The organism is Photobacterium sp. (assembly GCF_057456235.1).
Genome location: NZ_JBVCPH010000004.1, coordinates 1 through 115,343 on the forward strand (window position 1 = coordinate 1; position 115,343 = coordinate 115,343).

Consider the following 115,343-nt stretch of genomic DNA (forward strand, 5'->3'; position numbering starts at 1 on the left):
AGATGGTGCCCCGGGCCGGACTTGAACCGGCACAGCGCGAACGCCGAGGGATTTTAAATCCCTTGTGTCTACCAATTCCACCACCAGGGCACGCAATTCTTGATTGCGGTGCTCGTAACTGATTTAAGTTAGACACCATCTTTAAATAACGATCTGCCAATATTTCTAATCGTCATTGCAAAATTTGGAGCGACACACGAGGTTCGAACTCGTGACCTCAACCTTGGCAAGGTTGCGCTCTACCAGCTGAGCTAGTGTCGCATATTATTCAAAAAGAATAATGGAGGCGCGTCCCGGAGTCGAACCGAGGTACACGGATTTGCAATCCGCTGCATAGCCACTCTGCCAACGCGCCATTACTTCGTAGAAGTAAACAATCTCTCGATTGCTAACCGCTTAGCAAGTCTTCCCGCTGCGGTACGGCGGCCATTTTACAGATTCCATTTATGCTGTCACTAAAAAAATGCATCCAACAAGATCGTTCGATTATATTTCAGCCAAAAACAGCAGAATTAAACCAGAATGAATATTTACTCAACAATTTTATCACCTTCGCACTATTTGACTGGCAATAAAAAAGCGGCCAGCAGGCCGCTTTGATTTTGAATTCGTAATATTTTTATTGATCAATGATTTTCTGCATTTAATAAATCACCTTTAGCCGCTTTTAAGTATTGATACATTGACCAGTACGTCAGCACCATAGCGACATAGAGAGATGCATAACCCAACCAGACGATCCATGGGTGCGGATGCCAAAGTAGCAACAGCAATGCAAACATTTGTGAAGCCGTTTTCACTTTACCCACCCAGGAAACGGCAACACTTGCACGTTTGCCCAGTTCAGCCATCCACTCACGCAGAGCAGAAATAATAATTTCACGCCCAATCATCGTAACAGCAGGAATAGTGACCCAAATAGAATGGTAGTCTTCAACCACTAACACTAACGCCGTTGCTACCATTAACTTATCAGCGACAGGATCAATAAACGCCCCAAACCGGGTGGTTTGGTTCAATTTGCGAGCAAGAAATCCATCAAACCAATCAGTTAAACCGGCAATAAAGAAAATTAGCGCTGTTGCAAATGCAGCCCATTCATACGGCAGATAAAACGTAATAACGAAGAAAGGAATGAGGATCAGTCTGATGAAACTCAAAATATTAGGGATTGATAAACGCATAATTTTAGTTCTTATGATTAAATACAGTATCACTACAGATACAAGAGTGCCGCAAAGCTAGTGATGTTGCAATGCGTCATATATCTTTTCTGACAAAGCCTTGCTAATACCTGGCACTTTAGCTATTTCTTCTTTGCTCGCTCGTTTTAGTTCGTGCAATCCCCCCATGAACTTCAATAATGCCTGACGGCGTTTAGGGCCGATACCTTCAACATCTTCCAATGCACTGCGTTTTCTGACTTTAGCACGTTGTGCTCGGTGCCCGCTGATCGCATGATTATGGCTTTCGTCGCGAATATGCTGAATTAAGTGCAAAGCGGGTGAATCACCTGACATTGATAATTCTTCACCCGTAATAAAAATCAAGGTCTCTAAGCCAGGTTTACGGCTTGTCCCTTTAGCAACACCTATCAATAAAGGTTGTTTAGGCCATTCATCCATAAAAGGTTTTACTACATCATACGCTCTTGATAGCTGACCTTTGCCCCCATCAATAAAAATAATATCGGGGATTTTATCGGGATCCATCTGTTTGCCGTAACGTCGTTCCAGTACTTGTGCCATTGCAGCATAATCATCACCGCCGGTAATACCCGTGATATTGTAACGCCGGTACTCCTGTTTTAACGGCCCTTCCCGATTGAAGACCACGCAGGAGGCAACAGTCTTCTCCCCCATGGTATGACTGATATCAAAACACTCCATTCGATTAATCGAATCAAGCTGTAATGTTTTACGTAATGCAACAAAGCGTTCCTGAATCGTCATTTTATGATTGAGCTTACTGGTCAATGCTGTCAGGGCATTGGTCTGCGCCAGGTTTAAATAGCGCGCACGATTACCTCGAGGATTGATTTTCAGTGCGATCTTTCGGCCAGCCATTTCCGATAATGTATCGGTAATCACTGCCTTTTCATCACCTAAGCTTGAACCCAGAATGATGACTGACGGAATAATTCGCCCTTCTGCCTGACTGAGATAAAACTGGGTGACAAAACTGGACAGCACTTCAGTCACATCGGCACCAGTCGGCATTTTCGGGAAGTAGCTCCGGCTACCCAGTATTTTACCCTGCCGAATATACAAGGCGTGGATACATGCCATGCCATTCTGCTGAGCGATACCGACAACATCGAGATCATCTTCGTTATCATGACTGACAAATTGTTGTTCCTGAATCCGCCGTAATGCCTGGATCTGATCGCGGAAAAGGGCTGCTTGTTCAAAATGGAGGCTCTGACTTGCCTGCTCCATTTTGTCAACTAAAGAGGTAATCACCTGACGATCTTTGCCTTGCAAGAACATCCGCGCATAACCGACCTGATCCTGATAATCATCCTCACTGATCAGTCCTTTAACACAAGGTCCTAAGCAGCGACCAATCTGGTACATCAGACAAGGACGACTACGGTTCGCATAAACAGAATCTTCACATTGGCGAATAGGAAACAGTTTCTGCATCAAATGCAGGCTTTCGCGTACTGCTCCTGCGTCAGGATACGGACCGAAATATTCGCCTTTACGCTTTTTTGCCCCGCGATGAATAGAAAGACGCGGATGGCGGTGGTGGCTCATGAAGATATAAGGGTAAGATTTATCATCACGCAGTAGTACATTGTACTTTGGCAAATACTGCTTAATGTAATTATGCTCGAGGATCAGTGCTTCTGTCTCGGTATGGGTTACCGTGACATCAACCTTACGGATATTCTTGACTAAGGCCCGGGTCTTTTCGCCCGCAACATTGGTACGAAAGTAGCTTGACAGGCGTTTTTTGAGGTCTTTTGCTTTTCCGACATAAATAACCTCACCAGCGACATCATACATCCGGTAGACGCCTGGCTGGTGAGTAACTGTTTTCAGAAAGCTTTTGTTATCAAATGCATCTGACACTACAAAGTCTCTGCGTCCAACATCCCATGGCGAATAGCAAGGTGGGTTAGCTCTACATCACCGTTAATGTCTAATTTACTGAATAGGCGGTAACGGTAACTATTAACAGTTTTAGGGCTTAAATTGAGTTGCTCCGAGATGTCAGTAACCTTCTGTCCTTTCGTGATCATCATCATGATCTGAAGTTCACGTTCTGAAAGCTCTTTAAAAGGATTCTCAGAATCTGGTGCAAACTGACTTAACGCCATTTGCTGCGCAATCTCAGGCGAAATATAGCGTTGCCCACTATTAACCATACGAATTGCATTGACCATCTCATTAGGCCCTGCACCTTTGGTAAGGTATCCAGCGGCACCGGCTTGCATCACTTTCGTTGGGAAAGGATTTTCGGTATGGATTGTCAGTACAATAATCTTAATATCGGGATTAAAACGAAGAATCTTCCGGGTTGCTTCCAGGCCACCGATACCTGGCATATTCATATCCATAAGAACGATATCCGCATTTTCACTACGGCACCATTTTACGGCATCTTCACCACTGTCGGCTTCCCCTACCACTTTTATACCACGGACATCTTCAAGAAGACGTCGGATCCCTGTGCGAACCAGTTCGTGATCATCTACAAGGAATACATTAATCAAGCTGTATCTCCAATATGATTTGGCTCTGCACCCAGCCAGAATTGGCAGGATAGCTATTACTGATATTACCCAATTTTACCCTAACTTGAAATCCGAGCACACACGGATTCTGCGTATTAGCGCAAATTTTCGAATAAACTTAATGCTTGACTCTATATAGTCAAGTGTCATTTTTGCACATTTCAAGACAAAAAAACATAAACAGCAGTATTTACCATACATATGAAAAAATAAAGAGAAAAATTCAGAATATCTAAGCAGTTATATTCTAGACATAAAAAGCGGGCTAACCGTCTAAACTAACCAGTGATTTAATATGTATTTAATCAGTAAATCATATCAAAACACTCTCAATCTACAGGTATAAACCTTCCTTATTGATATTGTTACCAATAAATCTTGAACAAACACAACTTTATTTTATTGTTGAGCAAAAAAACTCACCTATATCACTGTTATCCCCGGAGACCTGCTAACCACACAATTTCAGCTTTCTTGCCGTGACCATTTCGTCTGAAAAATTAGCCATTCGATAATTGTCATAACTTTACGAATAACGGGAATAACCTAAAAAAAAGAGGTCTATACTAAATATGGCTATTATAGAAACAACAAACCAAATTATATGCTGCCATTTATTAACCAGGAGGATGTAACATGAAAGCACTATTTGCCATTATTATGCTCTCTCTGTCAAGCTACGTGTTTGCTTTTGGCAGTGGAGGAAGTTACGGCGGTAATCCTGCTATCTCAACAGGAGCATTGAGGAATTTTATCTCTGTTTGTCTCGATAAAAACGGAGATGCTATCACTAAGTCTCACAGCCAAAAGCTCAACCGTAAATGTGCTATTACCGGAGTGACTGTGATTGATTTAATTAATTATGACAATTTTTATGATAATAAGCCCAAAGGTGAAACACTTGTCGATATAAGACAAATGCAATACTAATCAGCATCTTACCTTTTCTTACTCTGTATGCGCCTAACTTAAGCGGAAGAAGGCCAGCATTAGTGCTGGCCTTCCGAATTAGGCAGAGCTAACGTTAGAAAAAACCGGGATTAATCGACACTTGCCATGAGTAATTCAAACCGTTCATTGCCTCTCAACATCTCAAAATCCGCTTCCTCTGATGCTAATTCTCGCAATGATGCACTCCCCGTAATGGCACGTTCGAGATCTGAAATCGCCTGCTCCTCTACCCCAAGGCAAGAATAGGCACAAGCACGCTGATAAAAGGCATGAGCATTGCTATCATCAACTTCTAACACGCGATTACACAAACTCAGTGCCCAGTGGAATTCTCGTATTTCCATCGCCGCATCCGCTTTATAGGTCAACGCTTCAAGGTCACCCGGCCGTATTTTCAATACCTCGTCGTAAACTTCCATCTTCTGCTCTGGTGTCTGCATGCCCTGTGCACGTAACCAGAGATTATGGACTTCGTTGATTCTCTCAATTTCTTTGTTGTTTTCACTGATGTTGCGGGTTTTACGTTTCAGGTCACGTTCCAATACCTGAAATTTTTTCTCATATTGTTCCGCGATTTCTTGTAATTTCTTATCGGCGTCTTGTAATTGCTGCTCCGCCATTTTTGTTGTGTTTGTACGAAGCTCTCGCAAAGACTGCCAACCAATCATCGCAATCAAAGACGCGACACCCGCGATAATGTAGAAAAAATAAGTCACCGTAACATTGGCATAATTCAGTGATTTATCGGCAACGGAAAGTTCACGATCTGTAATGCTCACAACTAAACGCCGCTCCAAATCCTGTTGATCCATTCGCAACGATTTAAGTTCATCGAGAACATAACGTTCCATTAACGGCTTATCGTAAATACTTTCTTCTGAGTACTTTTCTGCAGCCAGACTGGAAAATGATAAGCTTGCCAATACAAGCGCAAGCAAAATAGTTCGAAGCATAATGAGCCCTATTAAAAATGACGATATCCAGTAGCAACCACACCACTACCGACACACCCTAACAAATTTAAACAGACGTTAGCCATACTGAATGACATTTTGTGGGCTACATTTTTGATACATCAACACTTGATATGCATCTACACGCACTCATAAAATCAATCAAGGCTCTTCTTAAACCGCTGCGATGCAATCAGCAGGCCGATAATAGTAAACCCCATCAGCCAGAGCGCATCACGCCATAAATCAACGAGTTGAGCACCACGCAGAACAATCCCGCGGATCATCCGCATAAAATGCGTCGCCGGCAGAATTTCAGATATCCATTGCGCGGCGATCGGCATTGCCTCGTAAGGAAATATAAAGCCCGACAGCAAGATTGATGGCAAAAGAATGAAAATCGTCATCTGCATCGCCTGCAACTGAGTCTGGGCTATGGTCGAAATCACTAAACCTAACGTCAGGCTGGCAGAAATAAACAGCAAAGTGCCCAGTAAGATCTGACCTACTGTACCGTTAATCGGTACGTTAAAAATAGTGTGTCCCAGCCCGAGAATAATCCCGACCTGGATCAGACCAACAAAGATATAGGGAATAATCTTGCCGATCATCAGCTCCAGCGGATGCACTGGTGTGGTGATCAGCAATTCCAGATTGCCTCGCTCCCGCTCACGTACAATGGCCGCAGAGGTAAACAATATCATGGTCATCGTCAGGATCACTCCCAATAACCCCGGAACAATATTCACCGCCGAGCGCCTTTCTGGGTTATACAACAAGGTCACTTCAAAAGTGGATAGTCCGGCAGGCTGATAGGTTATCAGCTCTTTCAGCGGCATATTTCTCAACTGTAACAAAGCGGCGCTGATCATCGTATCGGAACCGTCAACCAGCCACTGTCCGACGATACGGTTATGTTCGATCCGCTGAGTTAAATCCGCTGGTAAAATTAACGCACCACGTACCGACCCCTCGTTTATCGCCCGCTCAGCTTCAGAGACGGTCAGAAACACCTGTTTCACTGTTACCACCTGAGTAGCTTTGACTGATTCGGTAATGACTCGCCCGGCAGCGGAATCACTCTGATCAACAACCGCTATCGGGATATTTCTGACATCGGTGTTGATGGCATAACCAAATAACAATAGCTGGATCAACGGGATCATCACCACCATGCCAAAGGTAAGACGGTCTCGGAACAGCTGCCGTATTTCTTTAATCATTATCGCTTTTATACGGAACAAGCCTGTAGGAAGAAACCGATTCATTGCCGCCCCTCCCCCGTACAAGTTACGAACACATCCTCAAGGCTAGGACGCGCAATAATTAGCTCTGCTTTTTCCAGATGGGGAAAACCCGCATGCAGCCAGCCAACCGGATCGTTAACTTCCTTGCGAACCAGCACACGCAGCCGGATGCCTAACTGGGCTGCTGAGCGCACCTCCGGCAGCTTGAGCAGAGCCTCTTTTAACTGTCGCAGATCCGCCGCCTGAATTTCTACGACCGTAACCCCCATGTTCGTCATCAGTGCTTCCGGCGTATCATCGGCCCGTATCACCCCCGACTCCATAATTGCCAGGGCATGGCAGCGTTCAGCTTCATCCATATAATGTGTGGTCACCAGAATTGTGGTTCCCTGATCGCTCAAATCAAACAGCTGCTCCCAGAACTCGCGACGGTTTTCTGGATCGACCGCTGAGGTTGGCTCATCAAGCAACAACATCTTCGGCTGATGCATGGTGGCAGCGGCTAAGCCCAGTCGCTGCTTCTGGCCACCGCTGAGACTGCCTGCCCGTTGTTTTGTCAATAAGCTTAAGCCATAAGTGGAGAGCTGCCCCTCGATGCGGCGATTTAATTGCTTGCCCGGCATTCCGAAAATCTGGCCGATAAACTGAAGGTTTTCTTTTACCGTCAAATCGTCATACAGCGAGAACTTCTGAGTCATGTAGCCAATACGTAAACGGAGCTTTTCTGCCTGCCGCGGAACTGACAATCCGAGTACCTCGACCGTACCGGATGTCGGACTCAGCAACCCGGTTAACATCCTCAGCGTTGTCGACTTACCGCAACCATTCGGACCGAGAAAACCGTAAATACTGCCTTCGGGCACCACCAGATCCAGTCCATCAACAGCGGTAAAATCACCAAACTTGCGGGTCAGCTTATTGGCAATAATGACATTGTCATTCATCCGGCATCTCCACTTGCGCAGGCACTCCTGCAGGCAGGGCTCTGGCTTCGTCAGATAGATCTATTTCGGCCAGATAGACCAGTCGCGCCCGATCTTGTTCATTTAACGCAAAATAAGGCGTAAAGGCAGGCTCGGTTGACACCCAGCGCAATGTTCCCTCAAAGCTATGCTCAATACCGTCAACATGGACAATGAATCGATCCCCCACCTGTAACTTCACCCGATAGGGTTCTGGCACATACACCCGGGCATAAGGTACGGTATCAGTCTGAATGGTGGCGACAATACCGTTCTTCGGCACACGTTCCCCCACGTTATACGGCAAGCTGTCTAGCACCCCGTTACGTGTGGCAACCACCGTCAGATCACTGAGAATTTGCTGTTGCAACTGTACTTCCGCATCTGCCGCTGCCAGCGCGGCCTGGGCCTGTTTGATATCTTCGGGCCGTTCGCCATTGGTCAGTTTGGTGAGTTTTTCTTTTGACGAGTCGTAATCTGCCTGAGCCGCAGCTCTTTGTGCTCTGGCTTTGTCTTTTTCGGCAAAACTGGCCAGCTTCTGCTCAACCAGTTTACTCATCCGTTGATAGGATTTCCGCGCCTCGACCAGTAGCGCTAAGGCGCGTTCCAGGTTTGCCTGAGCAGCAGCGATATCTTCTCCCCTTTCACCGTTGGTTAGCCGTAGTAAGTAAGCGCCTGCTTTCATTTTTTCAGCCTCTGCTCTGGCAAGAACTGCACTTTGCTGCCTGGTATCGAGTCTCACCAGCACATCGCCCAGCTTCACCAGCGCCCCTTCTCTTACTGGTAGTTCCCGAACAATTTCATTTGCCGTCGCGGTGAGAGTGACCCTGTCACGCTCCAGTATACCAAGAGCCTGATGGGCGCGGTTATTGTCACAAGCGGCAAGTAACGTCACCATGCTTAAAACAAGTAAGGGAGATAATATTCTGTGACGAAATAAAGCTATGCGTTCTCTTTTCATCATATTCTGCCCGGCCATCAGCAAAGGAATAATAAAAGTGTACGCCTCTTTGTCAGGTATACAATTGAATTAATACGGTTAAATCAACACCACTGGACTACCGGTGCCAATTACCCGTATTGCTTTGACATTATGTTCCGCGACCAATTGTTATTCAGAGTCTGACAGGGATTTGCAAGCGAGAGATTTGATCATTTCAATCACTTTTTCCTGCTGTGGAAAAAGCTCTTTTGAGGTATATATGCCCACCGTTCCTCGAAAATATTGTTTTTCCATCGTGAGCGGCTGAAGCCCGAAACGTGAAAAATATGACGTCATATCACTTGGATACGGCATCACCGCATTTGTTTCAAGCGTTATATCGATACTCGCAAGCAGTGATCCCATTTCAAAAACCGTGCGCTCATCCAGCTTCTGTTTTTGTCGTTCAATACGCTTAGGCACCGGATTTTCGATAATATGGCTGTATTTTTCAGCATCATAAGTAACCGCAACAGACGGGTATTCTTCAAGCATCGCATCGGTGACAAGCTGATCACGCAACGGGTGGGAATCATTGACGAAAAAACTGTCATAGGTCTGAAAAAGCGGAATAAAAATCACATTGAACTTCGATGACAGTCCCACAATTTCATGTCCAATAAACAGCTCCATCTCATTTTTAACCAGAGAATCCATCAAACTCAGATGATTCCCGAACTCCACCTGAATTGACGCAAATGGACAAAAATGACGGTACTGATGTACAAGATCTTTGATAAAAAGAGTCCACCACGCGTCACCAGTACCAATTCGCAACTTTCCGGCCCTATGTTGTTTTCGCTCTTCGATCCGATCCAGCATATGCTTATATTGCTGCTGCATAACTGAGCAATCATCAAACAAGATTTCGCCAAATTCGGTCAGCTTCATCCCGGAAGCTTTTCGCTCAAATACCGTAACACCCAATGAGTGTTCTAACTTTTTAATGCTACTGGTAACCGCAGGCTGGCTCATTCCCAGCATCTGGGCGGCCTCGCTCACACTCTCCAGCCGGGCGACCAGTAAAAAATACTGTAATACTTTGTCCATTTCTATCTCGTTATAATGAAGAAATAATCCAACGATTGATTATTTGAAAATATTGCTCCCATGATCACATATTCATCAGTTTTATTAATAGCCAATTATGGCAATTAGTCGATATAACTCACCTTTTCTCCTTGCATTATAAATAAAACTTATACCATGACATTTCCTTACTATTTCTACTGTATCAGGCCACGATCTAAGATGCGCAGCAGGTTTAGCTATAATTTAAGGAAAGAACAATGAAACCAACATTCCTCGCGGTTGCTGTCGCACTTGTGTTCTCAGTCGCTGGTTGTAACTCCAGTGATACCCGTTCGGACACTGTTATGGGAAATACGGGCAATACCGACAATGGCGGTCAAGACATACCGATCATCAGTGAAGACAAACCTGTCATCGAAGAGGCCTTATACTTACGGGGGATCAACGGTGACTGGGGAGCATCAGATCGCGCAAAACTGATATACCAGGGTAAGAGCCAATACGTCTCTGTCATCCGTGTCGCCAGGGGAACGAACCAGTTTAAAGTTGCAGACGAAGGTTGGCAGATCGAATACACCGGCTACCGCACACCCATTGTATTCGGCCAGCAGAATGAATTTGTCAGTAAGCCTGCCGAAAACACAGACTGTATGAATCAGGACTGTAATTCTGAAATTACTTTTCCTGATAAAGGCTATTACAAGTTTGCGGTCGATCTGTCAGATATAAAAAGACTTCAGTTAACCGTTACAGAAGCCACTCAGGAAGAAGCCGAACAATTTTATAACGATGCCATTATTGATCCTTCCACGGTGCATATCGGACATAAGCAATTAACGTCCAGCCTTTATAGTAACTATGACAACACAACCGATACCGTAAAAGTTTCAGTTAAAGATCCGAATGCCAGCCTTCGTACGTTCGGAATTTCCACTACAGCAGAATTACGCGACGCCTTGGATCAGGGGCTGTACGTTAGCGAAGATAGTGACAAGCCACGAGTACGAACAGGTGATCTGGCCTTTGATGGTCTTTTCGCCCTGTCCGTTCAGGAACTAAACCAACTTGCCGTCTCCGAAATCAAAGACGGCAATTACAACCATAACAAACCGATTAAAGCGGATGTTTTTGAAACCGGGGCTAAATGGCATTACGTCTGGACTCGCGACCTTGCTTATGCCGCTGATCTGTCCGTTGCACTGCTTGATCCGACACGTGTCAAAAACGGGTTGGAATTCAAGCTGTCTGATTTCAGAGAAGGTACCGATCGTGAATATGATGGTGAACAAATTATCCAGGACACCGGTACCGGCGGCAGCTGGCCAATCAGTACCGACAGAACGTCATGGGCACTGGGTGCCGAGCGCCTGCTCAGCACACTCACTGGGGAAGAGTACGATGCATTTGCCATGCGCGCTTACCATGCCCTGAGCAACACCATTAAAGCCGACCGGGTCGCCGCTTTTGATGAAACCGACGGCCTGTATCAAGGAGAACAGTCTTTCCTCGACTGGCGTGATCAGACATATTCAAGCTGGACACCCGATGATGTGAATTACATCGCCACCAGCAAAGCACTCTCTACGAATATTGTCCACTATCGCGCTCTGATGCTGGCGGCAAAGCTCGCAGAAAGTTATGACACCTCAGCGGTAGCAGAATACCAGCAATGGGCGAATGAACTGAAGAAAGCCATTAATGATCAGTTCTGGAACAGCACTAAAGGACTGTATTCAAGCTATCGTTTTGATGCCAAATCCAACATTCAGGTTGATAAATACGATATGCTCGGTGAAGCACTGGCAATCATCAGCGGTATTGCCGATGAAGATCAGGCAAAAAAAATCATGGCCAATTATCCGCATAGCGAGTTTGGTGTACCGGTTTACTTCCCGCAGCAGCCAGGCGTCGCGGTTTATCACAACCGAGCCATCTGGCCTTTTGTCACAGCCTACAGTCTGAAAGCAGCCGCCAAAGCCAAAAATGTCGCCGCGGCAAACAATGCCTATCAATCCCTGCTTCGCGGTACCGCACTGAATCTGTCAAATATGGAGAATTTAGAATGGCTGTCCGGCCAGTCACTGGTTTTACACGGCGACCATGGTAAAGACTCTTCACTCGACGGCCCAGTTATTAACTCTCAGCGCCAGTTATGGTCTGTCGGTGGTTACTTGGGAATGGTGGTCGAAAACATCTTTGGCTTTAACACCGACAATGGCATGCTCACGATTAAGCCCTTTATTACGGCAGAACTGAGAAACACCACATTCAAAAACTCCTCACAAATAAAAATTGAAAACCTGGTTTATAAAGGTGCAAAATACAGCGTAACCGTTGAACTGCCAGCGGTTGACGACAATAACAGTGGCTATTTTGACATCGCATCGGTCAACAAGACCAACAACGACATTGTTGTCACACTGGGCCAACGCCTAGCGGGTGATGAGTCTCTAACACTTATCGAAGGCGTACTGCCTTACGATACCGATAATGCCAAAGCGTTCTCTCCGCAAGAGCCAACCCTGGAACTCACCAACACCGATGGTGATATAAGTGTTGTGATTGAAAATCAAAACAACTACGCCGTGAACATCTACCGCAATAGTCAGCAATTTCACACCAACTACAGTGGCAGTAAGTTCACAGATAAGTTAAACGGCAATGAATATGTCTGTTATGTAGCGGAAACTATTAACAGTGCGGGCTATCGCTCTAACCCGAGTAAGCCAGTGTGTACCGGTGAAGCGCTGAAGGTTGAATTCAACGGAACCTATACCGTATTTAACAAGGATATATATGTCGTTTCTTTTGACGGGATCAATAACGAGTTAGACGGTAAACAGACGTTCCGGATTGCAGAAACGGGTACTTACGATTTTGCGGCACTCTACAATAACAACCTTGGTCAGCTTAATACCGGTATTACCAATGCCGTGAAAAAACTGACGGTCAAAGATGGTGATGGCAAAGTTGTTGCTGATGGTATTTTACAAATGGGTCATATTGGCGAAGCACAGGGGTTACGCATGTCAACACCGGTGACCGTTCAGTTATCACAAGGGGTCGATTACAGCTTTACCCTCAGTGATTATTTCAACATGAGCTATCTCAACTCCAACAATACGTACATTTACTCTGGCGGACTGGATGGTTTTGAGAACTCAACCAACCTGGTTGACATGAAAATTACCCGTCATTAATCCTCGAAACTACTAGGCTAAATGCCAGTCAGCAATTTGCTGACTGGCATTTCTCATCAAAAAGCTTTTTGTTTGCCTTAATTTTGAGTTGCGATAGTCAAACTGTTCTAGCACATGAATTGTCGAAACTTAACGGCTGAGATGACTGTCTACATTACTTTCACCCTATTATGATAAACAATCACAATACTGCGTTGTATTTTTGGCATTAGAAAGAGCAATGCTGGATAGCCTGGGGACTGAATTAGTTTTGTACTTCAATTCGGATTTATCACAGAAAGAAATTGACTCACAATGTAAAGCACTGGGGGGAGCTAACAAGCACTTCAATCCTCAATTTACTTTTGGTTTGGTTTTAGATATTCGATGTAATGCTTGTAGTAGGAAATATTGAAGGGGGGGGGTTATCTGCAGCGATATAGATGATTAAAGACGGCATACACTATACCTTCCCTATCTACTTCATCTTTCGTCTTTTGGGGTGTCCATTACCACTATCGTCGTAATGGAGTTTACTTGGGGGATCTCTCCCAGCACATCAGAATGAAAACGCTTGTAGGCCGTCAAATCACGGGTCTCTACCCTGAGCAAATACTCATTTGCGCCCGTGACATTGTAGCACTCTTTGACTTCTGCCGCCTCCATGATGTGTCCTTCAAAACTCTGTTGTGACTTTTTGCTATGGTTCGACAGCCCAATGGTGACATAAGCGACAAAGCCAATTCCCAGCTTGTTTGGATCGAGTACCGCCCGGTATCCCTTTATCACGCCGCGACGTTCGAGTTCTTGTACCCGTCGCAATGTCGCCGAAGGAGACAAACCAATCCGGTTAGCAAGATCCACATTGGACAACTTGCCGTTCGATTTCAACTCGCGCAATATTCTCTCGTCAAATCGGTCCATAGCTTTCACTTATTGTCAAAAAAACAACTTTAGAGCAAATATAGACACAAAATTTACGCCATCTCTCATTAATATACAAGGAGACACAACAGACAATAAATGGAAGAAATATGGATTACCAACAGATTTTCGCCCTAATAACCTTCGCGTTCGTATCAACCGTTTCACCAGGGCCCAACAATATTATGCTGATGGCATCCGGAGCTAATGTTGGTTTCATGCGTACCATCCCCCATATGTCTGGGATCGTATTGGGATTTAGTCTGATGATGATCTTGGTCGGTGTCGGCCTAATGGAGATATTTACTGTATACCCAGTTGCCCAGCAAATTTTACAGATAATTTGCGTTGCCTACCTCTTGTACCTGGCTTGGAAAATTGCTTTGAGCCAACCAGCAGACAATAACGGATCGGATTATAAGCCAATGGGCTTTTTGGCCGCCGTCTATTTCCAATGGATTAACCCAAAAGCCTGGTCAATGGCATTGACCGCAATTAGTGTTTACAACACCTCTGCTTCTGTGTACGGCATTTTACTTATCTCTCTGGTGTTTGCCGTGATTAATATACCCTCGGTAAGCATTTGGACAATTGCTGGCAAGCAACTTCAGGCTTTTCTAAATAATCAGTTAAAGATGAAATGTTTTAATTATGGAATGGCGGGGTTGCTGCTGGTATCTACGCTATTGATGTTCTGAGTTTGATTTGCAGTGTTGCTTAAAACTGATTGACCAGTGAAGTTGTAACGAAAACTATCTGTTAAACAAGTATCATTAAAGAGAAAGCCCCAGAGTTGGGGCTTTGCACCGATTAAATCAGAAAATCATCAAGTGATTTTCCTTCATTTTCGATCGCTTCTTTCAGAGGCGCAGGCATACGGCCTTGGCCTGTCCAGGTACGTTCTTCACCATCAACGGTAAATTTATACTTGGCTGGACGAGGTGCACGCTTAGATTTTTTAGGTGCCTCGGCCAGGGTTGCTACCAACTCTTCTGGATCGATACCATCTGCGATCAGCATGTCGCGGTATGCCTTTAATTTTTCTTCTTTTTCTTTCTCTGCCTTGCGAGATTCTGCTTCGGCTTCTTCACGCTCGGCAACCACTGCTTGCAGTTTCTCAAGGGCTTCTTGAAGTTGCTCTAGCGTAAATTCTTCTCGTGCTGCTGCGCGCAGAGAACGCAGGTTTAATAATGTCTTAAAAACGTCGCTCATAATTTTAATTTTAATAGCAAATAAAGCAGGTACTTTACACTAAATTTGGGAATTGGACTATTCACACTATTAATGACAATAACACTTATAACGCTTTTGGCCCATTGCGTGGTTTCTCTGTTCTCAATATCAGTTTTTTACTCGTTACCATATGAACCTTTTTCGGTTAGCAGTAGAGGCAAGCAACTACGAGAACGCTCGTGTGATGAGAGAACATAATTCTAAAGAATTGCGCCTGGCATCATCTGACAGCGGTAACTTGGGCGGTAAAAACACACCCAAAATACTTAGAGAACAACAGACCTCGCCCCAACAACGCCTCACCACCACCCATGAAAACAATTAGATGACTAACCTTTAAAGCTAAAAAAACACCCAAAATCGCGCATAAATACTCGTTTTTATTCGCTAATTTCAGGTTAATTTGGTTTTTATCATCATTCTTGATATTATCCCCCAACGTTTTATTAAGTGCACTAAAGTATTTTACTTTGTTTCGTTACAAAAAAATGACTCAAAGCCACTCAAAATACTTAGTGAGCTAACTGATAAGGAACAAGATGTCAAAGGTTAGGGACAAGTACAGTATCGATAATACTGATTATACAGTCGGTCAGGACAACATCCAGAAATGGGGATTTGACGTTCACAATCCCGTTTTTGGCATAAGTGCAGGACTGATCATATTCTTCATCGTTGCGCTCCTTGCAACAGATCCCTCAACAGCTAAAGCAACACTAGACGGTATCAAGTGGCAGATCATCAATAACTTTGATGGTTTGATCATGTGGTCTGGTAATATCTTCTTGATTTTCAGTTTGGCTTTGGTTGTCTCTCCTTTTGGTAAAATTCGTATCGGCGGAGTAGACGCAAAACCGGATCACTCCAATAGCTCCTGGTTTGCGATGCTATTTGCGTCAGGTATGGGTATCGGCCTTATGTTCTGGGGGGTCGCAGAGCCAGTGGCTTACTATACGGGTTGGTATGAAACGCCACTTGGTGTAGAGGCATATACACCCGAAGCGGCGAAAGTTGCCTTGGGCGCAACGATGTTCCACTGGGGACTTCACCCGTGGGCAATGTATGCGATAGTCGCGCTTTCTCTCGCTTTTTTCGCCTATAACAAAGGCCTGCCACTTTCAATGCGCTCCATTTTTTATCCTATCCTTGGAGACCGCACCTGGGGCTGGTTTGGCCACATCATAGATATATTATCAGTTATCGCGACGCTGTTTGGCCTAGCGACATCACTGGGTTTAGGCGCACAACAGGCGGCAAGTGGTATTAGTCACGTGTTTGGTATCGATGCGGGTATCGGTTTGCAAATTGGGGTGATTATTTTTGTCACCTGCTTGGCTGTGATTTCGGTCGTGCGTGGTATCAATGGCGGTGTGAAAGTCCTGAGTAATGCAAACTTGCTCATTGCATTTGCCTTGTTATTGTTTGTTACCCTTGCTGGTTTTGCCATTGCGCTTAACACGCTGCCAACAACCCTTATGGGCTACATTGAAAACATTTTACCGCTCAGTAATCCTCATGGCCGTGAAGACGAAACCTGGATGCATGGCTGGACAGTCTTCTACTGGGCCTGGTGGATTTCCTGGTCTCCATGTGTAGGTATGTTTATTGCGCGAGTATCAAAAGGCCGTACCGTACGTGAGTTTATCGTGGCAGTGATCTTCATCCCTACTCTAATTACGCTAGTTTGGATGTCTGTTTTTGGTGGTATTGCCATTGACCAGGTCGCCAATAAAGTGGGTGAACTCGGTGCAAACGGTTTGACAGACATCACTCTCTCTCTGTTCAATCTCTATGAGGCGCTACCGTTAAGCACGATGCTTTCAGTGATTTCGATTATCCTAATCATGGTGTTCTTTATCACCTCTTCGGACTCCGCTTCACTGGTTATCGACAGTATTACATCGGGCGGGAAAATAGATGCCCCAGTTCCTCAACGTATCTTCTGGGCAACAATCGAAGGAGCGATTGCAGCCGTTCTGCTTTGGGTTGGTGGTACAGAGGCAATACAAGCGCTACAAGCGGGGGCAATTTCCACAGCCCTGCCATTCACTATTATCTTATTAATAATGTGCGTGAGCCTACTGATGGGAATGCGAACCGAAATGGTTCACTACAAGGTAGCCAATAACTCCTAGTAGCAAGTCCCATGACACCAGATAAAAACTCCACCAGGCGGTGGAGTTTTTGTCTTCATTCAATATCCATCCTAAGCTTCGGCATATACCCTAAGCAATTACGATTTTGCCAGCTACCTTCCAACCGAAATGCCTTTTTCTACTGATGCTCAATATAGAACACCAAGCTCCTGTGCGGTCACTGATGGCTCTGAATTAGGAACACGGAATATCATCGCATAACAAACAGGCAGTACCAGTAGCGTCAGCAGTGTCGCAAAACCCAGGCCAAAGATGATAGTCACCGCCATCGCCATAAAGAACGGGTCAAACAACAGCGGGATCATACCCAGCATAGTGGTGATCGCTGCCATACAAACCGGACGCACACGGCTCACCGATGATGCGAAGATTGCCGCATATGGGTCTTTTCCCGCATTTAACTCCGCATTAATCTGATCCACCAGAACGATACCATTCTTAATAATCATTCCGGTTAAACTCAACACGCCCAAAATAGCCATGAAGCTCATTGGCGCATCGAACAGAAGCAGACCGGATGCAATACCAATTATCGCCAGCGGAACGGTAAACCAAATCACTAACGGTTGTCTTACTGAATTAAACAACAGTACGGTGATCAAAAACATCGCCAGATAACCCATTGGCAGAGAACTGAAAATACTTGCCTGTGCATCTCGGGACGTTTCATATTCACCGCCCCACTCCAGCTCATAACCATCGGGTAGTGGAATGGCTTCAATGCTGCCGCGGATCTTACGGTGTACCGAATCAGCGGTTTCATCCGTTCCCAGTATCGGATCAGCCATTACGGTAAGCATACGCTTACGGTCACGACGCTTTATGATTGGATTTTCCCACTCGGTTTTAAAGTCACGGACCAACTGAGTCACCGGAACAAAAACATTGTTCTCGGCACTCCACACTTGCAGTTTCAGCAAGCTATCGGCATCCAGCCGCTCCTGCTCCGGTGCCCGGGCCACAATCGGCATCAGGTGGCTTTGTTCACGGTAGGTACCCACCGGCATCCCACTGAAGTTAATCAGCATAGCCGTATCAAGATCTTGCTTGCTTATCCCCACCTCCCTTGCCTGGGCCGGATTTAGCTGAGGGCGAACAACCATCACCTGGTTACGCCAGTCATGGCGCACGTTTATTGCTGCAGGCTCGTCCAGCATGATCTGCTCCACCTGCGTAGCTAATTGACGCAGAACCTCGGGATCTTCACCATAGAGGCGAGCTTCAATTTTTGCCGCAGGTGACGGACCATTTTCCAGCATTTTGACGCGGAACTGGGCTTCGGGGTAATTATCCTGCAGATGCTTGGCCAGACCCGGCATGTTTGCCTGCTCTGCTTCGAGATCTGTCATTTCGATCATCAGCTGGGCATACGCGTCATAGCCTTTCTCGGGAACATATGGCAATACAAAGCGTTGTGCGCCCTGGCCAATCACCGAGGTGACATTCTTCAGGCCAATGTGATTCTCTTGCTCATACGCGAGAATTACATCTTCAATCTTGCTGACAAAATCTTCGGTGCCGCGAATATCCGTCCCTTCAGGCAGCCAGATATCAACAAAGAAGATCGGCGTATTGGAAGCCGGGAAGAACACATTTTTCACGTGCCCCATCCCCATCACTGCCACGATTAGCATAGCAACCACTGCCGCCACAGTCAGTATCCGAAAACGCATCGCAAAAGTCAGAATCCCGCGGTAGACATTGAAGAACCAACCTTTATACAGCTCTTGAGGCTCATCACTGACTTCACCATCCTTAAACAGCATGTAGCAGAAAAACGGGGTGATCGTAATCGCGGTGATCCAACTGAAAAACAGTGAAATCAACAACACCTTGAACAGCGATCCACAGAACTCCCCCGACGCATCTTGCGACAGGCCAATCGGCGCAAAGGCCATAATCGCAATCACTGTTGCACCAAGCAAAGGCCACTGGGTCTGCTTTACCACATCACCGGCAGCTTCCAGCCGGGTTTGACCGCGCTGGATACCAATCAAGATCCCTTCAGTCACCACAATGGCGTTGTCGACCAGCATCCCGAGCGCAATGATCAGGGCACCCAGAGAGATGATCTGCAGCTGAATGCCCAGCACATTCATCACAATAAAGGTGGCAAAAATCGTTAACAGCAGTACCGCGCCGATCAGCAAGCCGGATCGCAGTCCCATAAAGACCAGTAGCACCACAATGACGATCGCAACAGATTCACCCAGGTTGAGCAGGAAGCCCGCCACCGAGACATCAACGACAGCCCCTTGGTCATAAACCGTATTCAGATCCATGCCTACCGGCAAGCGGCTTTCCAGTCTCTCGATTTTGTCTGCGACCGCCACCGAGACATCAACAACATTGACTCCGGAGGTAAACGAAATACCCAGTGACAGCGCCTTTTGGCCCATATTGTGGTACAAAAGATCCGGTGTTTCCGTTTCCGTTTTGTAAACCTTGGCTATATCACCGAGATAGACCAAATGCTGGCTACCCGGAGGGCTGACAAGCAGCTGCTCCATCTCTGTAACATCGGCGAACTCACCGGTTGGGTGGATCCGGATCCGCCCGTCACCCACGCGGATTTTTCCGGCATTTGAAACGACGTTTTGAGTCTGGATCAGGCCATAGATATAGCTCTGATCTAAGCCCAATGCCGCCAGTTTCTGCTGGCTGATCTCAACCACCACCTGTTCTTCTGGTGCACCGACCACGTAAACCTTTTTCACGCCATCAATCAGTACCAATTCGCGGCGCAAGAAGTCGGCATAATTTTCCAGTTCGCGATAACTGTAACCTTCACCTTTGATGTTCATCAGAATGCCGAACACATCTGAGTAGTCATCAATGACCATCGGGGTAACGGCACCCGGAGGCAGATCGGCTACCGCATCATTCACCTTCCGGCGAAGCTCATCCCAAATCTGCGGCAGCATAGTGGCATCATAGCGATCCTCCATCTCCACATCTATTTGCGACAACCCTGCACTGTTGATTGAGGTAATGTGTTTGATCTGCTTCATCTGCTGGATAGCATCTTCCAGCACCAGCGTCACTTCTTCTTCAACCTGCTCTGGCGACGCGCCCGGATACGGTGTAATAACCAACGCATTTTTAATGGTAAATTCCGGAAATTCTAACTGGCCAAGACCGGTAAAGGAGATGGCCCCGCCAATCAGCATCAGCAGAACAAACATCCAGCTGATGACTTTATTTTTAATACTGTAATGAGCAACATTCATCGATTAAACGCCCCGTTCCCAGCGAAGAGGTTTCACACCCATGCCTGGTTTAAGAACGCTTGCGCCAACAGCAACAATTTGGTCACCTTTATCAAGACCTGACAGCACTTCAATCCCGTGTGCCCGTATCTGGCCTAACGTCACTTCTACAGATTCCAGTTTTTTTGTTTCGGCGCTGTAACGCCATACCTTCGTTAAACTATCTTCATCATTTTTAAATATCGCGGTTTGCGGCAATATCGCAATTGCGCCGACGCTATCATTATTCATTGCCGACATATTCAGCAGAAGTTCGGCACTCATACCCGGCAGTACATTAAGGTGGTCAAGTTGGTCCAGGCTAAATACCACTTCATAAGTTTGGGTACCCGGCGAAACCTTGCTTGAATGTTCTTTGTAAACGACGGGGAAAGTCTCATCATGCGAGCCAAAGCGAACCTGAGGCTGGAATTTTTCATCCAACTGCTTATTGTTCAGGGTAAGCAGTAACGACTCAGGTAACTCGATTTTCACATCAAGCCGCTGATTGCCCTGTAGCGAAAGTACCGTCTGAGAAGGTTGGATCATCTGGTGGTTATCAAGCTCAACTTTGGCTACGATGCCAGAAAATGGCGCCGTCAAACGCGTGTAGTCGAGCTGATCACCCGCGGTTGAAAGTGCCGCCTTTGCTGATTTCAGTGTCGCTTTAGCGGTATCAAACTCCGCTTTTGAGATCAGTTGTCGCTTAAAGATTTCCTCTTTCCGTTTGAAATCGGCCGCCGCCAGATCATAGTTCGCTTCTGCATTGAGCAAGGCATTTTTTGCATCACGATCATCAAGCTTTGCCAGTAACTCCCCCTGAGTCACCTGCTGGCCTTCCGTCAGATTCAATGTTACCAATTCGCCATTAATACGAAAGGCCAGATCAGCCTGCTGACTAGCCGCTATCTTAGCGGGGAAAATGCGTGTCTGCTGAGCAGCATCTCCGATGGTCATTAGTTTCACCGGACGAACCGGTGCGGTTTGTGAGACTGCACTTTCTGCAGAATCGCATCCGGTCAGGACTGTGGTTGAGAAAACAAGAGCAAGTACGCTCAAAGTGGCCGGTTTCATTGGGTTATTCCCTGTTAGTATCTTTTGAGCGCGAATATAACGTGCTATGATGTTGAAAAAAATAAAACTATTCGAAACCTTGAGTTCTGATTTTCAGAACTTAATTGTCAGTACAACATTTGAGCGGATATACCATGAGAACCGAAGATATCAAGTTGTTCCATCAGATCGTTGAAACCGGCAGCATGGTACATGCGTCAGAAATCCTTGATTTGCCAAAATCCAACCTTAGCCGCCGCTTAAAAGGGCTGGAGGAAGAACTCAATATATTGCTGTTTCACCGCCAGAACCGTTCAATGCTGCTTACGGAAGCCGGTGAAAAGTTTTATAAACAAACCAAGCCGATCCTCAACCAGCTTGAAAATACGATTCAGGAAGTTACGGCACCCAGCAATGAGATTGGCGGCCATCTGAGAATTCAGCTACTGCCTTTGCCAGACTTACTGATGATCGGAAAGATGATTTTTAAATTCATGGATCTCTACCCTAAGATCACCGTAGAAGTACTGACCAGTTCAGAAGATAAAAACTTGGCAGAAAACCATGTTGATGTTGCATTTCGGATCGGTGTTGGTCAGAGCCTGAAAGATTCCTCCCTGATTGCCCGGCCATTTAAATCTGCCCAACTAAACTTTTATGCCAGCCCTGGCTATATCAGAGAACACGGTCACCCTACCAGCACGGATAAACTCAAAAACCACAACGTAATTCGCTTTCGTGCTCCTGATGGTCAGATCCACAGCCAACTACCAATAGGGAAAACACACGAAGCGGTGGAAGTCTCCGGTAACTTAGTCATCAACAGTGTTCCGCTGATCATTGAATCTGGTTTGCTGGGAAGAGGGATTGTATTCATACCAGATAGTATCGCTAACCACTATGTAGAAAAGGGAGAGCTGGTTCAGTTATTCGACAACATTGAATCAGCAGTCCACTACGGATGGCTGGTTTACCCTTCCCGCAAGCATCTGTCGCTGACAGCACGTACTTTTGTCGATTATATGCTGTCGAATGTTGAACAGGATCCGACGTGTACCGCACACCCGCAAGATATCCAGAAAATGCTGATTTAATTCCAACACCATTAATTGTGTGAACGACAATCTATTCAATAGAATGGGTATACCTTCCTATCAAACAGGCGCAAATATAGCCAATATTTGCGCTAATCCCGTAAAATACCGCCAATTGCGTTTTATACATATTAATCGTGACTTTTATTCATTTGCGTCATGATTCGCCATTCTCTACTATCTCGCTCCTCGCTAATTCTGGCGACAGGAGGCATTGATGTTTTCACAATCACTTTTTGCGCAGCTACTACGTATGTTGATACTGCTCATTGTTACCCTTTATGGCGTGCATCATTGTCAACCATTGTTGGATGCGTTGGCTGAACGTGCCACAAGCGGTGGTTGCCACCAGCAAAATTCCATTAAACAAAACCATGCAGAGCACCATTAATGAGTATTTTTCGTTTTCCACTTTTAGTTTGGATGGGAATAGGGACATTAATTATCAGCCTTGGGATCAGGCAATCTTTTGGCATTTTCATGATGCCCGTTTCAGATTCATTTCACACCGGTCGTGAGTTTTTCAGTTTCGCAATTGCATTGCAAAATCTGCTATTTGGCCTTTTCCAGCCTTTTGTCGGAATGGCATCAGATCGCTGGGGTTCACGCCGGATTATCGCTTTGGGCGCCGTGGCTTATGCTGCAGGTCTGTACCTGACGTCGCTGGCAACCGAACCAAGCTGGCTGTACGTCACCCTTGGCGCTTTGGTCGGGTTGGGACTCAGTGCCACTAGCTATGTAATTATTCTCGGGGCTATTGCCCGTGTTGTACCAGCCAAGCACACTGCTAAAGCCTTTGGTTTAACAACCTCGGCGGGTTCTTTTGGTATGTTTGCGGTGATCCCCGGAGCACAATCACTGCTAAGTGATTATGGCTGGCAGAGTGCACTGCAAATCTTTGCCCTGATGTGCTGCTTGATGGTTGCGTTCGCTTCGTTTATGAGCAATTCAAACAGTCAGTCAGACACAAATCGGTCTGTGGCTGATGACTCTCAAAGCCTTCCTGAAGCGTTAAAAGAAGCCTTTCGTCACCGCGGATACTGGCTGATCCATGCTGGTTTCTTTGTCTGCGGTTTCCACGTGATGTTTATCGCAACGCATCTGCCAAGTTATCTGGCCGATAAAGGACTGCCTGGCACGACCGCCGCGATGGCTTTGGCCTATGTAGGGATATTCAATATTTTCGGGTCTTATTTTTGGGGTGTCATGGGAGATAAGTTCGATAAGCGCTACGTGATGGCATCACTGTATCTGATCCGTTCCGTGGTCATTGCCGCTTTTGTTGTTCTGCCCGTTACTGTCGATTCCGCCGCTATTTTCGGTGGCGCAATTGGTTTTTGCTGGTTAGGCACCGTACCGCTAACGTCTGGCCTGGTTCGCCAGATTTTCGGCGCGCGCTATATGTCGACGCTGTATGGGCTGGTGTTTTTCACCCATCAGGTTGGCAGCTTCTTAGGTGCCTGGGTTGGTGGGCGAATCTATGACTACTACGGTTCTTACGAGCCAATATGGTGGACAACCGTTGCACTGGCATTATGCGCAGCACTGATCCACCTGCCAATTAATGATCGTCCGGTTGCGCGCTTAACAGCAGTCGCCGCAGCCTGATCATTTCTTAAACAAGTAACAATGAAAAGAACCTGGATATCCAGGTTCTTTTCTCTGAACAACGCCAACCTCTGAGCAAGACTAGCGTGGCGCTCATCCTCGCGATCTCATAACAAACTTGATCCCACAATTGCTTGATGCCGCAAAACGGAAAAAAGCAGATTTATTCAAACAACTAACAACGGCACAATTCAGTTAACCAGAATCAACCTATATAGAGTCAATAGTTACACTGTCACCTGGCGCTTTTGCTGACCAGATGTGGCAACTCGATTGGCACACCTCAGAGCGGCATTACCAGATACCTCATGACAATTAATAATAACAGCGAATGGCTGCTGGTCATCGATAACGGTACCCAAAGTGTACGTGCACTGGTTTTTGATCTGCAAGGGCAACTGATTGCCAAATCTAAGATCAAACTAACGCCGTACGTGAGCCCACAACCCGGCTGGTGTGAGCAAGACGGCAGCTATTACTGGCAAAAAGTTTGCGAGGCTTGTCAGCGGCTTTGGCAGCAAGACATCGATAAATCCCGTATCAAGGCGATGTCTGTGACGACTCAGCGCGGAACGATGCTCCCACTTGATGCTGATGGGGAACCATTGCGACCGGCTATTCTCTGGCTTGATCAGCGAAAATATCACCCAGATACAGGTCTGGGATGGTTTTGGGATGGCAGCTTTAAGCTGTTGGGCCTGACCGAAACAATTGATACTTTTCGCCAAAAAGCCCAGCCCAACTGGATTTATCAGGCTGAGCGTGAAATCTGGGATAAAACCCATAAGTTCGCCTTCCTGTCTGGCTTCTTTCACCATCGGTTAACCGCTGAGTGGGCTGACTCATCGGGTTCGCAGGTCGGTTACCTGCCTTTTGACTACAAAAAGCATAAATGGGCCGGCGATCTGGACTGGAAATGGCGGGCATTGCATATCAGGCCGGAGCAACTGCTCAAGCTGGTTAAGCCTGGCGCCCGGATCGGTCAGGTTACAGCGCTGGCGGCAGAACAAACCGGGATCCCCGTAGATCTGCCCGTTATTGCCGCCGCTGCCGATAAGGCCTGCGAAGTACTGGGATCTGGCGGTCAATCATCTGAGATTGGCTGTTTAAGTTTTGGCACGACAGCCACTATCAATGTCACTATGCCCAAGTATGTCGAGGCAGTTCGCTTTCTTCCGCCTTATCCATCAGCAGTCGCCGGATCCTACTGCTCTGAAGTAATGCTCTATCGCGGGTTCTGGATGGTCAGTTGGTTCAAGGAGCAATTTGCCCATTTGGAACAAATCAAAGCCGAGCAGACTGGCGTTGAAGCCGAATCATTGTTCGATGAGCTGGTCAATTCTGTCCCGCCCGGTTCGATGGGGTTAATGTTACAACCCTATTGGGGCCCCGGTGTGAAACAACCCGGTCCGGAAGCCAAAGGGGCGGTCATAGGGTTTGGCGATCTGCATACCCGAGCTCACCTTTATCGGGCTATTTTAGAAGGACTGGCTTTCGGCCTGCGAGAAGGCCTGGAAGCCATTGAAAAACGAAGTGGTTGTAAAATATCGGAACTGAGGGTATCCGGTGGCGGCTCACAAAGCGATGCCGCAATGCAAATTGCTGCCGATATCTTCGGTCTGCCAGCCATCAGGCCACATACATACGAAACATCTGGCCTGGGTGCCGCGATTGATGCTGCCGTCGGCATGGGGCTGCACGGCAGTTTCGCTGATGCGGTACAGGCCATGGTTCATAAGGGGCAGTGTTTTGAACCCAACCCGATGCATCACCAAATGTACGATAAACTCTATAATCAGGTTTATCTCGATATCTATAAAAAACTCCAGCCGCTGTACGCGAAAATCCGCGAAATAACCTGCTACCCCGAATAGACAAAAAAACCCTTTTGCCATAAGAGAAGCAAAAGGGTTTTCAGCGAGAAACGGTACCAGCAGTTCAGGCTATTACAGGTGCTCACCACGACGCAGTGCATTGATGCGCTTTTCCAGTGGCGGGTGGGTCATAAACAATTCAGACAACGATTTCTTACCGTTGATACCGAAGGCCATCATTGACCCTTCCAGCTGAGATTCCTGACCAAGTTTAAGCCGCTCAAGCGCTGCAATCATCTTCTCTTTACCAACCAAATGAGCAGATCCTGCATCGGCCTTAAATTCACGGTGACGGCTATACCACATGGTCAGAATACTTGCCAGGAAGCCGAACAGCACTTCCATAATTGAAGATACGATGAAGTAAGTGATGTAGCTGCCGCCTTCGCCTTCTTCGTCACTGCTGTTAACACCGCTAATAATACCGGCAACTAAACGAGAAATGAAGATAACAAACGTGTTCACGACGCCCTGCATCAGAGTCATAGTAACCATGTCACCATTCGAGATATGACTGATTTCGTGTGCCAGTACAGCTTCCGCTTCATCACGCGTCATACTGTGCAGCAATCCTGTTGATACTGCGACTAATGAATCATCACGCTTTGCACCTGTTGCAAACGCGTTGATATCGGGTGAATCATAGACCGCGACGGTCGGCATGCCGATACCGACATTTTGCGCCTGACGAGAAACCGTTTCCATCAGCCAGTGCTCAGTTTCATTGCGCGGGTGTTCGATAACCATGCCACCCACAGAGCGAAGTGCCATTTTCTTTGACATAAACAAAGAGAACAACGAACCGCCGAAACCAAACAGGGCAGCCATCACCAACAGGCCTGAAAGACTTCCCGGCTGGAGGTCAGTGACAGCATAAATAACATTCAGGACAATACTGAAAACCAGCATTACCGCAAGGTTAGTTGCCAAAAACAATGCAATTCGCTTCATATTTACAATTTTCTCCAACAAAAGAAGCTTCTGATTTTTATACCTAACAGGATTATTATGGTGTCACAGGTATAAACAATCAATCAAAAGTGCGCCACCGATTATTCTGGCTAGATATTTACAGTATGATCGATCATAGTGATTAAAAGTGAAAGTTGTAAATTGTTACCATTCGTAATGATCAATACCCACTCTGTCAGTTAACAGGCTGATTTTACACATGCGCAATGAATGATGCCCCCTGTTAGTGAAAACTTACAACTAATAGTCGCTGTCTGATTATAGCTCTTCGGGCATTAGATTCAGGCCTTAGACTTTAGTCTTATTGCATCAGCAAAAAAATTTGGCTATGTTTGTCTGGTAAGATAATTTATTTCCTAGTTAATTTATCAAGGAAGAATCATGGCTGATCAAGAAAAATACCAAGTTGCGATTGATATCCTCTGCTGCCATCTTGGCATGACGGTTGATGAAGCTCATAAAGAATTAGGGCTGGACTCCTCAGGCGAGAAGCCGCTAACGAATACGCAAGAAGCCCTTATCGGCCTGACTGACGATAACTGCTAAGCTATTCAAAGAATACAGAAAAGGCACCGATAGGTGCCTTTTTCGCTAGAGCTGTATGGAGTCCTAATCTTTCGATTCTCGGAACCAAACGTTATACGCGTCTGTCGACTAAAGCCCCAGAGGCTCTAAATTGATATACTTCGACAAATCGCGCTTTTTGATGCCCGGCATGTAAGGGATCTCACCTAGCTTTTTACCTGGCAGGTTGTCTTCTAGCATACGAATAAGTTCGGCGTAGTTTTCCAGTCCCGGATTGATCCGGTTTGCCACCCAGCCAACCAGCTCTAAGCCATCATGTTGAATCGCTTCTGCTGTCAAAATAGCGTGACTTAAACAACCCAGCTTCACACCGACAACCAAGATCACCGGTAACTTTTCACGCTTTACCCAGCTTGAGAGGTAATCGCTTCGAGAAATAGGTACACGCCAGCCACCCGCCCCTTCGATTAACACGGCATCTGACTTTGCCTTCAGGTTTTCTAAACCTTGTGACAGCACGTCAAAATCAATAACGCGATCTTCGTGTTCCGCAGCCAGATGAGGGGAAACAGGCTCTTCAAAAGCGTACGGGTTAACCTCATCATATTCCAGCTCAACAACTGAAGCGGCCTGAATATACAATGCATCGGAATTACGCATGCCTTCACTTGTTAGCGTACTATCTGACGCTACAGGTTTATAACCCGCCATCTTTATATTCGCGCTGGCAGCTGCGTGTAAAATTGCGCGAGAGGCAACAGTTTTACCAACTTCGGTATCTGTTCCTGTTAAAAAGAAAGCGTTAGTCATTAATAATTACTCCAAAACAGACTTGATATGTAGCTGGCAGTTGTCCATTCTCATCTCGAAACTCATCGTAGGCGCTTTCTAATGCCTTGATCGTTTTACGACCGGCCAAGCCTGTTTTACGCCCTTGTTGCAGATGTGTCGCCCCTATCCCTTTAAGGTCCTTCATGAGTCCAACTGCCGCTGGATAGTTCACTTTAATTGGCGTGAATTCTAGGGTATCGATTACGCAGCCCGCTTGCGCCAGCGCAAGTTTTATGGCGTTTTGCGAAAGAAATTGGTTCACATGTTGATATTGATCAACCTGTTTCCACGACTGGACAAGCTCATACAGAGAACCCTCTACTAAAGTGGTAAAGAGGATCACCCCACCCGGTTTAACCACCCGCTTCAGTTCTTTCAGCGACACTGACAGATCATCACACCACTGCAATGCCAAACTGGAAAAAGCGATATCAAACTGGTTATCACTAACGGGCAGACACTCGGCATCGGCTTCAAGATACGTCACATTATCACCGCAACGTAACCTTGCCTGATCCAGCATTTTCAATGACAAGTCTGCGGCACAAACCTGATACCCTCGCAGAGTTAAATGCTGCGAGAAATGGCCCGTACCGCAACCTAAATCGAGCGCTGTACTTCCGGCGTAGGTCACGGCCGGTAGCAGGTCTAACAACCGATGACCGACTTCGCGCTGAAACGCCGCTGCATTATCGTAGTGCTTAGCTGCACGACCAAAGGCCTCGGCGACCGCTCGCTTATCGACTGGCGTTGTTTTATCAGCGTCCGTTGAGAGCTGTGCCATGTTCGCCTCATGAGTGACAGCATTCATTCTGTTAGCCATGAATCACCTCATTTAAAGTTGTTGTCAAGCACTCAATATCGGCAAGCGTATGTGCTGCCGTTAAGGTGATCCTTAAACGCGCGCTGTTTACGGGAACGGTAGGAGGTCTTATCGCGCTCACCCACACCCCTCTCTCTTTCAAGGCTTGTGATGCTGCCACGGCCTGCTCGCTATCACCTATGAGCAGTGGCTTTATGGGGGTGAGGGTATCAACAAAACCGATCCCGCTATCTAGCCTGGCGGCCAGGTGATGACTTAGCTCTTGCAGTTTTTCGCGACGCCAGTCACCCTGCTGGATCAAGCGGCAAGCAGTACTTAAGGCATACGCCTGGGCTGGCGGCATAGCCGTCGAATAGATAAAGTGACGGGCAAACTGGATCAGGTATTCCGCGGTATTTTCATCACATAATACGGCCGCGCCTGATAAGCCAAACGCTTTACCAAAAGTGATGACTAAGATGTCAGCCTTCACATCGGCATACGCACAGCTACCGCGCCCTTGCTCACCTAAGACACCACAGCCATGGGCATCATCAACCATCAGCCAGCTGTCATGCTGACGACAAAGCTGAGCCATTTCGGCTAGTGGCGAGAGATCCCCATCCATGCTGAATACGCCTTCGGTGATCACCAAAGGCGTTGCTGCTTGTTTATCGGCATTCACAGCCGTTTTGCCATTGCCCGATTTGGTTAGCAAGCCGCTTAATGCTGCTATATCGTTATGGGCGAAACGACGCATGGTGGCGGGAGATAACATGCCCGCTTCCATCAGCGAGGCATGATTGAGCTTATCTTGCAGCAAAAGATCATTTTTTTCCGGCAAGGTAAATAGTACCGCCTGGTTAGCACTGAACCCGCTGTTAAACAACAAGGCACGGTCATACCCCAACCAGTCGGCCAGCTGTACTTCAAGTTCTTGGTGAGCGGGATGAAAACCAGTTACGAGCGGTGATGCACCACTGCCCGTGCCGTAGCGTGTTAAGCCTTCCTGCCATGCAGCAAGCAAAGCCGGATCTTGCGCCAGACCGAGGTAATCGTTGCTGGAGAAATTAACCAACGATTGCCCTTGAGCCTGAACCCTCTGCCTGTTGCGAGACAAGCACGCACGCTGGCGATATAACCCCTGGGCCTTTCGCTCAGCCAGTGCCTGCTCAATTTTTTGATTAAAGCTTCGATTAAATTGACGCATCGTAGAACAAATCATCTTTGTCCGGACGGGCAGCAACCCGCTGTGCTACTTGACCCAGCAACTCTTGCTCTTGTATTTCATCAGGTTTAGTGACTTTTTCCTGACTATTAATGCCCAGCTTTGCAAACAGCTGTATATCTTTGTCTTCGCCCGGATTCGGTGTGGTGAGCAATTTGCAACCGTAGAAAACGGAGTTCGCACCCGCCATGAAGCACAGCGCCTGCATTTGTTCGTTCATGTCTTCACGCCCCGCAGACAGACGGACTGCCGACAGTGGCATGATGATACGGGCAACCGCGATGATCCGGATAAAATCAAATGGGTCAACATCATCTACATCTTCAAGTGGTGTGCCTTTGACTTTTACCAGCATATTAATCGGCACACTTTCCGGGTGAGTCGGCAAAGTCGCCAGCTCAACTAACAGGCCGGCACGGTCTCGAGAGCTTTCACCCATTCCGATAATACCGCCCGAGCAGATTTTCATTCCGGCATCACGGACATGGCTCAGGGTATCTAAACGATCCTGGTAGGTACGGGTGGTGATGATATTGCCGTAGTATTCCGGTGACGTATCCAAATTGTGGTTATAGTAATCCAGACCGGCATCAGCCAGTTCATCCGCCTGATCACCGGTGATCATTCCCAGCGTCATACAGGTTTCGAGGCCCATCCCCTTCACGCCGCGGATCATTTCCATCAAATAGGGCATGTCGCGTTCTTTCGGGTTCTTCCACGCCGCGCCCATACAGAACCGGGTTGCGCCAGACGACTTCGCTTTCTTGGCGGCGTCAAGCACACTCCCCACTTCCAGTAAACGCTCTCGCTCTACATCTGTACGATAATGCGCACTCTGTGGACAGTACTTACAGTCTTCCGGGCATGCGCCGGTTTTAATTGATAATAAAGTACTTACCTGCACTTTGTTGGGCTCGTGGTACTGGCGGTGCACCTGCTGAGCTTCAAACACCAGATCCATAAATGGCTTTTCAAATAAGGCTTGAACTTCCTCGACTGTCCAGTCGTGACGTACTTCCACGTGTAGTAACCTCTTCTTTATTATCATTTCACGTTTGAACAATGCACCTGTCGGTTTCTAAGGTGAAGACAGCACAAATCATTGCTCAAACCGGTTTCAATACTTGGCTAGTCTACTTCTAGTTAGTAGACTGTCAACTGAGAATAAGACCAAGGGTTTACATTTGTGCAAAAAACAACCAGCAATATTGATCTCGAATTTGACCAACAACACGTTTGGCACCCCTACACATCGACCATCAATCCACTGCCTTGCTACCCTGTCGAAAGTGCACAGGGCGTATACCTGAAACTTGAAGATGGCCGGGAATTGATTGATGGCATGTCATCATGGTGGTCTGCCATTCATGGCTATAACCACCCGGCTCTGAACCAAGCGGCCAAAAACCAACTTGATAAAATGTCGCATGTCATGTTCGGTGGCATTACCCACCAGCCTGCCGTCGAACTGTGCCGCAAGCTGGTAGCACTGACCCCGGCGCCACTACAACATGTTTTTCTGGCCGATTCCGGCTCTGTCGCTGTTGAAGTTGCACTGAAAATGGCCTTGCAATACTGGCATGCTAAGGGGCAGCGTCGTCCAAAATTTCTGACCGTACGTCATGGTTATCATGGCGATACATTTGCCGCGATGTCGGTCACCGATCCCGACAACTCTATGCACAGCCTTTATAAAGGCTTCTTACCCGAACACATTTTCGCAGAATCCGCTGAATGCGGCTTTTATGATGAGTGGTGTGAAGACGACATCACTGATTTTAAGAGAAATCTGATCGCTCATTGCGATGAACTGGCGGCTGTTATTATCGAGCCCGTCGTTCAGGGCGCGGGAGGGATGCGTATTTACCACCCGACTTATCTGACCCGTATTCGCCAATTGTGCGATGAGTATGACGTGTTGCTCATTGCCGATGAAATCGCCACCGGGTTTGGTCGTACGGGCAAAATGTTTGCCTGTGAACATGCCAATATCAGCCCAGACATCATGTGTGTCGGAAAGGCACTGACCGGTGGCTACATGACATTATCAGCCACTTTGACAACTAAACATGTTGCCGACACGGTATGTAGCGGGGAAGCCGCCTGCTTTATGCATGGCCCGACGTTTATGGGCAATCCATTAGCTTGCGCGGTAGCGAATGCCAGTCTCGAACTGCTGATGCAAGGTGACTGGCAGCAACAGGTTCAGAGTATAGAACAACAACTGGCTGAATCGCTTCCTGAAATCGGAAAACTGGATAAGGTGAAAGCAGTACGCTGGTTAGGCGCAATCGGCGTCGTCGAACTGCATGAGGCTGTAAACATGGCCGAAATTCAAAAAGCTTTTGTAGACACCGGTGTCTGGATTCGCCCTTTCGGCAAGCTTATCTACATCATGCCGCCTTTTATTATTAAGCCTCAAGAACTTAGCTGTCTCACTTTAGCAATTTTACGAACTCTTCAATAGTATCGAAAAGCAGACAAATTCCTATATTTGTCTGCTTATAATAAACATTGATAATACTAATTATTATTTCTATAAATTGAGTGAAATCCAATCCTGCAAATCATTACTAACAGTATAAGTAAGGATTAATAATGATGCGTTTATCCCTTTTTCCTCAGCAGCTTTACTTGTTACCCGGTGGTATCAATAAGCTGAGGATTTTTGAACCTCGATACCTTCGTTTGATCAAGCTGGCTATGGCGTCAAGCGATGGATTTGGGCTCTGTATGAAAGGCAATGACAAAATCTGTCATTTTGGTACCCGTGCCATCATAACTGACTTTGAGAGCCAGCCCGATGGCGTGTTAGGCATAACGATTCAAGGCGTTGATAAGTTCGTTATTAATGACTACTGGCAGGAAGATGACGGTTTACATTTTGGTGATGTTACCCTGATGGACAACTGGTCAAAGAGTGAAATTAGATCCATTGACCGTGACGTCCCCAAAACCCTGAGAGTCTTGTTTAAAGAGTACCCTGAACATTCAGTTAATTACCCTACCCCTGATTTTGAGGATCTGACATGGGTCTGCCAACGGTGGTTAGAAATTCTGCCTTTGGATACAACCCAGAAGCAGTGGTTTATGAGTAGAAAAGATCATCGGGCCGCACTGTCTTTTCTGCGTGGCGTGATTGATGAAAAATATCGAAACGATTAATCGATGGCATATCTCAATAGAGGCTAACGGATCCTGGCATTATTGAGATATTTTGTTGTCATTTTACTACAATTGCGATATTTGATAACGCATTTCGTTTTTACCTTTTTCCTACACCACGCTCGACTTGCCCGATATATCTCTGATCAATTAGGTAACAATCACAAAATCATTGTTTCCAATAACCCACCAATCACGATAACCACTCGACTGTCCCACTAACACAAATAGCTGATAGTTAAATTTATAATCTAACTTTGTCATTTTTAACAAATGGATTTTAGTCACAATTAGCACCATTGGCAGACCATTGATGATAGAAAAATAGATAGCCAATCCGTATTTCCCACCTAGAATACTTCCCCCACAACATCGTCGAACCCTTCAAAATCGACGCCTCTTTACTTTTTAATAAAAAAACAACAAAAGATCATTAACACACACCGACAACAACACGATAGAAAGCGGTTAGAGCATCTACTGGAGCAATAGCATGAAGGTCAATTTTTTCGTCACCTGTCTGTGCGACACGGTAAAAGCAGAGGTTGCCAAGAAAACAGTCACGCTGTTAGAGCAACTAGGCTGTGAAGTCATATTCCCTGAAAAACAAGGATGCTGTGGCCAGCCTTCACTTAATAGTGGCTACATCGAAAGCAGTAAGCCAGCAATGAAAAACCTGATTATGGCCTTTGAAGAAAATGACCTTCCGATTGTGACTCCGGCAGGTTCGTGCGCGGCAACGGTAAAAAAATATCCAGAATATCTGGCTGATGAGCCAGAGTGGGCTGAACGGGCGCAAAAGATTGCAGATCGCCTTTATGAACTGACCCAGTTCATTGTCAATCAGTTGGGGGTTGAGAATGTTGGTGCTCGCCTTAACGGTCGCGCAGTTTATCACCCTTCCTGTAGCCTGATCCGCAAACTGGGTATACGCGAAGAGCCGCTTCGTCTACTGGCCAATGTTGAAGGGCTTGAAATGCTACCAATTGATAATCAGGAAACCTGTTGTGGTTTCGGTGGCACCTTCTCCATCAAGATGTCTGAAATATCCGGAGAAATGGTTAAGGAAAAAGTGCGCCATATCAGTGCTGTTGAACCTGAATACCTTATCGGCGCAGACATCAGTTGCCTGATTAACATCGGCGGTCGTATCAACCGTGAAGGTAAACCGATCAAAGTCATGCACATTGTCGATGTGTTGTTGAGCCGCTAAGAGGAGCGTACTATGTCGATGAAAACCAGTAATATCAAATTCAAAGAACGTATTAACGTTCAGATGAAAGATGAATTCATGCGCCACTCAGTGGCCAATGCTCAGCAACGTATGTTCACTAACCGCCAGATTGCAGCCGATAAGCTAGGCAACTGGGAAGAGTGGCGGGAAATGGGCATGGATATCCGCAACCATGTTCTGGAAAACCTCGACTACTACCTGCATCAGCTAAGTGAAAGTGTGCATAAGAACGGTGGTAATGTGTTCTTTGCCCGTACTTCAGAAGAAGCCACCAACTATATCGAAGGCATTATCCAGGAAAAAAATGCCAAGAAAGTAGTGAAATCCAAGTCGATGGTTACAGAAGAAATCGGCTTGAATAAGATCATCGAACGTAATAACTGCGAGGTGGTTGAAACCGATCTGGGTGAATATATTCTGCAAGTTGATGATTGCGATCCACCGTCGCACATTGTCGTTCCGGCCCTGCACAAAAACCGTACCCAGATCCGCGATATATTCAAAGATAAAATCGGTTATGAAGGAAGTAATGATCCGGAAGAAATGACCCGGTATGTCCGTAACTACATTCGTCATGATTTCCTGGAGGCCGAAATTGGTATCACTGGCTGTAACTTTGCTGTGGCCGAATCAGGCACCGTTACCCTAGTGACCAATGAAGGTAACGCCCGCTTAGCCACCAGCTTACCAAAGACCCATATTGCCGTTATGGGTATGGAGCGTATTGTTCCTACTTTCGAAGAGCTGGATATAGTCGTAAGTCTGTTGTGCCGCAGTGCGGTTGGCCTGCCTCTTACCGGCTATGTCACTGCGTTAACCGGTCCGCGTGAAAACGAACATTGTGATGGCCCTGAAGAATTCCATTTAGTTATTGTCGATAATGGTCGCTCTGACATTCTGGGATCAGAATTTAAAGACATTCTTCGCTGTATACGCTGTGCAGCTTGCGTCAATACCTGCCCGGCCTACCGTCATATTGGCGGCCAGTCTTACGGCTCGATTTATTCAGGTCCTATTGGGGCCGTTCTTTCTCCACTACTTGGCGGCTATGATGACTTTAAAGATCTGCCGTATGCCTGCAGCTTATGTAAGGCTTGCCATGATGTTTGTCCGGTCAAAATCCCACTTTCTGATCTACTGTTGAAACATCGCCAGAAAATGGGTGAAGAGAAGATCACACCGCTTGGAGAGCGTGCATCGGTAGGGATCTTTAACTTTATCAATGCCAGACCAATCCTTTGGAATGCCACCGTTAAGGTCGGCGCAACACTTGCCAGCGGCTTAATTAAAAACGGCAAGCTACCAATCAACATGGGTCCAATCACGGAATGGACGGAAACCCGCGATTTACCAAATCCAGATGGTGAATCATTTCGCAGTTGGTTCAAGAACAGAAATCAGGATTAAAGGATCAGTATGACTATGTCTCAAAAACTAGGCTCTGAAAACCAGAACCAGATTCATCATCGTGAGAGCTTTTTAGACAATATCGCCCAAAAGCTTGGTCGGCCTCGTCAAATCGATCCGGTGGAACGTCCGGCGCTGAAATACACCTGTCATCAAGAAGTCATGGCGGGCCATTCGCCCGATGAATTGAAAGAGGTGCTGATCAATTACACCCGTACCGCTCTGGGTGCTCACGCCGTTGAGACCACACAAGCCGATTTGACGAAAACGCTGGCTGAAATCTGTAACAAATTCTGTCACGATGAAGATAGCGAAGCCGCCGATTCAACTTCGTCCAAGTCGGCCGTAAACGAAACTATCTTGTCAGCCGACCCGCGTTTATTGGCACTGGTTGATATTGAGCAGTTGGCTACTGACACCCATCGCGTACATGTGTGGGATCAGAACGCTGGCTATGAACCGAATATCTGTATTGCCGAAAGGGCAAAAGCCGGCATTGTCTTCGCAGAGCAAGCGCTGGCAGAATCAGGCACTATGGTGCTGTACAGCAACCCGGCACAAGGGCGCGCGATCAGTTTGTTACCGGAAGCGTCGGTGTTTGTAGTACCTCAGAGTGCTTTGGTCGCCCGCTTGACTCAGGCAACGGCAACGTTGCATGAAAAGGCACGTAATGGCGAACGTATTCCGTCCTGTGTCAATTTCATCTCGGGTCCGAGTTCAACCGCTGATATCGAGTTAATTAAAGTCGTGGGGGTGCACGGCCCGATCTATGCCACCTACGTCATCATTAGTGATATGTAAGTTTCGAACATCAAATAAGGCGCAGGTAATTTCTTCCCGCGTCTTCATTTGGGTATACTTGCGTAAAAGCCATATGAGAAGTAACCATGCCCCAGATTGATGACCTTGTCCTGTTTACCCAAGTTATAGAACACGGTTCATTCAGCAAAGTTGCCACACTGAATAAAATCACTAAATCCGTGGTCAGCAAACGCATCAGTAAACTGGAAGCCGAACTTGGCGTACAGCTTATCTATCGCACAACCCGCAAGCTTACATTGACTGAGCCGGGTACCGTGCTCTACCACCGGGCTAAAGATATCAATCAGGTCGCTCAATCGGCTTTTAATGCCATTACCGGTTACAGCGAGGCCTTGTCTGGTCATATTCGAATGTCGGTGCCGACCATTTCCGGTGAGCTGTTATTGGCAGAGGCCGTATCAGATTTTTGCCAGAAGCATCCGGGGCTGAGCGTCGACATGTCGCTGGATAATCAGTTTGTTGATTTGGTCGCAGAAAACTATGATCTGGTGATAAGAACCGGTTACCTGGAAGACTCCAGCCTAATCGCGCGGCATATTTTCAATTCCCGCTGGATGATTTGTGCCTCCCCCGACTATCTGGCGAAAAACGGTACGCCCGACACACCCAAAGCACTGCTACGCCACAACTGTCTGGGTTATACCCAGCAAAGTTCCGGACCGTTTGACTGGTTATTTATTAAAAACAGCCAACCTTACACCTTAAAAGTGGCAGGTAACTTTTCATCAGACAATGCCGCGGCATTGAGAAAATCAACCCTTGCAGGGAATGGCCTTTCTTATCTGCCAACCTGCCTGATTTACGATGATCTGCAAAATAACACATTGGTTGAAGTGTTGCCGGAACATACCGGCAAAGTCGTGGGTATATATGCTGTTTATCCTTACACCAGAAAACCGGCCAAACGGATCCAGGCTCTAATCGAGCATATCCGTGAATGTTATATGGAAATCAAAGATCATTTCTGATGTCGGCAAAATGAAGTGGGCTTGTGCAAGTTCACATTTCTTATCGTATTTCATCACCATTGTGTCAGCCAAGCATCACCGCTTCGCTAAACGGGCATCGACGCTGCGCCGATACACAATGGAAAGCCATGCTTTAATCCATTTGAATGACATTAACCAGGCAACGGGCTTAAGCCACCCGATTTGGTTGAACAGTAAAATATAGGCGTCTAATTCGCGATGGATCCTGCCGTCTTGATCCCGAACATGCAATTCACGCAATGCCTGTTCCGGGTCAATCCCCCAACCTCGTAGCGTTTCTTCCTGACCGGTAATATCAAACCATTCGACCTGCTCGCTTTGCTCTTCACCCTGTACTTTATTCTGTCGCTCGCGGAGTGATGTCACGCGCCTGCCAAGCCATGATTCATATCTGGCGCGATCTTTAACACAGCTCGGGCACGCCCCGTCATAGAAGACAATCAGTTTGCAATGTGACATGACCTTTATCTCTTATCCCGATTGGACTTATCATCCAGCTTTAAGTGTTGTACAGCTGCGTGTAAAAGACATAAAAAAACACAGCCTGAGCTGTGTTTTTGATGCCACATGAATAATTGTTAACCTTCAACCAGCTTCATCAGCAAATGACCGTCATACATGGCTTGCTTGACCAGTGCCGCCCCCGGCATAGTTGCCTGAGTATAAAAACAACTTTCTTCAATCACTAAATCCCGGTTATACACAGGTAGCGACTGAGCGCGAATACACTCCATGATAGCAGGATAAAGCACACTTTTTGCCCGATTAAACTCACCACCGATCAGGATCTTCTGCGGATTAAACAGGTTTACCATAATAGCAATGGCTTGCCCCAGGTTATGACCCAGTTCAACGATTACCTGCCTTGCCAAAGCGTCACCGGCCACGGCGGCATCACAAATCTTCTCGATGGTCAGTACCGTGCCATACAAGCTGGATGGATGCCCTTCCCTGAGTCGTTGTTCAACCTGCTCCAAAATAGCGCTAAGGCTGGCAACCGTTTCTAAGCAGCCATGATTGCCACAAAAACAGCGTTTACCATAGGGTTTGATCTGAATATGCCCCAATTCTCCGACATTACCCGTGCTGCCCTGCAATACCTTATCATCGAGAATAATACCGGCACCTACTCCCTGATGAACAGAGATCAGGATAGAATTTTCGACGTCACGTGAATTGCCAAATAGCTTCTCAGCCAGCGCCCAGGAGCGGGTATCATTACCGATAAATACCGGTAACCCTGTTGCCTCATGAATAACCGGCCCCAGGGCCAGATTACGAACGTTGTAGTGCGGCATCTGCAAGACTGTGCCTTCCTGCGCATTGACTAGTCCCGGCAGTGACACTGCAATGGCGGTGATCCGATCAAGTTCACTGACATGACTGGCAAAAAACACATTAATTTCAGACAATAACTTCTCGACGACAGCATCCTGGTTAAGTTCTTCAATATTCTGGCGCTCCTCAACCAGAATATCCCCCCCCAACTCATGTAAGGCGATCGTTAAGTAACCACGCCCTAACCTTAGAGATAAGAACTGCCAACCTTCATTGGCCGGCAATAGCCCAATCGCCGGCCGACCTCGACTGGTAGTCTCTTGATACTGAGTTTCTTTTATAAGGTGAGCATCAATTAACTCACGGGTGATTTTAGTAATGCTGGCTGGCGCGAGCAGGCTTCGCTTAGATAATTCAATGCGCGAAATAGGTCCGTATTGATCAATAAGCTTGTATACGCTGCCAGCATTATTTCGTTTTATATGGTCAATGTGTCCTGGCTGTGCGACATACATCTTGTATGCTCCCGTAATAAAAATAAAAACAACAACTTAATAAAAAAGGCTTACATTACCATTAACAAAAAACAAATTTTGTTAAGAAATCTTTAATTCTCAGCCTAAAAAAAACGCATTTTCACTAAGAAATGAACAGATTCTTTTTGAATATTAGCTTTAAAAAAGCTCGCATTAAGAGGATTAGCTCACAGATTTCATTTTCTAAGCAATCTAAAACATGGTCAAATTTTCATGTTAAGGATGTGAAGTGGATATCACTAACAACATTTTTCATGGCCTAAATTAAATCATCCCCTTTCTTGTCCGATGTATATCACACCGTTGTTATAATAACGATATAACCAACATATAAAACACAATGCTTAAGATGATATTTTCCTTGGGCTGATTGAATTAACCGACTAAATGCTTCAAAAAATATTATGCTTTTCCTGAAAACGAGTCTTAACCAGATTTAACCGCGTACAATCTGTTATTGGGGGACGTCTGTGTAGAATTTTTGCTATGTAAGCATTTTCGCGGTATCGGAGAGACGTTATGTCTAGAGAAAGCAATGCCCTGCATTCGGGAGCCTTTACCATCCATACGGATGTGGGTATTCTCACATTTCAACATTCCCGTAAATGTTATGCTAATAATCTGATTTTAATCATTTTGTTGATTATTTTAGGTTCATTATAACGCGCCATGGCAGTCACAAACATTCTCTTACTTACCCATGAACCACACGAGGCCCGCGGCCCTTTCCGAGCGTCAGGTTCGTATCGTCGCCAGGCACAAGTCCATTAACAGGAGATAATATGCTGTATTTTTCGGATCATGAACTCGATACCTTTTTGCTGGAAGATGCTTACCGGGGGGATTTAACGACCCGTACCCTAGGGATCGAGAAACATACGGCAAAAATGGTATTTAAGAGAAAACAAGCAGGCCGTGTAGCGGGGATAGCGGTGGCGAGCGCCTTATTGACGAAACTCGGGCTTCAGCCTGTCAAACATATAGAAGATGGTGTCGACGTTGATGCCGGTACGATCTTGCTTGAAGTCGAAGGGAAAGCCGAACAATTGCACAGTGGCTGGAAAACCGCCCAGCTGGTGCTGGAATGGTGCTGTGGCGTCGCCCAGTATACCGCGGATATGGTTGCGCAAGTTCAGCGGGCCAATCCGAATGCCATTGTCGCTTGTACCCGAAAAAGTATCCCGGGAACCCGTAAGCTTGCCACAGCTGCCGTATTGGCCGGCGGGGGGCATATTCATCGTTCGGGACTTAGCGAAACTTTACTGGTTTTCACAAACCACCGTCGCCTCTGCCTAGAACCTGAAAACTGGCAACAGCATGTCAGCCTGTTACGCCAGCAGGCACCGGAAAATAAAATTACAATTGAAGCAGATACACCCGACCAGATAGCAGAGCTAGTGAAAGCCGCACCGGATATTATTCAGCTTGATAAGTTTACCGTGTCAGAAGTGATCCAATCACAGCAACTATTAGCCAAGTCAGGTCAGCAAACGATGCTTTCTGTCGCCGGAGGCATCAATCGTACGAATGCTGAGGAATATGCTCAGACAGGAGTAACCTTGTTTATTACCTCTGCCCCATACTATGCCGCACCAGAAGACATTAAAGTAATTATCACGCCAATTTAAAGGTAATATTAACATGATCTGCGCATAAGCAATGAACTAAAGGCCCAAGTCGCGATCTGGACGTTTGACAGAACATAAAACCTTGGGCACGTTCAACAAAGCCTCTCTTTGCGCTTCATAAAACGCGCAGTGCTTTTTGCCATAAGCTGTTGATCAACATAAATATCTGCTTCAACTTTATAGAGTGTTAAGTAGGAAGAGTTTATTTTTCCTCGAATAATAATATCCGCTGTGAGTGGAATTTCTGCAAGGTAGCGGATATTTATATCACCTGTTACAGCTTCAACGCCCTGATTAAAAATCGCGTTGCACATTCCGGCATCAAGTAACGCCGCAATAAAGCCACCATGTAAAATACCTTGATAACCTTGCTGATGAATACTCCCTTTAGCCTTTGCCCAAACGACACCCTCTTGATCATTGTAAAAATCAAGTTTCAAACCAAAGGTTGATTGTGTGCCACATAACATACAGTGTTGATGGCTCTTTTGTTTATTCACTTTATCCAAGAGAAGCGTTGACTTGAATAAGTCGCATTTCTTAATCTCATTTTGTAAAAATCTTTTTTCCGGATAATTCATTACAGATGAAGACATGGCGGATCCATTTTAAAATAAAACTGATGCTAAATAGGCTCCCGGACTTTCTCAGGAGCCAAGTTATTATTTGTGCTATTGAAGCCCTAATACTCGCGGTATGACAACCACAGTTTTCCTTATGTAGCTTGGTCAGTTACCTGAGCGAAAAATGCAATAAACTAAACAGGGGTCGTGCGGCAACAGTGGCTGCCTCTCGACGTACCATGTCCACATCGACCATGGCCTCGGTTATGAGCATTATGACCATCTCTATGCTGATGTCTTCCATATGCCTCATGACCGTCAGTTTGCTGCTGACAACAGCGTCCCTGTTTAAATATAGACACTCTCTTATGTCGACAACCACCCTCTTTTTTCTTTACTTCATGATTGAGAGACGGACGTCCCTGGTCGGCTTCAGTCAGAGGGACCAACCCGGCGGCTTCTGGATTGGCCAGCTCTACTGTGTTGCGACGACCACCGTTGGTTTGAAAAACGGTAAGCTGATGAGCGAGTAGTTTGCCTAACATCTGCATACCAATATTACGTACGACGATGCGCTCAGCATGTTGCTGGATTAGCAGATCCAGCAGATTCTGCTTACCTGCACAATGAATGCTGTGTGCCGGATTGGCATGGCGGCTAACTTCCTCGCCTTGCTCATTGATAAAAACAAAGTTTTCAGCCTTAGTGAAATGATTGGCAATACGATCTTCATTCATCGGAATTGCAGTGATCATAATTTGTTACTCCTTCTTCTTCCTCACAGTGCATGATGAGGGCCTTGCCCTGAGTAAGGCAGTCCATTACTTTGAAACGGGCTGATTTCAGAACATTGGCCAGGGTCTGCCGGGAGACACCCATCTCGATTGCCGCTTCTTGTTGCTGCATTCTCAATAGATCAACCAGTCGCAACGCCTCAAACTCATCATTGGCAAGTTGAACCTGTTCAAGCTGACTCATTGGGATCCTGTTGGGTTTAAAGCAACTATCAGCAGGGCGACCACAAATATTTCTTGGGATTTTTGGTCTTGGCATGAGGCCTCCTATAAATGGCATATGCTATTTATACACCTAGTTATTGGCTTATGCCAGAAACTTTTACTCCATGGCATCCATCACGTCGAATGGCTAAAGACAACCGCTTTTCGTTCTGACATAATGTTCTGCTGCTGTTTTTAAGGCATGTATTTTCCAATTCACCACGAGGTTAGCAGTGTACAAGATTAATGAGGTCTTCCAGACTATTCAGGGAGAAGGTGTCTTCACCGGGGTTCCAGCCATTTTTGTTCGCTTACAGATTTGCCCTGTTGGCTGTTCATGGTGTGATACCAAACAAACCTGGAATGCCGAGCCTGCTGATTATGCGTCTGTCGATGACATCATGGCGAAGAAGAGCGATTCTCCGCTCTGGACCAATATTGATGCGCAAGGCGTTGTAGCCTTGCTTCGTGAGCAGGGTTATACCGCCAAGCATATTGTAATAACAGGCGGTGAACCCTGTATCTATGACTTAATACCACTGACTCAGGCACTAGAGCAGGCGGGCTACCGTTGTCAGATCGAAACCAGTGGTACCTCAGAAATTCGTGCAACCGATGATACCTGGGTAACGGTTTCACCGAAAATCAATATGAAGGCAAAATTGCCGGTTCTCTCTTCGGCACTGCAGCGTGCCGATGAAATAAAGCATCCGGTTGGTACCGCTAAGGATATCGAACAACTTGATAATCTGCTTGACGGCGTGACGCTAAAAGACACGGTGGAAGTGGCTTTGCAGCCGATCAGCCAAAAACCACGCGCAACAGAGCTTTGCATTGCCACTTGTATAAAACGCAACTGGCGTTTATCGATTCAGACTCATAAATATCTGGCGATTGCGTAATCCGTGTAAACAGATAAGAAACCGCTGAGCCAGCGGTTTCTTATTCTCAAATTCTTATGAGAATCTCAAAAGTTAGATTCAGCACTATCTGCAAGATCCCCCGGCATCTTTTATATTCTTAGCGCGACACCTACCTATACTAACCAAAAACATAAACATCATAGACATCAATGTTTCTTTGCTTGGGGAAATGAGTATGCGCGCTTATCTTGGCCTTTTTCTTTGCGCTGCCGTCGCAGGGTTATTGCAGGGTTGTGGCGGAGGGAGCGGTGATCCCGTCGACGTAGCCACTCAACAAGTACCACTTTCAACACGTTTTAGCATCAATGTCGACGCCCCCGTCGGGCTGACAATCGCTTCCAGCACTGGCCTTACCCTGATTAATCATGCTTACGCCGATACTCAGGCCAACCTGACTGAGAATAACTTTGCCATTGTATTACTTGACCTGGTTGGCAATATTTACCGGCAGGCCGATATAACCAACTGGGAAAAACAGTCGAATGGCCTCTACCTCATTGATGCAGGCGTGGCGAAACGTTTCAATGCGGTATTGTTAATCGACCTGTATAACACGCCTGATTTTACGGTTGGCGAACCCTTGCCTGATAACCTGTTAATGGCACCGCTTACGGCATCCGATGTAGTGGTAACACTAAATTCAACCATGGCCTATTCCGCCCTTGCCAAGCGAGTCGGACAAGACCAGAGCTGGAGCATTTTTTACGAGGTGGTCAGCGATCCCAGCCGCCGTAAATTGGCCGCGGCCCAAGACTTTGTTGATGATGTCGGTGAGGAGCTTGAAATCACATTAATGCCGCAAGTCGGTACCCTGGGCATGAAGATCCGTGATCTGATGGGCCTCAGTATCGTAAAGAGAGTCACGGCAGGAATTATTGAACGCAAATACAGCGAGCAAACCGCTAGTAAAGCCAGCATCGAAACGGTACTAAACGGTGGCTATTGGCGTTTGAACAGCTTTGCTTCCAATGATGGCAGCGGTATCAATGCCGATAACATGCAATATCGCGATCCGGTCACCACAATGACGGAATACGGCTGGGAAAAAGACGGGGATAACGATATCACCCTGATGGAACAGTTTACCTATAGCAGTGAGAACACACCATTTGAGCCCACTGACATTAAACACCAAGTGCTCACCGCTCAGGGTTGGGTCGGTCTTTACGGCTATGCCAAGGTATTACTTGCGACATCCAGCACAGCCCTGCTGACCGATGCCGCACTGACACAAAATGATAATGCCGGCACCTTCTTAGAAGTCAGTTCATATTCACTGGCCGGCAAAAAGCTTCACAACTTTTTATCTACCAAAGAGAACCACCACTTAACCAAATACATTGCAGAATATGCCGTCTTTGAAGATGGCGCGGTTGGCTATTATTTTACCTGGCGGCCTGAAAATACGCGCTATACGTTATGTAACAACCGCAATGACTCCGACGCTTGCCGGATCTCACCGCTAGCGATACCTGATACTTTTTATACTGCTGTCGACGATGTAATGAGCAGCGAAGCCAGTGCCACCTTCGACAAGGTTAACGGCTTTAAGCTCTCTGACAAGGTCATTGTGGAATTCGTCAAAAATGAAGATGAACCTAACCGCGGCAGCGTTCATTACTGGTTCAATATTGCCGGTAACAACTGGCAAATTCAAAAAACAGCCACCTGGTCATCGGAGCAAATATTTGGCTTCAATATAATCCAGTTCGAAGTGCCTGAAGCGATCACCCAACTCGACAACAGCTATCGCTTTAACACCCGATATCTGTTTCTGGTCGAAGACCAAGGTTACGTCAACATTGGCGAAACTATCCTGGATCTACAGGAATTTCACTATTCAGGCTTCAATGACGCTGCTAAAGAGCAAATTTTCAGTGCTGCCAGCCGAGGCAATCTGCCCCCCTTTGGCTACTGTTTGTTTGGTGACAATCAAGCGGCAACAGAAGACAAGTTCTTAAATGCGGTGATCGAGTGCGGCGGCGATGAACACTTCACCACCCAATCAGTGTCAGCTCTGTTTGATCAGCAACTGGTACAAATCGATCCAGAGGGTAATATCCGGGCCATTATCTTAAAACAAGACAACACCTGGGCGTATTATCTTAATAGTCTCTTACAGGACTCGGTGAAAACCTGGTCGCTGACCGAGCAAGGTTATTTGCGCCTTAACTGGAACCCACGGTTAGCAGATGATGATTTCGACCTCTGGGCGCTGACGGGCCGGGATCCGGATAACAAGTTACTGGCACTCAAAACCTATATGGCCCGCCAGGAAAGTATAGGCGCGCCTACCCGTGAAATTTATGCGCAAATCACCAAAGAATACGCGCCAGACGCACTAGCCGTTTGTCCTGCTAACGATTCGGGCTGGAGTCAGGAAACCACCACCCCGACAATTAAAAAATCTCTGGCTCAATATCAGAGCCAGACGGCCAGCTGTATGGTTAGCTGGGATAACAAAACCACCCTCTTCAACGAGTCGATGCTTCTTAATGGTGTTGACAATGATGACCTCGCTTTTGCCTTTGCAGGTGATCCATCACGCTACCTAAAACTATTAACCAATGAATTTGATGGTGAATATTTCACCGGCAGATATGTTGATTATGATGGCTGTGGTTTTAATTTCGAGATCAAATGGAAGATCAACGAAGATGGCACGCTTTACTACGAAGCGAGCGACGGTTCAATGAACGAACACATCGCTATTACTGAATCAGACGGCTTACACTTTGCTATTAAAGCCTTTAACCATCAGACCCGCTGGCAAACCGACGAAACGCTGCAATACACTGCCGATGAAGGGGAAATGTGGAGCGATATCGTCACCTTGATAAGGGCTTCTGACGTACCAGACGTTGAACATAACCCAGACGGCGCTGAGCCCCAAGCAGGAGGCACTATTCTAAATGACGGCCAGGTTTGTGAGTACTCTGCGCTGTAGGGAACGACTGAAGTATCAACGTCGCATCAAATCTGCCATCTCAAGCAGCGACTGCTCGATATAGGTTTTCATCTGCTCGAGTTTGTCCTGTAGTTCAGTTCGGCTTGTCATATTAAAGCAGATGGAATCATTTCGCTTAAAGTACCTGATCCCGTAACCATCATCGACAATCGGCCCGTAACCAGCAAGCTCTACGCCGTATTCTGACGTGGTACTGGTACAAACCACACTGTGAGTCAGTGCCTGGTAGCCTTTATCGGTAAATATTTCCGGCAGTGTCTCAATTCCGATATCACGGCCAGCCGCTTTACAGCAATATTTAAGCCCGAGCAGATGGGTATAAATTCCATCACCAAGTCTGCACTCATTTGCCCTTTCGATATGTATTCGTGTGGCCTGAATGAGCGAGTCTATCTTCGCCTGATCGCTACAATCGGGGTCACGCATATTGTGAATAAACGCCAGTGACTCGGGCGAAACGGTATACAAAACATCGATACGTCCGTCGATAAACGTTCTGGTCATTACGGCTTCATAGGCACTGTAACACTTTCCATAAAGCTTATGCTCGGCCAGTTGTAACGCCATCTGAACGAACGCATCAGGGCTCACACCAAATTGCTTGATCTGATTTTTACCAAATTGAGTGAAATTCAACACCCGGGTCTGGGTATTGGCTGTGTGTTGACAAAAATCATCCGCCGCAGCACGAATCGTCTGCGTCAGCGCATCATCTAAATCAAACTCAATCTCATCAACGCTTGGAGCCAGTGTGCTTTTTGGCTCAGCAGAAGCCCTCTTATTATCAAAAGAGACCTTATCAATGGTGTCATAGAGATATCCAATCAGCCGTAACATAACGGAGCCATCCACCGCGGTATGCTCAAAATTGACCCCGGTCTTACCATTTTCGAAGACAATAAATTGCAGCGATTTATCGAAAAAGCGATCTTTGCCATCGCCATGAAGTAATTGTTCTGATACCTCGGTGATCTGTTCCGGGTTGTTTTCATCCAGGCACAATGCAAAAGCAGCGTCTTCAATGGCTGTCATCGAGTCTCTGTTATTAGCCGAGATCTGAAGCAGGTCTGCCCTAGCTTCTGCCCAGGCATCCCGCTGCATGGTAGTTAGAATCCCTACATTTTGCCCTTCCCCTGAGGCCGAGAGAATACAATCAAGATCGGATTCAATCGCTGATGGCGACCTAATACTTCCTTTTGCATCAAGAATATCAATCTTGTATATCCGCATCTTATGCATTACCACAATATGCTTTCTGGACGATGAAACTTTAAACTCATCCATTCCCTGTTGCGCTATTCTTACTGAGGAAAAAAGGTGATTGTATTGATTCATGCAAAGCGGCATATCTTTTTGCAGGTCAACGACAAGCGCTTTGTTATCAATCAAGGCGATAAAGTTATAAACGCTGACAATAAGCGCGGCAGCAATATTTGCCTGCGAACATACCTGTTCATCAAGCTTGCTTTTCAGGTAATAAAATACGTTGCTGTTAATGACCAGAGGATCTCGGGATTCCAGATACATCGCTCGCCAGACGGGTGCCGACCAGTTAGCGTGATTGTGCCGAGCGGCCCATTCAACCAACTCATTTTGGAGTATTTCGCCCTCTCCGCCAGACTGAAGAAATTGCTCTACCACCTTTCTGGTTCTGCCTTGTTCTTCTTCTGTTAATAACGGATCAGCCCATTCGATAAGTTTACGACATGTTTGATTGATGTCTGGCACTGGCATTATCGGTAATGTTTTTTGGCAACTAAATGTGTTTCCCATTGATCTGTCTAACTCCTGGGGCTGACTATTTTTCAGAGTGAGTCTTGCTGTGTGCTGATATTCTTACCGCCAGACGACGGATACAACGCCACCTGTTTGGTAACGCGAAGGCGCACCCTAGCCCTATATTAAAAGGCGATGAAGGCACACTCTGCGCTTTCGAACGTAGGGGACGAGTTATGTGTTGGTTTCGGTTTCCAGAGAAATATGCTTGCCTAAAAGGGCATGATAAAAATCACTGTCCGCCAAGACACCAACCAACGGGCCATCCTCTGCCAGCAGAACAGGTTGCCCCGTCCGATAGCGAATTTCCAGCCCTTCCCGCATCGATATATCCGGATGGGTTATCACCAGGCTATCTTGTTTCAGTCCTTCAAGGCAGTCTCCCTCCTGCCATAAGTGCAGCGGTAACGCCTTGCCCTGACGGGTCACAGAAGTAACATGTCCTTGATGATCAGTAGCAATATAGGTTTGATCATGCTGGCTCAGCACCAGTTGACTCTCTTGTAATTCCAGCGTGGATGCATCTGTCATCAAAGAACGGCCACACAATACATTCAGCGGATTGGTGTGAGCCACAAACTCTGCGACGTATGCTGTATTCGGGTTAAGTACGATTTCTTCCGGTCTGCCGTGCTGGATCAAACGCCCCGATTCCATAATGGCAATTTTATTACCCAGCTTAAGTGCTTCATCCAAATCATGGCTGACGAATACGATAGTTTTATTCAGCTTACGCTGCAGTTCGAGCAGTTCATCCTGAAGTTGGCTTCTGATCAGAGGATCAAGCGCAGAAAATGGTTCATCCATCAGCAAGATATCACTATCCATGGTAAATGCTCTCGCCAACCCGACTCGTTGCTGCATACCGCCCGATAGCTCATCAGGGTAGTTATCCTTCCATTCTGCCAAACCAACCATTTCCAGCTTTTCTTCTGCACGGCGACGGCGTTCTGCTTTACTGATCCCCTGCATTTCAAGACCAAAAGCGGCATTGTCTAAAACTGACATCCAAGGCATTAAGGCAAATTTCTGAAAGACCATCGAAATACGATTAGTACGCAAGTGGCGTAGTGCTGCCTTGTCACAATTTGCTAGGTTAATTGGCTGCTCGCCGTCCTGAATAGTAAGTGAGCCGCGGGTAACCGTATTTAACCCGTTAATCGCACGCAGCAAGCTCGATTTTCCTGAGCCCGATAACCCCATCAATACGCAGATATCCCCCTTTTCGATATCCAGGCTAACGTCATGTACGCCCACCACATCGCCTGTAGCGTCAATGATTTCCTGACGGCTTTTGCCATTATCTAGCATCGCTAATGATTTGGCGGTTTGCTTACCAAAAATGACATCCAGATTTTTAATACTAATAGCACTCATGGTTATCCCTCCCTGCTCTGACTTGCTGGCGTTTTACATATCCGATCCAAAATTATGGCAACTAAAACGATAGCAAGCCCGGCTTCAAACCCCTGAGCAATGTTCACTGTGTTTAGCGCACGGACCACGGGTTTCCCCAAACCATCAGCACCTACCAGCGCAGAAATCACCACCATAGACAACGACAACATAATGCACTGCGTTATCCCTGCCATAATGCTTGGCATTGCCGCCGGAAGCTCAACTTTGAACAACAGCTTCAATCGGCTGGCACCAAAGGCTTTACCCGCTTCAAGCAGTTCTTCCGGTACTCGGCTAATGCCTAGATAGGTCAGGCGGATCGGAGCAGCAATGGCAAAAATAATGGTAGAGATAAGGCCAGGAACAACGCCTAAACCAAACAACACTAAGGTTGGAATAAGATAAACAAATGTCGGTATTGTCTGCATCAAATCAAGTATCGGTCGCATTATGGTGTATAACCAGGGCTTATGTGCTGCGGCAATCCCTATAGGCACACCGACTAATACCGAAAACATTGTTGCACTTAATACCAGTACAAAAGTCTCTAGCATCTCTTCCCAGTAACCAAGGTTCATGATCAGCAGCAATGCTGCAACAATAAAGATGACTAATGAGAGGCTTCGGTGAAGGAACCATGCCAAAAGAGCCGCCATGACGATAGGAACGGCAGGTGGAAACCATTTGAAGAGATCGACCAATAACATGATCATTGATTCCAGGGTGTATGAAAGCGAGTCAAAAAACCCTGCGGCATTATCGGTAAGCCAATCCACAAAGATTGCCATCCACTTGCCTAATGGGATCTTATGCTCTGTAATAAAGTCCACTGTTACTCCTTAATGGTCCATATTGTTTTTTATTTTAGGTCGTTCGGTACGTACCTATAAACGCCAACTCACTGCCACGCATTGTGATAGCAGCAACGTTGGCATTGGGCTGTGTCTTAAATATTCAGATAAGTCTTCACGGCTTCAGCTGCATTGCTGCCATCACGTGCCGTTACTTTGTCGAGCCATTTTTCTAATACCTGCGGGTTGGCTTTTAGCCATGCTTTCGCTGCAGCATCTGGCTTGTGATTGTCATTTAAAATGTTGCCCATCAATTGGTTTTCCATTTCCAGGCTAAAGTTGAGGTTTTGCAATAACTGGCCAACATTCGAGCACGTTTCCAGATAGTCCTGTCGAACATTGGTATAAACACTCGCCCCGCCATAATTCGGGCCAAAGAAGTCATCGCCACCTTCCAGGTATGCCATGTCAAAGTTGCTGTTCATTGGGTGAGGTGCCCAGCCTAAAAAGGCGATCCACTGATCGCGGTCAACCGCCCGTTTTACTTGCGACATCATGCCGGCTTCACTGGACTCGACCAGACGGAAGCTTTTCAGCTCAAAGGCATTCTTATCAATCATGTCCTGGATCAGGCGATTACCGTCGTTTCCCGGCTCAATACCGTAAATGCGCCCACGAAATTCATCTTTGTATTTTTCTAGATCGGCAAAACTACGTACACCTGCATCGTAAACGTATTTGGGTACCGCGAGGGTGTACTTCGCCCCTTCTAAGTTGGCGCGCACGGTTTCGACCGAACCATCTTGGTGATATTTATCAATGTCCGCTTCCATGGTTGGCATCCAGTTACCGAGGAACACATCAATATCTTTGTTTGCCATCGAAGAATAAGTGACAGGCACAGACAGCAGCTGCGTTGATGTTTCATAACCCAGTCCTTTGAGTACCTCACTGGTAACCGCGGTTGTCGCGGTAATATCTGTCCAACCTACGTCAGAGAAACGTACCGTGTCGCATTGATCGGCAAAAGCCGTTGATGCAGAAAGACTGAATAGTAAAGCTGTACTACCCATAATTGCGTGTTTGATGGTTGTATTCGTCTTCATGACTTTTCCTTTTATCCTTATTTTTTTAAATGCTGAGGCAGCTTGATGCAACGACCGGTTTTTAGGTTGTCGTAAGCCGCAGGAAACGTAAAAACGTCCTCAACAAAGTATTGTCGCTAGCTAATTAGTTTCTGCGTTGTCAGGGAAACGCTGAACGCTGTGCTACACCGTTACGTTGCTCGGTTTCCCATTGCGGTGCGATCCACGTCGGCACGTTTGATGGTGCGAGTGGTGTATTGCCCAAAATGGCATCAGCGATTTTTTCTGCCACCATGATGGTTGGGGCATTAAGGTTGCCATTGGGAATGGTCGGGAAGACAGAAGAGTCGATCACTCGTAAAGAGTCGATGCCTCTGACCTGGCAATCTTGGTTAAGCACTGCCATTGGATCGTTATCTGACCCCATTTTACAGGTACAAGACGGGTGGTAGGCGCTTTCGACATTTTGACGAACCCAGGCATCAATCGCTTCGTCACTGGCAATATCTGCGCCGGGTTGAATTTCCTCGCCACGATAATCATCCATGGCTGGCTGAGCTAATATTTCACGGGTCAGGCGAATGCAATCACGCCAGTCTTGTTTATCTTGCTCGGTGCTGATGTAGTTGAATTCAATGTTTGGCTTTTGATGCGAATCTGCAGATGTTACCCAAATACGACCTCGGCTTTGCGGTTTATTCGGACCGACATGTACCTGGAAGCCATGGCCATCAAAGGCGGCTTGTCCATCATAGCGCATGGCAGCAGGCAAAAAGTGATATTGAATATTGGGCCACTTCAACCCTGCGCGAGAACGGATAAAAGCGCATGACTCAAAGTGGTTGGTTGCCCCCAAGCCGTCTTTTCGCAATATCCAGCGCGTACCAATCAAGCCTTTGCTCACAAGCCCTAGCTTACTGTTCAGGGTAATCGGCTGGTGGCAGGCATATTGGAAATAGATCTCGAGATGATCCTGCAGGTTCTCACCAACACCCGGTAAGTCATGTTCAACGGTAATTCCTGCTTGTTCCAATACCGCTTTAGGGCCAATGCCCGATAGCTGAAGGAGCTGCGGAGAACCAACAGAGCCGGCAGATAACAGCACTTCGGTATTGGCGTAAACAGACTGAACTTTACCGTCTATTTCTATTTCAACACCTATTGCCTGTTTGTTTTTGATCAGTACCTTGCGGGTTACAACACCTTTTTTCACCGTCAGGTTGCTGCGCTTCATGGCACGTCGCAGGTAGGCATTTGAGGTCGAGGCACGGACGCCTTTATCAACCGTCATATGCATTGGACCAAAACCTTCCTGCTGATAACCATTATAGTCATCCGTTTTCGGATAGCCTGCTTGTTGTCCGGCATCGATAAATGCCTCATACAGCGGGTTAAGTTCCATATCGTTACCATTGCAGGTGGCAACAGGGCCGCTGCCTCCGCGGTAGATATCTGCTCCGCGGATCCATGATTCAGCCCGGCGGAAATACGGCAGGCATTCCTGATAGCTCCAGCCCGCAGCCCCCTGCTCTACCCATTGGTCAAAGTCACAGGCATGGCCACGCACATATACCATACCGTTGATCGAAGAGCTTCCACCCAGTACACGTCCTCGCGGACAATGTAAACGGCGGCTATCGAGGTCGGCCTCGGGTTGTGTTTCAAACTGCCATGCATACTTTTCACTGTTCATTGGGTATGACAATGCCGTTGGCATCTGAATAAAGATGCTTCGGTCACTGCCCCCAGCTTCAAGCAGCAGAATATGGTGTTCACCCGAAGCGCTTAAACGGTCGGCCAGCACACAGCCAGCGGATCCCGCGCCGACAATAATGTAATCATAAGTTGTCTTCATTGGATTTCCCTGTTGCTTCTACAAATAAGATTACGGATTAATCGTAAGGACACTCAAGATCACCCAACTCAATCAGCACGCTCTTGTTCTGGGTGTAATGGTTAAGCGTTTCGATTCCATTCTCACGGCCGACTCCAGACTGTTTGTAGCCTCCCACCGGCATTTGAACTGGTGAGCCTCCCCAGGTGTTTACCCAGCAAATTCCCGCTTCCATTTGCGCAATCACGCGATGAGCGCGAGACAGGCTTTGGGTAAACAGCCCTGCCGCAAGTCCGTACTGCGTTGCATTTGCTCGCTTGATCACGTCGTCTTCGTCGGTAAAACGCAGAATCGACATTACCGGGCCAAAAATCTCTTCCTGAACTTGAGGCATATCATCGGTACAATCGGCAAAGATGGTGGGCTGAACAAAGTATCCCTTGTCGAGTCCGTTGCCAGTTTCACGCTCACCACCGCAGATAAGACGCGCACCGGACTCTTTGCCCGCTTGAATAAAGCCGAGCACTTTTTCCAGATGGTCACCAGAAATAAGCGCACCGATTTGGGTCGACATATCGGTCGGATCACCGATAACCAACCTGTTGGTTCGGTATGCTAACTGTTCAATGAAATCATCGTAAATTGCACCATGTACAAACACACGTGTACCATTGGTGCAGACTTCGCCTTGGGTGTAAAAATTAGCCAGCATGGCTGCGGAAACGGCGTTATCCAGCTTGGCATCATCAAAAACAATCAATGGTGACTTCCCGCCAAGCTCCATCGTAATATCTTTGAGCGTACCGGCAGCATCCGCCATCACTTTCTTACCCGTACCAGACTCACCAGTGAAAGAGACCTTGGCAATGTCAGGATGGCGAGACAGCATTTGGCCGACACGATAATCGCCTTGCACAACATTGAAGACTCCATCGGGAACACCGGCCTCAGTAAAGATCTCTGCCAGCTTCAATACCGACAACGGTGTTTCTTCCGATGGCTTAAACACCATGGCATTGCCAGCCGCCAATGCGGGGGCCGATTTCCACATGGCGATCTGAATTGGGTAGTTCCACGCCCCGATCCCGGCGCAAACGCCTAACGCTTCACGACGGGTATAGAAAAACTGACCGCAGCCCAAGTCTTGTTGCTGTCCTTGAATCGCAGCAGCAAGCCCCGCGTAGTACTCAATAACATCCGCGCCGGTAACAATATCCACCTCGATTGCTTCCTGGATCGGTTTCCCCGTATCTTTGACTTCCAACTCAGCAAGCTCATCGTTACGTTCTCGAAGAATGGCCACCGCCCGCATCAAGATACGGCCGCGTTCAATGCCACTCATTGCTGACCACACTTTGAAACCTGCTTGCGCCGAGGCAATAGCGCGATCAACATCTTGGGCTGATGCCTGACCGATTTCAGCCAGTTGCTCACCCGTTGCAGGGTTAGAGGTCGTAAAGCTTTCTCCTGATGAAGCATCAGTTGCTTGACCGTGGACGTAAAGGGACTTCATTTTCATTAAAATGCCTTAATAATTATTTTTTATTATGGGGTTACACGTCAGTTCGAGTAAGGGGCGAGCTGCTTTTCCAGATAGTCGGATATGATCTGCTGTGCTTTTTCAGGGCAAATTCCTTTAGGATTCAGCGCACCTCTTAGCCAGATCCCATCAATTAGTGCCGCAATTCCTTGCGCGACAAAGAGGGCGTGTTCCGCGGGTAAAACTTGTTTGAGTTCATATCGAAGGTGTGACAACAGCCTGCGTTCGTTAACTCGTTGAAGTCGATGCAAAGCACCGTCGTGCATTGACTGTGCCCAGAATGCCAACCATGTCTTCGTTACCTTGCTTTCGACTTGATAGCCATCGAAATTAGCGGCGACAATTGCCTCAATCCTTGCCGTAACATCGTTACTGTCAACAGCACGAAGATGCTCGATTGATGTGGTCGATAACTGACGTAATACCGTACGCATGGTTTCTTCCAACAAACCATGCTTACCGCCAAAATAGTGATTAATGATCCCTGGGGATACACCGGCCTTCCGGCTGATCAACGCCACACTGGCACACGATAATCCGACCTCATCAATCACAGCCATTGTCGCCTCAACAAGCTGCGGGCGACGTATTTCTGGCATTCCTACTTTTGGCATAACTGTCACTCAACTTTTTTAATTGAACGTTTAATTAAAAATAAAATTACACGATATCAAAATTAAGTCAAAAGAAATGTTTCGTGTAGTAAACAATTATATCAAGTAAAAGCGAGCCAATAATAACTTAAATTACTGAAATAAAAGACCTAAAATTAATTGCGTAAATTTATAACTCAAACCTGATGTTTTGTGTAGAAATGAAATGTCTGTGGCTTTGTGCTGCAGTGTCGATGTTGATTTCCGCCATAATGAACATTCATTTCGGCTCAATAGGGAATAGTTCGAATAACTATCAATAAATAAAAGACAAACAATAAATAAATGACAAAATGCATGGTGATACGGTGTGCTGCGGGCACTGCGGAGAGAGGTTGCATCTGAGAAAGAAAAACAGTCCATACAGCTCAAAAAAGCACGACTAACATATTGGCGAAGTAATGCCAGACACCGCTAAGATCAGCCAACCTCAATACTCATTATATTGCATATAAAGCGCTGAGTTCCTACCATAAACATCAGGACATAATTACCGATCATGCTTACGATCCAATATCATATATACTGCAATCGAGAGAGATTAGTGCAAATCTTGAGCAGTTAACCGAGCTACAAGAGCAATTACTTCATCTATTTACCCTTTCAAGTGATAACAAAGCTTGATGCTAGACGTAAGACAGGTAATATTGCTCCTTCGGAATGAATCTTAAAGCACAATATATCTTTAATGACAAAGTAAGTGCCTTAACGGAGAGTAATTTAAACATGACTTACGCGCCTGTAACAGACGTATTAAGCGGAAAGCTAGCAGTAGACACTGAAGTCACTGTTCGTGGCTGGATCCGCTCACGTCGTGATTCCAAAGCTGGGATCTCTTTTCTTGCCATTTATGACGGCTCTTGTTTCGACCCGATTCAGGCCGTGGTCCCGAATGAGTTAAATAATTACCAGGACGAAGTACTTAAACTGACGACTGGTTGCTCTGTTGAAGTTACAGGCAAGATTGTTGAATCTCCGGCTAAAGGCCAGGATTTCGAACTAGCGGCAACTGACGTTAAAGTGGTTGGATTAGTTGAAGACCCTGACACGTACCCAATGGCGAAAACTCGTCACTCAATTGAATACCTTCGTGAGGTTGCGCACCTGCGTCCGCGTACTAACGTGATCGGGGCTGTTGCGCGTGTTCGTAACTGTCTGTCTCAGGCCATTCACCGCTTCTACCACGAGCAAGGATACTTCTGGATGTCAGCGCCACTTATCACAGCATCTGACTGTGAAGGTGCTGGCGAGATGTTCCGCGTATCGACTCTGGATCTGGCTAACGTTCCGATGACTGACGCTGGTGACGTTGATTTTGATAAAGACTTCTTCGGTAAAGAAACCTTCCTGACGGTATCTGGCCAGTTGAACGCTGAAGCTTACGCTTGTGCACTAAGCAAAGTGTATACCTTTGGCCCGACGTTCCGCGCCGAAAACTCAAACACCAGCCGCCACCTTGCGGAGTTCTGGATGGTTGAGCCCGAAGTGGCGTTTGCTGATCTCGATGACGCAGCCAAACTGGCTGAAGACATGCTGAAGTATGTCTTCAAAGCCGTGCTTGAAGAGCGCCGTGATGATCTTGAGTTCTTCGCACAACGCATCAACAAAGAAGCAATCACTCGCCTTGAGCAATTCGTCGACTCTGACTTTGCGCAAGTTGACTACACTGATGCAATTGAAATCCTAAAAGCCTCTGGCCGTAATTTTGAGTTCGACGTTGAGTGGGGCATCGATATGTCTTCTGAGCACGAGCGTTATCTTGCAGAAGAGCATTTCAAAGCACCTGTTGTTGTTAAAAACTACCCGAAAGATATCAAAGCGTTCTACATGCGTATGAACGACGATGGTAAGACGGTTGCAGCGATGGATGTTCTAGCACCAGGTATCGGTGAAATCATCGGAGGCTCTCAGCGTGAAGAGCGTTTAGATCTACTCGACAAGCGTATTGAAGAGATGGGTATCGACCCTACTCACCTAGATTGGTACCGTGACCTACGTCGTTACGGCACAGTTCCTCACTCAGGCTTCGGTCTAGGTTTCGAGCGTCTGGTCACTTATGTAACCGGCATGGCAAACATCCGTGATGTGATCCCATTCCCGCGTGCACCACGCTCTGCGAACTTCTAATTAACGCTTTCTCTATAAGCTGAAGTTTCAAACAAACTAAAAAGGCTACCTTCGGGTAGCCTTTTGTTTATTTGTAATTCCTGCGCTTTATTCTGCAGCAGATTCAGGGCGTATATCCAGCTGAATACCTTGTAAGAAATTACGCAGAATTTGATCTTTACACTCACGGTAATGCTTGTTTTCAGGTTTACGGAAGAACGAGCTAAGCTCGTGCTTACTCAGGCTAAAGTTCGCAAGCTTCAAGATATCAATAATATCTTCCGCTTTCAGGTTTAACGCAATACGCAATTTCATGAAAACCATATTGTTGGTTAAGCGCTTTTCGGGCTCAGCTTGCGGGCCTTCTTTCTTGCCACGCTTAACATTGATCAAACCATTTAAGAAGATCGCTAATTCTATGTCTCTGCACTTTTTAAAGGCATCGTCTTCTTCTTTCTTTAACCAATCGCTGACCTGCTCGCGCGTTACCTCATGATCGGCGGCGCCGAAGATTTCAATCATGGTTGCATCATTAAAATCAAAGGTATAGCGGATACGGCGCAAGATATCGTTATTGGTCACAAATATGTCCTAGTTCAATTGCAGTTGTGTCACAACGACTCACTGCCAAGTTAGCCCGCTATTTTAACAGATTTCGCCGCATTCTATGCCCCTACCCGGCATTTATTTATCAACCCAGCTTAAATAACGGCCCTGACTAGATACTAATCAATTCTCGTAAAACTCTGCATCTCGAGTTAGTTTGGGTATAATGACTTTATATTTTTGAACGAATAACTTCATAATAACGGATAGTGCAATGGAAGCAGAACAGCTCGAAATACTTAACTTTATCAGCCAGTTTCCTCCTTTCGACAAGTTGCCTGAAGAAACGTTACAGCAAGTAGCATTACAAGTCGAAGTTGCATATTACCGTGCGGATTCCATCATTTTTAATTTGGGTGATGAGATCCATGATCTTTTCTTAATTCGCAGTGGCGTGGTTGAGATTTATCGACGTAAAGGTGAGCTTTACAACCGTATCGATGAGGGGGACATTTTTGGCCAAATGGGGCTGCTAATGAACAATCGCGTACGTATGCCAGCCAAGGCTTTGGAAGATACCCTTGTTTACTGTATTCCCGAGGAAACCTTCCATAACCTTTATGAAGAATTTGAAAGCTTTGCCGACTTTGTCGACGTTGAAGATAACGCACGACTGCGTCATGCCGTTTCATCTCATACCGATGCTAATGATCTCACTACTTCTAAGGTTCGTACATTACTGACTCGAGATGCGGTAATTATCCCAAAAACTGAAACTATTCAGTTCGCGGCGCAAACAATGGCTGAAGAAGGGATCTCTGCACTACTACTGAGTGATCCGGACTCTTCTGACGACGAGGACGGTAAAGATGACATGATAGGCATCATCACAGATCGCGATCTCTGCACCCGCGTTCTGGCAGCAGGTATGGATCTCTCATCCCCGGTATCTGAAGTCATGTCGACTGAACTCATTACGCTTGATTACAATGCTTATGTTTTTGAAGCAATGCTAACCATGCTGCGCTGTAACGTGCATCACCTGCCGGTAATGCGCAACAAACACCCGATAGGTATCATTGGCCTAACGGATATTGTCCGGTACGAGTCACAAAATAGTCTCTTGTTGGTCAGTACTATTTTTCAGCAACAAAGTGTCGACGAATTACAGATATTATCAGAGCAAGTAAAAGATTGCTTCGTCCGTATGGTAAACGAAGATGCCAACGCCCATATGGTTGGCAGTGCAATGGCCGTGATCGGTCGAAGTTTTAAACAAAGGCTGCTGGAGCTTGCTGAAGAAGAACTCGGTCCACCGCCGATCCCCTACTGTTTTCTTGCTCTTGGATCGATGGCTCGAGATGAACAACTCATCGTTACAGACCAAGATAATGCGCTGATCCTCGACAATGCTTATGATGAACTTCATCATGGGGCGTATTTTTCCAAACTAGCCACTTTTGTCTGTGATGGTCTTGCTGCTTGCGGTTACAGTTACTGTGAAGGTGAAGTGATGGCTACTAATCCTGAATGGCGAAAAACGCGCCATGATTGGGAGGTCTGCTTTGCCGACTGGATTGACAACCCAAAACCGCAGGCACTGCTCAATAGTTCTATCTTTTTTGACCTCGATGGTGTCTGGGGCCGGGTTAAATGGGCTGAACAATTGAATTCCTTTATCCGCCGTAGAGCCCAGCGAAACAATCGTTTTCTCGCTTGTTTGGCTCGTAACGCCTTAAATCGCACACCACCGCTTGGCTTCTTTAAAGACTTCGTCATGGAGAAAGATGGCCGACATAATAATTCAATTAACCTTAAACGACGCGGTACCGCGCCATTGGCCGATTTGATCCGGGTTCATGCTCTTGCTGTTCGTTCCCGCTCTCAAAATTCTTTTGAACGCCTGGATGATGTGATTGAATCAAGCATTCTGCCAGCAGGAAAAGGGCAAGATCTTCGTGATGCCATGGAATTCATATCCATGGTTCGCATTCGACATCAAGCGCTGGATATTGAAGCCGGTACAGAACCAGATAACAGCATTGAACCTGAAAACATGTCCGATTTTGAGCGTCGAAACTTAAAAGATGCCTTCCAGATCCTCAGTAATGCACAAAACTTCCTCAAGTTCCGTTACCAAGGCAATAGACGCTAACCACCATTAGGGTATTTATGTTCAACCAGCCAACAAAACGTTTGTTAAACAATACAGCAACCCCTGACTGGCCAAGTTTTTTTGCCAAGATTGCCAGTCAGGCCAAAGACTCTCGCCTCAAGCAATACTACAGCACAGAAATGGTCAGTGGTGATACACCATTACGTAATGTTCCATTTGTCGCATTAGACTTTGAAACGACGGGTCTTGATCCCAGAAAAGATGGCATTGTTAGCATCGGACTCGTGCCATTCACCCTGCAACGTATTCGATGCCGTGAATCGGCTCATTGGGTCATCAATCCGCGCCAACCTCTTGGTGATGAGTCAGTAGTGATCCATGGTATTACCCACTCAGATGTAAACGATGCTCCTGATTTATTACGCATTCTCGAAAAAGTACTGGATGCTTTAGCGGGTAAAATAATTGTGGTGCACTACCAGCGTATCGAGCGGGAATTTATGGACCGGGCATTAAAGAAACGGCTCAATGAAGGGATTCAATTTCCTGTTGTCGACACGATGGCGATCGAATCTGCGATACAGTCTCGCCAATATGGGGGTTTTTGGAAACGCCTGCAAGGGAAAAGACCGAACTCTGTACGGCTGGGTAAAGCCAGACAACGTTATGGATTACCCGCCTATCAACCCCACCATGCCTTAACCGATGCATTAGCAACCGCAGAGCTGTTACAAGCTCAAATTGCCTATCACTTTGATCCGGACACACCATTATCAGAGATTTGGCAATAGCGCCTGATTATCATAGTACGCACAAAATTAGCGCATAAAAAAACGCCGCTGCCACTTGTTTAGAGTGCAACGGCGTTGTGTTTTATTCTCTACGCACTTCGCTTATTAACGAAAACGCTCAGTACGGAAGCCTAATACCAAGCTCACGCACATTAATAGCAGAATAAAGGTAAACGGTAATGCTGTTGAAATTGCACCAGCCTGAAGTGCTTCAATAGCCTCGGTACCACCAACCCACAACAATACACCAGCAATGGCACCTTCAACCGTGGCCCAAAATACCCGTTGTGGCAGTGGCGAATCAATCTTACCGCCAGAGGTAATATTATCGATAACCAGTGAACCTGAGTCAGATGATGTAATGAAAAAGACCATCACCAAAATAATCGCAGTCACCGACAGCAATGAGCTAAATGGAAGCGCATCAAACATCTGGAACATCGCCAGAGGCACTTCTGTTATACCATTTTCACCTAAACTACCGACGCCATTTATCACCTGATCAATCGCCTGACCACCAAATGTAGACATCCAAAGAACGGTTACCATGGTCGGAACAATCAATACCGCAGTCATAAACTCGCGAACGGTACGGCCTTTTGATATACGAGCGATGAACATACCAACAAATGGTGACCATGAAATCCACCATGCCCAGTAGAAAACAGTCCAGCCATGAAACCACGTTTGATCTTCTCGGCCATGGGGATTACTCAGTGCAACAAAGTTATCAAGATAAGCACTTATCGTCGTTGGAATTGACCCCATTGATATGGCAAATCCCACCAAAATGACAAATACCAACAGTGCAACAGCAACCAGCATATTGATATTACTTAACAGTTTTACACCGCCATCGATACCGCGAGCTACCGAGATAACAGCCAACAGAGTCACCACGACGATAACGCCGATTTGCATGCCTATCCCGCTCTCGATCCCAAACACATGTTCAATACCACTTGCCGCCTGCTGAGCGCCTAAGCCTAATGACGTCGCCAGACCAAATAAGGTCGCGATGACAGAAAAAATATCAATAATATGCCCAGGCCATCCCCATACGCGATCACCAAGAATCGGATAAAAGATCGAACGAATTGAAAGTGGCAGACCTTTATTGTAAGTAAAGAAAGCTAAAGATAGTGCTACAACCCCATAAATTGCCCAAGGGTGGAAGCCCCAGTGATACATGGTTGCACCAAGTGCCAGCTTAGCGGCTTCAGGAGTGTTGGCTTCTACACCTAAAGGCGTTCCATACCAGCCGGTATAATATGCGACAGGTTCTGCGACGCTCCAAAACATCAAACCGATACCCATACCGGCGGCAAAAAGCATCGATAGCCATGACATGCGTGAATAATCTGTTTCTGCCTCTGCACCACCAATACGGATTTTCCCGTACGGTGACACAATCAAAGCGAAGCAGAAAACGACAAAAATATTACCTGACCATAAAAACAGTGCGTCAAAATTATTAATGATGCTATTTTTCACTCCGTCAAGAACAGCTTTTGCTGTTGCGGCATCACTAACCAAAGCGGCAATCAAAAACAACGCAATTAGAGCAACACTTATTCCGAAAACAGGATTATGTACATCAAAACCCCACTTCTGGATATTATCCTGCCCAACAGTGTAATCCGTATTTTCTATACTGTACTTATCGTGTGTACTCATTATCGAATCCCATCTTGACACTCAAGTTGCCAAGATTATTTAGCTCTATAAATAAATTGCATTTGAGAGATCAAATCATTTATGTGCTTTAGGTGTCAAGTTTAATCGGAAAATATGAGTCAAATAACGTTTTTACTCATTATTGCCGACCAAAATCAGAATATTGCCAGCAGAACAAAATCAAATAATATTTCGAACTCTAATTAATCATCTCGTTGCCTGTCTCTATAACCACACCAATTATCGTCATGGCATCGCCATTCAGAACAATGGGGTAGCAACAAATAAGTAATTTCTCGAGTGAAATTGTTCCATTGTCTTGTCAACCTTCTATCGCAAAGGGTATAAATAGGGCTCTTGACCGAATCATTTATCAGCATGGATGACCACTAATGTTTGAAAAAATCACTGCAGCACCTGCCGACCCTATTCTTGGCTTAACGGATGAGTTTAAAAATGATACCCGCCCAGAGAAAATTAACCTTGGCGTTGGGATCTATAAAGATGAGTCCGGTAATACACCTGTACTTGCCTCGGTAAAAAAAGCCGAAGCCATTTTACTGAAAAAAGAGACCACCAAGTCTTACCTTAGTATTCCCGGTACAGCTGAATATGGCCTGGCAGTACAACAGCTATTATTTGGTGCTGACGCTTCTATTATTTCAGACAAGCGAGCACAGACTGCTCAGGCTCCTGGTGGCACTGGTGCCTTGCGTGTTGCGGCAGAATTCATTAAGCGTCAGCTTGGCGATGTGAAAGTGTGGATCAGCAATCCGACCTGGGCCAACCACATGGGTGTATTTGGCGCGGCGGGCTTAGAAACAGCTCAGTATGGCTATTACAATGCTGAAACGAAAGACATGGATTTCGACGCCATGCTGACCGATCTGGCTAGCGCACAAGCCGGCGATATTGTTCTGCTTCACGGCTGCTGCCACAACCCGACAGGTATCGATCCAGATGCTGCTCAGTGGGAACAACTTGCACAGCTATGTGTAGAAAAGCAACTGCTTCCTATGTTCGACTTCGCTTATCAGGGCTTTGCTAAAGGGGTTGAAGAAGACGCGCAAGGTTTGCGTATCTTCGCCGCACGATGTAAAGAGCTGCTGGTTGCAAGTTCGTTCTCGAAAAACTTCGGCCTTTACAATGAACGTGTTGGTGCTTTTACCCTGGTCGCCGAAAATGCAGCTCTGGCAGTCACCGCCTTTAGTCAGGTCAAGAGTATTGCCCGTGTTATCTACTCTAATCCACCTGCTCACGGGGCTGCGATTGTTACTGAAATTCTTAACGATGCCGAACTGCGTGCTGAATGGGTACAGGAAGTCGCTGATATGCGTGACCGCATTCAGGAAATGCGCACCCTGTTCGTACAGACGCTTAAAGATCTTGGTATTAATGCCGACTTTAGCTTCATTGAACGTCAGAACGGTATGTTCTCGTTCTCAGGCCTGAATAAAGCCCAGGTTAACCGTCTGAAAGAAGAGTTTGCCATTTACATTGTAGGCTCCGGCCGCATCAGTGTGGCGGGGATGACTAAGAACAACATGCTACCACTCTGTAAAGGCATTGCCGCAGTTCTTAGCTAAGGCTAAACCGGCCAGTTTTATCTAATAAAATCAACCAAAAAGGGCGCAAAAAAGTGTCCTTTTTTATTGCCAAAAAATCAAAATCTTCATCATCATTATGTTACTTCTGGATATTAACCGGATTTATCCAGAGGTAACACATTACAAAAAAGCTCCCTTTCATACTGGTGCTCCAATTGTTCACGCCAGGGTTTATTAGAGAGCGGAATGAGATAGAAGTTTTCGCGGGACGTATCCGTGACAAATGCCATGCCATGCTGCATCAGTTCGTAATGGATATCGTGAACAAACCCCAGAGAAAAACTCTGTCTGCCGGTTAGCTGATTGATATCTTGGCGCGTCAAACAGACCCCTTGATTATCTTCAGCAAAGCGATTACGAAGCCAGCCAGAAAATTCTCTAGCACTTATCATTGTCATAAATAATCACCTCCGAGTGTCTCGACCCTGAAAAAAATCACTTCTTCATAAATAAGTTATAGCAGAGGCAGACAAAACCGTCAGGTTCTAAGGATTGGTGACACATCGGGAAACAACCAATAGGCACTTTAATCACAAGTTAATGGTCGTTTTATAAAGGCTATAAATAATTTGGGGAACGGTTACAGAGATAAGCGGGGAGACACCTGCTCCTCAATACTAAGGAGCAGGTCTAGCAGTCATTAAGCAGCTTTATAAAGCACTTTGTTTCCTGCTAATTGGATGCGTTCAACCAGACCTTCTTCAGTCAGTTTTTTTAGCGCTCCTGTTGCCCATGAAGCTGCTTTCGCATCTTCCTGACCAGCCTGAAGGCCGATACCTTTAGGGTTTAGGCCATCTTGGTTTTTAACCACGATATCCAGCACTTGTTGCTGTTTCGGAGTCAAAGCCACTTGAACTGCAGCAGGTGCCGCCACTTCAACTGGCTTTTGCTCTTCAACAGACTTTGCCGCTGGAGCAGCTTTTACCGTTTCTGCAGTTGGTGCTTTTTTCACAGCGTCTTTCTTCGCTGCTGGTTTTGCTACTGCTACAGATGCCTGTACTCGCTTTTGTAGCTTAAGCTGAACTTTACGTTTGTGAGAGATTCTCATTAAATTTCCTACTCCGTTGCACTACTTTCAGTCACCACTGTACCAGCGGGAAAAAGTAAGCGCGTGTTATACCAAGGATGTCAGGGAAATGCCAGCAAACGGCTATTTAACCAACAATAAAATATGATCTCACTCAAAAACAAGCGATAAGATCTCGATTTTCACAAAAAACAAACGCGATATGAGGTGAATTTGAGCAACTTTGTAGCATTAGATTTTGGATAAAAAAACACCAGAAAATACAACTAGTGCAGGCTACGGGAGTAACTTGGCTGATCATTCACAGTATAAAACATACATCATAGTCATTTTGATGCGCACGCCCTGTAAATCTGATACTCAGCCATACTTATGACATGCCAGTAGAAACCGGACAAACAGAAGGGGGCTCTTTGGAAACGCTATTTATCAGGCCGCCACTCCCTAAACCCAGCGCTTATTTATTGATCTTCAGCTTTGTTGCCTTTATTGCCATTGGAGTGGGCGTCTTCTTGTATCCGGAGATCAGCGGGGCTGCTATCGCTATTTTGCTGATTGCTGCTCTGACTTTGCTCATCATCGCGATAAAGCAATCAAACGAACCCGATCTTTCATTTACTCTGACTTTCATGCATATTCAATTTCATAGCTCGGCTGGCGGCTGGCTGGCCAGATGGCGAAACATCACGGAGATAGGCCCGGTCTCGCTATCTTACGAGGGCTGGCACCGTCCACTGCCTTGGGTAGGGATCAAGTTAAAAGACTACGACGAGTTTTTGGCCACCATCTGCCCGCGTATTGCCAGCAAATTATTGCTGGAGCAGCGCGGGTTACTGATACTTGCCTATAAACGGGCGGATGTACCATCTCATGATATTGAAGACATGTTGTTTGATGACACGCATTACGTGGCACATGACGGTAAGGTTCTCAAAGGACTATTGGCTATGCTCGCAAACAGAATGCACTACAACCGGGAGTTGCTGGGATTTGATTTTTTCATCTCAGAAGATTTACTCGACAGGCCTGTCGATGATTTCATTGGTCTGCTCCGCCGCTACCTCGCGCAATCAAGGTAGTCTCTGTCACCAATGTCATCTTCATCAACGGCAGGCGCCTGCGCTTTTAAGAAAGGTAGCAGAAGTAAACCAACCACCGCCGCCGCACAAGAGATCACGGTAAAAAAACCGGTCCAGTGATACTGCTCCATCACCAGCGCCAGCGGATAACCCGCCAATGCCGCGCCCATGTACGCAAAAAGACCGACAAAACCGGTCGCGGCTCCTGCTGAGTCTTTATGGGAGCACTCTGCGGCTGCCATGCCGATCAGCATCTGTGGACCAAAGACAAAGAATCCGATAGCAAAGAAACAGCCCGCCTGGAGCACAAAACCGGTCATAGGCATCAACCATAATGCGGCGACCGCCAAAAAAATTCCAATGGCAAAAATCAGGTTCATGGGCCCACGGTTCCCGCCAAACACTTTATCCGACCCCCAGCCAGCAACCAGCGAACCGATAAACCCGCCGACTTCAAACAGTGATAAAGCCGTATTGGCGGTGATCAGGCTGTAGCCATGCTGTTCGGTCAGGTAGAGGTTGCCCCAATCATTAATTGCCGTACGCACGATGTAAACCAGCACGTAGCTAAAGGCTAGCAACCAGATGTATTTATTGGTCAGTACGTACTTTTTCAATATCTCGGAGTGGCTTAAGCCTACGCCTTCATTTTCATGGGCCAGCTCCAATACATCCTGCCGCCAGTGCCCTACCGTCGGTAATCCCAGCGTGATGGGTTTATCGCGCAGTCGCCAGCATAAGAACAGCCCGACAACCACCGCCATTATTCCCGGTATAATTAAGCCGTAACGCCAGCTGTAATGCAATGTCAGGAAACCCACCAGCAAGGGGATCAAGGCGCCACCGACATTATGGGCGGTATTCCAAAATGCCCACCGGAATCCGCGTTCTGATCGGGAATACCAGGTTGTCAGCAACTTAGAGCAAGGCGGCCAGCCCCAGCCCTGAAACCAGGCATTTAGCATCCACAACGCGGTAAACATCATCATCGAACTGGAGAAGCCGAACAGAATATTGACCACGCCAGTCGCAATCAACCCGAGCCCCATGAAGTAACGGGGATTCGAACGGTCAGAGATGATCCCTGACAGAAACTTAGAGCAGCCATACGTAATGTAAAACAACGTCCCCATGATCCCGATATCCGATTTATCCAGCCCCAGATCGGCAATCAAGGCTGGCATCACATAGTTAAAGCTTTTACGGGTGAAGTAGAACAGTGCATAACCAATATACATAGTAAACATGATATGGAAACGCCAATGATGATAGAGATCATCCACCTGGTCAGGATCTGTCACTGCGGGAGCGTGTTGTTCAGATTTAAAAAAAACGATCATAACTTTATATCTACAACTAATAAAATGTGCAAAGCATCGTTAATGCAAACCAAGCTAAAGGACCGGCAATACAACTTGCAACTCAGTTCCTCGTCCATCTCCATTCTGACAACTGATCAAAGTGAACTGGCCACCTAGAGCCTGTACCCGTTCTCGCATACCGCGCAAACCAAATCCGCGGGTTGTCTCTTCCGGTTGAAAGCCGATACCATTATCTTTCACCACCAGAAATGCATCTTTCCGGAATGACAAAGTAATACTGACTTCCGTCGCTGCTGCATACTTCACCACATTATTCAGTGCTTCCTGGCAGATCCGATATAACGTCACACTCATTGCATCGCTTAACGCAGCATCGCTTTCATTGAGTTCATCACAGGTTATCGAGGTACGAATACCGCTCGCTTCGCATTCCATCTCTCGTACTAACTGGTATATCGCCTCTTCAAGCCCTAAATCATCGAGAGTTTTAGGACGTAACTGAGTCAGTAAACCTTTAGTCGTGTCATAAATATTCAGAGACAGGTGCTCGATAGTCGAAGCGCAATTTTCGCCTATCGGCGTATTTTCAACCCGCTTCAGGATACTGGCCTGAGTTCTGATCGCCGTAATGTTCTGCCCTATTTCGTCATGCAGCTCACGGGCAATATCGCGTCGAACTGACTCTTCCGCCTTCACCAATTGACGTGACAAGCTATGGTTTCTCGCCAGCTCATACCTGAGTTTCTGATTGAGTTCACGCTGGCGCTGAATCCCCAACCCCAACAAGATACCGGTCATACTTTGTGCCGACAGTGATAACAGCAGATCGGTAATTTCCATATTACTGACACCGCTTCGTGCGGCGATTAACGCCACACTATTTAATAACGTACCAAGTAACGCTCCCTGCCAGCCATAGCGAAATGCCAGCAGAATAATGGGGATCGCTAAGCAGAACGGTGCAAAGCGTCGCATCTCATCAGGTAATCCCACCTGAAGAGCAATACTGAGTGCGAACAGGATGACGTAAAACACCACATGCCGACTACGCAGCTCGACAGGCTTTGATACCAGATTGACCGTGAGTGGGATCCAGGCATTCTGGAACAAATAGCTCCAGATGAGGTAACAACTGGGCACCAACATCAGGCCCCCGGTAATACTCACCAGTAATACCATCCAGGGGGAGTGGCTAACGACACCGATAGCCAGAGTATTCACCAGTGCGGTCAGTGCTATCACCGCCCCCATCACACACAGTCGTCGCCACTGAGAACCGTAATAATATTTTTGTGCTAACCACAAAATGGGCACGCTAACGATGCTGGCAATGATCGCCGAGAACCACTGCGATTGTTCGAGCAACACCGCCAGCGACACCATGAGCCACCATTCGGCGCAATACACCGCGGTCCAGTAGGCTTTTGGGGTATGCAGCGTTGTGCCAAGCCGCAGGGCAAAGGGAAAGAGTAAAATAGCCAGCTCAGGGTCTAAGGTAAAATAGTAGGACAGGACCCACAGACAAAACCAGCAGCAGGAGATCAGTAACCAGCCACACAGTGAGGTAATGAGGTAACTGCGCATTAAAGCGCCTCACTCTCAAAACATTTCGCCAGCGCTACGTTATTTTTCACTCCTAACTTATCCATCGCATTGGCACGATGAACATGAATGGTTTTATGGCTTAATCCTAAACGAACGGCAACGGCTTTGACATCCAGCCCCAATGCCAGCATCTCGCCGATCTCGCGCTCTCGTTTTGTCAACTGCCCAAGAAGCTTACGCCCCCGATCCGGTGCTGCCAGCTTCATTGCGATATCAGGGGTAAGGTAGCAACCACCAGCGGCTGCCGTGCGTACGGCCTGCACCAACTCCTCAGGACTGCAACGTTTGGTTAAATAACCGCGTGCACCAGATTCCAGGGCTTTTTCAACGATTGCCACAGAATCATGGACACTGAGCATGATACACGCTATCCCTTTAGGCAAATCAGCCAATAAGGAGAGTCCGCTCTCATCCGGCATGGATATATCGAGGATACAAACATTCGCATTCGATCCTGGTAAGCCTTTGCGAGCTTCATCGGCCGAACCAAATTGACCCACCACCTCAACATCAAGCTCCAGTGATAACAGCTGAGCAAAACCCGAACGAACAATGAAGTGATCATCAACTAACGCAACTTTGATCATCTAGAAATACCCAGTCATAGCGAAAAGAGGCATAAACTACATCCATCCTTCAGTGCAAGCAAGATAGAAAAATGAGATACCATAATTATTAAAATTATGCTTAGTTTATCATCATGGTTCTATTGCCATAAAAATTTGAAATTGCCGTTGGCACAAACAAAATAGCCACCTCAAGGTGGCTATTTTCATCGACTATCAACCAAGACAATAGTTATGCTGCTGTGGTCGCTGTTTTAAGCAGACGTTTTTCATGGCGGATCTTTTTCTCTTCGGCAATAGCAACGAAAAGCAATAGCCCGATACAAATAGCGGCTGAAGTATCCAGTGCCGCAAATGTCCCTTTCCAACCAGTCAGGCCAAAGATAGGCGTACCGTCAGCAATCATCCCTAAACCTAGTTTGGCAAAACTATCACCAATCAGGTAAGCAAACGTACCTTTGACACCATCTGCAACACTGATTGCTTTCTTCGGTACAAAACCAACCGCAGCTACACCAATCAGCAGTTGAGGTCCGAACACAAGGAAACCTAGTACAAACAGTGAGCCCAGGTACATGTACTCGCTTGTTGCATGTTGGTAAAACTCTAAGGCAAAAATGATCAGAACAAGCGAGACACAAGCAACTAATGCGCGGCGACCATTAGCAAGGTCAGACAGATAGCCCCACATCAGCGTTCCCACAAGTGCGCCGACTTCGAATAACGTAAAACCAGAAATAGCCGTTTCTTTCGATAGTCCCAGTTCTTGGTAAGCATAAACGGTAGACCACTGGTCGATACCAATCCGTACGATGTACAAAAAGATGTTAGCGAAGCAAAGCAACCAGATTATTTTGTTTTTCAGCACGTATTCCATAAAGATTTCGCGCTTGGTCATTTGATTTTCTTCAGCTTCAAGATCTTCGGCACTGATCTCTTCACCAAAGAGTTCTTCCGCGGTGCCTAAGCCGTAAGCTTCCGGTGAATCATTACCAAAACGCAGGCCGATAAAACCAACAACCAGTGCAATGATGGATGGGAAGATGAACATACCAATAACATGGCCATCAAACAGGTAGTTAGCACCAAATAGTGCAACACCGGCAGCACCCGCACCACCAAAATTGTGGGACATATTCCATAAACCAAGGTACGAACCTCGCTTATTTCGTGGGGTCCACTTGGTGATCGTAGAGTAACTTGAAGGGCCACCCGTACTTTGGAAGAAACCACTCAAGCCGTAGAAAGCAATCATCAGGAACAGACTCACGCCTGAACCACCCATGCTGACACTGAAGCCCAGCATAGCGATACCTGACAGAATTAACATGAATGGAAGAAACTGTTTGGTATTTTTTCCGTCAGCGTAATATGAAACGACTGTTTTACCGATGCCGTAAGTAATAGAGAAACCAAGGCCGATCAAACCCAGTTCTGTCATCGACAAACCATATGTCGAGATCATATCATTTTGAGCAACATTGAAGTTCTTGCGAATCAAATACATTGCCATATAGCCAATAAAAACAACCAAATATGATTGAATAAATGGCTTGAACCACATTTTACGACGTTCTTCTATAGGCAGGTCTAAAGTCGGCTTTCTGACCTGTTCCAAAAGTTTAAACATGTGAAACCCTCAACAGATTTACTCGGAATAAGCCTGCTTACTAAATGCTGCGACTATCGGCACAGCATCCAGTAAGCAGAATCGCTGGGTATCATCAAGAGCCAGAGGAATTGTTATATGTCCAAGCCATGGCAACTAACTGCAAAACATACATCGGGGGTGAGTATTATTTGCTGGTAAGCGGCCAAAGATGATGATTAACCAGATTTGCTGAGGATTCTAAATAGTGGGTAGTTAATTGGCTTGAGAAGGCGGCCTAAAGCCATTAGGAAAAAGTCCTAGTTTCTGGGGGCTGGATAAAAAAGCGTGAAAGTAATCACAATAAAATGATAGGTATCGAGGGACAAGAGACCAGTAACGAGAAAGCATCAATATACCTCTCCTACTTCCCTCAAAATAAATACTGGAAAAAAAGCGCTTCTTCCGAAATGGAAAAGCGCTACTCGAAACTTAATAGATCGGCATCTCATCAGCAACAAACGGGTTTGATGCGCGTTCATGACCGATAGTGGATACCGGCCCGTGGCCAGATACAAAGGTCACATCATTGCCCAGCGGCCATAATTTGTCTTTGATCGAATTAATCAGGGTTTGATAGTCACCCTTAGGAAAATCAGTTCGACCAATCCCCCCTTTGAAGAGTACATCACCGACAAAAGCCACTTTGGCTTCAGTGCTGTGAAAAATGACATGACCGGGCGTATGGCCGGGGGTATGTAGAACCTGCAGTTTTTGGTTGCCGATGGCAATCTCATCACCTTCCGCCAACCACTGATCAGGGTCGAATGCTTCTGTTAGCGGAAAACCAAACATCTCACTTTGACGCGGTAAACCTTGCAGCCAGAAAGCATCATCTTTATGAGGACCAACAACAGGAACACTGAGCTGAGCTGCAAGGGGGGCGGTACCGCCAACATGGTCAAGATGGCCGTGAGTCAAAAGAAGCTGTTTCACATTCAAACCAAGCTGATGAACTTTGTCGGTAAGAAGATGAATATCGCCACCAGGATCGATAATTGCGGCGTCTTTGGTTTCATCACACCAAACGATAGAACAATTTTGTTGGAATGGGGTTACAGGAACAATTTCAAACTGGAGACTCATACGTCCTCTTTTCCTAATCGGGCATAAAAACTAGGGTGAAGGATGCCATGGTTACAACCAAAAGGGAATGACGACCCTTACCAGCGACGTACAGGGCCGGTATCAATGTGAATAAAGTTACTCTTCGGGTAATAGCCCACACCGCCAAGCCGCAATTCAAGTGCCGCCTGTCGGACTTTAGACAGTGGTATGCCTTCTAAGTTGAAGTCAACGGCCTCCCCCTTCATGTGGTAGCTCTTGGTTGCAACGCCACCATTTTTCTGCAGCATTTTATTTGTCGCCGGTGAGCGATAACCCGAAATAATTCGCACCTGACCTTTATGGCCTAAATTTGCCTGAATTTCCGTTATAGCATCAAACAGCCGGCGATCCATTTTAGCCGCTTCATTGCGTCGGAAATCACGACAAATATGATTAATGCGCTGTAACTCAGCGGGGATATAACTTGTACCGTTAAAATATTCCGTTTCTAAATCTTCACGCGTGTGAATATTACAAAGAGAAATTTTACGCGGGTTCGTTGCTTTAAACGGGCTGGCAATCGCCACACCTGGCAACAAGCATGCGCCCAGTGTCAGCCCACCAGCAACTAAAATCTGACGGCGCGTGTAATCAATCTCAGACATCCTAACCAAAACCAAAATCTGACAAGAAGCAAACCATAAAGCCTCTATTATCTAAGCACGATAACGTTCAGAGAATACTCAGTCAAACTGCGAGATCGCAAAAAAATATCACTTAATAACGAAAGCAGCGTCTACTTATTGAGTTATCGATAAATTATTATTTGTGCGGTATGTAAATTTTTCTTCTAATTGCGAACGGCTTCCCACTTTATCATAGCGATATACATCGCCACGGAAGTTCACCATGCCTTGAGTATCGACCCATGCCGTCTGATAAATAACATGAACTCTCACCTGGTTATTTAAACCCACTGTCTTGGTTTCTGTATAGGATATCAGATCGTTTATTTGCTGCTCTGACATACCCGAGTAATTCAACAACGCCATGACCAGATGTTCTGCTTGCTCAACACGTACGCATCCTGAACTGAATGCCCGCTCTTCTTTATTAAACAGGCTCTTTGCTGGCGTATCATGCAGATAGATGGCATATCGGTTCGGCATGTTGAATTTATAAAGCCCGAGAGCGTTCTTTTCACCCGGTTTCTGACGTAAACGGTACGGGAACAGCTTGGCATTCACAATACGCCAGTCTATCGTATTAATAGGTATCTGCTCTGTATTTGTCCAGCTCCGGATAACGTCATAGTCATGGCGATACAGGTATCCCCGGTCACGCTGCGCCAGCGGTAAAATATCTTTGCGCATAATAGAAATAGGGACATTCCAATAGGGATTAAATACCACCGAATCAACCCGTGAATTCAGCAATGGAGTACGCCGGCTGGGCCGTCCGACAATCACTTTACTGTCCAGCACACGCTCATTGTCGAGCCATAGACTCATTTCATAATCGGGAATATTGACTATCAATACCGATGAATACTCGACCGACCATAACCGCACTCTCTGCGAATTCAATGCCAATACGCGGATCCGCTCCTGAGGTGTTAGCGCTAACCAATACCGGGTCTTCGTCCCAATCACCCCATCACTTTTTAAACCATGACGCCGCTGAAAATTTTTCACCCCAGCAGTTAAGTCCCGGTTTAAAGTACCAACATCCCTCGAGCGCAGCTGCTGCGCCTCATACCTGCTGATATCTCCCAGTCCTTCCAAAATAGTAATTAATGCATCAGGTCTCTGTAACCGGTCTCCGGGCCGGATAATACCTTGCTGGTAAAAACCAGGCCAAGGTACCTCATTTAGCACTTCAAGCTCTGTCATTGCCTGGAGGATTTTGGTGTAACTCTGATCAGCAGGCTTTAGCGAAGCAATAAAAAATCGCAGACGGTTATTTTCAACAGCCCGAGACAGACGTGCGATTGCCGTTTTCGATGGTAAAGGTAATCGTAAATCAACCCCGGCGCCAAACAGCCAGTCTCTGCCATACGCGGGTAAATTATCAACATAACTCATGAATGCAAGTAAGGTATCTGTCGCCAAAAGATCATACTGACGCCAATCATCAGACGACTTGTAATACTTGAGCCGGGAATAACGCTGGGAAAAATCTGAGCTGATTGCGGATAAAGCAACAATGCGGAGTTGCTCTTCAAATTCAGTCGCGGCAAGAGAATCATGCCATAGCGGGGTATAACCAATGTTAAAGTAAAGTTTCGCCAACTCATCAATATACTGGATTTCAAACAAATTATCAGAAACGTCCTTCACCCATAGCTTTGCCTGTTGATATTGCAAAGCGATATCAGGTTTCACGGTTGGCTCTGACACTCCCAGCTGCTCTGATAAAACATCCATTGAGGGTGTCGTTAGCAGCGATTGTTTTGCCGATACCTGCGAGCTCATGGCAAATATCAAAACCAGTGCGATACAACATTGCCTTATCATTGCCATGCCAGCCCCCCGAAGAACATCAATTCAAGTATGGCAATTTCACATACCTCTGGCCTTAAATGTAGCTTTCCGTGATCATTTCTACCAATTCTTATCAAGATCTTGCCATCAGGACGAGAGGGATCCCCTCAGGCTCAGAAATGATGGGAAGTCAGCTCTTCTGGATGACTGCCATTAAACCGGAGTTGTAACAAACAAAATCAGACGAACCTGTCCACTCATACCTGATACGAATAATTCCCGGTTTTCCAATAATACCCTTTAGTGTAAAATCATCAGAACTCATAACATTTTAAATTAGCCTATAAAATCAAACCTGTACTGAAAATGATTAACCTATTAACGAACGAGCTGAAAACAGGCAAAAACATCACTAAAGATAACCAAGAAGAGCATAATGTGGTGTCTCATTAAACGCATACGTTAAAGCCCCAAAAAAAGTTAATTAGTACACTAAACTTTTTATGTCAATGTTTGTATGATGGGTAAGTAAAAATGTCGTTTCTATAGCAACAAATACTTTCATGTTCAAGCCGTTTGATGTAACTTCGCGGCAATTGTTTTGGGAGAGTAAAATGGACAAACACGAAGAAGTTCTCATTGCCCTTCGACAGATAATCCGAGCCATTGATTTACATTCGAGAAAACTCAATAAAGATGCAGGATTAACGGGCCCTCAATTGGTGTTGATGCGAGCAATCCGGGGCTCTGGCGAAGAAACCACGATCCGACAGTTATCAAATAATACCAACATGAGCCAGGCGACAGCGACAACGATTCTTGATCGTCTTGAAAAACGAGAGCTGGTGGTTCGTGAAAGAAGCAAGCTTGATAAGCGAAAAGTTCATGCTCATTTAACTGAAAAAGGTAAAGAGCTGCTCGAAAAGGCGCCACTCCCTTTGCAAGACAATTTTGTATCAGAATATCAGCAACTTGAAGATTGGGAACAATCGCTGCTTTTATCATCGGTACAGCGCATTTCATCGATGATGAATGCGGAGCACCTGAATGTTGCCCCGCTGCTTGAAGTCGGTAGCATTACCCAGCAAGAGACGCCTCCTGAATAATTGAAGAAAGCCAGACTTACTGGCTTTGTTGCAAATTGGTTCTGGCTTTCACTCCTTACCATCATTATATTAATGCCATAATTTCAATGATCGGACTGCGTTGTGTTACTCGAAGGAATTGAAACCTTATTGGTTCTGGCAAAAGAAGGAACCATGAGCAAGGCCGGAAGTCGCTTATATATCAGCCAGTCGGCGGTCAGCAAGCGCATCGCCAATTTGGAAAAACGGTTAGGCAAAAAGCTGATTGAACCTGTCGGCAGAAAAATAAAGCTCACCTCAGAAGCTGTGGCTTTAATCGAGAGTGTCGCTCCGAGCCTGACCGATATTCAGGGGGCATTGTTTGACCATCAGGTAATACAAGACCACTCGCCAATCTTGCTTGCTTGCTCTGAAACACTGGTATCGGCCTACCTGAGTAAAATGATGAAGTGTTATCTTGCGCAAGATCCTTATATCAGTATCTCGACCCATCAAACGCCATTCATTGTTGAGCGAGTGCAATCCGGTGATGCCAGTTTAGGTTTTTGTGCCGGGCACCTTCCCCCTCAGCACGGCTTAGCAACCCGGCATATATTCAATGAATCGTTTACCATAATCAGTAATCTTCCGCTAGAAAAGACGCCATCCGCCCTTTTGACCAACGACTTCAAAAATCCGGCTAACACCTATCAGGCAGGAATTTTACAGAAAGCCGGGATCAAGCCGCTGATGCAAATGGACTCCTATACGGCAGCAGCCCTCTTAGCTCTCGGCGGAGTAACACCGGCCCTGGTACCCGAGTCTGTGGTAAAAACCCTCAATATAAAACCAGAGCATTGCCATCATTTTGATTTTCTTGATGATTTAACCCGACCGATTAACCTTTGTTACCGTCCCAAGAGCTACAAAGTTGAAAGAGTTAAGCAGCTTATTGAAACCATTGTGGATTTTGTTCGATCAACAGCTTAATAGCCATAACCATCGAAACAATCACCACCATCGGGCGAATAAGTTTCTGCCCTTTGGTGACCACAATTTTAGCCCCCGATCTGGCGCCGATAAATTGACCGGCAGCCATCAGCAGGCCGACTTCCCATACCGGAAGCCCCCCGATAATAAAGAACAATAGCGCCGCGATGTTTGATGTAAAGTTCAGCACTTTTGTTTTAGCCGTCGCTTCGATTATTCCTCGTTTTGCAATCGCAACAAAACAGATCGTAAATAAGGCGCCGGCACCCGGCCCAAAAAAACCATCATAAAAACCGATCGATGTGCCAACGGTTAAGGCAAACATATTTTCGGACAGCTTAGACTCACCCGGCTCGGCAATGGATTTTGGCGCCAGAAGAAAATAAAACGAGATACCCAGCAGCAGTAGCGGAATGATCGCAGTTAATACCGACGCATCAATTTTTTGTACCAATACAGCCCCTAATGCCGCGCCGATAAAAGTACAAATGATCCCATTGCGCATCTCACTGAACTTCACGACGCCATTGCGGATAAAGTAAAGGGTGGCGGAAAAACTGCCAAAAGATCCCTGAAGCTTGTTAGTTGCTAAAGCCTGCGCAGGTGATAAGCCGACAGATAAGAGTGCGGGAACGGTTAATAATCCTCCCCCACCCGCTATGGCATCGATAAATCCGGCCACTGCCGCAACAATGAAGAGAATGGTGATAATCTCGAGCGATAAATCCATCTATTGTTTTCCTAATCATAATCATCGGCCGCTAGATTACCTGTATATATCAATAAACAATAACGAAACGCACGACACCAACCCATTCCACTTTGGAATAGGTTAAATAGACCCAGATAACCTCAAGGTGATCGTTTCTGCGACAATCAACAGAACTGGTATTACTTCGCCATATTACACAGCATTTTCCATACTTGCTCACCGGCTGGGTGCAACCGAGCCTGATAACGGTACGCATAATACGCAATAGGTAATCTCAGACAGGGTTCGCCGATTAGGGCCACTTTTCCTGCGGCTAATTCCTGCTTAATCGAATAGTCCGGCAACCATGCCACCCCTAACCCTTGCAACACCTGAATTTTCAGCAGATCCGTCATCGAAGAAGAAAACACCGCCTCTAATTTTACCTGCTCGCGTATCGCTTCAACTTGCCGTCCCATATAGGAACTCGGGTTATAAGCAAGCCAGGGTACCGCTTTATTATTGTCAAGCAGGTATAACGGCTTTCCTGCACTATCACAGGCACAAACCGGTAATAGTTCTGCTTCACCAATACGCAGTGACTGGTAGGGAGGCAATCGCAACAATTCATTATCAAACGCAAGTAACAAATCGCACCCCCCTTCCTGCAGTTCTTCAATCGCCTGATCGACATCGATCGCCTCTACGCTGAGTAGAGGGTTATGCTTACCGGAAAGTAGCTGCGGTTGGATTGTCGGCACTAAGCTGGTTGCCAGGGAGTGGGCGGCGGCAACCCGCACAATATTGCCACCAAGCTTTGAGAGGCCGGATAGCTGACCAATGCCATCTACCATCTGATTAATTAAGTTACGCGCTGAAATCCGAAAGAGCCTTCCGCTGGGTGTTAACTCGACAGGGATTTTACTTCGATCGACCAGCTCAGCACCTACGGCATGTTCTAATGCTCTGATACGGCGACTAAATGCCGGTTGTGTCACATTACGTATTCCTGCCGCCTGGGAAAAATTACGCACATCCGCCAGGGTCAAAAAATCTTCCAGCCACTTACTTTCTATATTCATGCGTTATGGTCGCGAAATGAAAAACAGTATAACGGAGCAGTAGTGCCTATTGACCAGATTTCAAGTGATTAATCTCACATTTTTATTGATTCCCCATACCGATCCGGCATGGGAGTGACAGCAATGGCATTTCTCAACGTGAAGGTTCTATTTTATCGTTATTACAGTTAAAAACACTGTAGGGATAAGAACATGAGCAGGAAATTAGGTGTTTTGGGGGGAATGGGACCATTAGCTACTGTGGAATTTATGCATAAAATTATTGCACAAACTCCCGCTCGTAATGATCAACAGCATATTCCTATGCTGGTTCGTAATATTCCTCAGATCCCGGACCGGACCGACTTTCTGATTGGAAATGGTTTGGATCCTTTCCCTGCATTAAAAAAAGGCTTTGAAGAACTACAACAAGCGGGTGCTGAATGTATTGTTATACCGTGTAATACCGCGCATTATTGGTATCCACAACTGCAGGCAATCAGCAAGGTGCATACCATCAACATCATCGACAGCGTCGTTACTGAAGCAAAACAGCGTGGTTATAGTCAAGTCGGTATTTTAGCAACATCAGCCACGATAATGACGGGTATGTATCAGGAAAAACTGGCGCAATGTGGGATTGATGCAATAGAAACCACAGAGCATGAACAACAGGCTGTGATGGAAGGGATCTGTGCAGTCAAAGCCGGAGACGTTGCACGCGGGCAACGCTTAATGGCGCCGGTTTTTGAGGCCATGCTTTCCCGCGGTGCAAATGCGGTTGTTTTCGGGTGTACTGAAATTCCCGTCGCCCTAGCAGAGCAAGCCCATCAGCAGCCTGATCAGTGTCTGGATTCACTTGAAATCTTAGCGACTGAGTGTATTTCCTGGTCGCAAGACGAATTTCACGAACTTGTCGCCTAGTGGTTTCACCTCATATCGGCTGCGCTCAAAGCCTCATGGGCAGCGCAGCTAAGATTGTCACTATTCTGAGCCAGCACTCACAACACACTGCATCTCAGCTAACCTGATGATAATATGACAATACGTTTATTTTCGGTCCATCTCCTCCCCCATGCCAGTTACCTCGTTTGCTCGTTGCTACTTAGGCCGTCCCCTGCCCTTCCTTAAAGCCTAACTGAATAACATTTGAATAGTTTATGTCAGTACCAAGGGTTATACGTCTTAGTTATCCGTTATATAATATTCAAAATATCAATAGTATCAGCCGCCAACGGCAGATCCTCAGGGAAAATAATGAGTTCAGCTAAAAGGAACAGCGGTATGATATTTGCCCCAATTCAATCTATTTTCAGGCTGCTTAAGCTCGTTATCCTGTTGCTTCCAGCTGCCTTTATCCTTCAGGCCGAAGCATCCGACCATGGCGATATCATCCGGGTCGGTGGGGATCATAACTATCCTCCCTATGAATTTCTCAATGAGGACGGCGAACCCGACGGTTACAACACTGAGCTCACCCTGGCTATCGCTGAAGTGATGGGGATCAAGGTCGACATCGAACTTGGTGAATGGGACACAATGCGCCGAAAGCTGGAAACGGGAGAAATTGATGCATTACAAGGAATGATTGTGTCCAAGGCCCGGACCCAGAATTACGACTTTGCACCCGCTCATGCGGTTGTCCACCAGTCTGTTTTCGCCCGTAAAGGCTCGTCAACCATTTCTGAACTAAGCGAATTGAGTGGCAAAGAGGTTATCGTGCAAAGTGGCGGCATCATGCACGACTATTTGTTGCAAAAAAATGCGGGCGCCCGGCTTATCTTGGTCGACACCCATGCTGCTGCGCTGAGGTTGCTGGCATCGGGCCAGCACGATTATGCTCTGGTTGCCAATCTGCCGGGTCTTTATATGGGCCGTGCGCTTGAGCTGTCCAACATACTCCCGGCAGGAAAACCTTTCGGTGCCCAGCTATATGGTTATTCTGTCATGAAGGGCAGGCAAGAGTTACTGGCCCAGTTCAGCGAGGGCTTGGCAATTCTCAAAAATACCGGGCGACAACAGGCCATTTATGACAAATGGCTGGGTCCTATGGAAAACAACGGGGTGACCTGGAAGAAATTGGGGATGGCGGCCGCTTTTGTTTCGGCACTGCTGTTACTGATCCTCGGGATCATTATGATTTGGAACCGGACCCTCAGCCGAGAGGTCGCACGGCGCTCCCGGGAACAGCAACTGCAGCAGCAACAGCTAATTCAGGCAGATAAGATGGCCTCGTTGGGTATTCTCGTTTCCGGAGTGGCCCACGAGATCAACAACCCCAGCAGCCTGTTACTGCTTAACCTGCCGATACTGAAGGATGTTTATCAGGACGCCGAAGAGATCCTGGAAGCCCATTACCGGTCTCACGGTGATTTTCTTCTCGGCGGCCTGGAATACAGCCGAATGCGTGATGCCATTCCGTCAATGCTGGATGATATGCTGACCGGTACCGACAGGATCCGTCGAATTGTTGATGATCTCAGAGATTTTGCCCGCCAGGAACCGGCCGAACTGAGTGGAACGGTCGACCTTAACGATGTCGTCGCCACGGCCATTCGTCTGGTCGACAATACCATTTCCAAGTCCACCCATCACTTTACGGTGAACTACGCCGACAAACTGCCGTGTTTTGAAGGTAATGCCCAGCGCATAGAGCAGGTGGTGATCAATTTGATCATCAATGCCTGTCAGGCGCTCGACAGTCCTGCCCGTGGTATTTCAGTCCGTACTATCTATCAGGGCCATCAAAACATGCTGAAATTAGAAGTTTGCGACCAAGGACACGGAATTGCTCCCGAGCACTTGCCGCACCTGAGCGATCCGTTTTTCACCACCAAACGAGAACAAGGTGGGACCGGTCTTGGGCTATCGGTCTCGTCAAGCATTATTAAGGAACATGGTGGTACCCTAGCCTATGACTCTACCCCGAAGCATGGAACTTGTGCGACACTTTCGCTGCCCGCCATTAAAGGAACCACATCTTAATGAATACTAATCACTATCCCACTTTTGGCGTGTTGCTGGTTGATGATGAAGCTGCCTTCCTGCGCAGCCTCAGCCTTGTTCTGGAACGGCGGGGAGGAATTAACCATATTTTCCAGTGTGAGGATAGCCGTGACGTAATGGGAATTCTCGCCAAGGAAAATATTGGACTGGTGCTGTTGGATCTGACCATGCCCAACCTCTCGGGCGAAGTTCTGTTGCAGAAAATCGTCGAAGAGTACCCGGAGATCGGGGTCATTATTATCAGCGGGTTAAACCAGCTGGAAACCGCAGTGAACTGTATCCGCCTCGGTGCTTACGACTATTTTGTCAAAACCACAGAAGAAGACCGATTGTACGAGGGGATCAAACGCGCCATTCAGATGCAGGAGATGCGGCTGGAAAATCAGGAGCTCCGCAGACGTTTTCTTACCGATACTTTAGAGCACCCTGAAGCCTTTTCGAAGATCATCACTGAAGATAAAGGCATGCGATCGGTCTTCCAGTATCTGGAGTCAGTCGCACCGAGCAGCCAGCCCGTCATGATCTGTGGTGAAAGCGGTGTCGGCAAAGAGCTGATCGCAGAGGCCATCCATACGCTGAGCAACCGTCAGGGACCACTGGTCAGCGTCAATGTGGCCGGGCTGGATGACAATGTGTTTGCCGATACCCTTTTTGGCCACCACCGCGGCGCGTTTACCGGTGCGGACACAGCCCGGGCAGGTCTCATAGAGCAGGCGGCGGGCGGCACCCTGTTTCTGGATGAAATCGGCGATTTGAGCCAAGCCTCACAAATTAAACTGTTGCGCCTGTTGCAGGAAAGAGAGTACTACCCCTTGGGCAGCGACCGGCCAAAACGGTTACGATCGCGGGTAGTCGTAGCGACGCATCAGGATCTGGCGCAAAAGAAAAAAGAGGGGAATTTCCGCAAAGATCTCTACTACCGACTAAAAACCCATGAAGTCGATATTCCTCCCCTACGCCAGCGCAACGCAGATATTCCGTTGTTGCTTGAACATTTTCTCAAAGAGGCGGCAGACGAGCTGGGTAAAAACAAACCCACCATTCCCAAAGAACTTCCGGTCTTACTCGCCAACTATGCATTTCCCGGTAACATACGGGAACTCCGGGCACTGGCATACGACGCAATGAGTTTACACCGCTCGCGGATGCTCTCTATGGACGTTTTTCGCCGTGTACTTGACCAATATGCCCCCCTACCGGATCCAGAGGCCAGCAACGAACATATACTCTTTAATCCGGACCGCCCTTTGCCTACCCTGCAAGAGGTCGGGGATCTTCTGATCAGTGAAGCTATGCACCGGGCACAGGGCAATCAGTCACTCGCCTCCAAACTGCTGGGAATATCACAGCCAGCATTAAGTAAGCGTCTCAAAAAAACAGCCATAGGGGGCGACCGGTAACAGACTCCCGCCAAACCCCTATAACCTAGCGAAAAGTTATAACCGCACCAATCTTGAATAAGCTACTGATTAAAAAGACATAAAAGGATTCCACATCAGCAGCTTATTCCTTTGGTTATACCCCTTTCTTGAAATCACCTTAACTAATTAACAATTTATTATATTAAAAACAATGATATACGAAATCATGTTAACTTGGCGTTAAAGTTGCATTATAAATTCCAAGGCAAAATGGGATATCTCCCGCTCAGCCATTTATTGAACACTCAAAACACAATAAATTATTGGAAGTAACACAACTTCAACCCGCTAAACGACGGACAAGGAAATAACATGGAACAAGCACAAGTTAAGCCTAGCGGCTTCTGGGGCAACCTCGCCCTGTGGAAAAAAATTCTGGTCGGTATGGTACTGGGCGTGATCGCAGGAAGCGTTCTCGGGCCTGATGCAGAACTACTCAAACCGATCGGCACCCTCTTTATTAACGCCATCAAAATGTTGATTGTACCTTTGGTTTTCTGCTCACTGGTGGTGGGTGTCACTTCAATGCAAGATACCCGGAAGATGGGGCGTATCGGCGTTAAAGCTATCGCCATTTACCTCGCAACGACTGCCGTCGCCATCAGTATTGGCCTTGGCATGGCAACGTTGCTGACACCGGGTGAAGGCTTGAATATGACAGCCTCTGCGGTAGCAAGCGAGGGGAAAGAAGCACCAACGTTAGTGCAAACCATTCTTAATCTGATCCCTAAAAACCCTGTAAGCGCACTGGCAGCCGGTAACATTTTACAAATCATCGTCTTTGCTCTTGGACTGGGTGTTGCCCTTAATTTATGCGGCGAGAAAGCACAACCTGCCGTACAGGTATTCGAAAGTCTGGCTGAAGCAATGTACAAGCTGACAGAATTAGTCATGAAGTTTGCACCTTACGGTATCTTTGGCCTGATGGCTTGGGTGGCCGGCAAGTACGGTCTGGATATTCTTCTGCCGTTGTTCAAGGTCATTGCCGTTGCCTATATCGCAAGCCTGATCCATGTACTGGTCTTCTACACCGGTGTGATCAAGTTCTTTGGCCGCCTGAACCCTGTCCCTTACTTGAAAGGGCTGGTGAACCCTGCCGCCGTCGCTTTTACTACCACAAGCAGCTCTGGCACACTGCCGGCAACCATTAAGTGCGCACGAGAAGAAATGGGCGTTTCGAAGGGGATCTCCAGTTTCGTATTGCCTCTTGGTGCAACCATCAACATGGACGGTACTGCCTTGTATCAGGGTGTGGCCGCACTTTTTGTCGCCCAAGCCTTCGGGATTGATCTTTCTTTTGCTGATTACCTGACGATTATCATGACTGCGACTCTCGCCTCTATTGGTACCGCCGGTGTACCCGGTGCCGGTCTGATCATGCTCTCGCTGGTATTAACTACCGTCGGTTTACCGATGGAAGGCCTGGCGATCATCGCCGGTATCGATCGGATCCTGGATATGGCGCGTACCAGTGTTAATGTCTGTGGCGATCTGATGGTGTCTGTACTGGTAGGCCGCAGCGAAGGTGAGCTGGATACCGAAGTTTATAACAGCACCAGCGCAGCTTATAACCGTACGAGTGAAGAGGCGGCATAAAGCTCTATTATTTAATTCTGTTACAGGCTTGCCTGTATAAACAGTAATACTGCAGCCCAAATATGCGCCTGACGATAACGTTCAGGCGCACTTTCTGCCCTACATTGATATCCAAACCATCTCAAGATCCAAAGTTCAGCGAGAAAGTCACTCACCTATAACCAAACAATATAAATAAACATTAAATCAGGGCTGTTGCGGATAACACTGCCATATTCATATTAATACCAATTAAATTAAATATCAGATACGCTGAGTCTGTTTTGGCAGCCTAAATACCTCAACGTCAGAAAAATCTGTGACCCCGCTCCAATATTCTGTTCGACGAAAAATTACAGCCGTTAAATTAACAATACAAAACAACTGAACAGTATTTTTAACAAACAATCCCACTATGCATTAAAAGCATTATCGCTTACTTTTTTGCATTTCACTTTGGAAAATAAAAGGACCATTGTGTCGGTGTCATCTCATTATCAATAAAGGTAAAGGCTATGCTCGATACTGCAAATAAGGTTCGTATTGAAGAAGATCTACTAGGTGAACTTGAAATTCCGGCATCTGCTTATTATGGGATCCACTCTCTTCGTGCCTATAAGAATTTTTCTATTTCATCGTCGAGAATTTCTGACGTTCCTGAGTTGGTTCGCGGTATGGTCTTTACCAAAAAAGCAGCCGCCAGAGCAAACATGGAACTAGGCACTATCCCTAGCGATGTTGGCAAGTACATTATTGAAGCCTGCGACTTGATCATCGACACCGGCAAGTGCATGGATCAGTTTATCTCTGATGTGTATCAAGGTGGTGCCGGTACCTCAGTAAACATGAATGCCAATGAGGTTATCGCCAATGTTGCGCTGGAACTAAAAGGCCACGAAAAGGGCGAGTACCACATCATTAATCCAAACGACCATGTCAACCGAAGCCAGTCGACCAACTGCGCCTATCCAACGGGGTTCCGTGTAGCCGTATACAATAGCATCATCAAAATGCTCGGTTCGGTTCAGTACCTGCAGACAGCCTTCGATGCAAAAAGCGAAGAATTCCAGGACATCCTGAAAATGGGCCGAACCCAACTTCAAGACGCAGTGCCAATGACTGTGGGTCAGGAGTTTCATGCTTTCAGCATCTTGCTAAAAGAAGAAATCAAAAACCTGAAGTATGCTGCCTCGCTGCTTCTGGAAGTGAACCTTGGTGCAACAGCTATCGGTACCGGACTTAACGCGGCTAAAGGTTATCAGGAGCTGGCAGTGAAATACCTTGCCGAAGCAACCGGGCTGGACTGTGTACCGTCTGAAGATCTCATTGAAGCCACTTCTGACTGTGGTGCCTATATCACCGTTCACGCTGCACTAAAACGTTTAGCAGTCAAACTGTCAAAAGTCTGTAATGACCTGCGCCTGCTTTCGTCCGGACCGCGTACGGGCTTAAACGAGCTAAACCTGCCTGAAATGCAGGCTGGCTCATCAATTATGCCTGCCAAGGTTAACCCGGTTATTCCTGAAGTGGTAAACCAGGTCTGCTTTAAAGTATTCGGCAACGATACCACGGTGACCTTTGCCGCTGAAGCCGGTCAGCTACAGCTCAATGTGATGGAACCGGTGATCGGCCAGGCTATTTTTGAATCCATTGAACTGCTGAACAATGCCTGTATCAACCTTGCCGATAAGTGCATCCGCGGGATCACCGTAAACAAAACGGTGTGCGAAGACTTCGTCTTTAACTCCATCGGTATCGTTACCTACCTGAACCCGTTTATTGGCCACCATGAGGGCGATATTGTCGGCAAGATTTGTGCTGAAACAGGTCGAAGTGTTAAAGACGTGGTATTGGAGCGCAAGCTACTAACAGAAGAACACCTGGACGAAATATTCTCCGTACATAACCTGATGCACCCAGAATACAAAGCAAAACTATATAATTAATATAATTTAAAAATAACACCAAAATAAAAGGGTTAGTTTCTAACCCTTTTATTTAACCGTATTAATCAGCCGCTCAACTCTTTTATCGGACTCACTTGACTTAACTCGTTCCATATAGCTTCACACGATGCATGCAGCTTAGAATAATAACGGTAAACATACAGGTCTAATGGAACCGGCTCCCTCTCTGTTAGTATTTTCAATTGCCCTGATGCTAACTCCTCTTTTATTGCATAATCAGGTAGCCAACTAATCCCCTTACCTTGCAACACTAAAGCCTTAATAAAATTGGTCATTGATGATGAACATATCGTATTTGGAGTAAGCTTGGCCTTGGCTCGATGAAGTGCTCTTCCCATATAGCTTTCAGGAGTATAATCCAGACATGGAACATCATCATTTTGTGCAAGATCAAAAATCGGAGTTCCATTTTCGTTCACCGCTGAGACACAGTATAAATAACTACGGCCAAGATATATTGAACGATATGGAGCAACTTGCAACCTATCTTCATAAAATGAGAATAAAAAGTCACACTTTCCGTCTATAAGTAATTCAACAGCGTCATCAACTTCATTGGCATCAACAGATAAACTTGTATTCAGTTTTGGGTTAAACAGGCATGAATGTAACTTGGGCAGCAAACTGATAGCAACGGAATGCGCAGAGCTTAACCGGACAGTATGCCGACCATGAAAAGAGCTTCCGGATAAACGGTTAACTTCTTCATCTATTTGATGAATAATGGATTGTGCCGTGGTTTTAAACTGCTTGCCGCACAGAGTCAGTTCGATAGGTGATTTGCTGCGATCAATCAAGACTAAACCTAATTCTGCCTCAAGCGATTTTATTCGTCGGCTAAATGCTGGTTGGGTAACATTGCGGACAGCTGCAGCATGGGAAAAATTTTGTAGTTCAGCAAGGGTAAGAAAATCTTGCAACCATTTTGTTTCTATATTTTTCATTTATTTTTCTCAATACTATTGATTTACGGCAGTCATCCTCCAAGAATAATCCATTATAAAAACAATCCATTACATACATAACTAAGGGCCACCAGTCAGTAAGAACTATAATCAATAAGTTATTAACACTTGTCTATTAAGTTGATCACAATTCTTACTTTTTACCTGATGCTTTTTAATAACCAGGCCTTTATTTTCTGCATTTCACAAGCGTGATAGATAGTCATATCATTCGCTGGTAATATTATTAATAAATAACATATTTATTATAGAAAAAAACGTAATGAGCAATACGCATACAAATAGATTCAATATTAACCATTCAATTCAAGTTAGAAACAAGTCAACATATTATTATAAGAAACTCGTATCCTAATAAATTAAAGGTCAATAAAATGAACTTAATCGTTAAATTATTGTGTGGAATATTAATAGGCATACTGATGGGTATGTTTGCACCAGATGTACTTATTCAAGGCCTGATTACCGTAAAGTATTTGGTCAGCCAGTTAATCAAATTTACCATCCCATTATTAATTCTCTTCTATGTTACCAGCGGTATAGCAAGCCTGCCAAAAAACTCCGGAAAATTACTCGGAAAGACCGTAGGTCTGGCGTATATGTCAACATTAGGTGCCGGTATTTTTGCATTCATGATCGCAAAGAGCCTGTTCCCTGTTTTACTTGATGGTGCTGGTCAACTGCCCGAGGCTAAAGCCTCTCTTGCGCCGTTTTTAGCCCTTCAGATCCCACCTGTGATGAATATAATGACGGCATTGACCATCGCCTTCATTTTTGGTCTCGGCATCTCCAGTATGGGTTCGGAACACCTGAAAAAAGTAAGCGATCAGGGCCGTGATATCATTGAGTTGTTTCTAAATAAAGTCATCATCCCGGCCCTGCCGTTTTATATCGCAGGCGTCTTTGCCGATATGACGGTAAAAGGCACGGTGTTTGCCACCCTGCAAACCTTTAGCCTGGTGTTAATTGCTGTCGTCGTCATGCACTGGGTTTGGTTGACCTTCCAGTTTGTCACTACAGGTATTGCCATACAGCAATCGCCGCTAAAGATCCTGCGCACCATGATGCCCGCTTACTTTACCGCTGTTGGTACTATGTCTTCTGCCGCGACCGTTCCGGTCACTTTGCAACAGACCAAACGCAATGGCGTATCAAGTTCAATTGCTAATTTCGTCGTGCCATTGTGTGCCAATATCCACATGTCAGGCTCGGTGATCAGTATCGCCAGTGTTGCGGTAGCCGTCATTCTTATGACCGGTGCAGGCCCTGTGCCCAGCTTGATCGAAGCCCTGCCGTTTATCGCCATGTTAGGTGTCACTATGGTTGCCGCCCCGGGTGCGCCTGGTGGTGCCGTCATGGCTTCTGTCGGCTTGCTTGGTTCAATGCTTGGCTTTACCGAAGAAATGATTGCGCTGCAAATTGTACTTCACCTGGCGCAAGACAGTTTTGGTACTGCCTGTAATGTGACCGGCGATGGCGTGATTGCCTTGTTGATAGACAAGATGTCTGGCGAGACAGCAGATAGTGAAGAAGGATTAGAGTTGGTAGAAGAAACAATCTAATCAGGCTGAATTTAATTTATTAGCTATCGCAATAAGAGTTGTTTCAAAACAACTCTTATTGCGGAGATAAACAGGATAGTTGTTAAATGTACGAAAATAATAAAACATTATATCTTCCTTATGCCGGTCCAACCCTGCTAGAAAATGCCCTGCTCAACAAGGGCAGTGCCTTTTCCCCGGAGGAGAGACAAAACTTCAGTCTGATGGGACTGCTGCCAGCAACAATCGAATCTATTAACGAGCAGGAAGAAAGAGCCTACAGCCAATATCAAACGTTCAGCGATGATATGGATAAGCACATCTACCTGCGCAACATTCAAGATACTAACGAGACCCTCTACTATCGTTTGATTGATAATCATATCGAAGAGATGATGCCAATCATTTATACCCCGACGGTGGGTGCTGCCTGCGAGAAATTTTCCAATATTTATCGTCGCGGCCGCGGTCTGTTCCTTGGCTATCCCGACAAAGGCAATATCGTTGATATATTAAACAACGCAGCCCGTCAGGATGTGAAAATTATCGTTATTACCGATGGCGAACGTATTCTTGGCCTTGGCGACCAAGGCATTGGCGGCATGGGGATCCCTATCGGTAAGCTGGCACTCTATACCGCTTGTGGTGGCATCAACCCTGCCAACACATTGCCAATTGTATTGGATGTCGGCACCAATAATACCCAACTTTTATCAGATCCTATGTATATGGGATGGCGCCACCCGCGTATTACCGGGCAGGAGTATTATGACTTTGTCGAAGAGTTCATTCAGGCTGTTAAGAGCCGCTGGCCAAATGCATTAATCCAGTTCGAAGATTTTGCTCAGAAAAATGCCATGCCTCTGCTCAACCGTTATAAAGATAAAGTTTGCTGTTTTAATGATGACATTCAGGGAACAGCCGCTGTTACCGTCGGCAGCTTACTTGCCGCCTGTAAGGCCGCCGGTTCAAAGCTTTCCGAACAACGCATTACCTTTGTCGGTGCAGGCTCGGCCGGATGCGGAATTGCTGAAGCCATTGTGGCACAGATGATCGCCGAAGGGCTAAGTGACAGTGCTGCACGCGAGCGTGTCTTTATGGTTGACCGCTGGGGGCTACTGACCGACGACATGCAGAACCTGCTCGACTTCCAACAAAAATTAGTCCAGAAAAGTGCCATCGTCACTCAATGGAATGAAACCGGTAATATCTCGCTATTGGATGTGATGCGCAATGCCAAGCCAACGGTTTTGATCGGCGTTTCGGGGGTTCCAGGTCTGTTCAGCCAAGAGGTGATCACTGAGATGCATGCCCATTGCAAGCGCCCGATTGTCTTGCCGTTGTCAAACCCCACCAGCCGTGTTGAGGGTATGCCGTCCGACATTATTCGCTGGACAGAAGGCGACGCGCTAATTGCTACCGGCAGTCCGTTTGATCCGGTTCTTTTTAATGACAAAACCTATCCAATCGCCCAGTGCAACAACAGTTATATTTTCCCCGGTATAGGTCTTGGTGTGCTGGCATCTGGTGCGACCCGTGTCACCGATGAAATGTTGATGGTGAGTAGCCGCGCTTTAGCCGAATGCTCCCCACTAGCTCGCCATGGAGAGGGGGCTCTGTTGCCGCCGCTGCAAGAGATCCAACAGGTTTCTCGCCATATTGCTATGGCTGTGGCCAAAAAAGCCGTTGAACAACATAAAGCACCGCAACGTACCGATGAACAGTTACTGGAAAAAATTGACAGTTTTTTCTGGAAACCTGAATACTTAAAATACAAAAGAACCGCACTGTAAAACATTCCGACTTTTTACCAATCTGATTAGTGCCCCCTCATTATTCAGATTGGTATTTTTTCGCCTGAAATATCTCACAAAAGCTGACAAAATGAACTGAAACATTCCGACTACTCAGCATCACAATCTATTCAATAAAAGCTTATCTAAACCTCATAAATCGGCCCGCCGAACGATGTCACCGGTGGTACTTCACCTTTAAATTTCTCAATATCTACATTACAGGTATTAGCACTGGTTGCCTGCGCCAGTTCTGATGACGCTATATCCTGCGTGAGCGTATTAGGATCGCCGTAAGTATCAATCGCCCCAACCTTTTCATTCAGTGGCCCATACCATGCACCTTCTTCGATACGCACCACACCAGGGGCGTAGCTATCAGTCAGTACGGCACCAGCCAATAGCTGGCCACGATCATTAAATACACGAACCAAATCGCCATCAATGATCCCCTTTGCTGCAGCATCTGCCGGATTAATATAAATAGGTTCGCGGCCCTGTACCGTATAAGTCTCGCGGAACTCATCAGATTCACACATCTGGGAATGCAAGCGCTTATCAGGGTGAGAAGACTGCAGCCAGAATGGGTGTTTATCCGAGCCCGGGCCACCATGAGATCGCTCACTCTTCTCGAACCACATTGGATGGCCCTGACACTGTTCATAACCAAAACGGTCGATTTTACGGCTAAATATTTCAATAAAACCCGATGGTGTACCTAATGCATTGATTTCCGGGTCTTCACGGAAGTCAGCATGACGAACCCAAGGTTTACCTCCGCCAAAATCAAGTACCCCTTTTTCCCAGAACACGTCAAACTCAGGCATATCAAAATTGCCTTTATTAGCGTTACGACAGTCGGTATAGAGTGAACGGACCCATTCCATTTCGTCCATACCACGAGTGTATTCTTTGTGGCGGCCGAAACGGCGGCTTAATTCTGTGAATATTTCGAAATCCGTTTTTGACTGAAACAATGGATCAACCAACTTGTGCATTGCAAGCAGGCCGCGACCACTGTATGAACCATAAACATCAATGTCATTACGTTCAAACTGGGTACAGGCAGGCAGAACAATATCAGAGAAACGGCAGGTCGCTGTCCAGGCAAAGTCAATGGTGACAATAGTTTGCAACTTCTGAAACGCTTTTTTCATTCGGTTACGATCCTGATGGTGATGCCATGGATTATTCCCGCTCACCACCATCATTTTGTACCCAGGCAGTATTACTTTTGAGCCGTTATGACGAATTTCTTTACCCGGTTCCAGCAGGCAATCCACCCACCGCGCGACAGGGATCGTACGGCTGTATCCCTTGAAGTCGTCATTATCCCATTTAGGCTTCTGGCCTTGGTCAACGTTACGAGGGAACCCCCCCGGCGCAGCAAAACCGGTCGAAGGCACACCAATCGAGCTGTAGTGATGACCGTAAGAGACCCCGCCACCAGGCAGACCAATCTGGCCAATCATTGCCGCTAGTACCGCCCCCATCCAGTAGGGCTGCTCACCATGTTGCTGACGTTGAATAGCCCAGCCAAATAGGATCTGAGTGCGTTCAGCCACTAGCATACGGGCAAATTCACGGATCTCATCAGCCGGTATACCACAAATTTCAGCGGCCCATTCAGGTGTTTTCGCGACGTTATCTTTACTCTCACCCAGCAGGTATGGGACAAAATCCTCAAAGCCTAAGCAGTAAGTCTTTATAAAATTCTTATCGTAAAGATCTTCTTTATATAAGGTATGCGCCAACGCCAGCATAAATGCGACGTCAGTCTGCGGGTTAATATAAAGATGCTTATTACCCAAATAGCGCTGAGTTTTATTTTTAGCCGGATCAATAGAAACAACGTTTATTTTGCCTTCCGCAACTTTCTCTTTCAGCAGTTCCAGGTAAGCAAATGATTCATGGGTTTCACAATTCCAGCCAACTTGCAGGTTCTTGTTTGGATCGCACGCCCATAAGATAATATTCTTACTGTTATCCAGGATTTCTGACCAGGATGTACCTTGTGCATACACTTCCGTTGAGCCAAGAACATAGGGAAGAATAGTCTGACCAGCCCCCGTCGAGTAGTCACCCACTTTGGTAATATAGTTACCATGCATACCCACTGCACGTTGCATATGACTGGTACAGCTGTGGAACTGGCCGGTCTGGCGCCAACCAGTCTGTCCGGCATGTAGTGCCCACGGGCCGTAATCTTTCTGTACCCGTTCCAGCTCCTGATAAAACAGATCCAAGGCTTCATCCCATGTCACCCGCACAAAGCGATTGTTACCCCGGGTTTCTCCACTGTATTTATGCTTTTTCAGCCAATCAAGACGAACCATCGGGTAACGAACCCGCGACGGATTATAAATAATTCCCTTGATCCCTTTGAGCATCTCGGTCGGATGCTTATCCAGCTCTAACGGTTTAATGTCAGCCACTTTGCCATTATAAATACGAGCCCGGAAAGCGCCCCAGTGCGAACCTGATACTTTCCAGATACCGCTAGCTTGATCACCAGCCGATTCTGTTGCGGCTTTAGCCGCTGACATTAACAAACCCGGCCCAATGACAGACGCTGCGCTTGTTGTGGCCAACCCTTTTAAAAATTTACGTCGACTCAGAGACATATTAAATCCCTCGCTTACTCTGTCACCTTAATGGCCTGCATCAGAAAAATCTGACGAGTGTTTTTGTAGGTATTTCAATACCAAGGCTTGACTGTCATTATCGAAGTTAACAAACGCTTGCATTCCGTCGTACATACCAGGCCAGGTATTGGCGTCAAAGTGATTTTCAGCCGGTTGGGTATGGCACACACTACAGTTGGTATTGTAAGCAGCTTTCGCTTCATTCCAGATGACTTGAACATCATCAATTAATGAATCTTTCGGCATCCAGAGCTTCACCGTTACACGCTGCCAAGGCAGCCCCGTCAGTTCGTCTTCTTTTTCTTCAAACTGTTCTACCAGGCTATCATTCTGGGCTGTCGCTTTACTCAACGCCGCGGATGCAATATTAAAACCAAAGTCTTCATTGATTACCCGCCCGAATCCTTTCATTTTGCGCCAACCGGATAGCTCGACCTGTATCGCCTTATCGGTGACGTCTGCAACCTTAATCGCAGAGGCAGGATTCAACAGACCGCCATCAACGGTTAACGCTTCGTCTTCATATATCGGCAAATGCCGTACACTGTAATAGGTCTCTCCGGCACTAAAGCTGGTACTGGAAGATTGCTGAACCAATTGGGAAATCATTCCACCGGAACTTTCCATATCGGCGGGTAGCTGGTGAGCAATGCCTTTATGGCAGTCAATACAGCTCTGATCACGCTCGGCGGCCTGCTTCATCTGTACATTGGCAAGGCTCGACATCTCTTCCCAATTCAAACTGTCATAATCGTGGCAATTCTTACATTCCAGCGATTTATTCGACGAAAACCGCTTCCACTCATGCTGTGCAAGCTCTAAACGTTTTTCCAGAAACTTTTCGCGAGTATTAATGGTGCCAAAAATAGAACCAAAAACTTCTTTGCTGGCTTGCATTTTACGTGCAATTTTATCTGTCCAGTTATGGGGAACATGGCAGTCAGGACAGGTCGCCCTGACCCCCGAACGATTCGACCAATGGACCGTTGATTGCAGCTCTTCGTAGACGTTGTCACGCATTTCGTGACAGCCGATACAAAATTTTTCGGTGTTGGTCATTTCCAGAGCCGTGTTGAATCCCCCCCAAAAAAAGACTCCGGCAATAAAACCGCCCAGGGTTAATACGCCCAAACTAATATGCACTGCAGGACGCCAAAAGGTAGCCCACAGCTTTTTAATCAAACTCATCATAATAACCTACCTGTTTTTATTGGCTGTGATTTTGATTTAGCCGTGACCAGGAGGGCCGAGAAAGAAGACCTGGATTGCCCAGATAACAAAACCGAAGCCACCAACTAATGCAATTGCAAGAATAGGGAACAGGCAGACGGCGATAAATAAGAAGGAGCCCCACTCATATTTTGCTCGTTCTTTTTTTTCTACTGCATCAGAGTTACTCATTGCTGACATCCTAGTTATGTTTACCCCTTCCAAAACTAAAAGGGCAGCCATTCCTGAAAGTATAGTTAAACGCCAGAATGGTATTTAAAAACTATCGTCGCAAAAATAAGAAAGGAGCCTTTCGGCTCCTTTCTCTAATACTAAACAAACAATCGCTTTTTTATAGTGATGCGCTGTACATTGTCTGATTCTGTTTATATAACTCTAAACGTTGCTCAAATTTTATAAAACGCTGGGTGTTTGTGTTTTCCAATTTGCCAATGGCCTCTTGCTCCGCCTTCACTGCCTCTTGGAATTCTCCGCATGCCGCATAGGCCGCTGCCAGATTATCATAGTCACCGGCATCTCCGGTTCCACTACGACTCAACACCTGCTTCGCCAATTTCAGAGCCCGCTGGCCATCACGTACGCGTTCATCATTACAGGTCGCATACAACCAAACTAAGTTACGTTTCGACTCCAAAGAACCACCGTTTGCGGCTTCATTGAACCATTTAATCGCATTTCCGCAGTCGACCTGTCCGGCAGCACCCGAGGCATAATAACCGCCCAGCTCAACCATTGCCGGTACTGAACCTTCCTCGGCCGCTTTTGTATACCACTCTACCGCCTGCGTAGGATCTTGGGGCAGTACCTGACCAGCTTTGAACAAGTCACCAATCATTGTTTTCACTTCCGGCATATCAACGGCAGCTTTTTGCAACCAGTACAAGCCTTTCAATGTATCTGACTTTAAGCCGTTAGAACCTTCAAGATATGCGCGTCCAAGAAACAACTGCATGTTTGTATCACCCTGCTCGGCTTCCAATTCAACATATTTAAGGGTAGAAAGCAGGTGATTGGTCGGCGAGGTCGTCACCGAAGCGGTGGCGGTAGAAATACTATACCCCGTAACGGCCAAGCCAAATACGGCACTGAGGGCGAATTTTTTCAGAGTCATAACAGCTTGCATAAATAGATCTCTTTCAAAAGGGCTAACTGGTGTTGAAATTGAATTTATATAAGCGGCGATTAAAAAACAACCCGAAAGATATAGGCAGATATGACTGACTTCGCCGACAAAACCCGTTATTTATTGCTTGGTCAAGATCTTATAGCAGATGAAAGTTTATCGTACATTCTTAATAATGAGAGGTAGATCTACCTTAGTATAGTTATGATGTCTCATGATAACTGAACTATTACTTAATAAGCTATCAACAAGCCCTAACCCTCGTGACAAAAAGCCGACAAACTCTCAAGTTGCATCGGCTTTGGTTTCATATGGTAGGAAATGATTAGAAAGCTTTGTAGTATTCCTCACCACCATGCACAAACTGATCTTCATGCGTAGATTCTTCATCTAAATCGATATCCAAATCAACCTGATTCGGGAGATCTGCTATAGCATTACACGCCAATACAACATCGTACGTTCCTTCAGGAACATATTTCATTGAATATTTATCATTGATGACCTTCGCAGTCTTCACTGGCGCATTTATAGAACCTAAATCACCATAACCGGAACCGTCTATGTGATAAAGATAGACATAAGCATTCTCTGAATTCTCGCATGTTGCTGGATCAACATCCCCGTAAATGATACCGGCCAGAGAATTATCAACTAGACTAAACCCTTCATTTTCCAAGTAATAAACATTTTCTCTTAACTGCAACATGCTCTTGAGGTCAAATGACATTGTATAAGTTGTTGGCACATCAATATTGATATTTAAACCATCAAAAGTCAGTTCATCAGCAATTTCCATCTTGTGTTTATCAACTAAGTTTCCAATATGACAATATGGCGTATCATAAAAATCGCCGTAGCTTCCTTGAAGAATAGAGAGCGACATACTGGTATATTCTCCAGCCGTAACCAACTGCTCTGTAAGCAACTGAACAATATCGATACCAGTCAAATCATGAAGATCTATCACTATAAACTTAGGATAGCCGTCACTATCAATAGGAATTTCGGAATCTGCTGGTATGCATTGCTGAGAATTATTATTAATACCTTCAGGATCATTCATACTTCTGGTTGTCCACTCTGTAACCGTTCCCGCTAAATCTGTTACGCTGATAGCATCAATTGCAATACAAGCCTGTAATTCATCTTGAGCTGGAACTTCTGTCGGCGGCACTACGACATCAACAGATATTGGCACCGGATCAGATCCAGCCCCCGGCTCTGTATCTGAGCTTGAAAGTGTTAAATCTAGTTCTGTATCTCCAGAAGAGCCACCGCATCCTGCCACCACAAACATGGTGAGCATAATTAATATTATTCTTTTCATGTCATCACCCCTACGACAATGTGAAAATAGTTATGTTGGATGGCCGAATCCAACACTAAAATTCTAGGAGTGAATCAACGCATAAATTATTTATCGAAGGTGTTATTAACTATTGAGAAAGGGATCTTACTCTCAAGACAGGCTTGCCCGAGTTATACTTACATCTCCTAAGCTTACGTTTAGCCATGAATAAAAAAGGCCAGTCGATCCGTTTAACGAAATCATACTGGCCTTGATTATTAATTACCCAGCTAACAGATAATCATTTTTTGTCGGTTGGAATTAGATAGGATCCAGCTCTAGTACTTCCTGAATATTACGTTCAGGTTTAGCCTCTTGACCAAATCCACGCAGACCCACCACATGTACGTGCTCGCGGTCTTTGAAGATCTTACGTACCAGCTTGTAGGTGGTGCCTTTTTCCGGACTGATATTCTCTGGCGCCGCAATCAATAACTGCATATCGAGACGATCGCACAACTCGAATAAGGTAGCGATTGATTTGCCATCCAGACGGGCCGCTTCATCAAGGAACAGCAGGCGACATGGAATGATATCTTTACCACGCAGACGACGTGATTCTTCTTCCCAGCTCTGTATTACCATCAGCAGGATTGCCTGACCGGTACCGATCGCTTCACCCGTTGACAATGCGCCCGATTCGGCTTGTAGCCAGCCGTCTGTACCGCGGTTAACTTCAATACTCAGTTCCAGGTAGCTGCGGTAATCCAATAGCTCTTCACCCATGATCTGTGGTGAGCGCTGGCCCATTTCGATATGCGGATTCAGACGCTGGAACAACTTAGCGATGGCTTCAGAGAACGTCAGACGGTTATTACCGAACAAATCCTGATGCTGATCTTGCTGTTCAGCCAGACCTGTCAGTAATGATTCGTGGGTATCCCGTACCTTCACGTTCAGTCGCACGCCATTAACCTGACCAAAGCCAATATTTTGCAGACCCTGGTTCAGCATACGAATGCGGTTCTGCTCGCGCTGGATTGTCTTGCGAATGATATTAGCGACAGAATCAGAGCTGATTGCCAGACGCTGTTCACGCGCGGTCAGTTCTTCCGTCAGGCGGGCCAGTTCCACTTCCATCTCTTCAATCGCTTCAACCGGATCATCGGTACGGATAATGTCATGACGGATCCGTTCGCGAAGATGCTGATACACTGCGATATAGAACAGTACTTTTCGCTCCGGACGAGACACATCTTCTGATGCACGTAATGCATCCCGCAGATCTTCGTTATTAGCAACAGCAAGACGCAGAGCACCCAGTGATTTATCTGACAGCGAACGCAGTTCATCGGCAGACATGTACGCCATTTCACGGCGGTGCAAGCGGCGTTCAACATCACTTTCGCGCGCCAGGCGCAATACTGCGCACCAGCCTGCTTTGGCATTCACCACCAGCTTGCGGATATCCTGGTAATCTTTACCGACTTTGCGCAGACGCTTGATCAAGCCTTTCATTTCAAGCTCGATGGATGTGATTGCTTTTTCCAACAGGCTTCGACGAGCACGTGAGCTATGCAGGCGCTCATTGAGTTCATCGCGACGTACACGCGCCCGCTCTTCTGCTTCGAGATCGGCACGCACACCCAGTTCCAGCAGTTCACGTTCAAATTCCTGAACGGTTTCCTGTTTTGCCTGATGCGAACTCTTCAGTGATGCAAATAGCTGGTTGTACTGGTTCATCTGAGCACGCGCTTGTTTCAGGCTTTCACGGCAGCGGGTACGTTCACGCTCTGCGGCAACCAATTTCGCCTTCAGCTGCTCATTCAGCTCTGAGCTCTTATTGAGCAACTCAACAGAATCGGCATAACCGAAGTGGTGACGACGCTCTACCAAATCAGCAACCGCAAACATCTGGGTTTTCAGTCGTTGAAGTGTGCTGTCCGCTTCAACATAATTTGCTTGCAGGGCATCAAATTGCTCAGGATCGGCATCAAGGGCAGAGATCAGACCTTCAAGCTCAGTAATGGCCTTACCATGACGATCAAGGTAATTACGCGCTTCATCAAGGTATGATAACTGTTGCTCAACGTCGGCGAAACGTTCGGCTAAGGTCTCATCTTCCAGCAGGTTAACGACCGGATTCAGTTTACCCAATAAGGCTAAACCTTCACGTGCCGCGGCAAGTTGGCTACGTTGCTGCAACTCTTTGGCATCGACATCGGTCAGTTGACGTACCGCCTGATTACGCTGGTCACGAGCGACTTTCAGCTGAGCTTCAGGATCGGCATTGAAGGCCACGCCCATATGGATTGCTACAAAGCTATTGAAGCTCTGGTACAGACGTTGCAGTTTCTGCGAATCAAATGCGGCTTTTGCATGATTTTCAACAACGTGATCACGTTCGTCACGCAGCTGTTCCAGACGTTGCTCTCGAGCTGCACGACCAAACAACGGGACTTTAGGAAAACGCGAATAACGTAACTGGCGATCATTAAGATGAACACATACCGCGCCGTCCAACTCGTCGACATCAAAACCACTGTCATCAAATGAATCAACATCACCTTCGATGATATACAAATCATCCGGGCAATCATCCAGGGCGCTCAATTTCTCTTTGATGCCTTTCAGATCGGGAACGACGATGGCGTGACGGGACGGGCCATACATAGCACTGAAATACGGCGCATCGGCCAGAGTAATATCATCATAGATTTCTGAAAGCAGGCTGCCACCTAAGCTCTCAGCCAATCCGCTCAGACGTGAATCATCACTGCCACCCGGCAGAGCAAGGCGCTCAATACTCTCTTCAAGCTGCTGCTTACGCGCGGCCAGCTGGTCACGGTTTGCTGATGCTGTACGCTCTTTATCCAGCGTCGCCTGCATAGCGTTCATCACAGCCTGGCTATCGAACAACTCTAATTCAGACTGTTCCGCCAGCTTTTCTAACGCGTCAGATGCGCTGATCCATGCCGGGGCCTCGGCTTCCAGCGTTTTGATCTGGGTAGCCAATGTTTGCTCATGACGGCGCAGATCGCTGCGTTGTTCAACCAGCAGATCTTGTTCTTGCTCCAGGCTTTCCAGTGACGCTTCGTGACGTGCCTGCTCTTCAGCCAGCGCCAGTTCACTGTCAATCGCCGTGGCAAAACGCTTACTGTAAGTTGCAGCCAGCTCTGTTGCCTGGCGCTGATTGCGAACACTACGGTCAAGATCGCGATACTGTGCTTTGAGCTGCTCTCCACGTTCAGCAACGTTACGAAGCTGACGGGTACGGTCAATCAGTTCACGTGCTTTGCTACCCGCCGTCGTACGATCAGTCACACCGGCGATCGTGGTTACAATCTGCAGGCCTTTATCAAACTGCTGCGCTGCTGCTGATGACATATCCAGCTTATGTTTCAACGCCAGTAATGCGGTTGTTTGTAATTCTTGCTGCTGCTTCAGTTGAGAAAGCACTGCGGGTGCGTTGTCAGCAAGCAGCTCATCATCACCAGACAGCTGACGGGCTTTTTCAAGCGCCTTAACAGCCTGCTGATACTGCAGTGCCCGTGTCTGCTGCATATCCAGCGCTTGCTGATAATCAGCCAGCTGGGTTTTCAGGCTATCAACTTCTTCTTCCGTCAGCTGAGCCTGTTCTTCCGTCATCGCAAGTTGTTCGGCGGCTTCTTCCACCACCATCACTTGCTCTTCAAGACGTTCTGTCAGCTCTTCCAGATCGTCTTTATAGCGCTCGATTTTTTCTTGCTGACGAACGGCGGTTTGTACGAGTTGCAGATGATCTGAAGCCGCCTGATGATCCTGCTCCAGTGCCCCTTCGCGCTCTGTCAGCTCATCAAGTTCGCCGGTCATATTGATCAGCGATTGTTGCTGATCGCCTAAAATCTGGCGTGAACCTAATAGTTCGCCACGCAAACTAAGCGTTTTTTCCAGCTTCTGACGACGCTCATTGGCATGGCGCATATAATCCGCTGCCACGTAATTGGTCGCTTCGGTGATCAGGTGCTTAAACAGGTCACGGTCGCTTTGTGTCAGCTTAATCGCTTCCAGCGTCATACGGTTTTCACGCAAGGCCGCTTCCATATCCTGAAAGGCTTTCTTAACACCGGTATTTTGTGGCAACAGGTAGTCACGTAGGGAACGGGTAATGGCACTGGAAATCCCCCCGTAAAGTGACGCTTCAATCAAACGGTAGAACTTAGAGCGATCCTGGCTGTTACGCAGTTTCTTCGGCAATACACCGAATTCAAACATTTGGACATGGTAATCGGTTACCGAGCTAAATGCTTTGAACTGCACCCCCTCATATTCGCTAACGATTTCTTTTACTTCGTTAATTTGACGAACACGCGCCTGGTTTTCAGACAAGGTCTCAACCAACAACTCGGTTGGCTTGATATGTGAGGGTAAGCCTTGAATGATAAACGGCTTAATATCGACTTTTTTGTCTCGACCCGCCACTTGTTGCAATTTTACTGCAAAAACAATGCGCTGCTTTTTCGAGTTAACCACATCAAGGGCCGCATAACATGCGCCGGGTTTCAATTTACCGTGCAGGCCTTTATCACGCGAGGCATTCGAACTGCCAGCTTCCGTGGTATTACGGAAGTGAAGCAGGCTTTGATCAGGGATCAGGGTGGTAATAAAAGCGGCCATGGTGGTGGACTTACCCGCACCATTACCACCGGATAACGTGGTTACCAGATTATCAATGTCAAAAGTACGGGCAAAAAAACCATTCCAGTTGACCATTGTGAGTGATTGATACTTACCGCGTTCCATTAGGCTTCGCCCTCCAGTCCTGCGTACTCAGTTTCTAATTCTTGTTGCTCTTTGCCATCGAGCAGGCTTGACTGGCTAGGCTCTTGCTGATGAACAACGGCTTCACCATCACGGATCAGACGCAGCTGAGCTTCACGGACATCATCCCCGGTACGTACATCAGCACCAAAGCGGAATACTGCTTCGCTGATCCGGAATTTACCATTTTCGCCGACAGGGATTATCATACCGATTCGACGAAGACGACGAAGTGAGGTTTTCACTTTGTCGTACAGTTTTTCACGATCTAAGTCTGAACCACTCGCCCGGTTAGTCACCAGCTTCATCAGCTTGTTCTCATCAGCCAGTGCCAGTAATTCTTCGAACATCTCCTGATTGGTGAAAATCCCTTCATGGGCCAGACGCTCAGGGCTAAGGTAAAGGAAACACAACACTTTACCCACCAGCATGTCAATTTCAGACAGAACCGAGCGGCTGATCAGTGACGTTGAACGCGGGCGAAGATATAAGAAACCTTCCGGCGCGCGTACCAGTTCCGCATTATAGCGGCGGTAGAACATACCCAGCTCTTGTTCAAATTCAATCAACAAAGCATGGTTGTCTAAATCTTCGCTGGAAATATGGCGTCCAGAACGAAGTGCATTATCCAGCGCCGGAAAAAGTGGGTTAGCAATTGCTTTTGCCAACTTTTCAGGCATGAATTCTTCAATATTTATCGATGACATTGGCTTGTACCTTGGCTCCGTATTCATTAATCGCTTCCCAATCAGGCTGAATCGCATTGAAATCCGATTCTGAGTAACCGAGTCGTACTGCCTGATCAACCACAATTCGCGCTAAATCAAAATGTTGCGCGTATGGGTGTTGAGCCAAATAATCTTTCAGAAGCAGGCTCAAATTAATGGCTGCACCTGTCTCTTTATGGGCTTGTAGCATCTCGGCAACCTGCCCAGCAAGCTGATCATTGACGAGGCTGAGTTCTTCAAATTCCATCTCTTCCGGCACGATACCGGTGACTTCATCATCACGTAATATCAAGGATTCATCACGCATATCCAGTAAGCGATCGGCATCGGCATAGGTCAGTAACCACGGATCATCGAAATAGTCGGTCACAGACTGGCGTAAGCGTTGACTGAAGGCCCGGTTTTTATCCATATCAATCGCGGTTCGAATGAACTTATGCACATGACGGTCATAACCAATCCACAAATCAATAGCTTGCTGGCCCCAGTTAATGATGCGATCTAGCTTCATCTGCAGAATGAAGATCATTCCATCAATGAAATCTAACTCCGGGTTACCCTGCACTTCTTCCTGGATTGCCAGTAACTGACTCTGCAATTGATCGCCTGCAGCCTGCAAAGTATCTTGCAGTTCTCGCAGCGTACTGGACGTTTCATTCAGCAGGCTTTCACAACTGGTAATCGCCGCACGCCAGTCCTGATTCAACAGCTCAGCAATATCCGTTTTCACTTGTTGCTGTTGTTCATCCATGGTGCGCTGGTTTAAATCGATTCGGTCGAAAATTTCAGCGACCGAATACTTCAGTACCGCGAAAACGTCCTGACGCCAATGTTTTTCATCGCCGCCCTCTTTTGCTGCCTGAGCCGCTTTGTTAATTTCATTGGCCACCATCGCTAACTGAATCGACAGTTTCAGCGTCGAATATTCACGCTGGCGGATGTAGTAATCGGTAATGCCCAAGGCAAGCGGACTCAGACGGTAAATACTTACACCGTCGGTTACGTCACTGGTAAAACGCGTAATCAAGCGCTGACGGACCAGTTCATTTATGGCGTTATTGGCACGAAAGGCCAGGGTTTCATTCGACTGATCGAACATATCGCTCACGATGCGGAACGCATCAACCAGTTCGCTTTCCCCTAATTCTTCATCAAAGCGATCGCCGCTTAAGACCGCAATCGCCAACAAGAACGCCAGCCGCTCAGTTGGCAGGTTAAGCGAAAAATCATGTTGCTTAACCCAGTTAACCAACTCGGGAACGGTCTGGGATACTTCACTCATCCGTTGTCCTTATTGCTGTCATATCATTTTCTTAATAAGGCTTCTGGGCATACACGTGAATGTAGCGGCCAAGAGACAAATAGGGTTCCTGACGACAAAGCCGTTGCTCCATCTCAAGAACTTGTTCAAAACTGTAATCACCGATCATATGGTTTTGCATATAGTCGTGAAAGGTACGTACGCCCGTTTTGCCTAAAATCGCTAACCCTGATTTTTCCAGGCAACTATACACCTCTTCAGGTTTGATACCTTGTTGTGGCTGTAATTTAAAACGCTTACGGTGAGGCATGCCTTCTTCGATATGCGTCAAATTGCCACAAACAAGATTTTTAAACAGCAAGCCGTTGTAGTTATAAAACATGACTGAGATAATTCCGCCAGGTTTTACTTGCTCAAGTAGCGTCTCAAGCGCAGCCATTGGCTCAGCCAACCATTCCATGACGGCATGAAATAGCACCAGGTCAACAGGGTGTTCAAGATGCTCGCCAATCTGTTGCACCGGACAATGAACCAGACGATATTGCTCAAGCAGATCCTTTTTAGCAATTTCTTGCTCTGCTAATTTCAACATTTCACCAGAAAGATCACATAAAGTAACGTGATGACCTCGCTGGGCAATTTTTTGTGACAATTGGCCAATCCCACCGCCGGCATCCAAGATACGTAACGGTGTGGCTTCATTGAGCACAGTAAGAATCTGCTCTATGTCTTGCCAGACGACTGTCTGGCGGATCTGCCCTTTGGCAGTTCCATAAATGTTTTTCGCAAATTTTTGCGATAAATCATCAAAATTTCGATCTTCAATCACGTCAGCTTTACGTTATGATGGCGACTCTAAAAATGAGGCTTATTTTCTCACAAGCGTTAAAGGAATAAAGGCTTGTGATGCTTTTTCAAGCTCAACTGCTGAAATTTCGGACTACATTGCATGTTTGAACTAAAAAAAATGATATCTGCTTTACTCATGCCCTTACCCGCGATGCTCATTCTCGGGTTCATCGGGCTATTGGTGTTATGGTTTACCCGACGAAAAGGTCTCGCATCATGTTTTATTGCTTTTGCTTTTTTGGGCATCTTCCTCGTCTCCTTCCAGCCGGTTGCAACCAGCCTGCTAAGGCCGCTGGAGCGTGAGCATCACCCATTTGTTCCGTCTTCAACCCCCGTCAACTACGTTATGGTGCTGGGTAGTGGCCATGTTATCGATAAGGCGATGCCGATCACCTCGGAACTTTCCCGCACGGCCTTAATGCGCCTGGCCGAGGGAATACGGATCTATCGTTTATTCCCGGGGTCAAAACTGATCCTGTCGGGCTATGGCGGCGGTACCGGGATAAGTCAGGCTCGAATGATGGCGAAAGCCGCTCTCGCGTTAGGGGTCAACAAAACAGATATTTTACTGCTGGAAACCGCTCGTGATACCTGGGAAGAAGCCTTCCAGGCGGCATCTGTCGTCGGCAGCAAAAAACTGGTGCTTGTCACTTCTGCCAGCCATATGTCGCGAGCATTATACGAGTTTAAACAGGCGGGTTTGAACCCAACCCCAGCACCAACTAATTTCCTGGCAAGCAACAAGATAAAGCAACCTTGGATAAGGTACGCGCCTAAAGCGCAATATCTGGAGCAAACAGAACGTTACTGGCATGAAACCATGGGGCAATGGTGGCAACAGCTACGTAGTATGGCAACGGATACCAAAAAGACAGAATCTCGCAATCACGTCAATGACAACCCGGCAGAAATGTTACTGGGCGATGCAGAAATACAGACGCCTTAGCTCAACCTTTAAAGCAAAAGCTGCCTGCTCTTTCCACGATATAAATAAGAAGGCCATCCAATCGGATGGCCTTTTTGTCTGTCGTTTAACCGAGTAATGCCCTGACTTTTTCAAGGTCTTCCGGCGTATCGACACCTGCTGGCGGTGCATCAATAGCGACATCAACATGGATTTTTTCGCCGTACCAAAGCACACGAAGCTGCTCTAATGCTTCAATTTTTTCCAGTGCGCTTGGCTCCCAATTAATATAGGTGTTAATAAAACCGGCCCGGTACGCATAGATACCAATATGACGCATCAGGTTATGATGAATTTCTTGGGGGCGCTTGGCATAGTTATCACGATCCCAGGGGATCGATGCCCGGCTGAAATACAGCGCGTAGCCATCTTTATCCGTTACAACCTTCACTGCATTTGGGTTAAAGACTTCATCAGGCTGATCTATCTCAACGGCCAGTGTCGCCATTGGCGCACTGTTATTAGCAAGGTTATCAGCCACCTGACGAATGATCGTATCAGGGATCAATGGTTCATCACCTTGCACGTTAACCACGATGTGGTCGTCAGCCAGTTGATACTTCGCGACAACCTCAGCCAAACGCTCGGTACCGGACTCATGGTCGGCCCGGGTCAGACACACTTCGCCACCGAAGCCTTTCACCGCATCAACAATGCGCTGATCATCGGTTGCCACAATAACCTGCTCGGCACCGGCTTTGCTTGCTTGCTCATAAACCCACTGAATCATCGGCTTACCACCAATGTCAGCCAGTGGTTTGCCAGGCAGACGGGTCGACTGATAGCGAGCAGGAATGATAACCGTAAATGACATTATTTAACCTCGTCAGAACTTAGCGTACGGGCTTCTACTTCCAGCAGCACAGGAATGCCGTCCTTAATCGCATAAGCAAGACGATCGAACTTGCAAACCAGTTCACTCTTATCTTTATCGTAGTTCAATTTGCCCTTACACACTGGGCATGCCACGATTTCAAGCAGACGATGATCCATACTCTTCCTTTACCTCAATAATCCGGTTAATAATGGCCTGCGCATCAGATTCTGGCAGCACTGCATCTACAGGTAGATACCACCAATTTGATTGTGCGAAAGTGTGGCATTTCACCGCATCTTTCTCTGTCATTACTAAATGCAGCCCCTGCTGGGCCAATTGGTTTAATGCATTCTCTGAAAATGCCTGATGATCAGCAAAAGGCTGGCAATGAACAGGGTTCACTCCCAGCTCGTTCAATGTATTAAAGAAACGTGGCGGATGGCCAATTCCGGCCATTGCGACAATATCGTCGAGCTCTGTTACGGCGCAACGCGATCCGGTTTTCAGATTAATGAGCTGCGACGGCTTAAGTTGCATCGGCGCTTCGCCAGCCTGAGCCGGTCCACCATTACAAATCAGAAAATCAACGTCGGTTAATCTTGCGCAGGCTTCACGTAGCGGCCCCAACGGGATCAGCTGCTGATTACCAAAGCGGCGCTGACCATCAATGACGACGATTTCAATATCCCGTGCCAGGGCGTAATGCTGCAAACCATCATCAGTAATAATGACATCGACATCATATTCAAGCAGCATTTTGACCGCTTCAGCTCGTTTGGGCGAAACAGCAACAGGGACCCCTGTTCTGCGGCTGATTAATACCGGCTCATCTCCGGCAATGTCAGTTGCGGTCTCTTTATTTACCAAATACGGGTAATACGGTGCTTTTCCGCCATAACCACGGGAAACAACGCCAGGTTTGAAACCCTGAGCCTGTAATTGCTCCACGAGCCAGACAACAACCGGCGTCTTACCATTACCACCGGCGGTAATATTGCCCACCACAACAATGGGCAGTGGCGCGCGATATGATGCTTTCTGACCCGATTGATACTGCATACGGCGTCGCTGACCGATCAAACCAAACAGTTTGCTCAGCGGCCACAATAACGGCCACATCAACACAAATAATAGCAACAACAGCCCGCGAGGCTGACGCTGGAACCAGATTTTTTCAATAAGCGTAGCCATTAATCACCAAATTGAATGCGATGAAGTTGGGCGTAAGCACCATCACGTTCAATCAGTTCGGCATGTGTGCCACGTTCGATAATTTCACCGTCGTCAACCACCAGGATCTGGTCGGCATTTTCAATCGTCGACAGACGGTGGGCAATCACCAATACTGTACGATCTTTTTGCAGCTCATCCAGCGCCGACTGGATGGCACGCTCCGATTCGGTATCGAGAGCAGAAGTTGCCTCATCAAGGATCAGGACCGGTGCGTTACGCAGTAACGCACGTGCAATCGCTAAGCGCTGGCGCTGACCGCCAGAGAGACTGACACCATTTTCACCAATAACGGTATCAAGCCCTTTATCCATATCTTTGATGAAATCCATCGCGTAAGCCAGTTCAGCGGCCTTTTCAATATCAGCGCGGCTATACTTACCACCACTGGCATAGGCAATATTATTAGCGATGGTGTCGTTAAACAGATGAACATTTTGCGAGACAACCGCGACCTGATCACGCAGGTTTGACAGCTTGTAGTCACAGACATTGTGACCATCTAAACAAAGCTCGCCAGAATCAATGTCATAAAAACGGGTCAACAAGTTGGCAATAGTACTTTTACCGGAACCGGAACGCCCGACCAGAGCCAGTGTCTTACCTGCAGGAAGCGAGAAACTGACATTGCGTAATGCCGGTGTATCTTTGGTTGGATAGGTAAAGCTGATATTTTTCGCTTCAATATCACCTTTCGCGCGCTCAACCTGATACTGGCCGTTATCTTTTTCAGCATCCAGATCCATCAGCTCAAACAGGGTCTGACAGGCCGCCATACCGCGCTGGAACTGTGATGTGACGTTAGTAAGGGCTTTTAATGGACGCATTAAGCCAAACATAGCACCGAAAACCACCGCAAAAGTACCTGGCGTTAGCTCTGCCCGCATCGACTCTGAATTCGCTAAGACAAGAACAACAACCAGCGCACACGATGCAATAAGCTGAATGACCGGGTTGGCCGTCGCCTGAGCCGATACCAGCTTCATCGTCTGCTGGCGCATGCGATTGCTTACCGAATCGAAACGTGCACTCTCAACCTGTTGGCCACCATAACTTAATACTACTTTATGGCCCTTCAGCATTTGCTCGGCAGAGGATGTGACTGATCCCATCGCATCTTGCATATTTTTGGAAATTTTACGGAAACGCTTTGATACCACCCGAATGCTGATTGCGACAACAGGCGCAATAACCAGTAAAATAGCGGACAACTGCCAGCTGTTCCAGAACATCAGAGCCATCAAACCGATGATTGAAGCTCCTTCACGTACCATGCTCACTAATGCACTGCTGGTGGCGGCTGCTACTTGCTCTGAATCATAGGTAATGCGAGAGAGAAGTGCACCTGACGATTCTTTATCAAAGAAGCTGACAGGCATTTTCATAAAGTGATTGAACAACTGGCGACGTAAATTCATCACCACATTGCCGGAGACCCAGGAGAGGCAGTAAGTCGAAACAAAACCACTGATACCACGCAGGAACATTAATCCAACTAAATAAAATGGCATCATGGTCAGAAAATCTGACTCTATCTGATCGAAGCCACCAAAACTTTCATCAAGAAGCGGCTTTATCATCGAAAGCATCAGGGTATCACCCAAAGCATTAATGATAAGTGCAACGACCGCAACCGTTAAACCGGTCTTATAAATGCTGATATATGGCCAGAGTCGCTTATATGTATCCAAGGTGGATTTTTCTGTAGATTGCGTCATTAACATCAGTTTTTCTTAAAAACAATTCCGCCTATTCTACTCCTAACCGGCGAATGCACCAAATAAGTTACAGCATCTATGTTTAAGTCGGCTAATTTTCGAACAAGCATTAATCATTTGTATTTAATCGGAATAAAACAGGCGTCGATACCAGGTATCAGAAACATCTTGCCGATATCGCTGAACATCAAGTTCACCGTTATTGATTGTTATTGATACCTGCCCTGTTTCTGCAGTACTTAGCCAGGTTGTTCCTTTTGCTAGAAACCGCTGTTTTACCTCTTCGGATGGCAGCTGCCAGGGATTATGTTTTGCGACGGAAACCAATGCATAATCAGGAGACATACCCGCCAGCCAGGTATCCGTCGAGGACGTCGTACTGCCATGATGGGGAACAAACACAATATCGGGGTTGAGATCTGGCACCTGACGAGCCAGCAACAATTCAGATATTGCATCAATATCCCCGGTAAACAGCACTGTCGTCGGCATTGTTTGGCTAATTGCCTGATCGCTGACTTGGATCACACACGAATGCGGGTTGGCAGCACGCGATACCCTTTTCGGAGGCCAGAGCACGCTAAAGTCTAACCCTTCCCATTGCCACTGAGCGCCTTTTATACAGGAAAGAAAACCCTCTCGATAATCACTGCTTCGCTTCCAACCCGGTTGAAAGCGCTCTATCACTTGCCTTGCACCACCAGCGTGATCGCCATCAGCATGACTTAAAATAAGACCATCAAGCTGATAGACCCCCTTGTGACGCAATACAGGTTCTATGACGGCTGAAGCTATGCTGCCCTGCTCCCACCTTTCACCGGTATCATACAAGACAACCTTACCATTACGTTCGATCAGTATCGCAAGACCGTGCCCGACATCAAGCATCTCTATCTTCCAGTCCGGTACTGATAGTTCTGGCACTCCAGACTGAACAAATAGCTCGGCGCGCCAGGTGATAATAACCAGCATTACCGAAAGATGCAGCCACTTAAATAACCGCCATGGCAGAAACCATAACAGCAGCGATCCGACCATTGCCCCCCAGACATATGGCAACCATTGTGATGATACTGCCCACCAGGTTCCTGCTGATAAATCCGCTAGCCACATCACCGGGTAAAGCGTCAGATCGGCAAGTAGCCACAATAAATCCGACAGCCCCGGCCACCATAGAGTCGAGACAGCAGCTAACACCAGAGGTACCGTTAAGATGCTTACCCAGGGCACCGCAAAAAAATTAATAACCGGGGCAACAAGAGAAACCCCGCCAAACCACTGCCACTGTAGCGGCAGCATAAAAACCAGCAATGCGCATTGCAGCAGGGCCAGCACCTTCACTTTGCTCCACCACAAATCCCGTGTTTGTGCTGCCGATGGCCGAGCCCTCATACCGCTGATATTAGCCAGATATAGAATCATCACTGCTGCAAACGACATCCAAAAACCGGCGGCATACGATCCCAATGGGTTAAGCACTAAGCAACTTGCCAGGGCGATGATAAACACTTGCCAGCCCGCCCAGTGTGCCCGAAACCGGATTAACACCACGACAATGCTACTCATCAGCAAGGCGCGCTGAGTCGGTAAACTAAACCCCGCCAGCCACGCATAACCGAAGGCTGCCCATAAACCGCACCATAGCGGTAACCAAACTAAGTAATCGCGCTCTGGCAACAGCGCTTTCACTTTGCTTCCCAGCCCCCAGCCAAGCAGCATTGCCAGGCCGATATGCAAACCCGAGATAGCCATCAGATGTGCTAATCCACTGTCGCGCAAACGCGACCAATCTTGCTCACCTAAGGCATCCCGGACGCCAAAGCTCAGGGCTATCAGGAATGGCATATGGTGTTTATCCGCCAGTACGACCATTGCCCGATCAAAAACAAGCTGTCTCAGGGTTCGTGAACCATGGGCATGATCGCCGTTACGGACATCAGCCGGTATTAATTTATGGCCTGACTTAACAGTACCCCGGCCATGAAATCCATGCCCGATATAGTACTGCTCAGCATCAAATCCGGCACTGTTTAAACGCCCGTACGGGCGGCGCAATTGCACCTTGAGCTGCCAGGTTTCACCTTGTTTCAAATCAGGTGCTTGCGGCCAGTCAAGACGCACGTGCATAGGGTAGAAAGAGGGGGCGGGTTGCTTATTAAGCGATATAATAATGAAATCTATTTTAGAACTGGGGATCTTTTCATTTAAAAGGCTACTAACCTGGCCAACTATGGTAATATTTCCGCGCTGAATCGGTATTGTTTTTACCGCAGTTGAATAGCTAACTGCTGCCAAACTAGCCAAAAGAGCGCCAAAAGTGGCCCAGATCAACAAACGGGTTCGCGAATAATAAGAAACTATACCACTGATCATTATGGCTGTAACAAACCACAAGGACTCTGGAATAAAGAGCCACCAATGAAGTGATAAAAGCCCCAAAGCAATACCGAAAGCGACTTGATTCATCCCTGTATTGCCTTAGAGGCCATAACGTTTAAAACGGTGAGTTTTAAAACCATTACATTTCAGAACCTTTGTTTTTAATAACATATGTATAACGATGCCAAGACTATTTATTAAACGTTTCTTGCCCAGCCATGAGCTTATCAAGCGCCAGAAAGCGCTGAAGATATTTGGCAATGTACTGTATAACCCCAATTTATGGTGCCTGAACCGCCGCTCGGCATCGGGGGCTTTTGCTGTCGGTCTGTTTATGGCATTTGTTCCCTTGCCCAGTCAGATGATCATGGCTGCAGGGTTGGCCGTTCTTCTTGGTGTAAACCTTCCTTTGTCTGTCGCTTTGGTGTGGATCAGTAACCCAATTACTATGCCCGTACTTTTCTATTGCTCCTATAAAGTCGGGGCCTGGCTGATGAATACGCCCCATCAGCCATTTCACTTTGAACTGTCCTGGGAATTCCTGCTACACCAGATGAGCCAAATTGGTCCTCCATTCCTGTTGGGCTGCTTTGTCAGTAGTATGCTGTTCGCCCTGCTGGGTTACTTTGGTATCCGGGGCTTATGGCGCTATTCTGTCGTTCGAAGCTGGAACAAGCGTAAAACCCGCGATTAGTATAAACACTGGTATAAAACCGTATACAACAAACACTTCAGCCCCGTTATCCTGAAGTGAGAGTGGATTAACGCCAAGACTTTCAACCCTCAACGCACATTCACTATTCTCTTGGCACGACTCACATATTTCCCTTTCACAAAAAACGGAGCCAGAGGCTCCGTTTTAGATTCATTTACTGACACTCGCCGCTATTTGGCACTCAGCACCTGCGCCGGATGCAATGCACTGGCTCGTCTGGCCGGATACCAGGTAGCCAGTAAACTTAAGGCTATGGCCGTCGTGGTGACAATGGCAACATCCTGCATCGCCAGTTCGGTCGGTAAAAAATCGACAAAATAGATATCACCGGATAGAAATTGATGGCCAATCAGGGCTTCTAAACCTTGTATCAGGCGAGTCAGGTTTACCGCGACAAGTGAACCTATCGCCGAACCAATCAGGCTGCCGACGACACCCGATAAGATACCGTGCCAGATAAAAATCGCTTTCACTAAACCATCGCTTGCGCCCATCGTGCGTAAAATGGCGATATCCGGAGCGCGATCTTTCACCGCCATCATCAGAGTCGATACAATATTAAAGCAGGCAACACCAATCACCAGCACCATAACCAGGTACATAATGGTCCGTACCATCTGGATATCACGGTAAAGATAACCAAACTTTTGTGTCCAGCTTTTCAGGTAAACCGTAACCGGTAAGGTAAAGCCCACTTCTTTCACGATATATTGAGCATCCAGCACGTTATCGACATTGATCGAAATGCCTGACACCCCCTCGCCCATCGACAGATATTGCTGGGCATCGGTTAAAGGCACCAGGGCAAAATTATGATCAATCTGCCCCCCCAAGGCCAGCAGCCCTGCGACTTGAAGGCGAATACGATGCGGCGCTTTAAGCTTCAGTGCCGGATCAGAATTCGGGATCATCGCCGTGATCCAATCGCCAACATCGATATCTAATTTATCCGCGACACCCTGACCAACAATGATCTGTTTTTTTCCCGCAGAGAGCTGCTGCCAGGCATTATCTTTCACATATTGAGGCAGCGCGCTGATCTGAATTTCAGATTGCGGATCCACCCCTCGCACTTCCACGGCTTTTAAATTATTACCTTTTTCTAATAAAGCCGTGAACGATATATACGGTGCCGCCCCTGTTACTCTAGGATGCAACCTGACGGTTTCCAGTACCGATTGCCATTCTGCAAAAGGCGGTTGCACCGCTTCCAACTCACCATGAGGAATCACCGCCAGCACCCGATTTTGCAGCTCGCGCTCAAAACCGTTCATCGCAGATAATCCGATAATAATCACCGCAACGCCAACCGCAATGCCCAGGGTGGAAGAAATAGAGATAAACGACACCAGTCGGTTACGTTGTTTGGCACGACTAAAGCGGCTGCCGATATAAAGCGATAACGGTCGGAACATCAGGCTACCTCGACCTGAACTAACTCACCATCTTGCATGTGCATGCAGCGATCAAGCTTAGCGGCTAATTCATTATCATGGGTAACAACCAGAAAAGCCGTCCCCGACTCTTTATTGAGCTTACGCATCAGATCATAAATTTCTAATGCCGTTTTATGGTCCAGGTTACCGGTCGGTTCATCGGCCAGCACCACCGAGGGGTTATTGACTAATGCTCGGGCAAAAGCCACACGCTGGCGCTCCCCGCCACTTAATTCAGAGGGCCGGTGTTCATAACGGTGGCTCAAGCCGACCAAATCA

The 115,343-nt window shown here is 46.7% G+C and carries 93 protein-coding genes and 3 tRNA genes (1 of these 96 running past the window's edge); 34 read left to right on the forward strand and 62 right to left on the reverse strand.

The features are described from left to right. Positions 1 to 3: 3 nt before the first annotated feature. The 6 genes from AC2204_RS05905 to uvrY form a co-directional block, all read right to left on the reverse strand. Positions 4 to 90, reverse strand: a tRNA-Leu gene (locus AC2204_RS05905). A gap of 95 nt (positions 91 to 185) precedes the next feature. Further along, positions 186 to 261, reverse strand: a tRNA-Gly gene (locus AC2204_RS05910). Between the two features lie 20 nt (positions 262 to 281). After that, a tRNA-Cys gene (locus AC2204_RS05915) sits at positions 282 to 355 on the reverse strand. Positions 356 to 626: 271 nt separating this feature from the next. Next, positions 627 to 1,184, reverse strand: a complete 558-nt coding sequence (gene pgsA, locus AC2204_RS05920; RefSeq protein WP_318924560.1) for a CDP-diacylglycerol--glycerol-3-phosphate 3-phosphatidyltransferase — start codon at positions 1,182 to 1,184, stop codon at positions 627 to 629. Positions 1,185 to 1,241: 57 nt separating this feature from the next. Then, positions 1,242 to 3,077: an excinuclease ABC subunit UvrC gene (gene uvrC / locus AC2204_RS05925; protein ID WP_318924561.1), complete on the reverse strand. Its 1,836-nt coding sequence runs from the start codon at positions 3,075 to 3,077 to the stop codon at positions 1,242 to 1,244. Then, positions 3,077 to 3,721 (reverse strand): UvrY/SirA/GacA family response regulator transcription factor, encoded by a 645-nt coding sequence (gene uvrY, locus AC2204_RS05930; RefSeq protein ID WP_318924562.1) that lies wholly within the window; start codon positions 3,719 to 3,721, stop codon positions 3,077 to 3,079. The genes uvrC and uvrY overlap by 1 nt, the downstream gene beginning before the upstream one ends. 657 nt (positions 3,722 to 4,378) lie before the next feature. On the opposite strand from uvrY, the gene AC2204_RS05935 reads away from it, so the two are divergent. Beyond that, a complete protein-coding gene (locus tag AC2204_RS05935; protein WP_318924563.1) occupies positions 4,379 to 4,672 on the forward strand; it encodes a hypothetical protein in 294 nt (97 codons plus the stop codon). Between the two features lie 110 nt (positions 4,673 to 4,782). Here the strand turns inward: AC2204_RS05935 and AC2204_RS05940 are convergent, their stop codons facing one another. The 5 genes from AC2204_RS05940 to AC2204_RS05960 all read right to left on the reverse strand — a co-directional run bounded on the left by AC2204_RS05940 (position 4,783) and on the right by AC2204_RS05960 (position 9,887). Continuing rightward, positions 4,783 to 5,646 (reverse strand): tetratricopeptide repeat protein, encoded by an 864-nt coding sequence (locus AC2204_RS05940; RefSeq protein ID WP_318924564.1) that lies wholly within the window; start codon positions 5,644 to 5,646, stop codon positions 4,783 to 4,785. 158 nt (positions 5,647 to 5,804) lie between these two features. Further along, the gene (locus AC2204_RS05945) at positions 5,805 to 6,914 is read right to left on the reverse strand and encodes an ABC transporter permease (protein WP_318924565.1); all 1,110 of its coding nucleotides are present in this window, start codon (positions 6,912 to 6,914) and stop codon (positions 5,805 to 5,807) included. Continuing rightward, the gene (locus tag AC2204_RS05950; RefSeq protein WP_318924566.1) at positions 6,911 to 7,837 is read right to left on the reverse strand and encodes an ABC transporter ATP-binding protein; all 927 of its coding nucleotides are present in this window, start codon (positions 7,835 to 7,837) and stop codon (positions 6,911 to 6,913) included. Before AC2204_RS05950 ends, AC2204_RS05945 begins: the two co-directional genes overlap by 4 nt. Further along, a complete protein-coding gene (locus AC2204_RS05955; RefSeq protein WP_318924567.1) occupies positions 7,830 to 8,753 on the reverse strand; it encodes an HlyD family secretion protein in 924 nt (307 codons plus the stop codon). Before AC2204_RS05955 ends, AC2204_RS05950 begins: the two co-directional genes overlap by 8 nt. Before the next feature lie 213 nt (positions 8,754 to 8,966). Further along, positions 8,967 to 9,887, reverse strand: coding sequence for a LysR family transcriptional regulator (locus tag AC2204_RS05960; RefSeq protein WP_318924568.1), 921 nt, complete (start codon positions 9,885 to 9,887; stop codon positions 8,967 to 8,969). A 239-nt stretch (positions 9,888 to 10,126) separates the two neighbouring features. Between AC2204_RS05960 and AC2204_RS05965 the strand changes: the two genes are divergently transcribed. After that, positions 10,127 to 13,069, forward strand: a complete 2,943-nt coding sequence (locus AC2204_RS05965) for an alpha-L-rhamnosidase-related protein (protein WP_318924569.1) — start codon at positions 10,127 to 10,129, stop codon at positions 13,067 to 13,069. Between the two features lie 462 nt (positions 13,070 to 13,531). Here AC2204_RS05965 and AC2204_RS05970 read toward each other — a convergent pair whose 3' ends face one another. Continuing rightward, entirely contained in the window at positions 13,532 to 13,972 is a 441-nt protein-coding gene (locus AC2204_RS05970) for an Lrp/AsnC family transcriptional regulator (RefSeq protein ID WP_318924570.1), read from the reverse strand. Positions 13,973 to 14,082: 110 nt separating this feature from the next. On the opposite strand from AC2204_RS05970, the gene AC2204_RS05975 reads away from it, so the two are divergent. Further along, a complete protein-coding gene (locus tag AC2204_RS05975) occupies positions 14,083 to 14,670 on the forward strand; it encodes a LysE family translocator (protein WP_318924571.1) in 588 nt (195 codons plus the stop codon). 112 nt (positions 14,671 to 14,782) lie between these two features. Here AC2204_RS05975 and AC2204_RS05980 read toward each other — a convergent pair whose 3' ends face one another. Next, positions 14,783 to 15,184: an H-NS family histone-like protein gene (locus AC2204_RS05980; protein ID WP_318924572.1), complete on the reverse strand. Its 402-nt coding sequence runs from the start codon at positions 15,182 to 15,184 to the stop codon at positions 14,783 to 14,785. A gap of 560 nt (positions 15,185 to 15,744) precedes the next feature. On the opposite strand from AC2204_RS05980, the gene AC2204_RS05985 reads away from it, so the two are divergent. Beyond that, on the forward strand, positions 15,745 to 17,340 hold the full coding sequence (locus AC2204_RS05985; RefSeq protein WP_318924573.1) for a BCCT family transporter: 1,596 nt from the start codon (positions 15,745 to 15,747) through the stop codon (positions 17,338 to 17,340). A 149-nt stretch (positions 17,341 to 17,489) separates the two neighbouring features. Here AC2204_RS05985 and AC2204_RS05990 read toward each other — a convergent pair whose 3' ends face one another. After that, the gene (locus AC2204_RS05990) at positions 17,490 to 20,591 is read right to left on the reverse strand and encodes an efflux RND transporter permease subunit (RefSeq protein ID WP_318924574.1); all 3,102 of its coding nucleotides are present in this window, start codon (positions 20,589 to 20,591) and stop codon (positions 17,490 to 17,492) included. 3 nt (positions 20,592 to 20,594) lie between these two features. Continuing rightward, positions 20,595 to 21,683 (reverse strand): efflux RND transporter periplasmic adaptor subunit, encoded by a 1,089-nt coding sequence (locus tag AC2204_RS05995; protein WP_318924575.1) that lies wholly within the window; start codon positions 21,681 to 21,683, stop codon positions 20,595 to 20,597. A 134-nt stretch (positions 21,684 to 21,817) separates the two neighbouring features. Here AC2204_RS05995 and AC2204_RS06000 point away from each other — a divergent pair, with 134 nt between their 5' ends. The 4 genes from AC2204_RS06000 to AC2204_RS06015 all read left to right on the forward strand — a co-directional run bounded on the left by AC2204_RS06000 (position 21,818) and on the right by AC2204_RS06015 (position 26,238). Then, positions 21,818 to 22,756 (forward strand): LysR family transcriptional regulator, encoded by a 939-nt coding sequence (locus AC2204_RS06000; protein ID WP_318924576.1) that lies wholly within the window; start codon positions 21,818 to 21,820, stop codon positions 22,754 to 22,756. Positions 22,757 to 22,973: 217 nt separating this feature from the next. Beyond that, entirely contained in the window at positions 22,974 to 23,147 is a 174-nt protein-coding gene (locus AC2204_RS06005) for a hypothetical protein (RefSeq protein WP_318924577.1), read from the forward strand. Continuing rightward, on the forward strand, positions 23,147 to 24,364 hold the full coding sequence (locus AC2204_RS06010; RefSeq protein WP_318924578.1) for an MFS transporter: 1,218 nt from the start codon (positions 23,147 to 23,149) through the stop codon (positions 24,362 to 24,364). The genes AC2204_RS06005 and AC2204_RS06010 overlap by 1 nt, the downstream gene beginning before the upstream one ends. Before the next feature lie 308 nt (positions 24,365 to 24,672). Next, complete coding sequence (locus AC2204_RS06015; RefSeq protein WP_318924579.1) at positions 24,673 to 26,238, forward strand: FGGY-family carbohydrate kinase; 1,566 nt, start codon at positions 24,673 to 24,675, stop codon at positions 26,236 to 26,238. Positions 26,239 to 26,310: 72 nt separating this feature from the next. On the opposite strand, the gene htpX is transcribed toward AC2204_RS06015, so the two are convergent. Next, entirely contained in the window at positions 26,311 to 27,189 is an 879-nt protein-coding gene (htpX, locus tag AC2204_RS06020) for a protease HtpX (RefSeq protein ID WP_318924580.1), read from the reverse strand. Positions 27,190 to 27,591: 402 nt separating this feature from the next. On the opposite strand from htpX, the gene AC2204_RS06025 reads away from it, so the two are divergent. Then, positions 27,592 to 27,756, forward strand: coding sequence for a hypothetical protein (locus AC2204_RS06025; protein ID WP_318924581.1), 165 nt, complete (start codon positions 27,592 to 27,594; stop codon positions 27,754 to 27,756). Between the two features lie 108 nt (positions 27,757 to 27,864). On the opposite strand, the gene bioD is transcribed toward AC2204_RS06025, so the two are convergent. From bioD to bioB, 4 genes are read right to left on the reverse strand one after another with little or no spacing between them, the layout of a single operon-like run. After that, positions 27,865 to 28,545: a dethiobiotin synthase gene (bioD, locus tag AC2204_RS06030; protein ID WP_318924582.1), complete on the reverse strand. Its 681-nt coding sequence runs from the start codon at positions 28,543 to 28,545 to the stop codon at positions 27,865 to 27,867. Continuing rightward, positions 28,538 to 29,389, reverse strand: a complete 852-nt coding sequence (gene bioC, locus AC2204_RS06035; RefSeq protein WP_318924583.1) for a malonyl-ACP O-methyltransferase BioC — start codon at positions 29,387 to 29,389, stop codon at positions 28,538 to 28,540. Before bioC ends, bioD begins: the two co-directional genes overlap by 8 nt. Continuing rightward, positions 29,382 to 30,593 carry an 8-amino-7-oxononanoate synthase gene (gene bioF / locus AC2204_RS06040; protein WP_318924584.1) on the reverse strand — a complete coding sequence of 404 codons (1,212 nt, stop codon included), beginning with the start codon at positions 30,591 to 30,593 and terminating at the stop codon, positions 29,382 to 29,384. Before bioF ends, bioC begins: the two co-directional genes overlap by 8 nt. Then, a complete protein-coding gene (bioB, locus tag AC2204_RS06045) occupies positions 30,565 to 31,617 on the reverse strand; it encodes a biotin synthase BioB (protein ID WP_318924585.1) in 1,053 nt (350 codons plus the stop codon). Before bioB ends, bioF begins: the two co-directional genes overlap by 29 nt. A 186-nt stretch (positions 31,618 to 31,803) precedes the next feature. Between bioB and bioA the strand changes: the two genes are divergently transcribed. The 6 genes from bioA to AC2204_RS06075 all read left to right on the forward strand — a co-directional run bounded on the left by bioA (position 31,804) and on the right by AC2204_RS06075 (position 38,192). After that, positions 31,804 to 33,063, forward strand: a complete 1,260-nt coding sequence (gene bioA / locus AC2204_RS06050) for an adenosylmethionine--8-amino-7-oxononanoate transaminase (RefSeq protein ID WP_318924781.1) — start codon at positions 31,804 to 31,806, stop codon at positions 33,061 to 33,063. 131 nt (positions 33,064 to 33,194) lie between these two features. After that, positions 33,195 to 33,761: an LON peptidase substrate-binding domain-containing protein gene (locus tag AC2204_RS06055; protein WP_318924586.1), complete on the forward strand. Its 567-nt coding sequence runs from the start codon at positions 33,195 to 33,197 to the stop codon at positions 33,759 to 33,761. 493 nt (positions 33,762 to 34,254) lie between these two features. After that, the gene (locus tag AC2204_RS06060) at positions 34,255 to 34,974 is read left to right on the forward strand and encodes a (Fe-S)-binding protein (RefSeq protein WP_318924587.1); all 720 of its coding nucleotides are present in this window, start codon (positions 34,255 to 34,257) and stop codon (positions 34,972 to 34,974) included. A 12-nt stretch (positions 34,975 to 34,986) separates the two neighbouring features. Beyond that, positions 34,987 to 36,402 carry a LutB/LldF family L-lactate oxidation iron-sulfur protein gene (locus AC2204_RS06065; RefSeq protein ID WP_318924588.1) on the forward strand — a complete coding sequence of 472 codons (1,416 nt, stop codon included), beginning with the start codon at positions 34,987 to 34,989 and terminating at the stop codon, positions 36,400 to 36,402. A gap of 9 nt (positions 36,403 to 36,411) precedes the next feature. Further along, positions 36,412 to 37,203, forward strand: a complete 792-nt coding sequence (locus tag AC2204_RS06070) for a LutC/YkgG family protein (protein WP_318924589.1) — start codon at positions 36,412 to 36,414, stop codon at positions 37,201 to 37,203. 86 nt (positions 37,204 to 37,289) lie between these two features. Then, a complete protein-coding gene (locus AC2204_RS06075; protein ID WP_318924590.1) occupies positions 37,290 to 38,192 on the forward strand; it encodes a LysR family transcriptional regulator in 903 nt (300 codons plus the stop codon). Positions 38,193 to 38,267: 75 nt separating this feature from the next. Here the strand turns inward: AC2204_RS06075 and AC2204_RS06080 are convergent, their stop codons facing one another. Both AC2204_RS06080 and mlc read right to left on the reverse strand, forming a co-directional pair. Beyond that, complete coding sequence (locus AC2204_RS06080) at positions 38,268 to 38,672, reverse strand: thiol-disulfide oxidoreductase DCC family protein (RefSeq protein ID WP_318924591.1); 405 nt, start codon at positions 38,670 to 38,672, stop codon at positions 38,268 to 38,270. Positions 38,673 to 38,791: 119 nt separating this feature from the next. Then, positions 38,792 to 40,006 carry a sugar metabolism global transcriptional regulator Mlc gene (gene mlc, locus AC2204_RS06085; protein ID WP_318924592.1) on the reverse strand — a complete coding sequence of 405 codons (1,215 nt, stop codon included), beginning with the start codon at positions 40,004 to 40,006 and terminating at the stop codon, positions 38,792 to 38,794. Positions 40,007 to 40,809: 803 nt separating this feature from the next. On the opposite strand from mlc, the gene modD reads away from it, so the two are divergent. Then, the gene (gene modD / locus AC2204_RS06090) at positions 40,810 to 41,655 is read left to right on the forward strand and encodes a ModD protein (protein WP_318924593.1); all 846 of its coding nucleotides are present in this window, start codon (positions 40,810 to 40,812) and stop codon (positions 41,653 to 41,655) included. Positions 41,656 to 41,747: 92 nt separating this feature from the next. On the opposite strand, the gene AC2204_RS06095 is transcribed toward modD, so the two are convergent. The 3 genes from AC2204_RS06095 to AC2204_RS06105 form a co-directional block, all read right to left on the reverse strand. Beyond that, a complete protein-coding gene (locus tag AC2204_RS06095) occupies positions 41,748 to 42,251 on the reverse strand; it encodes a PaaI family thioesterase (protein WP_318924594.1) in 504 nt (167 codons plus the stop codon). A gap of 161 nt (positions 42,252 to 42,412) precedes the next feature. Then, positions 42,413 to 42,973 carry a NifB/NifX family molybdenum-iron cluster-binding protein gene (locus tag AC2204_RS06100; protein WP_318924595.1) on the reverse strand — a complete coding sequence of 187 codons (561 nt, stop codon included), beginning with the start codon at positions 42,971 to 42,973 and terminating at the stop codon, positions 42,413 to 42,415. After that, positions 42,948 to 43,271, reverse strand: coding sequence for a DUF134 domain-containing protein (locus AC2204_RS06105; protein ID WP_318924596.1), 324 nt, complete (start codon positions 43,269 to 43,271; stop codon positions 42,948 to 42,950). Before AC2204_RS06105 ends, AC2204_RS06100 begins: the two co-directional genes overlap by 26 nt. Positions 43,272 to 43,449: 178 nt before the next feature. Here AC2204_RS06105 and queE point away from each other — a divergent pair, with 178 nt between their 5' ends. Continuing rightward, complete coding sequence (gene queE, locus AC2204_RS06110; protein ID WP_318924597.1) at positions 43,450 to 44,118, forward strand: 7-carboxy-7-deazaguanine synthase QueE; 669 nt, start codon at positions 43,450 to 43,452, stop codon at positions 44,116 to 44,118. A 196-nt stretch (positions 44,119 to 44,314) separates the two neighbouring features. Beyond that, positions 44,315 to 47,086: a hydrogenase expression protein HypA gene (locus AC2204_RS06115; protein ID WP_318924598.1), complete on the forward strand. Its 2,772-nt coding sequence runs from the start codon at positions 44,315 to 44,317 to the stop codon at positions 47,084 to 47,086. A 15-nt stretch (positions 47,087 to 47,101) separates the two neighbouring features. Here AC2204_RS06115 and AC2204_RS06120 read toward each other — a convergent pair whose 3' ends face one another. The 7 genes from AC2204_RS06120 to betI all read right to left on the reverse strand — a co-directional run bounded on the left by AC2204_RS06120 (position 47,102) and on the right by betI (position 56,145). Then, the gene (locus AC2204_RS06120; protein ID WP_318924599.1) at positions 47,102 to 48,880 is read right to left on the reverse strand and encodes a choline/carnitine O-acyltransferase; all 1,779 of its coding nucleotides are present in this window, start codon (positions 48,878 to 48,880) and stop codon (positions 47,102 to 47,104) included. A gap of 177 nt (positions 48,881 to 49,057) precedes the next feature. Next, complete coding sequence (gene choV, locus AC2204_RS06125) at positions 49,058 to 50,260, reverse strand: choline ABC transporter ATP-binding protein (RefSeq protein WP_318924600.1); 1,203 nt, start codon at positions 50,258 to 50,260, stop codon at positions 49,058 to 49,060. Between the two features lie 2 nt (positions 50,261 to 50,262). Further along, complete coding sequence (gene choW, locus AC2204_RS06130) at positions 50,263 to 51,111, reverse strand: choline ABC transporter permease subunit (RefSeq protein WP_318924601.1); 849 nt, start codon at positions 51,109 to 51,111, stop codon at positions 50,263 to 50,265. A gap of 116 nt (positions 51,112 to 51,227) precedes the next feature. Further along, entirely contained in the window at positions 51,228 to 52,145 is a 918-nt protein-coding gene (locus AC2204_RS06135) for a choline ABC transporter substrate-binding protein (protein ID WP_318924782.1), read from the reverse strand. A gap of 172 nt (positions 52,146 to 52,317) precedes the next feature. Next, positions 52,318 to 54,012, reverse strand: coding sequence for a choline dehydrogenase (gene betA / locus AC2204_RS06140; protein WP_318924602.1), 1,695 nt, complete (start codon positions 54,010 to 54,012; stop codon positions 52,318 to 52,320). A 37-nt stretch (positions 54,013 to 54,049) separates the two neighbouring features. Then, positions 54,050 to 55,510 carry a betaine-aldehyde dehydrogenase gene (gene betB / locus AC2204_RS06145; RefSeq protein WP_318924603.1) on the reverse strand — a complete coding sequence of 487 codons (1,461 nt, stop codon included), beginning with the start codon at positions 55,508 to 55,510 and terminating at the stop codon, positions 54,050 to 54,052. 41 nt (positions 55,511 to 55,551) lie between these two features. Next, the gene (gene betI, locus AC2204_RS06150; RefSeq protein ID WP_318924605.1) at positions 55,552 to 56,145 is read right to left on the reverse strand and encodes a transcriptional regulator BetI; all 594 of its coding nucleotides are present in this window, start codon (positions 56,143 to 56,145) and stop codon (positions 55,552 to 55,554) included. A gap of 765 nt (positions 56,146 to 56,910) precedes the next feature. On the opposite strand from betI, the gene asnS reads away from it, so the two are divergent. Continuing rightward, positions 56,911 to 58,311: an asparagine--tRNA ligase gene (gene asnS, locus AC2204_RS06155; RefSeq protein ID WP_318924606.1), complete on the forward strand. Its 1,401-nt coding sequence runs from the start codon at positions 56,911 to 56,913 to the stop codon at positions 58,309 to 58,311. A gap of 87 nt (positions 58,312 to 58,398) precedes the next feature. Here the strand turns inward: asnS and AC2204_RS06160 are convergent, their stop codons facing one another. Further along, a complete protein-coding gene (locus AC2204_RS06160) occupies positions 58,399 to 58,872 on the reverse strand; it encodes a YehS family protein (RefSeq protein ID WP_318924607.1) in 474 nt (157 codons plus the stop codon). Between the two features lie 238 nt (positions 58,873 to 59,110). Between AC2204_RS06160 and AC2204_RS06165 the strand changes: the two genes are divergently transcribed. Both AC2204_RS06165 and AC2204_RS06170 read left to right on the forward strand, forming a co-directional pair. Next, positions 59,111 to 60,991 (forward strand): DUF294 nucleotidyltransferase-like domain-containing protein, encoded by a 1,881-nt coding sequence (locus AC2204_RS06165; RefSeq protein ID WP_318924608.1) that lies wholly within the window; start codon positions 59,111 to 59,113, stop codon positions 60,989 to 60,991. Positions 60,992 to 61,008: 17 nt separating this feature from the next. Then, complete coding sequence (locus tag AC2204_RS06170) at positions 61,009 to 61,743, forward strand: 3'-5' exonuclease (protein ID WP_318924609.1); 735 nt, start codon at positions 61,009 to 61,011, stop codon at positions 61,741 to 61,743. 105 nt (positions 61,744 to 61,848) lie between these two features. Here the strand turns inward: AC2204_RS06170 and AC2204_RS06175 are convergent, their stop codons facing one another. Beyond that, positions 61,849 to 63,420 carry a BCCT family transporter gene (locus AC2204_RS06175; protein WP_318924610.1) on the reverse strand — a complete coding sequence of 524 codons (1,572 nt, stop codon included), beginning with the start codon at positions 63,418 to 63,420 and terminating at the stop codon, positions 61,849 to 61,851. A gap of 392 nt (positions 63,421 to 63,812) precedes the next feature. Here AC2204_RS06175 and AC2204_RS06180 point away from each other — a divergent pair, with 392 nt between their 5' ends. Beyond that, a complete protein-coding gene (locus tag AC2204_RS06180; RefSeq protein WP_318924611.1) occupies positions 63,813 to 65,006 on the forward strand; it encodes an amino acid aminotransferase in 1,194 nt (397 codons plus the stop codon). Between the two features lie 113 nt (positions 65,007 to 65,119). Here the strand turns inward: AC2204_RS06180 and AC2204_RS06185 are convergent, their stop codons facing one another. Together AC2204_RS06185 and AC2204_RS06190 are read right to left on the reverse strand one after the other, a co-directional pair. Beyond that, complete coding sequence (locus tag AC2204_RS06185) at positions 65,120 to 65,425, reverse strand: hypothetical protein (RefSeq protein WP_318924612.1); 306 nt, start codon at positions 65,423 to 65,425, stop codon at positions 65,120 to 65,122. A 242-nt stretch (positions 65,426 to 65,667) separates the two neighbouring features. Next, complete coding sequence (locus tag AC2204_RS06190; protein WP_318924613.1) at positions 65,668 to 66,075, reverse strand: MarR family transcriptional regulator; 408 nt, start codon at positions 66,073 to 66,075, stop codon at positions 65,668 to 65,670. Positions 66,076 to 66,467: 392 nt separating this feature from the next. Here AC2204_RS06190 and AC2204_RS06195 point away from each other — a divergent pair, with 392 nt between their 5' ends. Then, positions 66,468 to 67,133 carry a DUF2982 domain-containing protein gene (locus tag AC2204_RS06195; RefSeq protein ID WP_318924614.1) on the forward strand — a complete coding sequence of 222 codons (666 nt, stop codon included), beginning with the start codon at positions 66,468 to 66,470 and terminating at the stop codon, positions 67,131 to 67,133. Here the strand turns inward: AC2204_RS06195 and uhpC are convergent. The 7 genes from uhpC to AC2204_RS06230 form a co-directional block, all read right to left on the reverse strand. After that, positions 67,112 to 68,473: an MFS transporter gene (gene uhpC / locus AC2204_RS06200; protein WP_318924615.1), complete on the reverse strand. Its 1,362-nt coding sequence runs from the start codon at positions 68,471 to 68,473 to the stop codon at positions 67,112 to 67,114. The two genes, AC2204_RS06195 and uhpC, sit on opposite strands and share 22 nt — an antisense overlap. A gap of 54 nt (positions 68,474 to 68,527) precedes the next feature. Continuing rightward, positions 68,528 to 70,039: a signal transduction histidine-protein kinase/phosphatase UhpB gene (gene uhpB, locus AC2204_RS06205; protein ID WP_318924616.1), complete on the reverse strand. Its 1,512-nt coding sequence runs from the start codon at positions 70,037 to 70,039 to the stop codon at positions 68,528 to 68,530. Continuing rightward, positions 70,039 to 70,647 carry a response regulator transcription factor UhpA gene (gene uhpA / locus AC2204_RS06210; protein ID WP_318924617.1) on the reverse strand — a complete coding sequence of 203 codons (609 nt, stop codon included), beginning with the start codon at positions 70,645 to 70,647 and terminating at the stop codon, positions 70,039 to 70,041. The genes uhpB and uhpA overlap by 1 nt, the downstream gene beginning before the upstream one ends. 211 nt (positions 70,648 to 70,858) lie before the next feature. Continuing rightward, entirely contained in the window at positions 70,859 to 72,256 is a 1,398-nt protein-coding gene (uhpT, locus tag AC2204_RS06215; RefSeq protein WP_318924618.1) for a hexose-6-phosphate:phosphate antiporter UhpT, read from the reverse strand. Between the two features lie 450 nt (positions 72,257 to 72,706). Then, the gene (locus tag AC2204_RS06220; protein ID WP_318924619.1) at positions 72,707 to 73,360 is read right to left on the reverse strand and encodes an MBL fold metallo-hydrolase; all 654 of its coding nucleotides are present in this window, start codon (positions 73,358 to 73,360) and stop codon (positions 72,707 to 72,709) included. 77 nt (positions 73,361 to 73,437) lie between these two features. Then, entirely contained in the window at positions 73,438 to 73,977 is a 540-nt protein-coding gene (gene mepK, locus AC2204_RS06225) for a peptidoglycan L,D-endopeptidase MepK (protein ID WP_413466683.1), read from the reverse strand. 144 nt (positions 73,978 to 74,121) lie between these two features. After that, positions 74,122 to 75,843, reverse strand: a complete 1,722-nt coding sequence (locus AC2204_RS06230) for a L,D-transpeptidase family protein (protein WP_318924621.1) — start codon at positions 75,841 to 75,843, stop codon at positions 74,122 to 74,124. A gap of 575 nt (positions 75,844 to 76,418) precedes the next feature. Here AC2204_RS06230 and AC2204_RS06235 point away from each other — a divergent pair. Both AC2204_RS06235 and AC2204_RS06240 read left to right on the forward strand, forming a co-directional pair. After that, complete coding sequence (locus AC2204_RS06235; RefSeq protein WP_318924622.1) at positions 76,419 to 76,910, forward strand: MarR family winged helix-turn-helix transcriptional regulator; 492 nt, start codon at positions 76,419 to 76,421, stop codon at positions 76,908 to 76,910. A 102-nt stretch (positions 76,911 to 77,012) separates the two neighbouring features. Beyond that, positions 77,013 to 77,858, forward strand: coding sequence for a LysR family transcriptional regulator (locus AC2204_RS06240; protein WP_318924623.1), 846 nt, complete (start codon positions 77,013 to 77,015; stop codon positions 77,856 to 77,858). Here the strand turns inward: AC2204_RS06240 and AC2204_RS06245 are convergent. Next, on the reverse strand, positions 77,818 to 78,588 hold the full coding sequence (locus tag AC2204_RS06245; RefSeq protein ID WP_318924624.1) for a TSUP family transporter: 771 nt from the start codon (positions 78,586 to 78,588) through the stop codon (positions 77,818 to 77,820). The genes AC2204_RS06240 and AC2204_RS06245 overlap by 41 nt on opposite strands. 161 nt (positions 78,589 to 78,749) lie before the next feature. Continuing rightward, a complete protein-coding gene (locus AC2204_RS06250; protein ID WP_318924625.1) occupies positions 78,750 to 79,631 on the reverse strand; it encodes a LysR substrate-binding domain-containing protein in 882 nt (293 codons plus the stop codon). A gap of 192 nt (positions 79,632 to 79,823) precedes the next feature. Between AC2204_RS06250 and cuyB the strand changes: the two genes are divergently transcribed. The 5 genes from cuyB (at position 79,824) to aspA (ending at position 87,558) form a co-directional block, all read left to right on the forward strand. Continuing rightward, positions 79,824 to 80,534, forward strand: a complete 711-nt coding sequence (gene cuyB, locus AC2204_RS06255; protein ID WP_318924627.1) for a cysteate racemase — start codon at positions 79,824 to 79,826, stop codon at positions 80,532 to 80,534. A 360-nt stretch (positions 80,535 to 80,894) separates the two neighbouring features. Further along, the gene (locus AC2204_RS06260; RefSeq protein ID WP_318924628.1) at positions 80,895 to 82,595 is read left to right on the forward strand and encodes a transporter substrate-binding domain-containing protein; all 1,701 of its coding nucleotides are present in this window, start codon (positions 80,895 to 80,897) and stop codon (positions 82,593 to 82,595) included. Beyond that, the gene (locus AC2204_RS06265; RefSeq protein ID WP_318924629.1) at positions 82,595 to 84,016 is read left to right on the forward strand and encodes a sigma-54-dependent transcriptional regulator; all 1,422 of its coding nucleotides are present in this window, start codon (positions 82,595 to 82,597) and stop codon (positions 84,014 to 84,016) included. The genes AC2204_RS06260 and AC2204_RS06265 overlap by 1 nt, the downstream gene beginning before the upstream one ends. 333 nt (positions 84,017 to 84,349) lie before the next feature. Continuing rightward, complete coding sequence (locus AC2204_RS06270; RefSeq protein ID WP_318924630.1) at positions 84,350 to 85,633, forward strand: dicarboxylate/amino acid:cation symporter; 1,284 nt, start codon at positions 84,350 to 84,352, stop codon at positions 85,631 to 85,633. 494 nt (positions 85,634 to 86,127) lie between these two features. After that, positions 86,128 to 87,558 carry an aspartate ammonia-lyase gene (aspA, locus tag AC2204_RS06275; RefSeq protein WP_318924631.1) on the forward strand — a complete coding sequence of 477 codons (1,431 nt, stop codon included), beginning with the start codon at positions 86,128 to 86,130 and terminating at the stop codon, positions 87,556 to 87,558. Positions 87,559 to 87,623: 65 nt separating this feature from the next. On the opposite strand, the gene AC2204_RS06280 is transcribed toward aspA, so the two are convergent. Then, a complete protein-coding gene (locus AC2204_RS06280) occupies positions 87,624 to 88,523 on the reverse strand; it encodes a LysR substrate-binding domain-containing protein (protein ID WP_318924632.1) in 900 nt (299 codons plus the stop codon). Positions 88,524 to 88,918: 395 nt separating this feature from the next. Between AC2204_RS06280 and AC2204_RS06285 the strand changes: the two genes are divergently transcribed. Together AC2204_RS06285 and AC2204_RS06290 are read left to right on the forward strand one after the other, a co-directional pair. Then, the gene (locus AC2204_RS06285; RefSeq protein WP_318924634.1) at positions 88,919 to 90,106 is read left to right on the forward strand and encodes a dicarboxylate/amino acid:cation symporter; all 1,188 of its coding nucleotides are present in this window, start codon (positions 88,919 to 88,921) and stop codon (positions 90,104 to 90,106) included. Between the two features lie 86 nt (positions 90,107 to 90,192). Then, positions 90,193 to 91,878: an NAD-dependent malic enzyme gene (locus AC2204_RS06290; RefSeq protein WP_318924635.1), complete on the forward strand. Its 1,686-nt coding sequence runs from the start codon at positions 90,193 to 90,195 to the stop codon at positions 91,876 to 91,878. Positions 91,879 to 92,024: 146 nt separating this feature from the next. On the opposite strand, the gene torA is transcribed toward AC2204_RS06290, so the two are convergent. The 9 genes from torA to cmoM all read right to left on the reverse strand — a co-directional run bounded on the left by torA (position 92,025) and on the right by cmoM (position 105,785). Continuing rightward, a complete protein-coding gene (gene torA / locus AC2204_RS06295) occupies positions 92,025 to 94,502 on the reverse strand; it encodes a trimethylamine-N-oxide reductase TorA (protein ID WP_318924636.1) in 2,478 nt (825 codons plus the stop codon). 27 nt (positions 94,503 to 94,529) lie between these two features. Then, positions 94,530 to 95,714, reverse strand: a complete 1,185-nt coding sequence (gene torC / locus AC2204_RS06300; protein WP_318924637.1) for a pentaheme c-type cytochrome TorC — start codon at positions 95,712 to 95,714, stop codon at positions 94,530 to 94,532. Positions 95,715 to 95,750: 36 nt separating this feature from the next. Beyond that, positions 95,751 to 95,924, reverse strand: coding sequence for a periplasmic nitrate reductase, NapE protein (locus AC2204_RS06305; RefSeq protein ID WP_318924638.1), 174 nt, complete (start codon positions 95,922 to 95,924; stop codon positions 95,751 to 95,753). Positions 95,925 to 96,084: 160 nt separating this feature from the next. Beyond that, positions 96,085 to 96,876, reverse strand: coding sequence for a tetratricopeptide repeat protein (locus AC2204_RS06310; protein ID WP_318924639.1), 792 nt, complete (start codon positions 96,874 to 96,876; stop codon positions 96,085 to 96,087). A gap of 325 nt (positions 96,877 to 97,201) precedes the next feature. Further along, complete coding sequence (locus AC2204_RS06315) at positions 97,202 to 98,206, reverse strand: hypothetical protein (protein ID WP_318924640.1); 1,005 nt, start codon at positions 98,204 to 98,206, stop codon at positions 97,202 to 97,204. A 282-nt stretch (positions 98,207 to 98,488) separates the two neighbouring features. After that, a complete protein-coding gene (gene mukB / locus AC2204_RS06320; protein ID WP_318924641.1) occupies positions 98,489 to 102,949 on the reverse strand; it encodes a chromosome partition protein MukB in 4,461 nt (1,486 codons plus the stop codon). Then, on the reverse strand, positions 102,949 to 103,674 hold the full coding sequence (mukE, locus tag AC2204_RS06325) for a chromosome partition protein MukE (protein ID WP_318924642.1): 726 nt from the start codon (positions 103,672 to 103,674) through the stop codon (positions 102,949 to 102,951). Before mukE ends, mukB begins: the two co-directional genes overlap by 1 nt. After that, positions 103,655 to 104,977, reverse strand: coding sequence for a chromosome partition protein MukF (gene mukF / locus AC2204_RS06330; RefSeq protein ID WP_318924643.1), 1,323 nt, complete (start codon positions 104,975 to 104,977; stop codon positions 103,655 to 103,657). The genes mukE and mukF overlap by 20 nt, the downstream gene beginning before the upstream one ends. A gap of 31 nt (positions 104,978 to 105,008) precedes the next feature. After that, on the reverse strand, positions 105,009 to 105,785 hold the full coding sequence (gene cmoM / locus AC2204_RS06335) for a tRNA uridine 5-oxyacetic acid(34) methyltransferase CmoM (protein ID WP_318924644.1): 777 nt from the start codon (positions 105,783 to 105,785) through the stop codon (positions 105,009 to 105,011). A 120-nt stretch (positions 105,786 to 105,905) separates the two neighbouring features. On the opposite strand from cmoM, the gene elyC reads away from it, so the two are divergent. Then, complete coding sequence (elyC, locus tag AC2204_RS06340) at positions 105,906 to 106,751, forward strand: envelope biogenesis factor ElyC (protein ID WP_318924645.1); 846 nt, start codon at positions 105,906 to 105,908, stop codon at positions 106,749 to 106,751. Positions 106,752 to 106,836: 85 nt separating this feature from the next. Here elyC and kdsB read toward each other — a convergent pair whose 3' ends face one another. The 5 genes from kdsB to AC2204_RS06365 form a co-directional block, all read right to left on the reverse strand. Next, the gene (kdsB, locus tag AC2204_RS06345; protein WP_318924647.1) at positions 106,837 to 107,583 is read right to left on the reverse strand and encodes a 3-deoxy-manno-octulosonate cytidylyltransferase; all 747 of its coding nucleotides are present in this window, start codon (positions 107,581 to 107,583) and stop codon (positions 106,837 to 106,839) included. Continuing rightward, positions 107,583 to 107,762, reverse strand: a complete 180-nt coding sequence (locus tag AC2204_RS06350; RefSeq protein ID WP_107281432.1) for a Trm112 family protein — start codon at positions 107,760 to 107,762, stop codon at positions 107,583 to 107,585. Before AC2204_RS06350 ends, kdsB begins: the two co-directional genes overlap by 1 nt. After that, entirely contained in the window at positions 107,743 to 108,777 is a 1,035-nt protein-coding gene (gene lpxK, locus AC2204_RS06355; protein ID WP_318924648.1) for a tetraacyldisaccharide 4'-kinase, read from the reverse strand. The genes AC2204_RS06350 and lpxK overlap by 20 nt, the downstream gene beginning before the upstream one ends. Continuing rightward, positions 108,777 to 110,534 (reverse strand): lipid A ABC transporter ATP-binding protein/permease MsbA, encoded by a 1,758-nt coding sequence (gene msbA, locus AC2204_RS06360; protein ID WP_318924649.1) that lies wholly within the window; start codon positions 110,532 to 110,534, stop codon positions 108,777 to 108,779. The genes lpxK and msbA overlap by 1 nt, the downstream gene beginning before the upstream one ends. Before the next feature lie 123 nt (positions 110,535 to 110,657). After that, positions 110,658 to 113,000 carry a DNA internalization-related competence protein ComEC/Rec2 gene (locus tag AC2204_RS06365; protein WP_318924650.1) on the reverse strand — a complete coding sequence of 781 codons (2,343 nt, stop codon included), beginning with the start codon at positions 112,998 to 113,000 and terminating at the stop codon, positions 110,658 to 110,660. A 94-nt stretch (positions 113,001 to 113,094) separates the two neighbouring features. Between AC2204_RS06365 and AC2204_RS06370 the strand changes: the two genes are divergently transcribed. Next, positions 113,095 to 113,607 carry a DUF2062 domain-containing protein gene (locus AC2204_RS06370; protein ID WP_318924652.1) on the forward strand — a complete coding sequence of 171 codons (513 nt, stop codon included), beginning with the start codon at positions 113,095 to 113,097 and terminating at the stop codon, positions 113,605 to 113,607. A 191-nt stretch (positions 113,608 to 113,798) separates the two neighbouring features. On the opposite strand, the gene lolE is transcribed toward AC2204_RS06370, so the two are convergent. Then, positions 113,799 to 115,043 (reverse strand): lipoprotein-releasing ABC transporter permease subunit LolE, encoded by a 1,245-nt coding sequence (gene lolE / locus AC2204_RS06375; RefSeq protein ID WP_318924653.1) that lies wholly within the window; start codon positions 115,041 to 115,043, stop codon positions 113,799 to 113,801. Then, a protein-coding gene (lolD, locus tag AC2204_RS06380; RefSeq protein WP_318924654.1) for a lipoprotein-releasing ABC transporter ATP-binding protein LolD crosses the window boundary here: on the reverse strand, positions 115,043 to 115,343 show its 3' portion. It continues 389 nt past the right edge of the window; the window shows 301 of its 690 coding nt (coding positions 390–690); the start codon falls outside the window, past its right edge; its stop codon occupies positions 115,043 to 115,045. The genes lolE and lolD overlap by 1 nt, the downstream gene beginning before the upstream one ends.

Bases quoted from the DNA above. Each gene is read 5' to 3' on its own strand.
- pgsA (WP_318924560.1), bottom strand. From the start codon at position 1,184: ATGCGTTTATCAATCCCTAATATTTTGAGTTTCATCAGACTGATCCTC.
- AC2204_RS05935 (WP_318924563.1), top strand. From the start codon at position 4,379: ATGAAAGCACTATTTGCCATTATTATGCTCTCTCTGTCAAGCTACGTG.
- AC2204_RS05940 (WP_318924564.1), bottom strand. From the start codon at position 5,646: ATGCTTCGAACTATTTTGCTTGCGCTTGTATTGGCAAGCTTATCATTT.
- AC2204_RS05945 (WP_318924565.1), bottom strand. From the start codon at position 6,914: ATGAATCGGTTTCTTCCTACAGGCTTGTTCCGTATAAAAGCGATAATG.
- AC2204_RS05950 (WP_318924566.1), bottom strand. From the start codon at position 7,837: ATGAATGACAATGTCATTATTGCCAATAAGCTGACCCGCAAGTTTGGT.
- AC2204_RS05955 (WP_318924567.1), bottom strand. From the start codon at position 8,753: ATGGTGACGTTACTTGCCGCTTGTGACAATAACCGCGCCCATCAGGCT.
- AC2204_RS05960 (WP_318924568.1), bottom strand. From the start codon at position 9,887: ATGGACAAAGTATTACAGTATTTTTTACTGGTCGCCCGGCTGGAGAGT.
- AC2204_RS05965 (WP_318924569.1), top strand. From the start codon at position 10,127: ATGAAACCAACATTCCTCGCGGTTGCTGTCGCACTTGTGTTCTCAGTC.
- AC2204_RS05970 (WP_318924570.1), bottom strand. From the start codon at position 13,972: ATGGACCGATTTGACGAGAGAATATTGCGCGAGTTGAAATCGAACGGC.
- AC2204_RS05975 (WP_318924571.1), top strand. From the start codon at position 14,083: ATGGATTACCAACAGATTTTCGCCCTAATAACCTTCGCGTTCGTATCA.
- AC2204_RS05980 (WP_318924572.1), bottom strand. From the start codon at position 15,184: ATGAGCGACGTTTTTAAGACATTATTAAACCTGCGTTCTCTGCGCGCA.
- AC2204_RS05985 (WP_318924573.1), top strand. From the start codon at position 15,745: ATGTCAAAGGTTAGGGACAAGTACAGTATCGATAATACTGATTATACA.
- AC2204_RS05990 (WP_318924574.1), bottom strand. From the start codon at position 20,591: ATGAATGTTGCTCATTACAGTATTAAAAATAAAGTCATCAGCTGGATG.
- AC2204_RS05995 (WP_318924575.1), bottom strand. From the start codon at position 21,683: ATGAAACCGGCCACTTTGAGCGTACTTGCTCTTGTTTTCTCAACCACA.
- AC2204_RS06000 (WP_318924576.1), top strand. From the start codon at position 21,818: ATGAGAACCGAAGATATCAAGTTGTTCCATCAGATCGTTGAAACCGGC.
- AC2204_RS06005 (WP_318924577.1), top strand. From the start codon at position 22,974: ATGTTTTCACAATCACTTTTTGCGCAGCTACTACGTATGTTGATACTG.
- AC2204_RS06010 (WP_318924578.1), top strand. From the start codon at position 23,147: ATGAGTATTTTTCGTTTTCCACTTTTAGTTTGGATGGGAATAGGGACA.
- AC2204_RS06015 (WP_318924579.1), top strand. From the start codon at position 24,673: ATGACAATTAATAATAACAGCGAATGGCTGCTGGTCATCGATAACGGT.
- htpX (WP_318924580.1), bottom strand. From the start codon at position 27,189: ATGAAGCGAATTGCATTGTTTTTGGCAACTAACCTTGCGGTAATGCTG.
- AC2204_RS06025 (WP_318924581.1), top strand. From the start codon at position 27,592: ATGGCTGATCAAGAAAAATACCAAGTTGCGATTGATATCCTCTGCTGC.
- bioD (WP_318924582.1), bottom strand. From the start codon at position 28,545: ATGACTAACGCTTTCTTTTTAACAGGAACAGATACCGAAGTTGGTAAA.
- bioC (WP_318924583.1), bottom strand. From the start codon at position 29,389: ATGGCTAACAGAATGAATGCTGTCACTCATGAGGCGAACATGGCACAG.
- bioF (WP_318924584.1), bottom strand. From the start codon at position 30,593: ATGATTTGTTCTACGATGCGTCAATTTAATCGAAGCTTTAATCAAAAA.
- AC2204_RS06055 (WP_318924586.1), top strand. From the start codon at position 33,195: ATGATGCGTTTATCCCTTTTTCCTCAGCAGCTTTACTTGTTACCCGGT.
- AC2204_RS06060 (WP_318924587.1), top strand. From the start codon at position 34,255: ATGAAGGTCAATTTTTTCGTCACCTGTCTGTGCGACACGGTAAAAGCA.
- AC2204_RS06065 (WP_318924588.1), top strand. From the start codon at position 34,987: ATGTCGATGAAAACCAGTAATATCAAATTCAAAGAACGTATTAACGTT.
- AC2204_RS06070 (WP_318924589.1), top strand. From the start codon at position 36,412: ATGACTATGTCTCAAAAACTAGGCTCTGAAAACCAGAACCAGATTCAT.
- AC2204_RS06075 (WP_318924590.1), top strand. From the start codon at position 37,290: ATGCCCCAGATTGATGACCTTGTCCTGTTTACCCAAGTTATAGAACAC.
- AC2204_RS06080 (WP_318924591.1), bottom strand. From the start codon at position 38,672: ATGTCACATTGCAAACTGATTGTCTTCTATGACGGGGCGTGCCCGAGC.
- mlc (WP_318924592.1), bottom strand. From the start codon at position 40,006: ATGTATGTCGCACAGCCAGGACACATTGACCATATAAAACGAAATAAT.
- modD (WP_318924593.1), top strand. From the start codon at position 40,810: ATGCTGTATTTTTCGGATCATGAACTCGATACCTTTTTGCTGGAAGAT.
- AC2204_RS06095 (WP_318924594.1), bottom strand. From the start codon at position 42,251: ATGTCTTCATCTGTAATGAATTATCCGGAAAAAAGATTTTTACAAAAT.
- AC2204_RS06100 (WP_318924595.1), bottom strand. From the start codon at position 42,973: ATGATCACTGCAATTCCGATGAATGAAGATCGTATTGCCAATCATTTC.
- AC2204_RS06105 (WP_318924596.1), bottom strand. From the start codon at position 43,271: ATGCCAAGACCAAAAATCCCAAGAAATATTTGTGGTCGCCCTGCTGAT.
- AC2204_RS06115 (WP_318924598.1), top strand. From the start codon at position 44,315: ATGCGCGCTTATCTTGGCCTTTTTCTTTGCGCTGCCGTCGCAGGGTTA.
- AC2204_RS06120 (WP_318924599.1), bottom strand. From the start codon at position 48,880: ATGGGAAACACATTTAGTTGCCAAAAAACATTACCGATAATGCCAGTG.
- choV (WP_318924600.1), bottom strand. From the start codon at position 50,260: ATGAGTGCTATTAGTATTAAAAATCTGGATGTCATTTTTGGTAAGCAA.
- AC2204_RS06135 (WP_318924782.1), bottom strand. From the start codon at position 52,145: ATGGGTAGTACAGCTTTACTATTCAGTCTTTCTGCATCAACGGCTTTT.
- betA (WP_318924602.1), bottom strand. From the start codon at position 54,012: ATGAAGACAACTTATGATTACATTATTGTCGGCGCGGGATCCGCTGGC.
- betB (WP_318924603.1), bottom strand. From the start codon at position 55,510: ATGAAAATGAAGTCCCTTTACGTCCACGGTCAAGCAACTGATGCTTCA.
- betI (WP_318924605.1), bottom strand. From the start codon at position 56,145: ATGCCAAAAGTAGGAATGCCAGAAATACGTCGCCCGCAGCTTGTTGAG.
- asnS (WP_318924606.1), top strand. From the start codon at position 56,911: ATGACTTACGCGCCTGTAACAGACGTATTAAGCGGAAAGCTAGCAGTA.
- AC2204_RS06165 (WP_318924608.1), top strand. From the start codon at position 59,111: ATGGAAGCAGAACAGCTCGAAATACTTAACTTTATCAGCCAGTTTCCT.
- AC2204_RS06170 (WP_318924609.1), top strand. From the start codon at position 61,009: ATGTTCAACCAGCCAACAAAACGTTTGTTAAACAATACAGCAACCCCT.
- AC2204_RS06175 (WP_318924610.1), bottom strand. From the start codon at position 63,420: ATGAGTACACACGATAAGTACAGTATAGAAAATACGGATTACACTGTT.
- AC2204_RS06180 (WP_318924611.1), top strand. From the start codon at position 63,813: ATGTTTGAAAAAATCACTGCAGCACCTGCCGACCCTATTCTTGGCTTA.
- AC2204_RS06185 (WP_318924612.1), bottom strand. From the start codon at position 65,425: ATGACAATGATAAGTGCTAGAGAATTTTCTGGCTGGCTTCGTAATCGC.
- AC2204_RS06190 (WP_318924613.1), bottom strand. From the start codon at position 66,075: ATGAGAATCTCTCACAAACGTAAAGTTCAGCTTAAGCTACAAAAGCGA.
- uhpC (WP_318924615.1), bottom strand. From the start codon at position 68,473: ATGATCGTTTTTTTTAAATCTGAACAACACGCTCCCGCAGTGACAGAT.
- uhpB (WP_318924616.1), bottom strand. From the start codon at position 70,039: ATGCGCAGTTACCTCATTACCTCACTGTGTGGCTGGTTACTGATCTCC.
- uhpA (WP_318924617.1), bottom strand. From the start codon at position 70,647: ATGATCAAAGTTGCGTTAGTTGATGATCACTTCATTGTTCGTTCGGGT.
- uhpT (WP_318924618.1), bottom strand. From the start codon at position 72,256: ATGTTTAAACTTTTGGAACAGGTCAGAAAGCCGACTTTAGACCTGCCT.
- AC2204_RS06220 (WP_318924619.1), bottom strand. From the start codon at position 73,360: ATGAGTCTCCAGTTTGAAATTGTTCCTGTAACCCCATTCCAACAAAAT.
- AC2204_RS06230 (WP_318924621.1), bottom strand. From the start codon at position 75,843: ATGGCAATGATAAGGCAATGTTGTATCGCACTGGTTTTGATATTTGCC.
- AC2204_RS06235 (WP_318924622.1), top strand. From the start codon at position 76,419: ATGGACAAACACGAAGAAGTTCTCATTGCCCTTCGACAGATAATCCGA.
- AC2204_RS06245 (WP_318924624.1), bottom strand. From the start codon at position 78,588: ATGGATTTATCGCTCGAGATTATCACCATTCTCTTCATTGTTGCGGCA.
- AC2204_RS06250 (WP_318924625.1), bottom strand. From the start codon at position 79,631: ATGAATATAGAAAGTAAGTGGCTGGAAGATTTTTTGACCCTGGCGGAT.
- cuyB (WP_318924627.1), top strand. From the start codon at position 79,824: ATGAGCAGGAAATTAGGTGTTTTGGGGGGAATGGGACCATTAGCTACT.
- AC2204_RS06260 (WP_318924628.1), top strand. From the start codon at position 80,895: ATGATATTTGCCCCAATTCAATCTATTTTCAGGCTGCTTAAGCTCGTT.
- AC2204_RS06265 (WP_318924629.1), top strand. From the start codon at position 82,595: ATGAATACTAATCACTATCCCACTTTTGGCGTGTTGCTGGTTGATGAT.
- AC2204_RS06270 (WP_318924630.1), top strand. From the start codon at position 84,350: ATGGAACAAGCACAAGTTAAGCCTAGCGGCTTCTGGGGCAACCTCGCC.
- aspA (WP_318924631.1), top strand. From the start codon at position 86,128: ATGCTCGATACTGCAAATAAGGTTCGTATTGAAGAAGATCTACTAGGT.
- AC2204_RS06280 (WP_318924632.1), bottom strand. From the start codon at position 88,523: ATGAAAAATATAGAAACAAAATGGTTGCAAGATTTTCTTACCCTTGCT.
- AC2204_RS06285 (WP_318924634.1), top strand. From the start codon at position 88,919: ATGAACTTAATCGTTAAATTATTGTGTGGAATATTAATAGGCATACTG.
- AC2204_RS06290 (WP_318924635.1), top strand. From the start codon at position 90,193: ATGTACGAAAATAATAAAACATTATATCTTCCTTATGCCGGTCCAACC.
- torA (WP_318924636.1), bottom strand. From the start codon at position 94,502: ATGTCTCTGAGTCGACGTAAATTTTTAAAAGGGTTGGCCACAACAAGC.
- torC (WP_318924637.1), bottom strand. From the start codon at position 95,714: ATGATGAGTTTGATTAAAAAGCTGTGGGCTACCTTTTGGCGTCCTGCA.
- AC2204_RS06305 (WP_318924638.1), bottom strand. From the start codon at position 95,924: ATGAGTAACTCTGATGCAGTAGAAAAAAAAGAACGAGCAAAATATGAG.
- AC2204_RS06310 (WP_318924639.1), bottom strand. From the start codon at position 96,876: ATGCAAGCTGTTATGACTCTGAAAAAATTCGCCCTCAGTGCCGTATTT.
- AC2204_RS06315 (WP_318924640.1), bottom strand. From the start codon at position 98,206: ATGAAAAGAATAATATTAATTATGCTCACCATGTTTGTGGTGGCAGGA.
- mukB (WP_318924641.1), bottom strand. From the start codon at position 102,949: ATGGAACGCGGTAAGTATCAATCACTCACAATGGTCAACTGGAATGGT.
- mukE (WP_318924642.1), bottom strand. From the start codon at position 103,674: ATGTCATCGATAAATATTGAAGAATTCATGCCTGAAAAGTTGGCAAAA.
- mukF (WP_318924643.1), bottom strand. From the start codon at position 104,977: ATGAGTGAAGTATCCCAGACCGTTCCCGAGTTGGTTAACTGGGTTAAG.
- elyC (WP_318924645.1), top strand. From the start codon at position 105,906: ATGTTTGAACTAAAAAAAATGATATCTGCTTTACTCATGCCCTTACCC.
- kdsB (WP_318924647.1), bottom strand. From the start codon at position 107,583: ATGTCATTTACGGTTATCATTCCTGCTCGCTATCAGTCGACCCGTCTG.
- AC2204_RS06350 (WP_107281432.1), bottom strand. From the start codon at position 107,762: ATGGATCATCGTCTGCTTGAAATCGTGGCATGCCCAGTGTGTAAGGGC.
- lpxK (WP_318924648.1), bottom strand. From the start codon at position 108,777: ATGGCTACGCTTATTGAAAAAATCTGGTTCCAGCGTCAGCCTCGCGGG.
- msbA (WP_318924649.1), bottom strand. From the start codon at position 110,534: ATGACGCAATCTACAGAAAAATCCACCTTGGATACATATAAGCGACTC.
- AC2204_RS06365 (WP_318924650.1), bottom strand. From the start codon at position 113,000: ATGAATCAAGTCGCTTTCGGTATTGCTTTGGGGCTTTTATCACTTCAT.
- AC2204_RS06370 (WP_318924652.1), top strand. From the start codon at position 113,095: ATGCCAAGACTATTTATTAAACGTTTCTTGCCCAGCCATGAGCTTATC.
- lolE (WP_318924653.1), bottom strand. From the start codon at position 115,043: ATGTTCCGACCGTTATCGCTTTATATCGGCAGCCGCTTTAGTCGTGCC.